General features: G+C 63.8%; 102 protein-coding genes and 3 pseudogenes (2 of these 105 cut by a window edge). 34 read left to right on the top strand and 71 right to left on the bottom strand.

From position 1 onward, the window contains the following. From PFZ56_RS21625 to PFZ56_RS21575, 11 genes and pseudogenes are all read right to left on the bottom strand, one after another. Positions 1-2490: the 5' portion of a malto-oligosyltrehalose synthase gene (locus PFZ56_RS21625; RefSeq protein ID WP_170004855.1), read on the bottom strand. The gene continues 297 nt to the left of window position 1, outside the view; 2490 of the gene's 2787 nt are visible here — the first part of the coding sequence; the start codon lies at positions 2488-2490; the stop codon falls past the left edge of the window. Then, the gene (malQ, locus tag PFZ56_RS21620) at positions 2487-4568 is read right to left on the bottom strand and encodes a 4-alpha-glucanotransferase (RefSeq protein WP_102879204.1); all 2082 of its coding nucleotides are present in this window, start codon (positions 4566-4568) and stop codon (positions 2487-2489) included. Before malQ ends, PFZ56_RS21625 begins: the two co-directional genes overlap by 4 nt. After that, positions 4565-6361, bottom strand: a complete 1797-nt coding sequence (gene treZ / locus PFZ56_RS21615) for a malto-oligosyltrehalose trehalohydrolase (protein ID WP_394304444.1) — start codon at positions 6359-6361, stop codon at positions 4565-4567. Before treZ ends, malQ begins: the two co-directional genes overlap by 4 nt. 14 nt (positions 6362-6375) lie before the next feature. Continuing rightward, positions 6376-7944, bottom strand: a complete 1569-nt coding sequence (gene glgA, locus PFZ56_RS21610; protein WP_102863453.1) for a glycogen synthase GlgA — start codon at positions 7942-7944, stop codon at positions 6376-6378. A 501-nt stretch (positions 7945-8445) separates the two neighbouring features. Continuing rightward, positions 8446-8883: a YqaA family protein gene (locus tag PFZ56_RS21605; protein WP_102863454.1), complete on the bottom strand. Its 438-nt coding sequence runs from the start codon at positions 8881-8883 to the stop codon at positions 8446-8448. After that, positions 8880-9329, bottom strand: a complete 450-nt coding sequence (locus PFZ56_RS21600; protein WP_102879207.1) for a DUF411 domain-containing protein — start codon at positions 9327-9329, stop codon at positions 8880-8882. Before PFZ56_RS21600 ends, PFZ56_RS21605 begins: the two co-directional genes overlap by 4 nt. Positions 9330-9483: 154 nt before the next feature. Further along, on the bottom strand, positions 9484-10413 hold the full coding sequence (locus PFZ56_RS21595; protein WP_170002770.1) for a copper resistance protein B: 930 nt from the start codon (positions 10411-10413) through the stop codon (positions 9484-9486). Beyond that, positions 10403-12169 carry a copper resistance system multicopper oxidase gene (locus tag PFZ56_RS21590; protein WP_170002772.1) on the bottom strand — a complete coding sequence of 589 codons (1767 nt, stop codon included), beginning with the start codon at positions 12167-12169 and terminating at the stop codon, positions 10403-10405. The genes PFZ56_RS21595 and PFZ56_RS21590 overlap by 11 nt, the downstream gene beginning before the upstream one ends. Before the next feature lie 85 nt (positions 12170-12254). Continuing rightward, positions 12255-12710, bottom strand: a complete 456-nt coding sequence (locus PFZ56_RS21585) for an SRPBCC family protein (RefSeq protein ID WP_102879210.1) — start codon at positions 12708-12710, stop codon at positions 12255-12257. A gap of 79 nt (positions 12711-12789) precedes the next feature. After that, positions 12790-13311, bottom strand: a pseudogene (locus tag PFZ56_RS21580) (methyl-accepting chemotaxis protein); the annotation flags it as partial. Between the two features lie 387 nt (positions 13312-13698). Continuing rightward, positions 13699-14688, bottom strand: a pseudogene (locus PFZ56_RS21575) (cache domain-containing protein); the annotation flags it as partial. 551 nt (positions 14689-15239) lie between these two features. Between PFZ56_RS21575 and PFZ56_RS21570 the strand changes: the two are divergent. Further along, positions 15240-15776: a hypothetical protein gene (locus PFZ56_RS21570; RefSeq protein WP_102863460.1), complete on the top strand. Its 537-nt coding sequence runs from the start codon at positions 15240-15242 to the stop codon at positions 15774-15776. 48 nt (positions 15777-15824) lie between these two features. On the opposite strand, the gene PFZ56_RS21565 is transcribed toward PFZ56_RS21570, so the two are convergent. Beyond that, entirely contained in the window at positions 15825-16820 is a 996-nt protein-coding gene (locus tag PFZ56_RS21565; RefSeq protein ID WP_110596913.1) for an aldo/keto reductase, read from the bottom strand. A gap of 118 nt (positions 16821-16938) precedes the next feature. On the opposite strand from PFZ56_RS21565, the gene PFZ56_RS21560 reads away from it, so the two are divergent. Next, positions 16939-17853, top strand: coding sequence for a LysR family transcriptional regulator (locus PFZ56_RS21560; RefSeq protein WP_102863462.1), 915 nt, complete (start codon positions 16939-16941; stop codon positions 17851-17853). 93 nt (positions 17854-17946) lie between these two features. Here the strand turns inward: PFZ56_RS21560 and PFZ56_RS21555 are convergent, their stop codons facing one another. Continuing rightward, positions 17947-18075, bottom strand: coding sequence for a hypothetical protein (locus PFZ56_RS21555; protein ID WP_256596732.1), 129 nt, complete (start codon positions 18073-18075; stop codon positions 17947-17949). Positions 18076-18246: 171 nt separating this feature from the next. On the opposite strand from PFZ56_RS21555, the gene PFZ56_RS21550 reads away from it, so the two are divergent. Continuing rightward, entirely contained in the window at positions 18247-18435 is a 189-nt protein-coding gene (locus PFZ56_RS21550; RefSeq protein WP_042941707.1) for a hypothetical protein, read from the top strand. A 17-nt stretch (positions 18436-18452) separates the two neighbouring features. Here the strand turns inward: PFZ56_RS21550 and PFZ56_RS21545 are convergent, their stop codons facing one another. After that, positions 18453-18833 (bottom strand): fe2+ zn2+ uptake regulation protein, encoded by a 381-nt coding sequence (locus PFZ56_RS21545; protein ID WP_102863463.1) that lies wholly within the window; start codon positions 18831-18833, stop codon positions 18453-18455. A 300-nt stretch (positions 18834-19133) separates the two neighbouring features. Here PFZ56_RS21545 and PFZ56_RS21540 point away from each other — a divergent pair, with 300 nt between their 5' ends. Continuing rightward, on the top strand, positions 19134-21467 hold the full coding sequence (locus PFZ56_RS21540) for an acylase (protein ID WP_170002776.1): 2334 nt from the start codon (positions 19134-19136) through the stop codon (positions 21465-21467). A 52-nt stretch (positions 21468-21519) separates the two neighbouring features. Here PFZ56_RS21540 and PFZ56_RS21535 read toward each other — a convergent pair whose 3' ends face one another. Beyond that, a complete protein-coding gene (locus PFZ56_RS21535; RefSeq protein ID WP_102863465.1) occupies positions 21520-22521 on the bottom strand; it encodes a FecR family protein in 1002 nt (333 codons plus the stop codon). 290 nt (positions 22522-22811) lie between these two features. Here PFZ56_RS21535 and PFZ56_RS21530 point away from each other — a divergent pair, with 290 nt between their 5' ends. Beyond that, complete coding sequence (locus PFZ56_RS21530) at positions 22812-23849, top strand: Ldh family oxidoreductase (RefSeq protein WP_170002778.1); 1038 nt, start codon at positions 22812-22814, stop codon at positions 23847-23849. 56 nt (positions 23850-23905) lie between these two features. Here the strand turns inward: PFZ56_RS21530 and PFZ56_RS21525 are convergent, their stop codons facing one another. Next, a complete protein-coding gene (locus PFZ56_RS21525; protein WP_102863467.1) occupies positions 23906-24226 on the bottom strand; it encodes a YqjD family protein in 321 nt (106 codons plus the stop codon). Positions 24227-24460: 234 nt separating this feature from the next. Here PFZ56_RS21525 and PFZ56_RS21520 point away from each other — a divergent pair, with 234 nt between their 5' ends. Beyond that, positions 24461-24715: a hypothetical protein gene (locus PFZ56_RS21520; RefSeq protein WP_011061196.1), complete on the top strand. Its 255-nt coding sequence runs from the start codon at positions 24461-24463 to the stop codon at positions 24713-24715. Here the strand turns inward: PFZ56_RS21520 and PFZ56_RS21515 are convergent. After that, positions 24687-25622, bottom strand: coding sequence for a LysR family transcriptional regulator (locus PFZ56_RS21515; protein ID WP_170002780.1), 936 nt, complete (start codon positions 25620-25622; stop codon positions 24687-24689). The genes PFZ56_RS21520 and PFZ56_RS21515 overlap by 29 nt on opposite strands. Before the next feature lie 84 nt (positions 25623-25706). Between PFZ56_RS21515 and PFZ56_RS21510 the strand changes: the two genes are divergently transcribed. Continuing rightward, on the top strand, positions 25707-26627 hold the full coding sequence (locus tag PFZ56_RS21510) for a carbon-nitrogen hydrolase family protein (RefSeq protein WP_170002782.1): 921 nt from the start codon (positions 25707-25709) through the stop codon (positions 26625-26627). Positions 26628-26641: 14 nt separating this feature from the next. Here the strand turns inward: PFZ56_RS21510 and PFZ56_RS21505 are convergent, their stop codons facing one another. Then, the gene (locus PFZ56_RS21505) at positions 26642-27187 is read right to left on the bottom strand and encodes a GNAT family N-acetyltransferase (RefSeq protein WP_170002844.1); all 546 of its coding nucleotides are present in this window, start codon (positions 27185-27187) and stop codon (positions 26642-26644) included. Continuing rightward, positions 27187-28101 (bottom strand): LysR family transcriptional regulator, encoded by a 915-nt coding sequence (locus PFZ56_RS21500; protein ID WP_110653217.1) that lies wholly within the window; start codon positions 28099-28101, stop codon positions 27187-27189. Before PFZ56_RS21500 ends, PFZ56_RS21505 begins: the two co-directional genes overlap by 1 nt. 127 nt (positions 28102-28228) lie before the next feature. Between PFZ56_RS21500 and PFZ56_RS21495 the strand changes: the two genes are divergently transcribed. Then, complete coding sequence (locus PFZ56_RS21495; protein WP_170002784.1) at positions 28229-29764, top strand: MFS transporter; 1536 nt, start codon at positions 28229-28231, stop codon at positions 29762-29764. On the opposite strand, the gene PFZ56_RS21490 is transcribed toward PFZ56_RS21495, so the two are convergent. Beyond that, complete coding sequence (locus PFZ56_RS21490) at positions 29765-31018, bottom strand: ferric reductase-like transmembrane domain-containing protein (RefSeq protein WP_170002786.1); 1254 nt, start codon at positions 31016-31018, stop codon at positions 29765-29767. Positions 31019-31523: 505 nt separating this feature from the next. Between PFZ56_RS21490 and glsB the strand changes: the two genes are divergently transcribed. After that, on the top strand, positions 31524-32432 hold the full coding sequence (glsB, locus tag PFZ56_RS21485; RefSeq protein WP_102863474.1) for a glutaminase B: 909 nt from the start codon (positions 31524-31526) through the stop codon (positions 32430-32432). 3 nt (positions 32433-32435) lie between these two features. On the opposite strand, the gene PFZ56_RS21480 is transcribed toward glsB, so the two are convergent. Both PFZ56_RS21480 and PFZ56_RS21475 read right to left on the bottom strand, forming a co-directional pair. Then, positions 32436-32897, bottom strand: coding sequence for an LEA type 2 family protein (locus PFZ56_RS21480; RefSeq protein ID WP_102879221.1), 462 nt, complete (start codon positions 32895-32897; stop codon positions 32436-32438). Positions 32898-33063: 166 nt separating this feature from the next. Further along, the gene (locus tag PFZ56_RS21475; protein WP_011061444.1) at positions 33064-34503 is read right to left on the bottom strand and encodes a nucleobase:cation symporter-2 family protein; all 1440 of its coding nucleotides are present in this window, start codon (positions 34501-34503) and stop codon (positions 33064-33066) included. 257 nt (positions 34504-34760) lie between these two features. Here PFZ56_RS21475 and PFZ56_RS21470 point away from each other — a divergent pair, with 257 nt between their 5' ends. From PFZ56_RS21470 to PFZ56_RS21440, 7 genes are all read left to right on the top strand, one after another. Beyond that, positions 34761-35273, top strand: a complete 513-nt coding sequence (locus PFZ56_RS21470; protein WP_102879223.1) for an RNA polymerase sigma factor — start codon at positions 34761-34763, stop codon at positions 35271-35273. Continuing rightward, complete coding sequence (locus tag PFZ56_RS21465; protein WP_102879224.1) at positions 35266-36222, top strand: FecR family protein; 957 nt, start codon at positions 35266-35268, stop codon at positions 36220-36222. Before PFZ56_RS21470 ends, PFZ56_RS21465 begins: the two co-directional genes overlap by 8 nt. Before the next feature lie 161 nt (positions 36223-36383). Further along, positions 36384-38819, top strand: coding sequence for a TonB-dependent receptor (locus PFZ56_RS21460; RefSeq protein WP_262379570.1), 2436 nt, complete (start codon positions 36384-36386; stop codon positions 38817-38819). A 221-nt stretch (positions 38820-39040) separates the two neighbouring features. After that, positions 39041-39760 (top strand): YafY family protein, encoded by a 720-nt coding sequence (locus PFZ56_RS21455; RefSeq protein WP_170002788.1) that lies wholly within the window; start codon positions 39041-39043, stop codon positions 39758-39760. A 52-nt stretch (positions 39761-39812) separates the two neighbouring features. Then, on the top strand, positions 39813-40151 hold the full coding sequence (locus tag PFZ56_RS21450) for a ketosteroid isomerase (protein ID WP_102879226.1): 339 nt from the start codon (positions 39813-39815) through the stop codon (positions 40149-40151). A gap of 104 nt (positions 40152-40255) precedes the next feature. Further along, positions 40256-41383, top strand: a complete 1128-nt coding sequence (zapE, locus tag PFZ56_RS21445; protein ID WP_110653212.1) for a cell division protein ZapE — start codon at positions 40256-40258, stop codon at positions 41381-41383. Positions 41384-41540: 157 nt separating this feature from the next. Further along, on the top strand, positions 41541-42032 hold the full coding sequence (locus tag PFZ56_RS21440) for a GNAT family N-acetyltransferase (protein WP_170002790.1): 492 nt from the start codon (positions 41541-41543) through the stop codon (positions 42030-42032). Between the two features lie 65 nt (positions 42033-42097). On the opposite strand, the gene PFZ56_RS21435 is transcribed toward PFZ56_RS21440, so the two are convergent. From PFZ56_RS21435 to PFZ56_RS21415, 5 genes are all read right to left on the bottom strand, one after another. After that, positions 42098-43525 carry a heavy metal sensor histidine kinase gene (locus tag PFZ56_RS21435; protein ID WP_170002792.1) on the bottom strand — a complete coding sequence of 476 codons (1428 nt, stop codon included), beginning with the start codon at positions 43523-43525 and terminating at the stop codon, positions 42098-42100. Beyond that, entirely contained in the window at positions 43522-44196 is a 675-nt protein-coding gene (locus tag PFZ56_RS21430; RefSeq protein ID WP_102863484.1) for a heavy metal response regulator transcription factor, read from the bottom strand. The genes PFZ56_RS21435 and PFZ56_RS21430 overlap by 4 nt, the downstream gene beginning before the upstream one ends. 321 nt (positions 44197-44517) lie before the next feature. Beyond that, on the bottom strand, positions 44518-44742 hold the full coding sequence (locus PFZ56_RS21425; RefSeq protein ID WP_102879229.1) for a hypothetical protein: 225 nt from the start codon (positions 44740-44742) through the stop codon (positions 44518-44520). A 298-nt stretch (positions 44743-45040) separates the two neighbouring features. Continuing rightward, entirely contained in the window at positions 45041-46783 is a 1743-nt protein-coding gene (locus PFZ56_RS21420) for a phosphoethanolamine transferase CptA (RefSeq protein ID WP_110653209.1), read from the bottom strand. A 258-nt stretch (positions 46784-47041) separates the two neighbouring features. Beyond that, complete coding sequence (locus PFZ56_RS21415) at positions 47042-47215, bottom strand: DUF6026 family protein (RefSeq protein ID WP_170002794.1); 174 nt, start codon at positions 47213-47215, stop codon at positions 47042-47044. Positions 47216-47696: 481 nt separating this feature from the next. On the opposite strand from PFZ56_RS21415, the gene gnd reads away from it, so the two are divergent. After that, complete coding sequence (gene gnd, locus PFZ56_RS21410) at positions 47697-48677, top strand: phosphogluconate dehydrogenase (NAD(+)-dependent, decarboxylating) (protein WP_102879231.1); 981 nt, start codon at positions 47697-47699, stop codon at positions 48675-48677. Next, positions 48674-50191 (top strand): glucose-6-phosphate dehydrogenase, encoded by a 1518-nt coding sequence (gene zwf, locus PFZ56_RS21405; RefSeq protein ID WP_102879232.1) that lies wholly within the window; start codon positions 48674-48676, stop codon positions 50189-50191. The genes gnd and zwf overlap by 4 nt, the downstream gene beginning before the upstream one ends. Before the next feature lie 100 nt (positions 50192-50291). On the opposite strand, the gene nhaB is transcribed toward zwf, so the two are convergent. From nhaB to paaG, 11 genes are all read right to left on the bottom strand, one after another. Further along, the gene (nhaB, locus tag PFZ56_RS21400; protein WP_110597051.1) at positions 50292-51794 is read right to left on the bottom strand and encodes a sodium/proton antiporter NhaB; all 1503 of its coding nucleotides are present in this window, start codon (positions 51792-51794) and stop codon (positions 50292-50294) included. A gap of 312 nt (positions 51795-52106) precedes the next feature. Further along, positions 52107-54161, bottom strand: a complete 2055-nt coding sequence (gene paaZ, locus PFZ56_RS21395; RefSeq protein WP_170002797.1) for a phenylacetic acid degradation bifunctional protein PaaZ — start codon at positions 54159-54161, stop codon at positions 52107-52109. Positions 54162-54230: 69 nt separating this feature from the next. Continuing rightward, entirely contained in the window at positions 54231-55877 is a 1647-nt protein-coding gene (locus PFZ56_RS21390) for a cation acetate symporter (RefSeq protein ID WP_272753971.1), read from the bottom strand. After that, the gene (locus tag PFZ56_RS21385; RefSeq protein ID WP_102879236.1) at positions 55874-56182 is read right to left on the bottom strand and encodes a DUF485 domain-containing protein; all 309 of its coding nucleotides are present in this window, start codon (positions 56180-56182) and stop codon (positions 55874-55876) included. Before PFZ56_RS21385 ends, PFZ56_RS21390 begins: the two co-directional genes overlap by 4 nt. A 49-nt stretch (positions 56183-56231) precedes the next feature. After that, positions 56232-57308 carry a 1,2-phenylacetyl-CoA epoxidase subunit PaaE gene (paaE, locus tag PFZ56_RS21380; protein ID WP_110653205.1) on the bottom strand — a complete coding sequence of 359 codons (1077 nt, stop codon included), beginning with the start codon at positions 57306-57308 and terminating at the stop codon, positions 56232-56234. Positions 57309-57337: 29 nt separating this feature from the next. Beyond that, a complete protein-coding gene (gene paaD, locus PFZ56_RS21375; protein WP_170002801.1) occupies positions 57338-57868 on the bottom strand; it encodes a 1,2-phenylacetyl-CoA epoxidase subunit PaaD in 531 nt (176 codons plus the stop codon). Next, positions 57855-58616, bottom strand: coding sequence for a 1,2-phenylacetyl-CoA epoxidase subunit PaaC (gene paaC, locus PFZ56_RS21370; RefSeq protein ID WP_170002803.1), 762 nt, complete (start codon positions 58614-58616; stop codon positions 57855-57857). The genes paaD and paaC overlap by 14 nt, the downstream gene beginning before the upstream one ends. Positions 58617-58624: 8 nt before the next feature. Beyond that, positions 58625-58906, bottom strand: coding sequence for a 1,2-phenylacetyl-CoA epoxidase subunit PaaB (gene paaB, locus PFZ56_RS21365; protein WP_110597045.1), 282 nt, complete (start codon positions 58904-58906; stop codon positions 58625-58627). Positions 58907-58936: 30 nt separating this feature from the next. After that, positions 58937-59926 carry a 1,2-phenylacetyl-CoA epoxidase subunit PaaA gene (gene paaA, locus PFZ56_RS21360; protein WP_170002805.1) on the bottom strand — a complete coding sequence of 330 codons (990 nt, stop codon included), beginning with the start codon at positions 59924-59926 and terminating at the stop codon, positions 58937-58939. A gap of 178 nt (positions 59927-60104) precedes the next feature. Continuing rightward, positions 60105-61424: a phenylacetate--CoA ligase PaaK gene (gene paaK, locus PFZ56_RS21355; RefSeq protein ID WP_170002807.1), complete on the bottom strand. Its 1320-nt coding sequence runs from the start codon at positions 61422-61424 to the stop codon at positions 60105-60107. A 188-nt stretch (positions 61425-61612) separates the two neighbouring features. Further along, positions 61613-62404, bottom strand: a complete 792-nt coding sequence (gene paaG, locus PFZ56_RS21350; RefSeq protein WP_102863586.1) for a 2-(1,2-epoxy-1,2-dihydrophenyl)acetyl-CoA isomerase PaaG — start codon at positions 62402-62404, stop codon at positions 61613-61615. A 448-nt stretch (positions 62405-62852) separates the two neighbouring features. Here paaG and paaY point away from each other — a divergent pair, with 448 nt between their 5' ends. From paaY to PFZ56_RS21330, 4 genes are all read left to right on the top strand, one after another. Then, the gene (gene paaY, locus PFZ56_RS21345; RefSeq protein ID WP_170002809.1) at positions 62853-63446 is read left to right on the top strand and encodes a phenylacetic acid degradation protein PaaY; all 594 of its coding nucleotides are present in this window, start codon (positions 62853-62855) and stop codon (positions 63444-63446) included. Between the two features lie 64 nt (positions 63447-63510). Further along, the gene (paaX, locus tag PFZ56_RS21340; RefSeq protein WP_170002811.1) at positions 63511-64434 is read left to right on the top strand and encodes a phenylacetic acid degradation operon negative regulatory protein PaaX; all 924 of its coding nucleotides are present in this window, start codon (positions 63511-63513) and stop codon (positions 64432-64434) included. 186 nt (positions 64435-64620) lie between these two features. Next, positions 64621-65631: an adenylate cyclase gene (locus PFZ56_RS21335; RefSeq protein WP_170002813.1), complete on the top strand. Its 1011-nt coding sequence runs from the start codon at positions 64621-64623 to the stop codon at positions 65629-65631. A gap of 241 nt (positions 65632-65872) precedes the next feature. Beyond that, the gene (locus PFZ56_RS21330; RefSeq protein WP_170002814.1) at positions 65873-68020 is read left to right on the top strand and encodes a phosphocholine-specific phospholipase C; all 2148 of its coding nucleotides are present in this window, start codon (positions 65873-65875) and stop codon (positions 68018-68020) included. 183 nt (positions 68021-68203) lie between these two features. Here PFZ56_RS21330 and PFZ56_RS21325 read toward each other — a convergent pair whose 3' ends face one another. Continuing rightward, positions 68204-68470, bottom strand: a complete 267-nt coding sequence (locus PFZ56_RS21325; RefSeq protein WP_102863502.1) for a hypothetical protein — start codon at positions 68468-68470, stop codon at positions 68204-68206. Positions 68471-68823: 353 nt separating this feature from the next. On the opposite strand from PFZ56_RS21325, the gene PFZ56_RS21320 reads away from it, so the two are divergent. Further along, positions 68824-70149 (top strand): sigma-54 dependent transcriptional regulator, encoded by a 1326-nt coding sequence (locus tag PFZ56_RS21320; RefSeq protein ID WP_170002816.1) that lies wholly within the window; start codon positions 68824-68826, stop codon positions 70147-70149. A 69-nt stretch (positions 70150-70218) separates the two neighbouring features. Here PFZ56_RS21320 and PFZ56_RS21315 read toward each other — a convergent pair whose 3' ends face one another. The 9 genes from PFZ56_RS21315 to PFZ56_RS21275 form a co-directional block, all read right to left on the bottom strand. Beyond that, positions 70219-71514, bottom strand: coding sequence for a hypothetical protein (locus tag PFZ56_RS21315; protein ID WP_123390718.1), 1296 nt, complete (start codon positions 71512-71514; stop codon positions 70219-70221). Positions 71515-71568: 54 nt separating this feature from the next. Then, a complete protein-coding gene (locus PFZ56_RS21310; RefSeq protein WP_102879249.1) occupies positions 71569-72303 on the bottom strand; it encodes a hypothetical protein in 735 nt (244 codons plus the stop codon). 49 nt (positions 72304-72352) lie between these two features. Further along, positions 72353-73033 carry a C39 family peptidase gene (locus tag PFZ56_RS21305; RefSeq protein WP_102879250.1) on the bottom strand — a complete coding sequence of 227 codons (681 nt, stop codon included), beginning with the start codon at positions 73031-73033 and terminating at the stop codon, positions 72353-72355. A 64-nt stretch (positions 73034-73097) separates the two neighbouring features. Beyond that, entirely contained in the window at positions 73098-74093 is a 996-nt protein-coding gene (locus tag PFZ56_RS21300) for a heme utilization protein (protein WP_110653199.1), read from the bottom strand. A gap of 63 nt (positions 74094-74156) precedes the next feature. Beyond that, positions 74157-74735, bottom strand: a complete 579-nt coding sequence (locus PFZ56_RS21295; protein WP_102879252.1) for an adhesin — start codon at positions 74733-74735, stop codon at positions 74157-74159. A 1-nt stretch (position 74736) separates the two neighbouring features. Then, positions 74737-75189, bottom strand: coding sequence for a hypothetical protein (locus PFZ56_RS21290; RefSeq protein ID WP_102879253.1), 453 nt, complete (start codon positions 75187-75189; stop codon positions 74737-74739). A 329-nt stretch (positions 75190-75518) separates the two neighbouring features. Then, positions 75519-76043, bottom strand: a complete 525-nt coding sequence (locus tag PFZ56_RS21285) for an AAA family ATPase (RefSeq protein WP_170002818.1) — start codon at positions 76041-76043, stop codon at positions 75519-75521. Further along, a complete protein-coding gene (gene pnuC, locus PFZ56_RS21280; protein WP_102879254.1) occupies positions 76040-76603 on the bottom strand; it encodes a nicotinamide riboside transporter PnuC in 564 nt (187 codons plus the stop codon). The genes PFZ56_RS21285 and pnuC overlap by 4 nt, the downstream gene beginning before the upstream one ends. An 88-nt stretch (positions 76604-76691) precedes the next feature. Then, entirely contained in the window at positions 76692-78326 is a 1635-nt protein-coding gene (locus PFZ56_RS21275) for a methyl-accepting chemotaxis protein (RefSeq protein ID WP_102880051.1), read from the bottom strand. Positions 78327-78621: 295 nt separating this feature from the next. Between PFZ56_RS21275 and PFZ56_RS21270 the strand changes: the two genes are divergently transcribed. Then, positions 78622-79452 (top strand): undecaprenyl-diphosphate phosphatase, encoded by an 831-nt coding sequence (locus PFZ56_RS21270; RefSeq protein ID WP_102879255.1) that lies wholly within the window; start codon positions 78622-78624, stop codon positions 79450-79452. Beyond that, positions 79449-79871, top strand: a complete 423-nt coding sequence (locus tag PFZ56_RS21265) for a DUF1294 domain-containing protein (RefSeq protein ID WP_102879256.1) — start codon at positions 79449-79451, stop codon at positions 79869-79871. Before PFZ56_RS21270 ends, PFZ56_RS21265 begins: the two co-directional genes overlap by 4 nt. Here PFZ56_RS21265 and PFZ56_RS21260 read toward each other — a convergent pair. Further along, positions 79868-80212: an MmcQ/YjbR family DNA-binding protein gene (locus PFZ56_RS21260; protein WP_170002846.1), complete on the bottom strand. Its 345-nt coding sequence runs from the start codon at positions 80210-80212 to the stop codon at positions 79868-79870. The genes PFZ56_RS21265 and PFZ56_RS21260 overlap by 4 nt on opposite strands. Before the next feature lie 11 nt (positions 80213-80223). Next, positions 80224-81132: a LysR substrate-binding domain-containing protein gene (locus PFZ56_RS21255; RefSeq protein WP_102863515.1), complete on the bottom strand. Its 909-nt coding sequence runs from the start codon at positions 81130-81132 to the stop codon at positions 80224-80226. A 130-nt stretch (positions 81133-81262) separates the two neighbouring features. Between PFZ56_RS21255 and PFZ56_RS21250 the strand changes: the two genes are divergently transcribed. Continuing rightward, positions 81263-81874 (top strand): FMN-dependent NADH-azoreductase, encoded by a 612-nt coding sequence (locus tag PFZ56_RS21250; protein WP_170002820.1) that lies wholly within the window; start codon positions 81263-81265, stop codon positions 81872-81874. Positions 81875-82137: 263 nt separating this feature from the next. After that, the gene (locus PFZ56_RS21245) at positions 82138-83175 is read left to right on the top strand and encodes a dienelactone hydrolase (protein ID WP_110653195.1); all 1038 of its coding nucleotides are present in this window, start codon (positions 82138-82140) and stop codon (positions 83173-83175) included. 1 nt (position 83176) lies between these two features. On the opposite strand, the gene PFZ56_RS21240 is transcribed toward PFZ56_RS21245, so the two are convergent. From PFZ56_RS21240 to PFZ56_RS21225, 4 genes are all read right to left on the bottom strand, one after another. Beyond that, positions 83177-84364, bottom strand: coding sequence for an MFS transporter (locus tag PFZ56_RS21240; protein WP_170002822.1), 1188 nt, complete (start codon positions 84362-84364; stop codon positions 83177-83179). 259 nt (positions 84365-84623) lie between these two features. Next, on the bottom strand, positions 84624-86210 hold the full coding sequence (locus PFZ56_RS21235; RefSeq protein ID WP_102863518.1) for an ABC-F family ATPase: 1587 nt from the start codon (positions 86208-86210) through the stop codon (positions 84624-84626). A gap of 249 nt (positions 86211-86459) precedes the next feature. Then, the gene (locus PFZ56_RS21230) at positions 86460-87194 is read right to left on the bottom strand and encodes an alpha/beta fold hydrolase (protein ID WP_265073177.1); all 735 of its coding nucleotides are present in this window, start codon (positions 87192-87194) and stop codon (positions 86460-86462) included. Beyond that, complete coding sequence (locus PFZ56_RS21225) at positions 87191-87592, bottom strand: hypothetical protein (RefSeq protein ID WP_170002766.1); 402 nt, start codon at positions 87590-87592, stop codon at positions 87191-87193. Before PFZ56_RS21225 ends, PFZ56_RS21230 begins: the two co-directional genes overlap by 4 nt. Between PFZ56_RS21225 and lpxO the strand changes: the two genes are divergently transcribed. The 3 genes from lpxO to PFZ56_RS21210 all read left to right on the top strand — a co-directional run bounded on the left by lpxO (position 87555) and on the right by PFZ56_RS21210 (position 90222). Then, positions 87555-88454 (top strand): lipid A hydroxylase LpxO, encoded by a 900-nt coding sequence (gene lpxO, locus PFZ56_RS21220; protein WP_102863520.1) that lies wholly within the window; start codon positions 87555-87557, stop codon positions 88452-88454. The genes PFZ56_RS21225 and lpxO overlap by 38 nt on opposite strands. Before the next feature lie 163 nt (positions 88455-88617). Next, positions 88618-88992, top strand: a complete 375-nt coding sequence (locus tag PFZ56_RS21215; RefSeq protein WP_102879264.1) for a hypothetical protein — start codon at positions 88618-88620, stop codon at positions 88990-88992. A gap of 78 nt (positions 88993-89070) precedes the next feature. Further along, complete coding sequence (locus tag PFZ56_RS21210) at positions 89071-90222, top strand: PQQ-dependent sugar dehydrogenase (protein WP_170002826.1); 1152 nt, start codon at positions 89071-89073, stop codon at positions 90220-90222. 123 nt (positions 90223-90345) lie between these two features. Here the strand turns inward: PFZ56_RS21210 and rimI are convergent, their stop codons facing one another. Continuing rightward, positions 90346-91449, bottom strand: a complete 1104-nt coding sequence (gene rimI / locus PFZ56_RS21205) for a ribosomal protein S18-alanine N-acetyltransferase (protein ID WP_102879266.1) — start codon at positions 91447-91449, stop codon at positions 90346-90348. A gap of 93 nt (positions 91450-91542) precedes the next feature. On the opposite strand from rimI, the gene PFZ56_RS21200 reads away from it, so the two are divergent. Further along, positions 91543-93129, top strand: a complete 1587-nt coding sequence (locus PFZ56_RS21200) for a RimK family protein (protein WP_102879267.1) — start codon at positions 91543-91545, stop codon at positions 93127-93129. Between the two features lie 7 nt (positions 93130-93136). Beyond that, positions 93137-94078 (top strand): magnesium transporter CorA family protein, encoded by a 942-nt coding sequence (locus tag PFZ56_RS21195; protein ID WP_102879268.1) that lies wholly within the window; start codon positions 93137-93139, stop codon positions 94076-94078. A 3-nt stretch (positions 94079-94081) separates the two neighbouring features. Here PFZ56_RS21195 and map read toward each other — a convergent pair whose 3' ends face one another. Together map and PFZ56_RS21185 are read right to left on the bottom strand one after the other, a co-directional pair. Beyond that, positions 94082-94846: a type I methionyl aminopeptidase gene (map, locus tag PFZ56_RS21190; RefSeq protein ID WP_102863526.1), complete on the bottom strand. Its 765-nt coding sequence runs from the start codon at positions 94844-94846 to the stop codon at positions 94082-94084. Then, the gene (locus PFZ56_RS21185; protein WP_102863527.1) at positions 94843-95043 is read right to left on the bottom strand and encodes a ParD-like family protein; all 201 of its coding nucleotides are present in this window, start codon (positions 95041-95043) and stop codon (positions 94843-94845) included. The genes map and PFZ56_RS21185 overlap by 4 nt, the downstream gene beginning before the upstream one ends. Before the next feature lie 301 nt (positions 95044-95344). Between PFZ56_RS21185 and ilvA the strand changes: the two are divergent. Continuing rightward, a pseudogene (ilvA, locus tag PFZ56_RS21180) lies at positions 95345-96367 on the top strand (threonine ammonia-lyase, biosynthetic); the annotation flags it as partial. Positions 96368-96473: 106 nt separating this feature from the next. Here the strand turns inward: ilvA and PFZ56_RS21175 are convergent. Beyond that, entirely contained in the window at positions 96474-96779 is a 306-nt protein-coding gene (locus PFZ56_RS21175) for an NIPSNAP family protein (protein WP_102863529.1), read from the bottom strand. 339 nt (positions 96780-97118) lie between these two features. Here PFZ56_RS21175 and PFZ56_RS21170 point away from each other — a divergent pair, with 339 nt between their 5' ends. Then, positions 97119-97385 carry a DUF1652 domain-containing protein gene (locus PFZ56_RS21170; RefSeq protein ID WP_102863530.1) on the top strand — a complete coding sequence of 89 codons (267 nt, stop codon included), beginning with the start codon at positions 97119-97121 and terminating at the stop codon, positions 97383-97385. 57 nt (positions 97386-97442) lie between these two features. Here PFZ56_RS21170 and PFZ56_RS21165 read toward each other — a convergent pair whose 3' ends face one another. The 13 genes from PFZ56_RS21165 to PFZ56_RS21105 form a co-directional block, all read right to left on the bottom strand. Beyond that, positions 97443-97706 carry a DUF2790 domain-containing protein gene (locus PFZ56_RS21165; RefSeq protein ID WP_102879271.1) on the bottom strand — a complete coding sequence of 88 codons (264 nt, stop codon included), beginning with the start codon at positions 97704-97706 and terminating at the stop codon, positions 97443-97445. 215 nt (positions 97707-97921) lie between these two features. Beyond that, on the bottom strand, positions 97922-98701 hold the full coding sequence (locus PFZ56_RS21160; protein WP_170002828.1) for a ChbG/HpnK family deacetylase: 780 nt from the start codon (positions 98699-98701) through the stop codon (positions 97922-97924). Continuing rightward, positions 98698-99822 (bottom strand): GNAT family N-acetyltransferase, encoded by a 1125-nt coding sequence (locus tag PFZ56_RS21155; protein WP_102879273.1) that lies wholly within the window; start codon positions 99820-99822, stop codon positions 98698-98700. Before PFZ56_RS21155 ends, PFZ56_RS21160 begins: the two co-directional genes overlap by 4 nt. Then, positions 99819-100523 (bottom strand): GNAT family N-acetyltransferase, encoded by a 705-nt coding sequence (locus PFZ56_RS21150; protein ID WP_102863534.1) that lies wholly within the window; start codon positions 100521-100523, stop codon positions 99819-99821. Before PFZ56_RS21150 ends, PFZ56_RS21155 begins: the two co-directional genes overlap by 4 nt. Continuing rightward, positions 100520-102445 (bottom strand): hypothetical protein, encoded by a 1926-nt coding sequence (locus PFZ56_RS21145; RefSeq protein ID WP_170002830.1) that lies wholly within the window; start codon positions 102443-102445, stop codon positions 100520-100522. The genes PFZ56_RS21150 and PFZ56_RS21145 overlap by 4 nt, the downstream gene beginning before the upstream one ends. Then, positions 102445-103752: a lipopolysaccharide biosynthesis protein gene (locus PFZ56_RS21140; protein ID WP_110653188.1), complete on the bottom strand. Its 1308-nt coding sequence runs from the start codon at positions 103750-103752 to the stop codon at positions 102445-102447. The genes PFZ56_RS21145 and PFZ56_RS21140 overlap by 1 nt, the downstream gene beginning before the upstream one ends. Next, positions 103749-104747: a polysaccharide deacetylase family protein gene (locus PFZ56_RS21135; RefSeq protein ID WP_170002832.1), complete on the bottom strand. Its 999-nt coding sequence runs from the start codon at positions 104745-104747 to the stop codon at positions 103749-103751. Before PFZ56_RS21135 ends, PFZ56_RS21140 begins: the two co-directional genes overlap by 4 nt. A gap of 1 nt (position 104748) precedes the next feature. Further along, positions 104749-105885, bottom strand: a complete 1137-nt coding sequence (locus PFZ56_RS21130; protein ID WP_102879277.1) for a glycosyltransferase — start codon at positions 105883-105885, stop codon at positions 104749-104751. Continuing rightward, the gene (locus PFZ56_RS21125) at positions 105878-106843 is read right to left on the bottom strand and encodes a glycosyltransferase family 2 protein (RefSeq protein WP_170002834.1); all 966 of its coding nucleotides are present in this window, start codon (positions 106841-106843) and stop codon (positions 105878-105880) included. Before PFZ56_RS21125 ends, PFZ56_RS21130 begins: the two co-directional genes overlap by 8 nt. A gap of 27 nt (positions 106844-106870) precedes the next feature. Continuing rightward, entirely contained in the window at positions 106871-108232 is a 1362-nt protein-coding gene (locus PFZ56_RS21120; protein ID WP_170002835.1) for an O-antigen ligase, read from the bottom strand. After that, positions 108229-109356, bottom strand: a complete 1128-nt coding sequence (locus tag PFZ56_RS21115) for a glycosyltransferase family 4 protein (RefSeq protein ID WP_170002836.1) — start codon at positions 109354-109356, stop codon at positions 108229-108231. The genes PFZ56_RS21120 and PFZ56_RS21115 overlap by 4 nt, the downstream gene beginning before the upstream one ends. Further along, positions 109341-110933, bottom strand: coding sequence for a lipopolysaccharide biosynthesis protein (locus PFZ56_RS21110; RefSeq protein ID WP_170002837.1), 1593 nt, complete (start codon positions 110931-110933; stop codon positions 109341-109343). Before PFZ56_RS21110 ends, PFZ56_RS21115 begins: the two co-directional genes overlap by 16 nt. Before the next feature lie 11 nt (positions 110934-110944). Beyond that, on the bottom strand, positions 110945-111574 hold the 3' portion of the coding sequence (locus PFZ56_RS21105) for a polysaccharide biosynthesis/export family protein (RefSeq protein WP_110597022.1). 390 nt of this gene lie beyond the right edge of the window; the window shows 630 of its 1020 coding nt (coding positions 391-1020); the start codon falls outside the window, past its right edge; the stop codon is at positions 110945-110947.

Raw genomic sequence — 111574 nt, 5'->3', positions numbered from 1 at the left:
GTAGCTGCCGCGCTGGAACAGCTGCGGGTACTGACCGCGCAGGCCCAGGGTGCGGGCAATCAGGCCCTGCTTGATGCGTCCGTCACGCCACTGGGCCAGCCACTGCCGAGGATCGCGCGGGCTGTCCAGGGCCCGGTGCCGGGCCGGGTAGTCCGGCAGTCGGCGGTTGTCCGGGTCCACCAGGCTGAAGTCCCAGAAGTCGTTGCCCTGATACAGGTCCGGCACCCCTGGTACGGTCATGCGCAGCAAAGTTTGCGCCAGGCTGTTGAGGGCGCCGCCAGGGGCGATGCTGTTGGCTGCCGCCGCAAGCGACTGGCGCAGGGCCAGGCCTTGCGGCGAGACCAGCACGGCGCTGACGAACGCCTGAACACCCTCTTCGTAATCAGGATTGGGGGCTGCCCAACTGCTGTGCAGCTTGGCTTCACGCAGGGCCTTGAGTTGCCATTGCCAGATGCGCTGGGCATAGCGCTCCAGGCCTGGCTGATCCTCGGCCTGCAAATCCAGGGGCCAACTGCCCAGCAGGGTCTGATAGAGGATCAGTTCATCGCCTGCCGAAGGGGCGTCGGGGTGCTGGTGCAAGGGGGCAGCCAACAGCCGCCAGCTGGCCACTTGGCGGGCATACCAGGGGGCCCGCTCACTGAGCAGGGCCAGGCGCGCGCGGCTGTCTTCGCCACGCTTGTGGTCATGGGTGGCGCTGGTCAGCAGGTTGTCGGGGAAGCTGTCCAGGCGCTGCTGGCAAGCGCTGTGGAAGGCCGAGATCGGCGCGCTGAACTGTTCGCTGTTGAAGCCCACGTCATTGCGCGCCAGGAGCACCGCCGAGCGGTAGAAGGCGGTGTCTTCCACGGCCTTGGCCGCGGCCGGCGAGGTCAGTTGCTGGAAGCGCACGCAGGCGTGGCGCAGCAGCTTGCGCGCCCGGCCCGGGGGTTGCCGGCGCCAGCCCTGGCCGCCGAGCCAGCGCTCCAGGCAATCGAGTACCGGCCAGTCGGTTTCGCTCAGGCGGCCTCGGGCGCCGTCCATGGCCTGTTGGAAAAACCGCTGGTCCTGAGGCCCGCGGCCCTGGGCACCGATGTAGGTGCGGTACACCGGAAAGTGCACGATCAGCTCCTGCAGCGCCCGGCGGATGGCCCCCAGGGTCAGGTCGCGGCTCATCAGGTCCAGCCGCGCCACTTGCAGCAGCGCCTGGGCCACGTTTTCAAAGTCACCGGCCAGGGAACCGTTGAGGATCTGCTGGCGTGCCTGCAGGGCTTCCTCGCCGAACTGCGGCGACCGCTGGCTGTGCCGGCTCCACAGCTCTGCCAGCAGCGGCTGGCCGGCGGGGGCCTGTTGCAACAGCGACAGCTGGTTCATGAATTCGTAGCCGGTGCTGCCGTCCACGCCCCAGTCGCGATGCAGGGTCTCGTCCGCGCCGAGGATCTTCTCGACGTAGATCGGCAGGTGCTGGCCCGGACGCAGGCGGTCGACCCGGCGCCGCAGCTTGCGGCAGTAACCCCGGGGATCGGCCAGGCCATCGATGTGGTCGATGCGCAGGCCATCCACCAGGTTTTCTTCGATCAGCTGGAAGACCTTGGCGTGGGTGGCTTCGAACACGGCCGGGCGTTCGACCCGCAGGCCCCCCAGTTCATTGACGTCGAAGAAACGCCGCCAATTGATGTCATCGGCTGCGGTGCGCCAGCTGGCCAGACGGTAGCTCTGTTGTTCCAGCAACTGATGCAAACGGGTGAAGCCGCCGGCCTGGCGCGCGTCGTAGCCTTGCAAGTGGGCGTCGATGGCCTGGCGCACTGACGGCTGGCGCAGTTGGTGTGCCAGGGCTTGTTGCAGGGGCCGGGCCTGGGCATGGGCGGCGCCGTTGAAGCGCAACGCCGCAAAACCGTCGGCCAGGGATTTCAGGGCGCCGCTGGACTCGGCGTCCAGTGGCTCCGGAAGTCGCAGCAGTGGTGCGTAGTCCCAGGGGCAGATGGGAAAGCAATGTTCGTGGTGCTGTACGTGAAAGCCGCTCAGGTCGTCGTCCAGGCGCAGCTTCAAGCGGCCTTCCTGCAGCGTCACGCCATAGTCGCTGTCGAGGAACGGCAGGAGCAACTGGCCATCCATCAGCGGGTCCGCGGAGTGCCACTGGATATCGAAGAATTCGCCATAGGGGCTCAGCCGCCCCCATTGCAGCAGGTCCAGCCACCAGGGGTTGTCGCTGCCGCCCACGGCCATGTGGTTGGACACGATGTCGAGGATCAGGCCCATCCCTTGTTGACGCAGGGCCGCCACCAGGCGCCGCAGGGCCGCTTCGCCCCCCAGCTCCGGGTTGATTTGGGTCGGGTCCACCACGTCATAGCCGTGCTGGGAGCCGGCCCGGGCCCGGAGCAGGGGTGAGGCATAGAGATGGCTGATGCCCAGGCGGGCGAAGTAGGGCACCAGGGGTACGGCGTCGTCGAGGGTGAAGCCTTGATGAAACTGCAGGCGCAGGCTGGCCCGCAGCAAGGGCAGGGACGGCAAGTTCATCGGTCACGCTCTAGGGCTTGTTGCCGGGCGCAGGCCAGCAGTTCCAGGCGCCGGGCGGCATCGCTGTCGTCCAGCAGGCGTCGGCTGGCACTGGCCAGGCGGCGGCGCCAGTTGGGGTGGCTGTCGAGGGTGCCGGGCAGGTTCGCCTGTTCATCGATGCCCAGGGCATCTTCCAGGGGGAGCAGCACCAGGGGCGCACGGGTATGGCCAAGAAAGCGCACGCTGGCGTCCAGCACTTGGTCGGCTTCATGGGCCTCTTGGTGAAAGTTCTGTGGGTCCTGGGCCAGGGCCTGGCGCAGGCCGTCACGCTCGCGCTGGCGGTGTTCGCGCCATTGTCGCGCACCCTGTTCATCCACCATGCCCAGGCGCTGGTTCCAGTCGATGTCGCGGCCCTGCCACCAGCCGTTGAGGGTGGGCAGATCGTGGGTGCTGGTGGTGGCCAGGGCGTTGTCCGGCCAGTCCAGGATCGGCTTGAAGTGGCAGCCGTGGTCCTGTTCGAACAGCAGCACGCGCATGCCGAGCATGGCCCGGGCGGCGAGCTTTTCCCGCAGGCCGTCGGGCACCGTCCCCAGGTCCTCGCCGAGGACAATGGCCTGGTGCCGATGGGATTCCAGGGTCAGCAGGCGCAGCAGATCGTCCACCGGGTAGTACAGGTAGGCGCCGTCGCAGGGCGGCGCTCCCGACGGGATCACCCAGAGCCGTTGCAAGCCCATCACATGGTCAATGCGCAAGCCGCCGGCATGGGCGAAGTTGGCCCGGAGCATTTCGATGAAGGCGCGATAACCATGGCGCTGCAAACCTTCGGGAGAGAAGGCACAGATGCCCCAGCCCTGGCCCTGGCGATTGAGGATGTCCGGTGGTGCACCCACGGTCAGGGACGCCAGCAACTGCTCCTGGCGGCTCCAGGCCTGACTGCCACCGCCGTCGGCGCCCACCGCCAGGTCGGCGATCAGGCCGATGCCCATGCCGCTGCTGTGGGCCGCGCTCTGCGCCCGTTCCAGGCTGCGGGCGATCAGCCACTGGCAGAAGGCATGGAAGCCGATTTCATGGGCCTGCTCCTCGGCGAACCGGGCCAGGGCCGGGCTCGCCGGGTTACGCCAGTGTTGCGGCCAGTGACGCCAGTCCAGGTCTTCGCCGCGGGCGGCGCGCTCGGCCTGGATGGCCTCGAACCGGCAGTGGTTTTCCAGGGCTTCGCCGGCGCTGCGGCGATAGCTGGCGAAGTCCTCGTGCAGGGGGTGCTGGCCGTGGCAGAAGCCTTCGTACAGGGCGCGCAGTGCTTGTTGCTTGGCCTGGGCCGCCTGGGGCCAGTCGATCAGTGGTTGCTGTTCCAGGGCTTGCAAGGTCTGGCCAAGGCCACAGGATTCGATGGCGCTGCGCCAGGCCCGGTCGCCGAGAATGGCCCCGGGAGCGGCGTACAGGCTGTTGAGAAACAGCCGGCTGGAGGGCGAGTAGGGGCTGTAGCGCTGAGGATCGCTGTTGAACATGGCGTGCAGCGGGCTGATGGCCAGGGCATCGGCGCCGCGCTCGGCGGCTTGCCGGGCCAGCTCTTCCAGTGCCTGGGTATCGCCGAATCCACCGTCACCGGGGCGGCGCAGGGCATACAGCTGTACGCTCAGGCCCCAGGCTCGCGGGGTCGGCTGGCCCACGGCGTCGGCCACGCTGTAGCAGCGTGCGGGGGCCACCGCGAGGGTGAAGTGTTCCTCCTCGATGCGCACCGAGTGGTAACCCACCGGGATCTGCCCTGGCAGCACGCTCTGTTCATCGAGCTGCAACGACAGCGGTTCGCCGTTTTCCAGCTCGATGGCACAGCGGGTCCCGGGTGCGAAGTACCGGGCCAGGTCCAGGCCCTGGCCGACGTCGGCGGTCAGCAGCGGTGGCAGGTGCCGGCTTTGCTGCAGTTGGTGCAACTGCTGCAGGCTGTCGGCGATTTCCTGGTCGCTGTCGGCGGGGTGGCCCAGGCCCGCCAGCACGGCCCGCAACACCCGGGCCTCAACCTTTTGCGGTCGGCCGTTGGCGTCGATCCAATCCACTGCCAGGCCGGCGCGGCTGGCGAGTATTTCCAGTTGCGCATCGCTCATCGGCGTTCTCCATGGGGGGCGGTGGGGCAAGGCCCGCTGTCCAGTTGCACCACTGCGCTGAAGGCGGGTAACCAGCCCTGCTGCCAGTGTTCAAGGGCTCGCGGTGGGTGTTCAAACCACAGTTGTGCTGTTGCTTCGGGCTCCAGTTCGACCCGGTGTGGGCTGAGGTTGAGGTCGATGCGCAGCAGGCTGCCGTCACCCAGGCGCCAGCGTGCGCTCAGGGCGCCTTCGGCCAGCACCCGGGTGTCCAGGGCCTGGGCGCCGGGCAGGCGCGGGATCAGTTCGCGGTGGCGGATACGCAGCAGGCTGCGGTACAGCTCACGGGTCGTTTCGGCCTGTTGCGACTGGGGCCGGGGCCGTGATGCCTGGAAGGTCGAGGGGGCGTTGGGATCGGGGATGCGCTGGCGCTGGGCGGCGTCGGCAAAGGCGCTGAAGGCGGCGAACTCGTTGCGCCGGCCCTGGCGCACGACCTCGGCCAGTTCCCCCTGGTGGCTGGTGAAGAACAGGAACGGCTCCTGGGCCGCCACTTCATCGCCCATGAACAGCAGCGGGATCATCGGCGACAACAGCAGCAACACCGTGGCCGCCTGCAGCGCCTGGGTCGGCGCCAGCTGGTTGAGGCGCTCGCCAAAGGCCCGGTTGCCGATCTGGTCGTGGTTTTGCAGGAACAGCACAAAGGCGCTGGGGGGCAGGTGGCCGCTGGGTTCGCCCCGGGATTGGCCGTGGCGGTTGGCATGGCCCTGGAAGGCGAAGCCCTGGCTCAGGCAGCGGGCCAGTTGCGCGGTGGGGTCGTCGGCGAAGTCGGCGTAGTAAGCGTCGGTTTCCCCGGTGAGCAGCACGTGCAGGGCGTTGTGCCCGTCGTCGTTCCACTGGGCGTCGAAACCCCGCTGCAGCAGGCTGGCCTGGTTGAACTCGTTTTCCAGGTTGAGCCACACCTGGCGCGACGCCGGCACCGCCTGGCGTACCCGCTGGGCCAGTTCATGGAGAAAGTCCGGGTCGTCGATGGCGTGCACGGCGTCCAGGCGCAGGCCGTCGAAACGGTACTCCAGCAGCCACATCAGGGCGTTGTCGATGAAGAAGTTGCGTACTTGTCGACGGCGGAAGTCGATGGCCGCGCCCCAGGGGGTGTGCAGATCCTCGCGGAAGAAGCCCTTGGCGTAGCGCTGCAGGTGGTTGCCGTCGGGGCCGAAGTGGTTGTAGACCACGTCGAGGATCACCGCCAGGCCCAGGCCGTGGGCGGCGTCGATCAGGGCCTTGAGGTCGTCGGGAGCACCGTAGGAGGCTTCCGGGGCGTAGGGCAGGACGCCGTCGTAGCCCCAGTTGCGCTCGCCGGGGAACTCCGCCAGGGGCATCAGCTCGATGGCGGTCACCCCCAGGTCCACCAGGGCCGGCAGGGCCTGCTGCACCGCCAGGTAGCCGCCCATGACCCCGACATGCAGTTCGTAGATCACCGCCTCGTGCCAGGGCCGGCCACGCCACTGGGGCTGCTGCCAGGCGTAGGCGTTGTGGTCGACCACCAGGCTGGGGCCATGCACATCGCCGTCCTGGGCCCGGGAGGCCGGGTCCGGCACCTGGATCTGCCGATCGATGGTGTAGTGGTAGCGGCTGCCCGCCGGGCAGCGTGCCTGAGTCACGAACCAGCCGTCGGCCTCGGGCCGCATCGGCAGTGACTGGCCGTCCGCCAGTTCAACGCTGACCTCACGGGCATCCGGGGCCCACAGGGCGAACCGGGTGTGCTCGCTATCCAGCATCACTGCGCCGTGGGTCCAGCTGTGCAGGGTGCTTGATGGCATGGGTCCAGGCCCCTTTATTGTCGGGTGGCCTGCCCCAGGGCCTTGGCCACCAGTTGTTCGTAGAGTTCGGCGTAGGGTTCCACCGCCTTGCACCAGTTGAACGGGGCGGCCATGGCCCGGCAGCGCATGGCGTTGAGCAGCGCTGGATAGGCGAAGACCTTGAACGCCCGGGTCAGCGCCTCCTGGTAGCTGGCGACCGTGGACTCGTCGAACAGAAAGCCGGTGACACCATTCTCGATGGTGTCCGCCAGGCCGCCGGTGTTGCGCGCCACCGGCAGCGAACCGAAGCGCTGGGCGTACATCTGGCTCAGCCCGCAGGGCTCGTAGCGTGACGGCATGAGCAGAAAGTCGCTGCCGGCGAACATGCGCCGGGCGTCGGTTTCATTGAAGCCGATGTTGACCCCGATGCGCCCGGGAAAACGCCGGGCCAGGGCGCGCATGGATTGTTCCTCTTCCGGTTCCCCGCGGCCGATGATGGCGATCTGGCCGCCGTTGGCGACGATGAATTCGGCCACGCCCTCGGTGAGGTCCAGGCCCTTCTGGTAGACCAGCCGCGAGACCACGGCGAACAGCGGGCCGTTGCTGGGGTCGAGACCGAACATCTGCCGCACATGGGCGGCGTTGGCCGCCTTGCCGTCCCAATCACCCATGCTGAAGGGGCAGAACAGGTGCGCATCGGTGGCTGCGTCCCAGCTTTCGTCGATGCCGTTGGGGATGCCACTGAGCAAGCCTTGCTGGGTCTTGCTGGCGAGAAAACCGTCGAGGCCGCACCCGAAGGCCGGGGTAGTGATTTCCTGGGCGTAGGTGGCGCTCACAGTGGTGATGTGGCTGGCGTAGGCCATGCCAGCCTTGAGGAACGACAGCTTGCCGTAGAACTCCATGCCTTCCTGTTGCAGGGCGTGTTCGGGGATGCCCAGCTCCGGGCACGAGGCCAGGCTGACCACGCCCTGGTAGGCCAGGTTATGGATGGTGAACAGGGTCGGGGTGCGCTGCCCGCGCCAGTGCATGTAGGCCGGGGCCAGCCCGGCGGGCCAGTCGTGGGCGTGCACCAGGTCGGGGCACCAGTGGATCTGCGCCAGGTTGGCGGCGATGTCGGCGGCGGCCAGCCCCAGGCGGGCAAAGCGAATGTGGTTGTCGGGCCAGTCGCGGCCATTGTTGGCGCCGTAGGGCGTGCCTTCGCGCTCGTACAGCTCCGGGCAGATCAGCACATAGATCACCAGGCCGTCGGGCATGTCCATGCGCCCGATCTTGCAGGCCGGCAGCGCCGCGTGGCCCCCCAGCTCGCCGATGATATGGATGGGGTTCTCGCTGTGCAGCACCTGGGGATAGCCGGGAATCAGCACCCGCACATCGTGCAGGTGGGCCATGGCCCGGGGCAGGGCGGCGGAGACGTCGCCCAGGCCGCCGGTTTTCACCAGATCGGCGATTTCCGAAGTGACGAACAGCACCCGCTTGCGGTTGGGATTCTGACGAGCCAGCGGCAGCAGGGTCTTGCCTCCAGGGATGGAAATCGCCTGGGGGGCACGTTCACCGGCCTGCTGTTGAGGATGCTCTCCCTGAGTGTCCAATGCGGCGCTGATCATAGGTCTCTCCCGTTTTATTGATCTGTTCTGCTGTCTCAAGCGCTGCTGTCGGGCCATTCCTGTGGCCGGGCGCAATTGCGCCACACATCGATCAGCCTGAGCTGCTCGAGCGCTGCAGCAGAAAGGGTGGAGGAGCCGTTGCAAGGAATGCACCAGTGGCAGCGACCCTACCTTTAACCTGACCTTGGGCCGACGCGAAAAGTTTCGACTTTTTCAATGCCAAAGTGACCGCTCGGTCACAATGCGAAAATCAGTCTAGGACAGAACCTAGAGCAGCGTCGGGCAGGGCGGGGCGTTGATTCGGCGCGGGCGCAGGGCGACGGATCTATCCCGACGAAAGGTCGGCCGTGCACCGCAGCAGAGCGCGGGTGACATGGCCTCGGCGCGAAAACGGTGAGGGCGCGCCAGGGGTTGGTGCAGATCGCTGGTGGCCTTGCCCGAAAATGGGCAGGGCCCCGGGGATTTGTTTGCGACCCAAGGTCCGGTTGAGCGCGGAGCGGCTCAGCCGAGCCAGCCCAGGGTCAGCCACACCAGCACGGCGTAGCGGGCGCCCTTGGCCAGGCTGACGATCAGCAGGAAACGCTTGAGGGGTTCGCCCATGACGCCTGCCACCAGGGTCAGCGGATCGCCGATCACCGGCATCCAGCTCAGCAGCAGCGTCCAGTGGCCGTAACGCTGGTAGTGCACCCGGGCCCGCTCCAGGTGCTTCGGACTAACGGGAAACCAGCGACGCTCCTTGTAGGTGTCAAGGCGCTGCCCCAGCCACCAGTTGACCAGGGAGCCCAGGACGTTGCCCAGGGTTGCCACCAGCCAGAGCCCGAGTACCGTCAGTTGGCTGTTGTGCAGCAGGCCCACCAGCAGCGCTTCCGACTGCAGGGGCAGCAGGGTGGCGGCGGCGAAGGCGGCGAGAAACAGGCCGAGGTAGGCGCTGGCGATCAACGGGCCGGGTAGTCCGCTACCACGACATCCTGGCCGTCACGGGTCAGGCCGATGACTTGGAAGGCGTCGGCGCCCATGCCGTCCATTTCCATGCCGGGGGAGCCCATGGGCATGCCCGGGGCGGCGATGCCCAGCAGGTCGTCGCGCTTGCGCAAGGCCAGGACCTGTTCAGCAGGCACGTGGCCTTCGACGAACTTGCCGTCGATCACCGCGGTGTGACAGGAGCCCAGGCGCGGGGCCACGCCCAAGCGCTGTTTGACCGCGCTCATGTTGCTTTCCACGTGGTCGGTGACGGCAAAGCCGTTGTCCTGCAGGTGCTCGATCCACTTTTTGCAGCAGCCGCAGTTGGCGTCGCGGTGCACGTCGATGGGGATCAGTTCGCCCGCCTGAGCCAGGGAGCCGATCAGCAGGGCGGACAGGGCCGCCAGACGCAGTGAAGTTTTCATCGAAAGTCTCGTTGTCGCTGTTGAATAAGGGGCGCTGGCAGGGCCGGCCCTTGTGGGGACACGCTGGGGGTGGTGCATTTTGCGGCTTTTTTTGCCAGCTGCCGGCGGCTTTTGTTTCAAGTTGATACCAAGCCCCGGGCGCGGAGCAAGGGTTCTAGAACCACATTCGCAGCCCCAGCACCAGGCGAGCGCCGTTGTCCGGTTCGCCGTCGTTGCGGGCGTAGTCGGCGGTCCGCCCATGGCTGCGGTTCCAGGTCACACCTATATAAGGTGCGAATTCCCGGCGCAGTTCATAGCGCAGCCGCAGGCCGATTTCGCTTTCGGCCAGGCCGGCGCCTTGGCCCCGTTGCGGATCGTTGCGGCCGTACAGGTTGAGTTGCGCCGACGGCTGCAGGATCAGGCGCTGGGTCAGCAGCAGGTCGTAGTCGGCCTCGACCCGCAAGGCGCTCTGGCCGCCTTCTCCAAGATAGGCGGTGACCTGGCTTTCGACGTTGTACAGCGCCATGCCTTGCAGGCCCAGGGCTGCCCAGGTCTGGGCCGTGCCGGGCTTGAAGTCCTGACGCAGGCCGCTGACCAGATCCCACCAGGGGCTGATGGCGTGGCCCCAGAGGGCTTGCAGCTCGGCATGCTCAGTGACGCCCCGGGTGCGTTCACCCTCGCTGCGCAGCCACAGCCGGTCACGGTCGCCACCTATCCAGCCATTGACCTCCCAGCCCAGGCTCGTGCCGCGCTCGGCGTCCTGCCATTCGAGCCGCTCCACCAGGAAAAAACTGTTCAGCGACTTGCCGTGGAGGACGTGACCGGCCGCGCTTGGGTAGACCGCCCGGCGATCGGCATCGGTCAACGGCGCAATCGGTGTACGGCTTTGCAAGGGGGCTGCGACTTGCAGGCCCGGCATCGCTGAGTGATCCATGCCGCGCATGTCGTGTCCGGGCATCTGTTGTGGTGCCCGGGTGTCGTGGTCCATGCCGGGCATGGACTGACCATGGGCCGGGGTACCGGGCCAGGCCAGCAGGACGATGCCCAGGCCGAGACCGCTCAGCCCGCCCGGCAGCAGTGGCAGCAGGGGCGTCTCAATCGGCATGGGGCACCTCCCGTTCTTCGACCCGGACTTCGCGGAACATGCCGCTCTCCATGTGGTACAGCAGATGGCAGTGGTAGGCCCAGCGCCCCAGGGCATCGGCCGTGACCCGGTAGCAGCGGCGGGTGCCCGGCGGCATGTCGATGGTGTGCTTGCGCACCTGGAAACGGCCGTGTTCGTCCTCAAGGTCGCTCCACATGCCATGCAGGTGGATGGGGTGGCTCATCATGCTGTCGTTCACCAGTTCAATCCGCACCCGCTCGCCATACTCCAGGCGCAGGGGCTCGGCCTCGGCAAAGGCGATGCCGTCGAAAGACCAGGCGAACTTTTCCATATGGCCGGTCAGGTGCAGGGTCAGGGTACGGCTTGGTTCGCGGCCGTCGGGGTCGGCGAAGGTGCTTTTCAGATCGGCGTAGGTCAGCACTCGACGGCCGTTGTGGCGCAGGCCGAGGCCAGGGTCGTCCAGGCGTGGCTGGGGATTCATGGCTTGCATGTCCACCAGCGGGTTGGCGGTTTCCGAGGCTGGATGGGGGATCTGGCTGCTCATCGCGCCGTGGTCCATGCCGGGCATGGCCATCGATTCGTGCCGCATGCCCGGCATCTCCGCGTGGTCCATGCCGGGCATCGAGGCCATACCCATGTCCTCCAGGGGCAGCAGCGGCCTGGGGTCCAGGGCCGGCGCACGGGCCTTGAGGCCGGGGACGCTGCTCAGGGAGCCCAGCGCGTAGCCGCTGCGGTCCATGGCCTGAGCGAACAGACTATGGGCACCGGCGCTGGGCTGCACCAGCACGTCGAAGGTTTCTGCCACGGCGATCCGCAGCTCATCCACCGATACCGGCTCCACGTGCTGGCCATCGGCGGCCACCACGGTCATTTTCACGCCGGGAATGCGCAGGTCGAAGTAGGTCATGGCCGAGGCATTGATCAGCCGCAGGCGCAGGCGTTCGCCGGGGCGGAACAGTCCGGTCCAGTGGTTGTCCGGTGCCTGGCCATTGAGCAGGTAGGTGTAGGTGGCGCCGCTGACGTCGGCAAGGTCGGTGGGGGTCATGTTCATCTGCGCCCACATTGTGCGCTCGGCCACAGTGGCGGCCCAGCCGTCGCGGCCGACGTCTTCGATGAAGTCAGCGAGGGTGCGTTTGTGCCGGTTGTAGTAGTCGGACTGCTTTTTCAGGGTGCGCAGGATCTGTTCCGGCGCCTCGTCGCTCCAGTCCGACAGCAGCACCACGTAGTCGCGGTCGTACGTGAAGGGCTCCGGCTCCCGGGCGTCGATCACCAGTGCCCCGTACACCCCCAGTTGTTCCTGGAGCCCGGAATGGCTGTGGTACCAGTAGGTGCCATGCTGCTTGACCGGGAATGAATAGCGGTACAGACCGCCGGGCTCGATGCCTTCGAAGCTCAGGCCGGGTACGCCGTCCATGTCGGCGGGCAGGATGATCCCGTGCCAGTGGATCGACGTCATCTGGTGCAGCCGGTTGCGCACCCGCAGGGTGACCCGGTCGCCCTCGCGCCAGCGCAGCAGGGGGCCGGGCAGGCTGCCGTTGACCGTCATGGCCTGGCGCGGCTGGCCGCTGAAGTTCACCGGCAACTGGCCAATGGACAGGTCGAAATCGGTGCCTGCCGCGACCTCGGGCTGACCCGGACTGCTGATGGCCCAGACCGGATTGCGCCACAGCCCCAGACCGGCGAAAACGCCTCCGGCCGCCAGGGCCTTGACGAAGGTGCGTCGGGACGGGCTGTGTCTTGATGGGGGGAACGGCATGGCAGGCTTCCAGTCGGTCAGCGGATTGGAGGGGACTCTAATCAGCGCTGGCTGTCAGGAAACTGAGGCGGGCATTACAGATTTGTCAGTCGCCCGGATGCTCCAGACGTTGCTTGAGATTGCCCAGGGCCTGGGTCGACAGCTGTTCCATGCGCGCCCGCAGGCCGCTCAGTTGCAGGTCGGTGCAGTAGTCCAGCGTGTGCCGCAACAGCGTGCCGTCGCTCTGCTTGTTCAGTTGGTAATGGACAGTGCCGTCCAGCGCCGCGGAGCTGAAGACGGCCTTGAACTCCTTGGGAAATACCGCGTTCAGCACGCGATAGCTCATGGGGATCTGTACTCCGAGGAGATTCATGACTTCGCTGAAGCGGTGACCCGCCGGCAGCGAGCCACAAAAGCCGGTGTCGGCCCGCAGGCAGGAGGGCTGCCACTCCGGCCAGCGGTCCGGCTGGGTCACGTAGTAATAGACAGTGTCGATATCGGCCTGGATATACAGCTCGTGGCTGAGCCGCTCTTGCAGCAGATGTGATTGGCGCTGACCCATGATGCACCCCACTTCCTTGTGACCGGAGCCTCCAATATAGTCCCGCCGCCTGGGGGTGCCAGCGGCGGCGGCAGACCGTTCAGCGGACTTTGAAGCGGCTCATCAGGTGGCTGACCTGGGCATTGGCCTGCAGCAGGCTCTGGGTATTGCTTTCACCGGCTCGGGCACTCTCCACCAGCTCCTCGACCATGTGTCGGATGCTGACCATGCTGCGGTTGATCTCCTCGGTCACCGCGCTCTGCTGTTCGGCGGCGGTGGCGATCTGGGTGCTCAGGCTGTTGATCTGGTTCACCGAGTCGGCCATTTCATCCAGGCCGCTGTTGACCCGGGCCGTGGCATCCGCCGCGGACTGGCAACTGGCCTGGGTGTTTTCCATGGCGCTGACCGAGGAGCTCACGCCCTGGGTCAGGCGGCTGAGCATTTCGTTGATTTGCGAGGTGCTGTCCTGGGTCCGCGCGGCCAGGGCCCGGACCTCATCGGCGACCACGGCAAAGCCGCGTCCCTGCTCCCCAGCCCGGGCCGCCTCGATGGCGGCGTTGAGGGCCAGCAGGTTGGTCTGCCCGGCAATGGCGCCGATCACCCCGAGGATCTCGGTGATGCGCTGGGCGTCGGCTTGCATGGCCTCGACCTTGTGGGTGGCATCGGCCACTTCGTCGATCAGCGCAATGACGCTGCCGGAGGCTTCGCCCACCACCACCCGCGAGTGTTCGGCATGCTCGTTGGCGCGCCGGGTGAAGTCCGCGGTCTGGGCGGCGTTGGCCGCGACGCTGTCGGCCGTGCTGCTCATTTCGGTGATGGCGGTCACGGTCTGGTCGGTTTCCGAGGCGTGGCGCATCAGGATCTGCTGGCTGTGGGCCGAGGTCTGCTGCAACTGCGCCAGGCTGCCGGCCATGGCTTCGGTGGCCTGGGTGACTTCGCCGATCATGTTCTGCAGGTACTGGATGAAGTGGTTGACCGAGTGCCCGATGGCCCCCAGTTCGTCCTCGGCGCGGATCACGATGCGCCGGGTTAGGTCGGCGTCACCGGTGGCCAGGGCATCGATATTGCCCTTGAGGATCTTCATCCGCTGCACCAGTTGGCGGATCGCATAGACCTGCAGCAGCACCAGCAGGATCACCATGGGGATCTGCAACAGGCTCAGGGTGCTCAGCACATCGTCGCGCTGGGCGGTGATCAGGTGGGTGGGCAGGGCGCTGGCGAGGAACCACGGGGTGCCTTCGATGGCGCGCATGAAGAAGGTGCTGGGCACCCCGGCGTTATCGAACTCGATACGTTGGGCGCTGTTGTCGCGACGTTCCAGGGCGCTCTGCACCTGGGCCGCGAAGGGCGAGCCGGCGGCCAGTTCCCGGATGTTCTTCAGCACGATCGGGCCATTGATCCGCGAGCTGTTGCTGATGACCTTGCCGTCGGCCTCGACGATCAGCATCTGGGCGTCGAGCTCTTTCTCCTGGCGGGCCACCAGGTCGTTGAAGAAACCCAGGGTGACGTCGATGGTGGCCACGCCCCAGGGTTGGCCGTCGCGGCGGATGGCCATGGCGCAGTTGGTGCGTGGCTCGGCGCTGGCGTCGTCCTTGTAGGCCGCGGCCCAGGCGCACTGGCCGGGAGCGCTCTGCAGGCCGCCTTTGTACCAGGACTGGTCGTAGTAGTTGGGGGCCGGGTCGCTGTTCCAGAAGGTGTTGACCACCAGCTGGCCCGACGCATCACGGTGCCAGAAGGTGCTGTGCTTGTTGCGCCCCGGGGTGCGCTGGCCGGGCAGGGGCCAGATCCCGCCGCCGAAGACCTTCTGCTCGCCGTACTGGTCCACCAGGCCGGGCAGGACCTTGTCGATGCTGTCGCTGTCGAGCAGGGGCACGGTCTGGGTGATGCTGCGTTGCTGGGCCTGGACCTTGTGCAACTCGCCCTGAATGCGCTGCGCCACTTCGGCGATGCGATTGAGGACCACCTGTTCCTCGGTGTGGCGCAGCTTGGGCGCCACCATTTGGCTGATGCCCACGACTGTGAGTACCAGCATCAGGACAATGAACAGGACCAGAAAGAGCGTGTAGCGGGCTTGAATCGTGCGCAAAGCGGGCATGGGACCTGTCCTTACCGAGCGTTTTTTATTATTTGGAGAGGGGGGAGCCTTGTCGGGGCATCCTCAGGATGTCGGCGCGGTTTTTCTGCTCTTTAGTACGATCGTCCAAAAAACTTCGATGTCGTTGAAAAAGTGTCGCAGGTGACACAGAGGAGGGTCAGACAGCCGCTGAACGGTTCGATTGCAAGCAGGAAAAGATCAGGGTTTGCGGGTGCTGCAAACAGCCGGCGCCGCTTAAATCGGGCCTTCTGGCTAATTGTGTCGAGTTTGTACAGAAATTGTAATTTGTGGAAATAAAGCGTTGTTGGGAGGTCGTCCTGGCGTTGATACTTGCGCCCATTCAGATGATTCAACACGGCTTGCACCCAGTTTCAGACGCCAGGTAAGACTTTTCCGGTCCTCTCTGAGCCAGGCTGAACAGGAGGATTGGCAAGCCGGACTACAGGAGTGTCAGCATGGCAATCGGATACGTTGGAGGCTGGACCAGCAAGGCGGGTCTGTTGGTGCAGGACGGCGGTGGCAGCGGTTCCTCCAAGCCGGTCTCGCAAAGTGCCAAGGTACGGCAGATGTTGAGCCTGGTGGGAAGCAACCCCACCGTGCTGGATATCCGCAAGATGGACCAGTTGAAGCTTCACAAGCAGATCAAGGGTTTCGACCCGACCAACGTGACCACCAAGTCCCTGGGTGGCATGAGTACCTTCCTCAAGAACAACGGCCTGATTTCCGACATCACCGCGTTGAACCTGATCAACGCCGGCGACAAGTTCGACCGTTTCGGCATTCCGAAGAACCCGGATGAGCCGTTCAATGCCCTGGAATACTTCGCGATGAAGCTCGATGACATCCAGAACAACAACATCAAGGGCAACAAGTACGCCAACTACCTGGTTCCCGAGTACAAGAAGGCCATCTACGTTCTGCAGAGCCTGCAGAACTATGGCAAGGGCAACGGCACTACGGTGACCGACAAGAACGTCTCCGCCAAAGCCTGATCCAGCCGCGGCGCGCGCTCTTGCCGAGCCCGCGCCGCGTTCCTTGCGTCAGCGATTCAGCAGCGCCATCACCTCCTCGGTGTACCGGGGACCTGCGGTGGCCTGCGGGCTGAAAATGCCCTCCAGCGAAGCCAGCTCCGCGGCACTCAGGCGGATCTGCAGCGCTGCCACGTTTTCCTCCAGATAGCGCCGTTGCTTGGTTCCGGGAATCGGGATCAGGTAGTCGCCCTGTGCCAGCACCCAGGCCAGGGCCAGTTGCCCGGCGCTGACCTGTTTGTCCGCCGCCAGTTGCTGCACCTGCTTCACCAGTTGCAGGTTGCGCTGGAAATTCTCGCCTTGGAAACGCGGGTTGGAACGCCGGAAATCGTCGGCGGCAAAGTCATCAGGACTTTTCAGGGCGCCGGTCAGAAAGCCGCGACCCAGCGGACTGTAGGGGACAAAGGCGATCCCCAGGCGCTGGCAGGCGGCCAGGCAGCCGTTGTCTTCCTGATCCCGGCTCCACAGCGAGTATTCACTTTGCAGGGCGCTGATGGGATGCACCTGATGAGCGCGCTCAAGCGTGCTGGCCGAGGCTTCGCTCAAGCCCAAATAGCGCACCTTGCCGGCCTGGACCAGCTCCGCCATGGCGCCGACGGTTTCTTCGATGGCCACGTCCGGGTCGACCCGATGCAGGTAATACAGGTCCAGGGTTTCCACGCCCAGGCGCCGCAGGCTGCCGTCGATGGATGCGCGCACGTATTCGGGACGGCCGTTGACGCCGCGGGCCTGCGCATCGCCCGGATCGCGGACGATGCCGAACTTGCTGGCCAGGAACACTTGCTGGCGCTTGCCGCGAATCGCCTGGCCGATCAGTTCCTCGTTGCTGTGGGGGCCGTACATATCGGCGGTGTCCAGCAGGTTGATCCCCAGTTCCAGGGCGCGGTGCAGGGTGGCAATGGCCTCCTTGGGGTCGTTGCCGGTGGTGTAGAAATCGCTCATGCCCATGCAGCCCAGGCCAATGGCAGAAACCTGCGGACCCTGATGGCCCAGTTGTCGAGTGTGCATCGCTCAATACTCCGATGAGGGGGAAAGAGCGCTCAGTGTGCTACTCGACAAAAGCTGTATAAACAGGCTAAAAGCGCTATCACTATTATCATTATCTAAATAATCGTGAGCCTGTTTCATGGACCGTTTCAACGCCATGCGTGTCTTCACCCGAATTGTCGAGCTGGGCGGCTTTGCCAGGGCCGCCGAGGATCTGCACATGCCGGCGGCCTCGGTCACCATCCTGATCAAGCAACTGGAAGCTCACCTGGGCGTGCAGCTTCTGCACCGCACCACCCGTCAGGTGAGCCCGACCCTGGACGGCGCCGCCTATTACCAGCGCTGCGTGCGCCTGCTGGCGGACCTGGAGGAGGCCGAAGCGGCATTTTCGGTGACCCGGCACAACCCCCGGGGGCTCTTGCGCATCGATATGCCGGTGGGCATCGGTCGGCTGATCGTGATTCCCGCGTTACCGGAGTTTTCCGCCCGCTACCCGCTGATCGAACTGGAGATCGGCCTCAATGACCGCCCCGTGGACCTGATCCGTGAGGGCGTGGATTGCGCCTTGCGGGGCGGCCCGACCCTGGATGACAGCCTGGTGGCCCGGCCGCTGGTGCAGTTGCAGCAAGTGACGTGCGCCAGCCCGGGCTACCTGCAGCAACAGGGAACGCCCCAGTCGCTGGCCGACCTGCAAGGGCATCGGATGGTGGAGTATTTCTCCAGTGTCAGCGGCAAGCGTTATGGCCTGGAGTTCTACATCGATGGCCAGTTGCGCCCGATGGAGTTGCCCAAGCAGGTGGCGGTCAACAGCGCCGACGGCTACCTGGCGGCCTGCGAAGCCGGTTACGGACTGGTGCAGACGCCGTATTACAACGTTGCCCGACAGTTGCGGGCCGGGGTCTTGCGCGAGGTCCTGGAGGATTTTCCGGTGCCGTCGCTGCCGCTGACCGCGATGTATCCGCCTCAGCGTCATCTGTCCACCCGGGTGCGGGTCTTCGTCGACTGGCTGCTGGAGTTGTTCGCCCGCCCTGGCAATGGCACCTCGCGACCCTGAAGGTTTGTCACAAAGAGCAGAACGCCCGCAGCGGGGCGGGCGTTGGTTGGGGGAGTGGCAGATTCAGCGGGGCCGATGGACTGGCCGAATGACTCAGCGGTGGTAGTAGCCCGGGCCGCCGTCGTAGTAACGGTGATGCCCGCCATCGCGGGGCATGATGATGCAGCCTGACAGGGTCAGGATCGCCAGCAGGGGAATCAGCAGTGTGATTCGACGGAACATTTCTCAATCCTCAAAGGGCACAGGGAGCTCGACAGGACGATGAAGGAGAAAAATCTCTTTCGCGCCTGTACCATGTGACCCCGATTTCCCCGGCGCATCCCCGAATCCGGGTAGGTGCTTGGCATCGTTCTTGATACACGGCGGATACATTTTCAGCTTCAGGACCCCGCAATGACCCAGTCACAACGCTTGAAATACTCGATCCTGATTTCCCTGGTGGTACTGGGGATCATGCTTGGCCTTTCCTACCTGCAGAACCACGGCGTCATCAGTGAAAAACTGTTCCAGTACATCGCCATTGGCGTGGCGGTGGTCGTGGTGGTGATCAATGGCGTGATGCGCCGCAAGGTCAAGCCCTGAGCCGTGGCTCGACCGTCTCAGGAGAGACCGTCGAGCACTGCCGCAGCCTGCTGATGCAGGCTGTAGCTCTTGTCGGCGTTGAGGGTCAGCACGCCCTCGCTGCACAGGCGCTTCAAGACTTCCCGCACGCTTAAGAACGACAGTGGAATATCCAGTTCCAGCAGTTGACTGTGGACCCCCCGCACACCCAGGGAGCGCTCGCTCTGGGCGGCGGTGAGCAGGGCGTCGATGACTTTCAGGCGAATCAGGCTGGTGCGCAGGCCAAAGCTTTTCAGCAGCTGCTTGATCCGTTCGTTACTGTTGCGCTCGGCGTTCTTGCCGAAGACACCGGCGCCGGCATTCAGGGAAGGCGTGTTGTTCACGGTGATGCCGTCCATTGGCAGTTGCGGGTTGTACATGCAAAAACTCCTTAGCAGAGCCTTATCAGGAAAAGAATGATGGGTGCTCTAGTAACTAGACGAACGAGCACGGCAAATCATGAAGCCCGGGATGTAGAAAAATTGTCGGTATCAAGTCGCTGACCTGTCAGCGCCAGGTCGGTGTTGACCTCCGGGGGGTAATTTTTTCGGCGGCCATTCGTCCATAGGGGCAGGCAGGCGTCGGTTGATCCGTGCGCGGCCGGATTCCCAGACTGGCGGCGTTGCCCAACCCTTCCTGCACACCAGTCCTGGTTCTGTATTTTTGCATCAGGAGTCGGCGTGATCATTTCCAGGCAGTTACCGCATTTTTGCCTTGCAGCCCTGTTTCTAAGTCTCAGTTGCGGTGCCCATGCACAGGCGCAGCCCGAACCGACCCGCGCCGAGATTCGCCGCACCAGCTTTGGTGTCCCGCATATCCGTGCCAGCGACGAGCGCGGCCTGGGTTATGGCATCGGTTACGCCTACGCCCAGGACAATCTGTGCCTGATGGCCAATGAAGTGCTGACGGTGAACGCCCAACGGGCCCGGTACTTCGGTGCCGAAGGTCAGACTCTGGAGCAACGGGACAACCTGAGCAGCGACGTGTTTTTCAGTTGGCTGAACACGCCCCAGGCGGTGGCCGGCTTTTGGCAGGCGCAGCCGCCGGCGGTGCGTGAGCGCATGCAGGGTTATGTCGAGGGCTACAACCGCCAGTTGGCGGAGCGCCGGGGCCAGGGGCTGCCTGAGCAGTGCCAGGGCGACTGGGTACGGCCGCTGGCCACCTCGGACCTGGTGAAGCTGACCCGGCGCCTGCTGGTGGAAGGCGGCGCCGGGCAGTTCGCCGAGGCCCTGGCGGGAGCCACGCCACCGGGCGTCACGGCCCAGGCGGCACTGAGCGAGGGGCACTGGCAACTGGCGGCAGCCCGCCAGCAAGGTTTCGCCCTGGACCGTGGCAGCAATGCGGTGGCCATCGGCAGCGAGCGTTCGTTCAACGGTCGCGGCCTGCTGCTGGCCAACCCGCATTTCCCCTGGATCGGCGCCATGCGTTTCTATCAGATGCACCTGACCATTCCCGGCCAGCTGGATGTGATGGGGGCCGCCTTGCCCGGCCTGCCGCTGATCAATATAGGTTTCAACCAGCACCTGGCCTGGACCCACACGGTGGATGCATCCAAGCATTTCACCCTGTACCGCCTGCAATTGGACCCCAAGGACCCGACCCGCTATCTGCTGGACGGCCGCTCGCAACCCCTGGAGCGCCAAACCGTGACGGTGCAGGTCAAAGGCGCGGATGGTCAGTTGCATAGCGAGTCGCGGACCCTCTACAGCTCGGTCTTCGGCCCGGTGGTGCAGTGGCCGGGGGAGCTGGACTGGGACCGCGAACATGCCTACAGCCTGCGTGATGCCAACCTCGACAACACCCGGGTGCTGGCCCAGTGGTACGCGATGAACCAGGCCGACAGCGTGACGGGCCTGCAAGACAGCGTGCATCAGCTGCAGGGCATTCCCTGGGTCAACACCCTGGCGGTAGATGACCAGGGCCGTGCGCTGTACATGAACCAGTCGGTGGTGCCCAACGTCACCCAGGCCAAGCTCGCCCAATGCAGCGATCCACGGGGCGGCACCCAGGTCATCGTCCTTGATGGTTCCCGCAGTACCTGCGCCTGGGACATCGACCCGGCGGCGGCCCAGCCGGGGATCTTCGCCGCTGGCCAATTGCCGCAACTGGCGCGCAACGATTACCTGCAGCACTCCAATGACTCGGCCTGGATGGTCAATCCGGCGGCGCCGCTGCAGGGCTTTTCGCCGGTGATCAGCCAGCAGGACGTGCCGCTGAAGATGCGTGCGCGTTTCGCCCTGGATCGCTTGAGCCGGATGCCCAAGGCCCAGGTCAGCGATCTGCAGCATATGGTCACCGATGATCAGGTGTACCTGGCCGGTCAGGTGATGCCGGACCTGCTGCAATTCTGCGCGCAGGACCTGGGCCCCGACGCCCAGCGACTGGCCGCGCTGTGCGCCAGCCTCAAGTCCTGGGATCGCAGCGCCGGGTTGCAGACGGGCCTGGGCTTCGTGCATTTCCAGGGCATCATGCAGCCGCTGTTGCAGCGTCCGGATATCTGGCGTGTCGCCTTCGACCCCAAGGACCCGCAGCACACGCCACGGGGCCTGGCCATCAGCCGTCCAGCAGTGGCCCAGGCCCTGCGCGAGGCGATGCTGGCTTCGGCGCAGCAAGTGACGCAGGCCGGGCTGGGCGCCGATGTGCGCTGGGGCGATATCCAGCAGGTGAGCCAGGGCGGGCGGCCGACCCCGGTGCCTGGCGGCCCGGAAAGCCTGGGGGTGTACAACGCTATCCAGAGCGTGCCGGGTGCCGACGGCAAGCGCGAGGTGGTGAGCGGCACCAGCTACCTGAATGTGGTCAGTTTCGATGAGCAGGGGCCGCGGGCCCTGGGCCTGCTGGCGTTTTCCCTGTCCAGCGATCCGGCGTCGCCGCACTTTCGCGACCAGACCGAGGCCTTTGCCCGGAATCAGTGGAGTGTGCTGCCCTTTACCGAGGCGCAGATCCGCGCCGATGGCCAGTATCAGTCGCAACTGATCCAGGAGCCGCGCCAGGATTCGCAGCCATTGGCCAGGTAGTGGGTGTCAGAGGTTGACAGGAATCGAGGCCGCCCCCGTAACGGGGCGGCCTTCAGCTTTTTGGCGGGGACTGGGGCAACGAATTGATCACCGGGTTGCCGTCGCGATTGCGCGTCAGGTAGACCGGCAGCACCTTGGGCAACGAAGTCAGGAGGCTCCTGATTTCCCGGGTGTTGTAGATGCCGCCCACGCGGATCTTGCCGGTCGAGCTGTCAGCCAGCTGCACCGGGGTGTCCAGGTAGCGATTGATCAGTGGCAGGGCATCGCTGAGGGCCAGGTTGTCCAGCACCAGTTTGCCGTTGCGCCAGGCCAGGGAACTGTCGTTGCTGTAGGTCTGGCTGATCTGCGGCGCGTAGTCGCCATCCTTGTAGTGGGCCTGCATGCCCGGTTCCAGGCGGAAACCTTCGCCGGGCAGCGCGGTATTGCTGGTGACCAGCACCGAGCCCTGAAGCAGGGTGACCCGTACCTGATCCTCATACATCCACACGTTGAACTGGGTGCCGGTGACCTTGATCTGGCCTTGGGCGGCCTTGACCACGAACGGATGGCTGCTGTCGTGGCTGACCTTGAAGAACGCCTCGCCCTTCTTCAGGGTGACCCGGCGCTGATCCTTGTAGTTGCTGTAGGTCAGGCTGCTGCCCAGGTTCAGTTCCACCTGGCTGCCGTCGGCCAGGGTCACGTTGCGCAGGCTGTCGCCGGCTTCGAAATGTTCGTAGGACGATGGCAGCCAGCCCAGTTCCCAACCGCTGTAGGCGGCCAGGGGCAGGGCGCACAGGGCGACGGCCGCGGCCGCACCGTAGTGCTGCCAGGTGCGCCGGGGGGCAGGCTTGACCGGAGCCGGCGCCAGAGTGGAGGGCGGCAGTTGATCGGCCACTTCCCATATCTCCCGCATCGCCTCGTATTCGAAAGCGTGCAGGGGGTCGGCATCATGCCATTGCTGAAAGGCCAGACGCTCCGCATCGCTGCAGTCGGCTTCATGCAAACGCATGCACCATTGCGCGGCAGCTTGGGTAATGGCGTCGTATTCGGCTTCTGAGAGGATCTGTTCGCTCATTGACTCTTCCTGATTTCCCGCATTCTACCCTCCGGCGCAAGGCTTGTAGAACAGCCGTCATGGCTAATGCGCATCAAAGTGAACTTATTTTCATCGGCCACGCCCTGAAAACCCGCTGTGTATCGAAAGTGTCTACAAATGGGCACGCCTTGCGGCCGTGTCTGTTGGCCTGCAACTCTGGCACCTTCCTTGCGAGCCATGGGATCGGGTTGACAGGGCCAACAGTCAGCGTTGTCTAATCGCCGGGTCACACGCTGTCGCCCCCTCCAATAATTACTCTGGAGCTTCAGATGTCTGCATCGTCCCTGGTTGTTGAAACGCCTTGCGAATACCTCTCTCTGCCGGCCCTGGTGCAGTTGCTGGAGACGATTTTCCTGCGTCATGGCTGCCGCGCCGAAGTGGCCCGTTGCCTGGCCGAGAACTGCGCCGCCGCTGAGCGCGACGGTGCCCAGAGTCATGGTGTGTTTCGTATCCCCGGCTATGTCTCGACCCTGGCCAGTGGCTGGGTCGATGGTCGGGCGGTGCCTGTGGTGGAAGACGTTGCGGCGGCCTTTGTCCGGGTCGACGCTGGCAACGGCTTTGCCCAACCGGCCCTGGCGGCCGCTCGCGAGCTGCTGGTCAGCAAGGCCCGCAACGCCGGGATCGCGGTGCTGGCGATCCGTAACTCGCACCATTTCGCCGCACTCTGGCCTGATGTCGAGCCCTTTGCCGAAGAGGGGCTGGTGGCCCTGAGCGTGGTCAACAGCATGACCTGTGTCGTGCCTCACGGCGCCGACCGGCCGTTGTTCGGTACCAATCCGATTGCCTTCGCTGCGCCCCAGGCCCAGGGCCAGCCGATTGTCTTCGACCTGGCCACCAGTGCCATCGCCCACGGCGATGTGCAGATCGCCGCGCGCAAGGGCGAGCGCTTGCCCCTTGGCATCGGCGTCGACAGCCTGGGGCAGCCGACCCAGGACCCCAAGGCGATTCTCGAAGGTGGCGCCTTGCTGCCGTTTGGCGGCCACAAAGGTTCGGCCCTGTCGATGATGGTGGAGTTGCTGGCCGCGGCCCTGACCGGAGGTCACTTCTCCTTCGAGTTCGACTGGTCCAACCATCCTGGGGCCAAGACGCCCTGGACCGGGCAGTTGCTGATCGTCATCGATCCGAGCAAGGCCGCCGGACAGAGCTTCGCCGAGCGCAGCCAGGAATTGGTGCGGCAGATGCACGCGGTGGGACTCAAGCGCCTACCGGGGGATCGTCGGCATCAGCAGTGCGAACGTTCGCTGCAAAAGGGAATCGCGATTGGCGTGGAGCAACTGCAGCAGCTGCGGGCGCTGGCGCAGGCCTGAAACGAAAAAAGGCCAGGCCGCCACTGGCGCACCTGGCCCTGGAGCGAGCGGGGCGGTTACGAGCGCCGGCCCAGCAGCAGGCCGACCACCAGGCCAACGCCGGCGGAGATGGCCACGGTCTGCCACGGGTGGCCACCGATGTATTGCTCGGTGGCGTCCACCACCGGCTTGCTGCGCTCGCGCACGTTGTTCACCGAGTCCAGCGCCTGCTTGAGTTTGAGGCTCACTTGCTGGCGCAAGCTTTCACCTTCTTCACCTACCAGGCTAGCGCTGCCCTTGAGCAGCTTTTCCGATTCTTCGATCAGCGCCTGCAGTTCGCTGAAGGCCTGGTCCTTGATTTGATCGTTTTCCGCTTGCGCGGCAGATTTGCGAGCCATGAAGTTTTTCCTTGGAAATGTGGTCGGTGGTGCAAGGGCACGCCTGCGGTATCAGGCGTATTGCCCAAGTCGCTAGCAGCCTGCGGCAGCGGCTGCAGTCATCGGGTACAAGCAATGGAGTCCGGCGCTGGGGCAAAAGTTGCAGCCATTTTGCACCTTGCTCGCCACCCTTGAGTAAAACCGTCAGCCCCTACAGTGTAAGATGGCGCCTATTTTACGCAGCAGGAATTTCCCATGAGTTTCAATCTGGCTAACAAGACCCTGGCCGAACGCGCCGCCATCGAGGACGAGAAGTCCCGTCTGTTCGACTTGTGGCAGAGCAACCTGGGCAAGGCCAAGGGCGAGGCGGCACGGTTGTTCGGCGAGCGCGGCAAGCGCAAGGGCAAGTGGGCCGAGTGGGTGCGCGCGGAACTGGACGGCATGTCGCCGCCGGAGTACTCCAACATGGTGCGCAGTGAAGTCAATCGGCTGATGGCGGCGAACAAGTAACCGCGAAACACTCGACAATCGCTTCACGTACCTTCACCAGCAGCGGGTCGATCTGCGGGCTGGTGCGCCAGCCCAGTTCGATCGGATAGCGCGGCAGCGCCAGGGGGCAGGGCAGCAGCTGCAGGCCGGTGAACTCGGCGATGCGCCGCGCGGCATGGGCAGGAATGGTCGCCACCGCCTGGCTGCCCTTGAGCAGAAAGGGCAGCGCGGCAAAATGCGTGGTCGAGGCGCAGACCTGGCGACTGAGCCCCAGATTCGCCAATCCTTCATCGGTGATGCCGATAAACCCTTGTGACGACACCAGCAGGTGTTCGCGCCGAACGAACTCCTCAAGGTCGATCTGTCGTTGCCCGGGTTCCAGGCTGGCCGGGTCCGCCAAACACAGGTAGTCGCCTTCCCCCAGCACCTGCCGACTGAGCAGGCGCTCGGCAAAGCCACCGGCACTGATCGCCAGGTCGACGCTGCGCTGCAACAGCGCCTCGGCGACGATCTGGCTGTGGGTCTGGCGGAAGATCAGCCGCAACTTGGGCGCACGGCGGGCCACGGCTTCGATCAGGCGCCGACCGTAGGCAATCTCGAAATCATCCGACAGGCCGACCGTCACCGAGCGTCCCTGATAATCGGCGCTGTCCGGGGCAACCATGGCCAGGCTCTGGCGACATTTGTTCAGGGCCTCAGTGACCACCGGCTTCAATTGATTGGCCTTGAGGGTCGGCGCCAGGCCGCGGCCGGTGCGAACGAACAATTGATCGCCATACAACTCGCGCAAGCGGCGCAAGGCTGCACTCATGGCCGATTGGGTCACTCCCAGGCGCAGGGCTGCGCGGCTGGCGCTGGACTCGTCATGCAGGGCTTCGAAGGCCTTGAGCAGGTTGAGGTCGACGCTGGCGATATTCATCTGGTTCATATCATTAAGCACTGGGTTGGGGTTTATCGATGATCAGCGGCGGCAGGACAATGCGCAACACCTGATCGTTCGAGGAGTCATGTCATGCCCAAGTCCATCGTCGCCGCGCTGCAAATCGGTGCCTTGCCAGAAGGCAAGGCCGCCACCCTGGAGCAGATCCTCTCCTATGAGGGCGCCATCATCGAAGCGGGTGCGCAGTTGGTGGTGATGCCCGAAGCGCTGCTGGGGGGCTATCCCAAGGGCGAAGGCTTCGGCACCCAACTGGGTTACCGCCTGCCGGAGGGGCGCGAAGCCTTTGCCCGTTACTTTGCCAATGCCATCGATGTGCCGGGTGCGGAGACCGAGGCGCTGGCCGGGCTGTCGGCCCGTACCGGAGCCCATCTGGTGCTGGGGGTGATCGAGCGCAGTGGCAGCACCCTGTATTGCACGGCGCTGTTTTTCGATCCGCAGCAGGGGCTGGTGGCCAAGCATCGCAAGTTGATGCCCACCGGCACCGAGCGCCTGATCTGGGGCCAGGGCGACGGCTCGACCCTGCCGGTGCTGGACACCCAGGTGGGCCGGGTCGGCGCGGTGATCTGCTGGGAAAACATGATGCCGTTGCTGCGCACCGCGATGTACGCCCAGGGCATCGAAGTCTGGTGCGCGCCCACGGTGGACGAGCGCGAGATGTGGCAGGTGAGCATGCGTCACATCGCCCATGAAGGTCGTTGTTTCGTGGTCAGCGCCTGTCAGGTCCAGGCCTCGCCCCAGGAGCTGGGGCTGAAGATTGCCAATTGGCCGGCAGAGCGCCCGCTAATTGCCGGTGGCAGCGTCATCGTGGGGCCCATGGGCGATGTATTGGCCGGGCCGCTGGTGGGCAGCGCCGGGCTGATCAGCGCCGAGATCGACACGGCTGACCTGGTGAAGGCCCGCTATGACTACGACGTGGTCGGCCACTATGCGCGTCCGGATGTGTTTGAACTGAGCGTGGACCAGCGCCCCCGATCCGGGGTGCGTTTTATCTGAGTCGCCGGTGTTGCTCAGCGTCGGCGGCACCACTGCTCGCGGGTGATTTCCCAGATGTCCAGGGGGAAATGCCCGCCGACAAAGTCGCCGCTCTCGGAGCGCACCAGGCGCATGCCGCCACGCTCGGAGATGCGCCGCGAGCCCCGGTTCGGCGCAGCCTTGGGCACCCGCATCATTGGTTGTTGCAGCACGTCGAACCAGAACTCGTCGACCACGGTGCAGGCTTCGCTCATGTAGCCCTGGCCTTGCCAGGGCGGGGCCAGCCAGAAGCCGCGGTTGTTGTCGGCTTCGTCCATCAGGCTGATGCTGCCGATCATTAGCTCAGGCTCGCTGCGCAAACGGATCGTCCAGTGCCATTCTGTGCCCCGGGCCATGGCCGGCAGGGCCATGTCCCGCAGGTAGCTCAGGGCGCCGTCGGCCGGGTAGGGCCAGGGCACCACGGCATTGAGGTAGCGCACCACTTCCCACTGCGGAAAAAGCTGCTGGATGGCCTCGGCGTCCGCCAGTTCCAGGGGGCGCAGCAGCAGGCGTTCGGTGTGCAGGGTGGGAACAGGGTCGATCACGAGCGGGACTCCTTGTGGGCGTTGCCTAGCCTCAGTCGCTGGCTGAGAAAGTCGACGAAGACCCGCAATTTTGGCAGCAAGTGCCGGCTGCTGGGCCAGAGAATGGAGAACTTGCCGCGCTCTTGCTGATAGTCGTCCAGCACCGAGATCAGGCTGCCGTCGGCCAGGGCGCCGCAAACCACGAATTCGGGCACGTAGGCGATGCCCAGGCCCTGGCTTGCGGCGTGGATCAATGACTCCAGGTTGTTGCTGGTCAGGGCGCTGCCCAGTACCAGCGGTGGCGCGCCGTCGGGCAGGCGCAGATTCCATGGCTGCAGCACGCTGCCGCCGGGGAACTTGTAGCGCAGGCAGGCGTGCCGCTCCAGGTCCTGGGGGGTGTGCGGGATGCCGCGCTGGGCAAAGTAGCCGGGGGCGCCGATCAGCACGAAGCCGAAGGGACCGAGGCTCCTGGACTTGAGTTGGGAGTCTGGCAGCTCGCCGCTGCGGATCACCGCGTCGACGCCTTCGGCGATCACGTCGATCAGCCGGTCGTTGAAGTCCAGGTCCAGCTCGATGTCCGGATAGCGCGCGGCGAATTCCGGCAGGATCGGCAGCAGCATGCGATAGCCGATGGCGGGCAGGCTGACCCGCAGCCGGCCCCGGGGCTTGTCGCTGATCCGCGCCAGCTCGGCCTCGGCCTCCAGCACCTCGTCGACGATACGCTGGCCGCGCTCGTAGAACAGCGCGCCTTCGTCCGTCAGGCTCAGGCGCCGGGTGCTGCGATTGAGCAAACGCACACCGAGTCGTTGTTCCAGGCGCGCCAGGGCCTTGCCCACCGCTGAGGCGGACAGTCCAAGACGCTCGCCGGCCCCCACCAGGCTGCCGCTGCGGACCACGCAGACAAACACCTGCAGGCCGTTAAGGTTGTCCATCGCTCACCTCGATTGCAGCGTTTTTGTCCGTAAAGAGCGGAAGAATGCCTGGTTTTTCGCCTATTGCGGCACACCTATCATGGATTTTTCTGCAAATCGCCCGGGTTGCCAGGGCTGAGAGGTGTGTGTGAATCCTGAACTCGAATTGTCCCTGGGGCAGCCGGCCCGTGCCCGCGAGCGGGCTTCCTATGGCGTACTGGCCGCGGTCTGTCTGGCGGCCTTGATGTTGCCCCTGACCTTTGTCGGCGTGGCGGTGGCGACGCCGGCCATTGGCCGCGAACTGGGGGGCAGCCCGCTGGCCCTGAGCTGGACCACCAATGCCTTCATGCTGACCTTTGGCAGTGTGCTGATGGCGGCCGGCACCCTGGCCGACGAGTACGGTCGCAAGCGTTTGTTCAGTCTCGGGGTGGCGCTGTTCGGCCTGAGCTCCCTGGCCCTGGTGTTCGTGCCGTCGCTGCTGTGGCTCAACCTGTTGCGCGGGGTCCAGGGGCTGGCAGGCGCCGCTGCCCTGGCCGGTGGCTCGGCCGCCCTGGCCCAGGCCTTCGAAGGGCCTGCGCGAACCCGTGCCTTCAGCCTGCTGGGCACCACCTTCGGCGTCGGTCTGGCCTTTGGGCCGATCCTTGCCGGGGTCCTGATCGAGCACAGCGGCTGGCGCGGGATCTTTGTCTCCGGAGCGCTGATCGGCGGTCTGGCCCTGGGCTTTGGCGTGCCGCGCATGGAGGAGTCCCGGGACCCCGATGCCCGGGGCGTGGACTGGCCCGGCACCTTGAGTTTCACCCTGGCCCTGGTGCTGCTCACCTGGGGCATTCTGTTGGCGCCCCAAAGTGGTTGGGACAGCCCCTGGGTCCTGTTGTTGCTGGCGGGAGCGCTGCTGGCGCTGGGGCTGTTCATTGTTGTGGAGCGCCGGGCCTCGCGGCCGATGCTTGACCTGTCGCTGTTTCGCTACCCGCGCTTTGTCGGGGTGCAAGTGCTGCCCATCGCCACCTGCTACTGCTACGTGGTGCTGCTGATCCTGCTGCCGATCCGCTTTATCGGCGTCGAAGGCTTCAGCGAGATCGACGCCGGAATCCTGATGATGGCCCTGTCGGCGCCGATGTTGGTGGTGCCCTTTGCCGCGGGCTGGCTCAACCGCTGGTTCAGCGCCGGCAACCTGTCGAGCCTCGGTTTGCTGGTGGCTGCCGGCGGGCTGTTTTGGCTCAGTCGGATCGAGCCGGGGCAGGCCGCGGTCGAGCGGGTCTGGCCATTGCTGGTGATCGGCCTGGGCAGCGGATTGCCCTGGGGCTTGATGGATGGGCTGTCGGTGAGCGTGGTGCCCAAGGAGCGGGCCGGCATGGCCAGTGGCATCTTCAGTACCACCCGGGTGGCGGGTGAGGGCATTGCCCTGGCCTTGGTGGTGGCGCTGCTGGCGGGGCTGTTGCAGCACGGCCTTGCAAGCCAGGCGCCGCCGGGGGAGTCGCTGCTGGCCGCGCGGCAGTTGGCCGGTGGCGATCTGGCGGCCAGTGCCGGGTCCTTGCCGACGTTGTCCCGGGAAGGGTTGCTGCACATCTACTCCCAGGCATTCAGCCTGCTGTTGCAGGTGTTGATGGTCATCACCCTGCTGGCGGCCCTGGTGGTGAGGGTGGCGTTGCATGAGCCGCGCCACCCGTGTCAGGCCCGTGACTGATCAGCGGAACTCGAAGAACTCGTAGTGCAGGTTGCCTTCGGGAATCCGGTACTCGTTCATCAACTCCCGCACCTGGGCCAGCAGGCCCTTGGGTCCGCAGAAGCTGATCTGGATCTGCTGCGGGTCGGTTTCCGTGGCCGTGCGTTTGAGGGTCTGGGCCAGGGACTCGGTGCCGCCGCTGTTGGCGACGAAGTCCACGCCACGGGCCTGGGCCATGCCTTGCAGGGTGTCGACGCTGGGAAAGGCCCGGGACGGGTTGTAGCAGTACACCAGGGTCGCCTTGTCGAACTGCCCGGCGGCCGAGTCCTGCAGCCAGGAAATGAACGGCGAGATGCCAACGCCGCCGCCGATCCAGATTTCCCGAGCCGCCTCCAGAGGCCGCTTGAAGCGACCATAAGGCGCGTAGAGGACAGCGCGCATGCCGGGTTGCACCTGCTTGCGCAGGCGTTGGGTGTAGTCGCCGAGGGCGCGGATCACGAATTCGATACGCCCGTCTTCGCTCTGGGCGCTGGCGATGGTGAAGGGGTGCGGCTCGCGCAGGCCCTTTTCCTGCATCGACAAAAAGGCGAACTGTCCGGCCTTGAACGGAAAGCCCCGACCCAGGGGCGTCAGTTCCAGGTGCAGGGAGTTCTTCTCCACCTTGACCGCGCTCACCTGGTATTCGCCGACCTTGGCCAAGAAAGGGTAGAGCAGCAGCTTGTACAGGGCCCCGAGCACCCCGAGGATGCACAGCGCGCCGAGCCAGATACCCGAGGGCGAGTCCAGGGTGATGGGCGACTTGAAGCTCAGCCCGTGCAGGATGACGATCAGAAACAGCGGTCCGGACAGCTTGTGCCACCAGCGCCACTGGCTGTAGGGAATGTTGCGGTTCAGCGCCAGGAGCACGATCAGGCCCAGGGCCACGTAGCTCAGTTGGCGCACCAGGCGTGTCCAGTACTTCGACAGTTCGAGGATCGGCACGCTGTTCCATTCTTCCAGGTTGGCCTTGAACACCAGGTGATAGCTGGCGAACGCCAGGGCCCAGATGCCCAGCCATTTATGCACCTCGTAGACCCGGTCGAGGCCGCCGAACAGGCGCTCGACAAAACCCCAGCGGGCGGCCAGCAAGCAGGACAGGGCCATGTAGGCCAAGGCCGTGCTGCCCAGGATCATGCTCAGGGTGGCGGAGGTCAGCCAGGTGGAGGAAGGAATCTCCAGCAGGAGGGTGAAGGTGGTGATCAGCAGGACACCGACGATCGTGTGCCAGGTTTTCAAGGGTGCATGACTCCGCTCAGGAAATGCCGTCATGGCATGAACATCGACTGCCGCAAAGGGCCCCTTTGCAACGGGTGGGCGCTGCCAAAGGGAGCGATGCATGGAATGGTGTGGCGCTGGGGCAAAGCTGGATATGACAGGTTTTGTGCGCGTGACCGAGTGCCATTCTAGCGCTTGAACCTTAATTCAAGCTGATGCTGGTCATCGATCCGGTGTTTTATGACTGCTGAAAATGATCGAATCTCAATTGCATTTCGATTTCATGTGCTGGGCATTGCTGCAACTGGCGAGTAGCAGCCGGCTTGCCGGCGAAGGGCCCCTCGGGACCTGTGCAGGGCTTGGATTGTTTTCGCCGGCAAGCCAGCTCCTACGCGATGGCGTTGGCCCGGCTAGCGCCTGCGAGGTGGCGGAGGATTTGCACGCGGGTGTGCTGCGCAGGCTCTGGCGCGCGTCTAGCAGCCATAGCCCCGCAGCCGTATCGGGGCCCGTGACGATGAGCCCGACCATGCAAGCCCTGTTGAACCAGATCCTCGATGAAGTCCGCCCCCTGATCGGCCAAGGCCAGGTCGCCAACTACATTCCCGCCCTGGCCGATGTGCCAGCCAACCAGCTGGGGATTGCCGTGTATGGCAACGACGGCCAGGTGTTCAGCGCCGGTGACGCCGACACGCCGTTCTCGGTGCAGAGTATTTCCAAGGTCTTCAGTCTGGTGCAGGCCATCGGCCATTCCGGCGAGGCGATCTGGGAGCGCCTGGGTCACGAGCCTTCGGGGCAGCCGTTCAACTCCCTGGTGCAACTGGAGTTCGAGCGGGGTCGGCCGCGCAACCCCTTTATCAATGCCGGGGCGCTGGTGATCTGCGACATCAACCAGTCGCGCTTCGCCGCGCCGGCCTTGTCCATGCGCGACTTTGTCCGGCGCCTGTCGGGCAACAGTCAGGTGATGGTGGATGGCCGGGTGGCCGATTCGGAATACCAGCACCGCGCCCGCAATGCGGCCATGGCCTACCTGATGCAGTCCTTCGGCAACTTCCATAACGATGTGGAGGCGGTGCTGCGCAGTTATTTCAGCCACTGCGCCTTGCGCATGAGCTGCGTCGATCTGGCCCGGGCGTTCTGCTTTCTGGCCAACGACGGTTTCTGCAAGCACAGCGGCGAGCAGATCCTCACCCGGCGCCAGACCCAGCAGGTCAACTCGATCATGGCCACCAGCGGGCTGTATGACGAAGCCGGCAACTTTGCCTATCGGGTCGGCTTGCCGGGCAAGAGCGGGGTGGGTGGGGGGATTGTCGCGGTGGTGCCTGGGCAGTTCACGGTGTGCGTGTGGTCACCGGAACTCAACAGCGCCGGCAACTCCCTGGTGGGCATGGCGGCCTTGGAGCTGCTCAGCCAACGCATCGGCTGGTCGGTGTTCTAGGACTTACCAGGCGCCCGGGTTGCTCAGGCTGATTTGCCCGCGATCGATGAAACGCTGGGTGCCGAACAGGCCGCCGGCCAGCTTGCCTCGCAGTACGTAGGGCAGGTTGTCCAAGGTCTGGGTCTGGCTCAACCCCAGGGTCTGGCGCAGGACGGAAAACGCCGAGACGCTCACCGGAATCACCAGGATGTCCTCCGAGTAACGGCCGATATGCCCGCGCTGGTCGCTGACCCCGGACGCCAGCGGGCGGCCGTTGACTTCCAGGTCCAGGGCGACGCCGTTGTAGTCGATGGCATTTTCGTTGGGGTTCTGCAGGCGCAGCTTCACCGCGAAGCGCATTTCCAGCTCCTGGCTGGGCAGTGGCTCGATGCCCACCACGTTGATCGCCAGCGGGTCGCGGTTGGGCAACAGCGCACAGGCGCTGAGACTGAGCAGTACCAGGGTCAAGGCGATCAATCTACGCATGGCATACCTGTCGGCAATGGAAATGAATGGCGGACCGGCACCTTGTAGCCGCTGCCGAGCCTGCGAGGCTGCGACAAGGCCCGCAGGGCCTTGCCGGAAAACCCCCGACCAACCTCCAAGGCCGAGAGCCCATCACCCGCGCACGCAGCATAGACGCCCGCCAGCCTCAGGAGTTCGCTTTGCCGCTCATGTCCGGGTCTTGCATCACCTTGAGGGTCGCCGCTTCGGGGTCGAACTCATCCTCTTCCAGCTCAAGGAATTCCTCCGGCAGGAAAATGTTGAGGAAGATCGCGCAGAAGGCGCCCACGGTAATCGGCGACTCGAAGATGTTGTGCAGCGCCTTGGGCAGCTCACGCAGCACTTCCGGCACCGCCGCCACCCCCAGGCCCATGCCTAAGGAAATGGCCACGATCAGCACGTTGCGCCGATGCAGGCCGGCTTCGGCGAGGATCTTGATCCCGGCCACGGCCACGGTGCCGAACATGATCAGGGTGGCGCCGCCCAGCACCGGTTTGGGCATCAGTTGCAGCACCGCGCCGATCACCGGGAACAGCCCCAGCAACACCAGCAGCCCGGCAATGAAGTAGGCCACGTAGCGGCTGGCGACGCCGGTCAGCTGGATCACCCCGTTGTTCTGGGCAAAGGTCACCATCGGCAAGCTGTTGAACACCGCCGCCACCGCCGAGTTGAAACCATCCGCCAGCAGCCCGGACTTGATGCGCTTGATGTACAGCGGGCCTTTCACCGGCTGCTGGGAAATCATCGAGTTGGCGGTCAGGTCGCCGGCCGCTTCCAGGGGCGAAATCAGGAAGATCACCGCCAGCGGAATAAAGGCAATCAGGTCGAAGGAAAAACCGTACTTGAACGGCACCGGCACGCTCACCAGTGGCACCTCGGGCATGGCCGCCATGTCCACCCGGCCCAGCATCCAGGCCACCACGAAGCCCAGGGTCAGGCCGATGACGATCGAGCCCAGGCGCAGCATCGGGTGGTTGAAACGGTTGAGCACGACAATGGTCAGCAGCACCAGGGCCGCCAGCCCCAGGTTGCTCGCCGCACCCAGGTCGCTGGCGCCGTAGCCGCCGGCCATGTCGGTGACCGCCACCTTGATCAGCGACAGGCCCATCAGGGTGATGATGGTACCGGTGACCACCGGGGTGATCAGCTTGCGCAGCTTGCCGATGAACTGGCTGAGGAACATCTCGATAAAGGCCGCGACAAAGCAGATGCCGAAGATGGTGGAGAGGATCTCATTGGTGTCGCCGCCACGGCCCTTGACCATGAAGCCGGCGCTGAGCAGCACGCTGATAAACGAGAAGCTGGTGCCCTGCACGCACAGCAGGCCCGAGCCGATGGGCCCCAGGCGCCGGGCCTGGACGAAGGTGCCCAGGCCGGAGACGAACAGCGCCATGCTGATCAGGTAGGGCAGTTCGCTCTCAAGGCCCAGCACGCCGCCGAAGATCAGGGTCGGGCTGATGATGCCGACAAAACTGGCCAGCACATGTTGCAGGGCGGCGAAGATCGCCGCGCTGAAATGCGGACGGTCATTGAGGCCGTAGATCAGGTCGGACTTGTAGCGGGGAGGGGAACGATCAGGTGCGGTCATGGGAGAAGGCCTGCCAGTGGCGTGCGAAAACGCCAGGGCGCACGCCGGAAAGTGGACGGGACTTGGGCCGCAATGTCATGGCATCAGACAAGACTTGCGCACCCGGTCAGAAAAAGGAGGCGCAGGATGCCAGAAAGGTCCTGTTGTCAGAAGGGCAAACAGGCGCAAAGGGTCAATTTTGCAGGGATACGAAAGATACTGTTTCTCATTTGCCGTTGTGGAATAATCCGCCTCCCCGATTTGCGGACCTTCCCTCGATGCTGCCCATACCCAGCCTGCTGCGCAGCTTTCAAGAGCACTACGACGATCTGCTGAAGTTTCTCACCCGGCGCATGAGCGATCGCCAACGGGCGGCGGACGTGGCCCAGGACACCTATCTCAAGCTGCTCAAGGTCGACCAGCAGACGGTGGAGGTGCACAACGATCGCCGTTTCATTTTTCGCGTTGCCGGCAACCTGGCCATCGATACCCTGCGCCGCGAGCAGCGTCTGGCGGCCAATCTCAGCGACACTGAGCAACACAGTGAAGTGGTGGACCCGGCACCGGCGCCGGAAGCGGTGCTGCTGGCCAAGGAACGCCTGGCGGTGCTCGACGAGGCCCTGGCGCAACTCTCGGACAACGCCCGCCAGGCCTTGCTGCTCAATCGCCTGGAAGGCCTGACTCAGGCGCAGATTGCGTTACGCCTGGGCGTTTCCGAAAGCATGGTGGCAAAATACATCGGCCAGGCCCTGCGCCATTGCCGCGACTGGCTGCAACAGCATCATGAGTGATTCCCCCTTGCCCGCCGCCGACATCCCCATGACCGAACACTCCCAAAGCCTTGAAGACGCTGCACTCGAATGGCAGGTGTTGCTGCATTCCGGCAACGCCACGGCGGCCCAGCGCATGGCCTATCAGCAATGGCGCCAGACCAGTCCGGCCCACGCGGCAGCAGCGCAAGAGGCGCAGCAGCTGTGGGGCGACCTGGGCCAGACCCGGGCCGCCGAACAGCACCGGGCGGCGACAGCCACCGGTTCCTGGCGTGGTTGGCCGGCGCTGGTGGCGTCCCTGGTACTGGCCGTGGCCAGCGGCGTCGGTTGGTGGCAGTGGCCGGCCCTGACCTCGGACTACCACACCGCGGTCGGCCAGCAACAGCACATCACCCTGGCGGACGGTTCCAGGGTCACGCTCAACAGCGGTAGCGCATTGTCGGTGGCGTACTCGGCGGGCGAGCGCCGGGTGATCCTGCAATCTGGCGAGGCGCTGTTCGAGCCGGTTGCCGACCCGCAACGGCCGTTTGTGGTGCAGGCCGACGCCCAATACCTGCACAGTGCCGCCAGCGCCTTCAGCCTGCGCCGCGACGGCAGCCGGTTGACGGTGGTGGTGCGTGAAGGCCAGGTGCAGTTCACTGGTGATCATGCGCCGGTGCTGCTCCAGGCCGATCAGCGTCTGCAGTATCAATCCGGCCAGCCGCTGCTGGCCCAGCAAGCCGTGGACGCTGCCAGTCTCACCGCCTGGCAGCGGGGCAAGCTGATCTTCAACGGTCGCCCCCTGGGGGAGGTGATTGGCGAGCTGGAGCGTTATCAGCATGGTCGCATTCTGATCTCCGATAGCCAGTTGGCGGCCCTGGCCATCAGCGGTGTGTTCGATCTGCACGACCCGCAGGGTTCGCTGCAGGCCTTGCAGCAGCGCTATCCGCTGCAGGTTACCTACCTGCCGTGGCTGGCGGTTTTGCACTGAGTGGATTTTTTTTGCTTGGGGCACTGCAAGTTCTTTCCCGGCCAATCGTCGTAGTGAGACTGAGAAGACAATCATTCTCATTGACGTCATTTCAACGGGCTGGGAAGGAACACGTGAAAGCTATGTTCAAGCTGTCGATACTGGGGCGCGGTCAACACCTCATGCGCCGCACATTACTGGCCCAGGCGCTGTTCGCCGGTGCCTTGAGCCCACTGCTGGCCCAGGCGCAGGACGCCAGCTCCACCAGCCAGGGCAGCAGCACCCAGGAGCGCCGGGTGGCGTTCAAGCTGGTGGCCCAGCCCCTGGATCAGGCGCTGACCCGTTTTGCCGATCAGGCCGACCTGCGCCTGCTGTACACCACCGCTGATGTGGACGGCCTGCAAGCACCGGCCCTGAATGGCGAGGTCACGGTGGCCCAGGCCCTGCAGACACTGCTGGCCGGCAGCGGCATGAGCTGGTCCTTCAGTGATTCGCGTACGGTGATCCTGCGCCGCGCGGCGCCGGCCGCCAGCCTCAACCTCAAGCCGACCCAGGTCAGCGTGGCGTCGCGCACCAGCACCGCCATCAGTGAGATCCCCGGCACGGTGTGGGTGGTGGAGCAGAGCCAGCTGCGCGAGCAACTGAGCACTGGCGTCAGCCTCAAGGAAGCCATTGGCAAGCTGGTGCCAGGCCTCGACCTGGCCCCTGAAGGGCGCACCAACTATGGCCAGAACATGCGCGGGCGCAACGTCCTGGTGATGATCGACGGGGTCAGCCAGAACAGTTCCCGGGGCCTGTCCCGGCAGTTCGACAGCATTTCGCCGTTCAACGTCGAGCGCGTCGAAGTGCTGTCCGGGGCCAGCGCCATCTACGGCGGCGGCGCCACCGGCGGCATCATCAATATCGTCACCAAGAAAGGCGAACCGGGCCCGGCGCGGTTCGAGACCCAGCTGGGGGCCAGCAGTGGCTTCAACAACAGCGACGACCTGAGCACCCGCGTCGCCCAGTCGGTGAGCGGCGGCAACGAAGCCATCAGCGGCCGGCTGGCGGTGGCGGGGGAGCAGAACCAGGCGTTCTATGACGGCGCCGGCAAACAGATCTTCATCGACAACACCCAGACCGACCTGCAGTACAACCGCACCCTGGACCTGATGGGCAGCCTGGCCCTGCAGTTCAATGACGAGCAGAGCCTGGACCTGCTGGCCCAGTACTACGACTCGGGCAACCACGGCAGCACCGGGATCTATTTCCCCAACCTCAAGTACCGGGCACCGTCCAACCTGGAAAACGCCGAGCTGCGGGGCGGCTATTCCACCGACCTGGAGCCGCGTACCAAGCGCCTGCTGCTCAACGCCAACTATCACCACAGCGATGTGCTGGGCCAGGACTTCTACCTGCAGGCCTCGTACCGCAAGGAAGACAACAACTTCTTCCCGTTCCCCTACTACAACAGCGGCAGTCCCGCGGGCTCCAAGGGCGTGTACTTTGCCGCGTCGCAGCAGAATTTCGAGGTCACCAGCCTCAAGGCGCTGTTCGCCAAGGAGCTCGATGCCTTCAAGCTCACCTACGGCGTTGACCTGGACCGAGAGCGCTTCAACGCCGAGCAGAGCACCTTCGATCAGCAGATTTCCTCGGACAGTGGCGGTCTGGATCTGGTGACCCTGAGCAAGGCGCCGCGCTATCCCAGCTATCGGGTCGACGGCCTGTCCGGCTACGCCCAGCTGGACTGGCATGCCACCGACAACCTGACGGTTTCCGGCGGCTACCGGCGTCAGCAGATGGACGTGGATGTCGGCCGCTTCAAGAACGTCCCCGGTGGCAGCAACCAATATGCGGTCAACCTGTACAACCTGGGCAGCATCTACGATTTCAAGAACGGTCATCAGGTCTGGGTCAACTACGGCGAGGGCTTCGATCTGCCGGACCCGGCCAAGTTCTACGGCAAGCCGGGCCTGAGCGTCGACGACAACCCCCTGGCCGGGATCAAGAGCCGCCAGGTGGAGACCGGCTGGCGCTTCTCCGATAGCGACTGGGAGGCCCAGGCGGCGCTGTACTACATCTGGTCGGACAAGGTGATCAGCACCGACCAGGCCACCCTGACCATTGACGTCAAGGATCAGAAAAGCCGCGACTACGGCTTTGAGAGCGCCCTGACCCGGCACTTCCAGAGCGGCTGGGAAGTGGGCGGCACCCTGCATGCCGTGCGTTCCGAGGAGGAGAACAAGAACGGCGGCTGGAGCAAGCGCGACGCCCGTTATGCCTCGCTGTCGAAACTCACCGCCTTCGTCGGCTGGAAGGGTGACAGCAGCAACGTTCGCCTGCAGGGCAACCACGCCTTTACCCTCAAGGACGATGCGGTCAAGGTCATCGACGCCACTCACAGCGTTGATGCCCCCAACACCATCGACGGCTACACCACCTTCGACCTGCTGGGCAGCCACGACACCGACTTCGGCACCTTCAGCGGCGGTATCCAGAACCTGCTGGACAAGCAATACAGCACCGTCTGGGGCCAGCGCGCCAAGCTGTTCTACTCACCGACCTATGGGCCGGACTACTTGTATGACTACCAGGGTCGTGGCCGCACCTACACCCTGAGCTGGAGCATGGCCTACTGAGGGGCCATGCCCCGGGATCGGCACGGCCCAGGCAAAGGCCCGCAGCAGGTCTTCCTCGGTGGCGTGCCCTTCGACACCGGCACCACCAGCCGTTGCGGAGCACGCTTCGGGCCCGTGGCATCCGTGGACATTGCCTGTCTCGCCTCACAAGCCTCCTGACACTGACTGTCAGGAGGCTCTGATATTCTGCGCCGGTGTTTTTTCTCCGGAGTCCACCCAAGGTGTCGCGAGCCAGCCGTTTACTCACCCTGTTGCAGATGCTGCGGGGCAAGAGCCGTCCCGTTACCGCGGCCACCCTGGCGGCGGAGCTGGAGGTGTCCGAGCGCACCCTGTACCGCGATATCGCCGAGCTCACTTCACTGGGCGCGCCGATCTACGGTGAGGCGGGCATCGGCTATGTGTTGCGCAGCGGGCTGTTCCTGCCGCCCTTGATGCTCAATGCCGACGAGACCGAGGCCGTGGTCCTGGGCTTGCGTTATGTCGATCAGCGTGGCGACGAGGTGCTGAGCAAGGCCGCAGCCGATGCCATGGCCAAGATCGCCGCCGTGCTGGCCCCGGCGGCCCAGGATGCCCTGCGCAATCCGACCTTGCTGCCGGGCCCCGCGGGCTGGGGCTTTCCCGACAACAGCGTGTCGTTGAACGTGTTCCGCCAGGCGATCCGGCATCAGGCCAAGCTGTTGATCGACTATGCCGACGTCAATCGCAACCCCAGCCAGCGGCTGATCTGGCCCTTGGCTCTGGGGTTTCTCAACGAGGCCCGGGTGATCGTTGCCTGGTGTGAGCTGCGGGGCGATTACCGGACCTTTCGCACCGACCGCATTGCCGCGGCCCAGGAGCAGGGACAGACCTATCCGGGGCGGCGCAGCGATTGGCTGCGAGCCTGGCGCCAGTGCCTGCAAAAGGACGAGCAGGGCGGTCAATTCACTCCTGACAGGAAATGACACGCGGGGCTTTTAACATGGCGCGATCATCGACTCATCAGGAGCTTTTCTCATGTCAGGTATCGACGTTTCACTGGCCCCGGCGATCCGCGCCTACGTGATGGCGGCCAACACTGGCGACAGCTCGGTGGCGGCGGCGATCTTTGCCGCCGAGGCCCAGGTGTTCGACGAGCGAGAACACCGGGTCGGGCCGCAGGAGATTGCCCGCTGGATGGACGCCAGCCATCGCGTGCGTCCGCGGCTGCAGATCCTCGGGGTCCAGCAGCGCACCGGCAAGGTGTTGCTGGACAGCCTGGTCTGCGGGGATTTTTCCGCCAGCCCCCAGACGCTGCGCTACACCTTTCGCCTGGACCCGCAGGGACGGATTGCACGGCTGGATATCTCCCGCTGAGGCTTGTCGACCGGTGTGTCGAGCGGTTCGTCGGCAAGCCGGTTCCTCCATGGAGTGGGGCGCGGTGGCATACTGCGGCTTTTTTGCCGGGAGGCCCGCGGCCCATGCCATTCGATTCCCCCTTGAGCGCCTATCGGCATGCCCTGGAGCAGGACGGCTTCGTCGCCGACGAGGCACAGGCGCGGGCCGTGCAAGCCTTGCAGAACTGCCACGAGGCCCTGCATCAGGGGCGTACAGCGGTGCAAGGGGTCTATCTGTGGGGGGCGGTCGGGCGGGGCAAGACCTGGCTCATGGATCAGTTCTACCAGAGCCTGCGGGTGCCGGCGCGGCGTCAGCACTTTCATCACTTCATGGGCTGGGTGCATCAGCGTTCGTTCCAGCTTACCGGCACCGCCGATCCCTTGCAGGCCCTGGCCCGGGAGCTCGCCGAACAGGTGCGGGTGCTGTGCTTCGATGAGTTGTTCGTCAACGACATCGGTGACGCGATCATTCTCGGGCGCCTGTTCCAGGTGATGTTCGAGCAGGGCGTGGTCATGGTCTGCACCTCCAACCAGCCTCCCGAGCAGCTGTATGCCGAGGGCTTCAATCGTGAACGTTTCCTGCCGGCCATCAGCGCCATCAGCCAGCATATGCAAGTGGTGGCGGTGGACGGCGAGCAGGATCACCGTCTGCACCCGGGGGCTGCCGCGCAGCGCTACTGGCTCAGTGCCGAGGGCCAGCCCAGCGCCCTGGAACCCTTGTTCCAGCAATTGAGCGGCGGCCAGGCGGTCTCCACTGAGCCGCTGCTGATCGGCTATCGGCCGGTACAGGTGGTCAAGGCCGCCGGCAGCGTGATCTGGTGCCGTTTTGCCGATCTGTGCGAACAGCCGTTTTCCGCCATGGACTTCATGGCGCTGTGCGACAGGTTCAGCGCAATCCTCCTCAGCCAGGTCCCCAACCTCAGTGCCCAGCAACGCCCGGGACGCATTGCCCGAGGCACCGAGGATGGCGCCCAGCGGGTGGTGGCAGGGGATCGCGAATTGCCGCAACTGTCGATCCATGACGACAGCGTGCGCCGCTTCATTGCCCTGGTGGATGAATGTTACGACCGCAAGGTGCCGCTCTATCTGGAGGCCCAGGTACCGATGGAGCAGCTGTACACCGAGGGTTACCTGGAGTTTCCCTTCCGCCGCACCCTGAGCCGCCTGCAGGAAATGCAGTTGCAACGGTTTGCCAGCCAGCCTCGCGCTTGAGGGGAAGAGCTTCCGGCTGTGGTTCATCCTGGCCAATCATTAGGATTTTTCTGTAGAAGGAGGGAGAAAAATCTTCGTTTGGTCAAATCCCCCAGCCTACAATCGAGGCTGCCTGAGCCCTGAACGCTCACTTTCACTGCATTGATCGAGGATGAACATGGACGTTGCCGATGTCGTGGTGCTGCAAGCCAGTTACAGCAACCCGGTGCATGCCGAAGCCATAGGCGTGCTGCTCAATCATTACGCCCAGGACCCCATGGGCGGCGGCCAGGCCCTGGCGCCGGACCAGCTTCAGCAACTGCCGGCAGAGCTGGCCAAGCGACCTCAGGCGTTCAGCGTACTGGCCTTTGCCGGTGGCCAGCCGGTGGGGCTGGTGAACTGCTTCGAGGGCTTTTCCACCTTTGCCTGCCGGCCCCTGGTGAATGTCCATGATGTGGTGGTGCTGGACAGCTTTCGTGGCCAGGGCCTGAGCAAGCGGATGCTGCAGAAGGTCGAGGACATTGCCCGGCAACGGGGTTGCTGCAAGATCACCCTGGAAGTGCTGGAAGGCAACGCCCAGGCCCAGGCCGCCTACCAGGCCTACGGTTTCGCCAATGCCATGCTCGATCCCGCCCATGGCCGCATGCTGTTCTGGAGCAAAGCTTTGTAATGTCCGATGTCAGCCCCCCCGGCTGATTGGCGCCCTGGTGCTGTAGGGGAGCGGGGCTGACTGCTTTAAGCGTCGTGCAATGCCGGGTCGAGCTTGGGGAACACCAGGCGGAACTCGGTGAGGCTGTCCGGTACGCTGTCGACCTCGGTGCGGCCCTGATGCAGGTTCATGATCGAGCGTACGATTGCCAGGCCCAGCCCGGTGCCGCCTTCGGCTCGGGCGCGACTGCTGTCGACCCGATAGAAACGCTCGAACAGATGGGGCAGGTGGCAGGCGGCGATGCCCGGCCCGGGATTGCCCACGACGAGGCTCACGCTCTGCAATTGGCGCTCGATCCGCAGCTCGATCCGGCCCTGATCCGGGCAATGGCGGATGGCGTTGGACAACAGGTTGGAAATGGCCCGCTGGATCATCAGGCGATCCCCCAGCACCCAGGCGTCACCGCGCAGTTCCAGCTGCAGTTGCCTGTCCTCGGCGCTGAGGGCAAACAGGTCCATGACCCGTCGTGCTTCCTCGCCCAGAGACACCCGGGCAAAGCGGGCCTGGGAAGCCGGCTGGCTGACCTGGGCCAGGAACAGCATGTCGGCGACGATTCGTGTGACCCGCTCCAGCTCCTCGATGCTGGCCTCCAGCACGGCCTTGTATTCCTCCGGGGGGCGCTCGCGGGACAGGGTCACTTGGGCCTTGCCCATCAGGTTGCTGATGGGCGAGCGCAGTTCGTGGGCCAGGTCGTCGGAGAACTGCGACAGGCGCTGCACGCCGCCATCCAGGCGCTGCAGCATGACGTTGATGCCCTGGCCCAGTTCCGCCAGTTCCCGGGGCAGCTTGTCCAGGTTCAGGCGATGGGTCAGGTCCTGGGTGGTGACCTTGGCGGCGACCCGGGTGAACTGCTGCAGGGGCAGCAGGCCCCTTTGTACCAGCCACCAGGCACCCATGCCGATCAGCAGCAGCAACAGGGGCAGGGCAATCACCGTGGAGCGCAGGTAGGCGCTGAGCAGTGCCTGGTCATTGCCACGGTCCAGGCTCAACACCACTCGCACCGGCTCGCCATTGCGCAGGTTCATTTGCCGGGTGGCGCTGAGCAGGGGATTGCCGCGGCTGTCACGCCAGTCGAGGTAACCCTCGGCGCTGCTCTCCCTCAGGGCCCGGGGCAGCGGTTGCTCAGCGATGCCGCCAACATTGAGCAAGGGTTCGGCCAGAGGGGTGTTGCTCAGGATGTTCAATTGCAGATTGTCGTGGCCCATCACCAGGTCCAGCAGGGAGTGGGGGCGGGCGGCCAGGTCGCTGCTCTTGAGGTCGCTGGTGAGGCTGTGCTGGATCTGTTCCAGCTTGCTCTCCAGGCCCTTGCGCGCCAGGTTGTCCAACTCGTGGTTCAGGGCCAGATAGGCCAGGGTCGCCAGCAGCAGGACCAGGGCCGCCCCCATCAGGCTGACGGTCAGCCCCAGGCGCATGGACAGGCTGCTGTTGGTCGGCGCCGCCGGCTGGTGCGTCATTGGCGCACTTCCAGGACATAACCGACACCGCGCAGGGTGTGGATCAGCTTGACCTCACTGGCATCATCGATCTTGGCCCGCAGGCGGCTGATGGAGACTTCCACCACATTGGTGTCGCAGTCGAAGTTCATGTCCCAGACCAGGGAAATGATTTGCGTGCGGGTCAGCACTTCCCCCGAGTGGCGCATCAATACATGCAACAGGGTGAATTCCTTGGTCGTGAGATCTATCCGGCGGTCGCCGCGATAAGCCCGATGCCGGCGAGGATCAAGTTGCAAGTCGGCCACTTGCAATACTTGCGGCTGGGACACGGGTTCGCTGCGGCGAATCAAGGTCCGGACCCGGGCCAGCAACTCGGGAAATTGAAAAGGTTTGACCAGATAATCATCGGCGCCCATATCCAGCCCTTTGACTTTGTCTTCCAGGCGCCCGCGAGCGGTCAACATCATGACACGGGCCGGAGAATGTCCGCGCATATGTTCCAACACTTGCCAGCCATCTTGGCCCGGCAGGTTTATATCCAGGATCACCAACTCGTAAGGTTGTTGCTGTATCAGGTGCAGGCCGTCCACGCCATTGTTGGCGCGGTCCACGACATAACCACTTTCACTCAGGCCTTGATGCAGGTAGTCCGCTGTTTTGGGTTCGTCTTCAACCACCAGAATACGCATTGCCAGATCCTCTCCAAACCGCTTGGGCATTATCGAATGAGTGCAGGGTGAAGCCTGAAGTAGCTACAGGGTCAAGAAAGTTAATCAGCTAATTCATAGGATTAGCCAGGTCACCCGATAGCGGCTGAGTGCTTGGGCGCAGGCATGCTAGTTGATTGCACGTAGGGAAAGTGGCGGATGACAGAGTTGTAATATTCCTGTCATTGGCGTGACAGTGAGGGCCTGCCAGCGGATAAAAAAAGGCGCCCTGTAGAGGGCGCCAAACGTCCATCTCTGCCAAAGGAGCACATTGTCCAGAGTGGGTACTGCGTTGAAGATGTATCAGGCGCCGGGCTGTTGTTGCTTGGCGTCCGGTGCGGAATAGTGGGTACCGGCCTTGTCTTGCTCGGTCTTGGCGAGGTTCTGGTTTTTATCGCCGTGAATCTGTTGCTGGTTGACCCGGAAGTTCTCGTAAAAGCGTTGCATATGCTCGGCTCCGCCTTCGGCAAAGGCTGCACTGGAAGTGGCGAGAATCAAACCGCTAAATACCAAAGTTGAAAGTTTCATACTGCGTTTCCTACTTAAGAGTGTTCGGTAACTTGTTTCGTCCCTGCACAAGAAGTGATGGGGCAAGTTTCAGCGAAGTGTATTAAGTGAGGGTTAACGTCAGCCTGAGCGGGATATTACATTCTTGACATTATGTGTCTGCAGGCAGTCACAGCCTGTGTCTGCAGACAATCAAAGCCTGTAGCAGTTGGTTGGCCAGTGAGGGCGTCGCAGAGCTCGCTGCAAGGCAGGATGGTGCCTTTGCCGGCATGCCGGGCCCCGCAGGGATGGGGGCCGTTGCGGCCCCCGAGTCGGGTTCTTACTTCTGGACCACGGTCGCTTCCGTCGGCGCTTTGGGTTTCATCAGGCTGAAGTCGATCAGCGCCTTGCTCTGGCGTGAGTAGGGGTCGCCAATCAGCAGCGGGCGTGGCTTGAAGCTGTCGCTGACCAGGCTGCGGCTGTGGTCCAGCTGGTCGAAACTCAAGCCCGCCAGGTCGGCCCAGGTATGAATCAGCTGGGAGCTGCTGTAAGGGCGGCTGAGGTCGGAAGCAAAGTTCCAGTCATGGGTTTGCCGCCACTTCGGCGAGGCCCAGGCCATGAACGGGATGGTGTACATCGGCGCCGTGGGCTTGCCTTCGTTGCGTCCCAGGGTGTCGTGGCCGGCGGAGTCGAAGACGTCTTCGCCGTGGTCCGACAGGTACAGCAGGAAACCGTTGGGGTCGGTCTTGGCGTAATCCTTGATCAGGCTGGAGACCACGAAGTCGTTGTACAGCACCGCGTTGTCGTAGCTGTTGTAGGTCGGCAGTTGATCGTCACGCACACCGGCCGGCACGCCCTGGCGATCGGTGAATTTGTCGTAGCTTGGCGGGTAGCGGTACTGGTAGCTCATGTGGGTGCCCAGCAGGTGGACCACGATGAACTTGCGCGGGGCGCTGTCGGCCAGGGCCTTGGAGAAGGGCTCGAGCACGTCGCCGTCGTACTGGCGGGCGTTCTGGTTGCGGTTGTTGTTCAGGTACACCTGCTCGTCCGCCTGCTCGGAGAAGGTGGTGAGCATGGTGTTGCGCTTGGTCATGGTCTGCTGGTTGGTGATCCAGTAGGTCTTGTAGCCGGCCTGCTTCATCACGCTGACCAGGGACGGGGTCTTGAGGTAGAGATCGGGGTTTTCTTCGTCGGCGAAGGTCAGCACCTGTTGCAACGCCTCGATGGTGTAGGGGCGCGGGGTGATGACGTTGTCGAACACCGCCAGCTGGTCCTTGAGCTTGTCCAGCTCCGGGGTGGTCTGGCGCGGGTAGCCGTAGAGGCTCATGCGCTGGCGGTTGGTGGACTCGCCGATCACCAGCACCAGGGTGGCCGGCTGGTTGGCCATGCTGTCCTTGAGGTTGGTCAGCGGCGGGATCTTGCTGACGCTGTCGAGCATGCCCTGCATGCCGTTCAGTTGCTCACGGTAGCGGCGATAAGCGACCACCATCTGCCACGGCACGGCGGGTTCGATACGGGTTTCGAACTTCTCCAGGCCGTCGGCCAGGGTGTCGGTGCGAGCGATTTGCTTGATCAGCGGGTAGCCGACAATCGCCACCAGGATTGCCACGGCAGCCGCCAGGGCCTGGCCCCGGGGCAGGTACACCGGGCGCAGGCGGGTCCAGAGGAAGAGGGCGAAGGCGGTGTGGGCCAGGAACGCCAGGAGCATCCACCAGGCAAAGTACTGCGTCAGGTATTCACCGGCCTCCGAGGGGTTGGACTCGAACATGATGAAGATGACGCTTTGCGAGAACTCCTGCTGATAGACGAAGAAATAGCCCAGGCTGGCCATGGAGCAGGCCCAGAGCACCACGCCGATCACTGCCGCCATGACTCTGGTGCGTGCCGGGAACAGCAGCATCGGCGCCAGCCAGATGGCGCTCATGAAGAACGCCTGGCGGAAACCGGCGAAGCCGGACGTGTCCGTCAGTTGAATCAGCAGTTGGGTGATGCCGGAGAAATACCAGAAGAACAGGAACAGCCAGAGCAGCCCCATCCAGTCAAAACCTGTCGCAGACGTGTTACTGCGTTTGAACAATGCCATTCAGCGCTCCCCGCCGTTCCGTGATCATTGCGCGCCGGTTCAGCGCTGCGAATGAAGGCCGCCGTCTGTAACAAGACGGCCACAATGGCCGGGAGTATCGATAGGCAAGTGTGAAAAGTTCGTTAGCGCAGCGTTGGATTTTTGTCCGGCGTAGCAGGCGGTGGGATCAGGTGTGGCGGGAGATAGCTGGCAGGAAAGGGAGCGGGTAGAGCGGTGAACGCAGGCCGGGCCTGCGTTCCGGGGCACAGCTGAGGTTGCTCAGGGGCGCTGCAGCGCTACGGCAGGGGCTTGTCCCTGGTTCTGCAACAGCAGGCGCAATTGGGCGAGTTCCCGTTGCAGTTGATCGCGCTCGTCTTTGAGTTGGCGCAATTCGTCACGACGAATGGTCACGTAGAGAGTCTGTGCTGGTCGTGCCGGTAGTACTGTGCCCATTGCTTCACCTCGCAAATGGAGTGCCTCAACTATGCTTCGCTGGTCGCATCCCTTGCGCAAAGCACTATCGTCGGCAGCGCGAAAATGACGGTGTCAGGCAACCGTCTTGCCTTCACTTGTGACGTTTTCACGCAGCCTGAAGGCGGCAATTTTATTTCTTTTTAGCGCAATTGGAACTTTTTTATTTTTCGTGGTCGTTGTGCCTTCCTGGTGTTTTGCGTCGTTATCCCCCCAAGTTCTGAGAAACTTCGCCCCCAGTGCCGGGACTAATCTCCACGCGGTTCGCGCCGGCCGAGGGGCAAGAGATCGGGCTTGGGCGCGCTGCGTTGCGCGCAGGTGGCCGCAAAAACTGGCGTTATGTCTGAAGATTGCGCTGTCTTGGAGCGTCTCGCCTTGTATAGTTGCGCCCCTCGACGTTTGCACCCAGCCCTTTGGGCTATACATTTTTGATCTGAATTTTTTGCAGTAGGAGCATCAGCACATGCAACTGGGGATTATTGGACTGGGCCGCATGGGCGGCAACATTGCACGGCGCCTGATGCTCAATGGGCACGAGACCGTAGTCTTTGACCGCAACACCGATTTCGTCAGCACCCTGGCCGCCGAAGGCGCCAAGGGCGTCGCCGACCTGCCGGCCCTGGTGGCCGGCCTGGAAAAACCCCGCGCGGTCTGGGTCATGCTGCCCGCCGGCGCACCCACCGAAGAGACCATCGACACCCTGAGCCAGTTGCTGGAACCGGGTGATGTGATCATCGACGGCGGCAACACCTACTATAAGGACGACATCCGCCGTGCCCGGGACCTGGCGCAAAAGGGCCTGAAGTACATCGATGTCGGCACCTCCGGCGGCGTCTGGGGCCTGGAGCGCGGCTACTGCATGATGATCGGCGGCGATGCCGATGAAGTGCTGCGCCTGGACCCGCTGTTCGCCGCCCTGGCCCCCGGCCTGGGTTCGATTCCACGGACCAAGGACCGTGTTTCTGATGACGACCGTGCCGAGCGTGGCTATATCCATGCCGGTCCTGCCGGTGCCGGGCATTTCGTCAAGATGATCCACAACGGCATCGAGTACGGGATGATGCAGGCCTTCGCCGAGGGCTTTGACATTCTCAAGACCAAGTCTTCGGACATCCTGCCGGAGGATCAGCGCTTCGACCTCAATGTGGCGGACATCGCCGAAGTCTGGCGGCGCGGCAGCGTAGTGTCCTCCTGGTTGCTGGACCTGACCGCCGATGCCCTGGCCGGCGATCCGAAGCTCGACGGTTTTTCCGGTGCCGTGGCCGACAGTGGCGAAGGGCGCTGGACCATCGAAGCAGCCATGGAGCAGGCGGTGCCGGTTCCGGTGCTGTCCAACTCGTTGTTCTCCCGCTACCGCTCCCGCGGCCAGGGCACCTACGGCGACAAGCTGCTGTCGGCCATGCGCTTCGGCTTTGGCGGCCACGTGGAGACCGGTAAGAAATGACCTCTACGCGAAAGAAGTCCAAGGCGTTGCCCGCGCCGCCGACCACGCTGTTCCTGTTCGGCGCCCGCGGTGATCTGGTCAAGCGCCTGTTGACGCCGGCGCTGTACAACCTGAGCCGCGACGGTCTGCTGGATGAGGGGCTGCGGATTGTCGGCGTCGACCACAACGCGGTGAGCGACGCTGAGTTCGCCACCTTGCTGGAAGACTTCCTTCGCGATGAAGTGCTGAGCAAACAAGGCCAGGGGGCGTCCGTGGACGCCGCCGTCTGGGCCCGCCTGACCCGTGGCATCAGCTACGTCCAGGGCGACTTCCTCGACGACTCCACCTATGCCGAACTGGCGGCGCGAATTGCCGCCAGCGGCACCGGCAACGCGGTGTTCTACCTGGCCACCGCGCCGCGCTTCTTCAGTGAAGTGGTGCAGCGCCTGGGGGCTTCGGGGTTGCTTGCGGAGGGGCCGGAGGCCTTTCGCCGGGTGGTCATCGAGAAGCCCTTCGGCTCCGATCTGCAGAGCGCCGAGGCCCTCAACGCCTGCTTGCTCAAGGTCATGAGCGAGAAGCAGATCTATCGCATCGACCATTACCTGGGCAAGGAAACGGTCCAGAACATCCTGGTCAGCCGTTTTTCCAACAGCCTGTTCGAGGCGTTCTGGAACAACCATTACATCGACCACGTGCAGATCACCGCGGCGGAAACCGTCGGGGTCCAAACCCGTGGCAGCTTTTATGAACACACCGGCGCCCTGCGAGACATGGTGCCCAACCACCTGTTCCAACTCCTGGCGATGGTGGCCATGGAGCCTCCAGCGGCCTTTGGCGCCGATGCAGTGCGCGGCGAGAAGGCCAAGGTGGTGGGGGCGATCCGCCCCTGGTCCCTGGAGGAGGCGCGGGCCAACTCGGTGCGCGGCCAGTACCGCGCCGCCGAAGTGGCGGGCAAGGCCCTGGCGGGTTACCGCGAAGAAGCTAATGTCGCGCCGGACAGCAACACCGAAACCTATGTCGCGCTGAAGGTGATGATCGACAACTGGCGCTGGGTCGGGGTGCCGTTCTACCTGCGCACCGGCAAGCGCATGAGCGTGCGCGACACCGAAATCGTCATCTGCTTCAAGCCGGCACCCTACGCGCAGTTTCGCGATACCGAAGTCGATCAGCTGTCGCCGACTTATCTGCGGATTCAGATCCAGCCCAACGAAGGCATGTGGTTCGACCTGCTGGCGAAAAAGCCCGGGCCGAGCCTGGACATGGCCAATATCGAACTGGGCTTCGCCTATCGGGATTTCTTCGAAATGCAGCCGTCCACCGGCTACGAGACACTGATCTACGACTGCCTGGTCGGTGACCAGACGCTGTTTCAGCGGGCGGACAATATCGAGAACGGATGGCGCGCCGTGCAGCCTTTCCTCGATGCCTGGAAGCAGGACGCGAGCGTGCAGACTTACCCTGCGGGTGAGGATGGCCCGGATGCCGCTGATGAGTTGCTGGCCCGGGATGGCCGCGTCTGGCACGCCCTCGGGTGAAGGGGGGCAAGGTGCGGTCCATCGCGTTCCTGCTCAGCGATATGGACGGCACCCTGTTGCACCCGGATCAGCGCTTTAGCCCTTAAAACATCCTCCAGCGCTACAACCAGTAACTCACCGCGTACCAGCCCAGCAGGCCCATCACCACGGTGTAGGGCAGGGCCATCCACACCATCCGTCCGTAGGACAGGCGCACCAGCGGTGCAATCGCCGAGGTCAGCAGAAACAGGAAGGCGGCCTGGCCATTGGGCGTGGCGACGCTGGGCAGGTTGGTGCCGGTGTTGATGGCGATCGCCAGGGTCTCGAAGTGTTCGCGACTCATCTGCCCGGAGATAAAGGCCTGTTTCACCTCGGTGATGTAGATGGTGGCGACGAACACGTTGTCGCTGATGGCCGACAGCAGGCCATTGGCAATGAACAGCATGCCTGGTTGCTGGTCCGCCGGTAGCGCCAGCACCCACTGGATCAGCGGCACGAACAGCTGTTGCTGGTGAATCACCGCCACCACGGCAAAAAACACCACCAGCAGGGCGGTGAAGGGCATGGCGTCCTTGAAGGCGTTGCCCAGGCGGTGCTCGTCGGTAATCCCGGTGAAGGCGGTGATCAGCACTATCACCATCAGGCCGATCAGCCCGACTTCCGCGACGTGCAGGGCCAGGCCGACAATCAGGATCAGCGCCGCCAGCCCCTGGACCAGCAACGCCGCCCGCTGCCGTGCGGTGCGCTGGGCGTCGTCTTCGGCCGCGTAGTTGGCCAGTACCTTGCGCACGTTGTCCGGCAGCAGCGTGCCGTAGCCGAACCAGCGCAGTTTTTCCAGGAGTACGCAGGTCACCAGTCCGGCGGCCAGCACCGGCAGTGAAACCGGCGCCACCTTGAGGAAGAACTCGGCGAAGTGCCAGCCCATCTCATGGCCGATCAGCAGGTTCTGTGGTTCGCCCACCAGGGTGCATACGCCTCCCAGCGCCGTGCCCACGGCACCGTGCATCAACAGGCTGCGCAGAAAGGCGCGGAACTGCTCCAGGTCGTCGTGGTGCAGGGTTGGCAGATGCTGATCGTCGCCATAGCCGCTGTCCTGGCGCGGGTCATTGCCGGAGGCCACCCGGTGGTACACCGAGTAGAAGCCCACCGCGGCGCTGATGATCACTGCGGTCACGGTCAGGGCGTCGAGAAAGGCCGAGAGGAAGGCCGACAGAAAGCAGAACAGCAGCCCCAAAAGCGCCTTGGAGCGCACCCCCAGCAGTAGCCGGGAGAACAGGAACAGCAGCAGTTCTTTCATGAAGTAGATGCCGGCCACCATGAACATCAGCAGCAGGATCACCGGGAAATTGTGCACCAGCTCGTCGTACAGCGCCTGGGGCGTGGCCATGCCCAGCAATAGCGCTTGCACCAACAGCAGGCCACCGGGCATCAAGGGGTAGCACTTGAGGGCCATGGCCAGGGTGAAGATGAACTCGATCACCAGGCACCAGCCCGCTGCGGCCGGGCTGACCGCGAAGAACAGCAGCGGATTGAGCAGCAGGAACGCGACAATGCTTGCCTTGTACCAGCGGGGTGAGTGGCCGAGAAAATTGTGCGCGAACGCCTGGGCCATTGAGCCGGACATGGGCTGCTCCTAATAGTGAGAAGCGCGCAACTTGCCGCAAGCCGGATTGAGAATCAAGAACCCATGAAATCTTTTGCCACAATCTGCCCCACCCAAGCTTCTGCACGAGCGCCGGCACCCACTTGCAGGAGCCAGCTGGCTGGCGAAGGCGTTCTCAAGGACGACAGCGTCGTGAGGGCCATTCGCCGGCAAGCCAGCTCTTACAGCGGGTGGTGTTGCGGCCAGTTCTTGTAGGAGCCAGCTGGCTGGCGAAGGCGGCCTCAGGGGCAATGCCATCGTGAGGGCCATTTGCTCGCAAGCCGGCTCCTACGCTCAGGGGGTGCGCTTGGCAACCAGGGTCAGGATGTCGTAGCTGGCCACCAGCTCACCCAGTTGATTGCTCACTTCCACGTCCCAGGCCACCACCCCCTGCGGCGTGCCCTGGGGGCTCTGTTTACCCTGGTCGATCTTGCGCTTGCAGGTCAGCCGCGCTTGCAGGGTGTCGCCAATGCCCACCGGGCTGATGAAGCGCAGGCTGTCCAGGCCATAGTTGGCCAGCACCGGGCCCGGTGCCGGGGACACGAACAGCCCGGCCGCCGCTGAGAGCACGAAGTAGCCGTGGGCAATACGCTTGCCGAATTGGGAGTCCTTGGCGGCGATCTCGTCGAAGTGCATATAGAAGTGGTCCCCGGACAGGCAGCCGAAGTTCACCAGATCGGCCTCGGTAACGGTGCGGCGGTGGGTCAGCAGGGACTCGCCGATCTGCAGGTCCTGGAAGTGCCGGCGGAACGGGTGGACCTCGGTTTCGATGACCTTGGCGCCGCGCACGTATTCACCGGTCACTGCCGCCAGCATGCTCGGCGAGCCCTGGACAGCCGCCCGCTGCAGGTAGTGCTTGACCGCCCGCAGGCCGCCCAGCTCTTCACCGCCACCGGCGCGACCGGGGCCACCGTGCTTGAGTTGCGGCAATGGCGAGCCGTGGCCGGTGGATTCGCCGGCGCACTCGCGGTCCAGCACCAGCAGCCGGCCATGCCAGGCCGCTGCCCGGGGAATGACCTGGGCGGCGATGCCCGGGTCCTTGGTCACCAGGCTGGCCACCAGGCTGCCCTTGCCGCGAGCGGCCAGGTCCAGGGCCTGGTCCAGGTCGTCGTAGGCCATCAGGCTGCTGACCGGGCCAAAGGCCTCGATATCGTGGGCGCCGCCCTGAGCCAGGGGATCACGGCACAGCAGCAGGGTCGGGGCAAAGAACGCGCCCTGGCTGACGTTGTCGCCCCGGGGCTCGAAGCCGTCCCGGGCGCCGAACAACAGATCGCTGCTGTGCAGCAGGCTCTCCAGGCGTTCGGCCACGTCCCGCTGTTGCTCATGGGAGGCCAGAGGGCCCATGCGTACGCCTTCCACCGACGGATCGCCGACCACCACCTTCGACAGGCGCTCGCGCAAGCCCGTGGCCACGGCATCCAGCTGTTTGGCCGGAACGATGGCGCGGCGGATAGCGGTGCATTTCTGACCGGCCTTGACCGTCATTTCCCGCACCACTTCCTTGATGAACAGCTCGAATTCCGGGTCGTCCGGGGTCACGTCCGGCGCCAGGATCGCGCAGTTCAGCGAGTCGGCTTCGGCATTGAAGGGCACCGAGTGGCGGATCAGGTTGGGGGTGGATCGCAGTTTGCCGGCGGTGACGGCGGAACCGGTGAACGTCACCAGGTCCTGGCCTTGCAGGCGATCCAGCAGGTCGCCGGTGCCGCCGATCACCAGTTGCAGGCTGCCTTTGGGCAGCAAGCCAGATTCATGCATCAGGCGCACGGCGGCCTCGGTCAGGTAACTGGTAGCGCTGGCGGGCTTGACGATGCACGGCATGCCGGCGAGGAAGCAGGGGGCGAACTTCTCCAGCATGCCCCAGATGGGAAAGTTGAACGCATTGATGTGCACCGCCACGCCGCCGCGGGGCACCAGGATATGGGTGCCGGCAAAGCTGCCGAGCTTGCTCAGGGATTGCGCCGGGCCTTCGTGCAGCAGGTTGCCCGAGGGCAGCTCGCGGGCGCCAAGTCCGGCGTAGCTGAACAAGGTGCTGTTGCCGCCTTCGATGTCGATCCAGCTGTCGGCCCGGGTCGCGCCGCTGTGGTAGGACAGGGCGTACAGCTGTTCCTTGCGTTCGCCAAGGTACAGCGCCAGGGCCTTGAGGCGCTGGGCCCGCTGCTGGAAATCCAGGGCCAGCAGGGCCCGGGCGCCGTTCACGCGCCCATGTTGCAGCGCTTCGGCGAAGTCCAGGGGCTCTTCATGGGTACGCGCCACTTCATGGCCATCGATGGCGCTGCGCAAGGCCTGGGCCGGGTGCTGGCCGATCCAGCGGCCGCCGATAAAGCTTTGCAGGGTAGGAGACTGTGGCATGGGAGAAAGGCTCCGAAGGGTCAGGGTCAATTGAGGGCCGGTGCAGCGTGCTGGGCGCCGGGAGGCAACTCAGTGATGGCTGGCGCCGGAGGCGCCGATGCCGGTCATGGAACGGATGAACTGCGCCAGGTAGCGGCCGCGCTCCAGCTCGGCCCGGGGCGAGCGGTCGCTGACGGACAAGGCCCAAGCGGCAAAGAACGCCAGGCTCATGGAAAACAGTGCGGGGTTGGCGTAGGGAAACAGCGCCTGGGGGTGGTGCAGCACATTGACCCAGACCGCCGGGCTGAGGATCAGCAGGACAATCGCCGAGATCAGCCCGGCCAGGCTGCCGCCCACCGCGCCCCGGGTGGTCAGGCCTTTCCAGAACATGGAAAGAAACAGCACCGGGAAATTCACCGACGCGGCTATCGCCAGCACCAGCCCGGAGAGAAAGGCGATGTTCTGCGACTCGAACAACAGCCCCAGCAGCACCGCCAGGACACCGATGCACAGGGTGGCGATCTTCGAGACGCGCATTTCCTGCTGGGTGCTGGCCTGGCCTTTGCGCATCACGCAGGCATACAGGTCATGGGACACCGCCGAGGCCCCGGACAGCGCCAGCCCGGCCACCACCGCGAGAATGGTGGCGAAGGCCACGGCCGAGATGAAACCCAGGAACAGGTTGCCACCCACCGCCTGGGCCAGATGTACCGCGATCATGTTGGCGCCGCCGATGATGGCGCCGCTGGCGTCGCGATACTCGGGCTCGGTGCCGACCATGACGATCGCGCCGAAGCCGACCACGATCAGCAACAGATAGAAGTAGCCGATGAAGCCAGTGGCATAGAGCACGCTCTTGCGCGCTTCCCGCGCGTCGCTGACGGTGAAGAAACGCATGAGGATATGGGGCAGCCCGGCGGTGCCGAACATCATTCCCAGACCCAGGGAAATGGCGTCGATGGGGTTCGACAGCAGCCCGCCGGGGGCCATGATCGCGCTGCCTTTGGCGTGTACCGCACTGGCTCGGGCGAACAGCGCCTCGGTGCTGAAACCGAAGTGCTTGAGCACCATGAAGGCCATGAAACTGGTGCCCGACAGCAGCATCACCGCCTTGATGATCTGCACCCAGGTGGTGGCCAGCATGCCGCCGAAGGTCACGTAGCAGACCATCAGCAGGCCCACCAGCATCACTGCGTGGAGGTAGCTGAGGCCGAACAGCAGTTCGATCAGCTTGCCGGCGCCGACCATCTGCGCCACCAGGTACATCAGGGCCACGGTCAGGGTGCCGAACGCCGAGGTCAGGCGCACCGGCGTCTGGGCCAGGCGATAGGAGACCACGTCGGCGAAGGTGTAGGTGCCCAGGTTGCGCAAGCGCTCGGCGATCAGAAACAGGATGATCGGCCAGCCTGCCAGAACCCCCAGGGCGTACAGCAGGCCGTCGTAGCCATTGAGGAACATCATCGCCGAGATGCCGAGGAAGGACGCCGCGGAGATCATGTCACCGGCAATCGCCAGGCCGTTCTGCAGGCCGCTCATGCCGCCGCCGGCGGTGTAGAAGTCCTTGGCCGAACGGGTACGCAGGGCGGCCCAGCGGGTGATCCCCAGGGTCAGTAGGACGAACACCAGGAACATGCCGATGGCGTTCCAGTTCAGCGCGCGGGCGCTGTCGTCGGCGGCCAGGGCCAGGTCCGAGGCCAGCAGGCAGGGCAGCAGGATGACTCCTGCACCGCGCTTCATGACCGGTACTCGCGCTTGAGTTTGTCGTTCAGCGGGTCCAGCAGCTGGTTGGCTCGGTAAACGTAGAAGCCGGTCAGGGCGAAGGCCAGGACGATCATCGCCACCCCCACTGGCATGCCGACGCTGGTGGCCCCGCCGGACAGCGACTGGCCCAGCAGGCCGGGGTGAAAGGCCACCAGCAGGACGAAGCCGTAGTAGGCCAGGAGCATGATCAGGGTCAGTGACCAGTAGAGTCGCTGTTTGCGCCGCACCAGCTGGATAAAGTCCGGGTGGCAGGTGATGCGGTCTATCTCTTGTGGGCTCATGAGGTTTTCTCTGTTGTTCTTGTTATGGGCACGCGCACTACCGGTTCGCTCAGAGCTGGTCGAAGTCCAGCACCACCTTGTCGCTGACCGGGAACGACTGGCAGGCAAGGACGTAACCGGCCGCCACTTCGTAATCTTCCAGGGCGTGGTTGCTGTCCATTTCCACCTCACCTTCGACGACCTTGCATTTGCAGGTGGAGCAGACCCCGGCCTTGCACGAATAGGGCAGTTCGGCGCCCTGGGCGTTGCCGGCATCCAGCAGGCTCAGGCTGTTGCGCGGCAGGTCGAAGGCCAGGGCCCGGCCATCGCTGATCACGGTGATCTGGCTGACCTGCGGGTCCTGGGCGCGGGCGGCTTCCCGGGCCTGGCGCTTCTGGCTGTCACCGGCGGCGTGGAACAGTTCGAAGTGGATGCGCTCGGCGCGCATGCCGGCGGCCTTGAGGCTGTCGCGCACGGTCTCGGTCATGGCCTGGGGGCCGCAGATGAAGGCCGCGTCCAGTTTCTGGACGTCGAGCCAGCGGGAAAACAGTTGCTGGCATTTGTCCTGGGTGATGCGGCCGTTATAGAGGTCGATGTCCTGCTGTTCACGACTGAACACGAACACCAGGTTCAGGCGCTGCAGATAAAGGTTCTTCAGGTCCTCCAGCTGTTCGCGAAACAGTGCCGAGGCACTGGAACGGTTGCCGTAGAGCAGGGTGAAGCGGCTGAGCGGCTCGCCTTCCAGGGTGCTCTTGATGATCGACAGGATCGGCGTGATGCCGCTGCCTGCGGCCACCGCCAGGTAGTGGCCGTGACGCGCCGGATCAAGCTCGACATGGAAGCGGCCTGCGGGGGGCATGACGTCCAGCGACTGGCCGGGTTTGAGCTGTTCGTTGGCAAACGCCGAAAAGCGCCCGCCGACGACGCGCTTCACCGCGATGCGCAGTTCGCCGTCATTGACGCCGCTGCAGATCGAATAAGAGCGCCGTACCTCCTCGCCCTCAAGCTCGGCGCGCAGCACCAGATGCTGGCCCTGGGTGAAGTGGAACTGCGCTTGCAGGTGCTGGGGTATGTCGAAGGCGATGGACACCGCGTCGCGGGTTTCGCTGCGCACGTCCTTGATGGTCAGGGGATGGAACTGGCTCATGATGGTTCTCCTCTGAGGCGGCGAGCGGCTCAGATGCACTTGAAATAGTCGAAGGGTTCCAGGCAGTCGCGGCAGCGGTACAGGGCCTTGCAAGCGGTGGAACCGAATTCGCTGAGGCGCTCGCTGTGGGCGCTGCCGCATTGCGGGCAGAGCACCTGGGGCGCGTCCCCCAGTAGGCTGCGCTTGCTGCTGCCCGAGGGCGGCGCGATGCCATAGGCCCGCAGACGCTGATGGCCGCGTTCAGTGATCCAGTCGGTGGTCCAGGCCGGGGTCAGCTGGCGTATCAGCCGCGGGGCCTGGAAACCGGCCTGTTCCAAGGCCTGGCGGATATCGCTCTCGATCACTTCGGTGGCCGGGCAGCCGGAGTAGGTCGGCGTGACCGCCACCTGCAGATGGCCGGCCTGCCAGCCCAGGTCGCGCACGATACCCAGGTCGAGCACGCTGACCACTGGCACCTCTGGGTCCATGACCTGATCCAGGGTGCTCCAGGCCAGCTCCAGATCGCCTTGTTGCAGCGCGCGCGCACCCTGGTCGCTGCCGATCAATTCACCAGACCGCATCGGGATAGGCCCTCGGCAGGAATTGCATCTGGGCCAGCAGCGGGCCCAGGTGCTCGGTGTGCAGGCCCTGGCGCGCATCCAGGTAGAAGTGGCTCGGGGCTTCGGGCACGGGCAGGGTGGCCCGGGAGAACAGGGTTTCGACGCAGGCGCGCCAGGCGTCGGCCACCTGGGCCGGATCGGCCCACAGGCCGGCCCGGTGCAGTTCGATTTCAGCGGCGTGTTGGTCGATCAGCTCGCCAGTGAAGCGCCATAGCCGCGGGATCGCCTGCAGCATGCGCTGGTGGCTTTCCTCGGTGCCGTCTCCCAGGCGCTCGACCCATTCGCTGGAGCGGCGCAGGTGGTAGGTGACTTCCTTGAGCGCTTTGGCGGCGATGCCGGCCATCCGTTCATCCGTTGATTGGCTCAGGCCCTTGAGGGTTTCCAGGTGCCAGGCGTCGTAGAAAAACTGCTTGAGCAGGGTCACCGCGAAATCGCCATTGGGCTGCTCCACCAGCAACAGGTTGCGGTAGGCCCGCTCGTCCCGGCGGAAGGCCAGGTGATCGGCGTCGCGGCCATCGGCCAGCAGTTCGGCGGCATAGTCCAGCCAGTTGCGGGCCTGGCCCACCAGATCGAGGCCGACATTCATCAGCGCCAGTTCTTCTTCCAGGGCCGGGGCCCGGCCGCACCATTCGCACAGGCGCTGGCCCTGGATCAGGGCGCTGTCGCCGAGGCGCAGCAGGTGGTTGATCAGATCGTTTGCAGGGTTCATGGCCGGCCTCACATGTGTCCGACTTCGGGGGGCAACTGATAGAAGCTGGCGTGGCGGTAGACCTTGTCGTCCGCAGGGTCGAACAGCGGGTCCTTGTCATCCGGGGAGGAGGCGACGATCTGCGCCGAGGGCACCACCCACAGGCTGACGCCTTCGCTGCGCCGGGTGTACAGGTCCCGGGCATTGTTCATGGCCATGGCGTCGTCGGCGGCATGCACGCTGCCCACGTGTTTGTGATTGAGGCCGTGCTTGCTGCGCACGAAGACTTCGTAAAGGGTCCATTCAGACATGGCATTGACTCCGGATCAGGCTGGGCGCGCTCAGGCGGCGTTCTTGTTGGCTTTCTTCTGGGCATGGGCCACGGCGGCGGCCCGCACCCAGGCGCCGTCGTCGATGGCTTGGCGGCGAGTCTCCAGGCGCTCCTGGTTGCACGGGCCGTTGCCCTTGAGCACCTCGTAGAATTCCTGCCACTGGATTTCGCCGAAGTCGTAGTGGCCGCGCTCGGCGTTCCACTTCAGCTCCGGGTCGGGGCAGGTGCAGCCCAGCAGTTCCAGCTGCGGGATGGTCTGGTCGATGAAGCGCTGGCGCAGTTCGTCGTTGCTCTGGCGCTTGATCTTCCAGGCCATGGACTGGGCGCTGTTGGGGGAGTGTTCGTCGCTGGGGCCGAACATCATCAGCGCTGGCCACCAGAGGCGGTTGATGGCGTCCTGGACCATTTCCCGCTGTGCCGGGTTGCCCTCGCGCATCATGGTCAGGAGGATTTCGTAGCCCTGGCGCTGGTGGAAGCTCTCTTCCTTGCAGATGCGCACCATGGCCCGGGAGTAGGGGCCATAGGAGGTGCGTTGCAGCACCACCTGATTGACGATGGCGGCACCGTCCACCAGCCAGCCCACCGCGCCCATGTCGGCCCAGTTCAGGGTCGGGTAGTTGAAGATGCTCGAATACTTGGCCCGGCCGCTGTGGAGCTTGGCGATTTCCTCGTCGCGATCGGCGCCGAGGGTTTCCATGGCGCTGTACAGGTACAGGCCGTGGCCGGCTTCGTCCTGGATCTTGGCCATCAGTTGCAGCTTGCGCTTGAGGGTCGGGGCGCGGGTGACCCAGTTGCCTTCGGGCAACATGCCGACGATTTCCGAATGGGCGTGCTGGGAAATCTGCCGGATCAGGGTCTGGCGGTAGGCATCGGGCATCCAGTTCTTGGCCTCGATCTTGATTTCCCCGTCGATTTTTTCCTGGAAGGTGCGCTCCTGCTCGGACATTTCTGCCAGCGGCTTGATGCGCTTGATCCCCGTCTCTACCAGCTGTGCGTACATGAGTGTCTCCCGGGTTGCAGGTGTGGGTGAGGCTGTGAATGTTTATATGTGATACACAAATAAATATCAAACACAAAATAGCGTGTCATGTTTTGTTTCTGTATCGCTTTGCCTCGCGGCTTGAATGGCGGGCGAAAAAAAGCCCCGTCATGGCGGGGCTCCAGTGCTTGCGTCAACGCTATTTGCGGCGGTCGACCACTCGGCAGGCCTTGCCTTCCGAACGCTTGATGCTGAAGGGGGGCTGTAAAACGATACGTGAGCTGATGCCGATATGGGTCTTTATGTGGCGACTGAGCTCGCTGCAGATGGCCCTTTGCTGTTCATCCCCCAGTTGCTGATGCTCGCTCTTGAGCTCGACGTGAATGTCGACGCTGTCGAGGTTGCCGTGGCGATACAGATGGATCTCGTAACAGGGGGCCAGGTGCACGGCTTTGAGCACTTGCTCCTCCACCTGGGTGGGAAACACATTGACCCCGCGAATGATCAGCATGTCGTCGCTGCGCCCGGTGATCTTGTCGATGCGCCGCATGGGCCGCGCCGTCCCCGGCAGCAGGCGGGTCAGGTCGCGGGTGCGGTAACGGATCATCGGCAGTGCCTCCTTGCTCAGGGAGGTGAGCACCAGCTCGCCCATTTCGCCATCGGGCAGCACCTGAGCGGTCAGCGGGTCGATGATTTCGGGGTAGAAATGATCCTCCCAGAGGGTCGGGCCGTCGCGGGTCTCGGCGCATTCCATGGCCACTCCCGGACCGATGATCTCCGACAGCCCGTAGATATCGAGGGCTTTTATACCCAGGCGCTGCTCGATGGCGCTGCGCAGTTCGTCGGTCCAGGGTTCGGCGCCGAAGATTCCCAGGCGCAGGGCCAGCTTGTGGGGATCGAGGCCCTGGCGTTCGATCTCGTCGGCGATATTGAGCATGTAGGACGGCGTGACCATGATGATGTCCGGCTGGAAATCCTTGATCAGTTGCACCTGCTTCTCGGTCTGGCCGCCGGACATGGGAATCACGGTGCACCCCAGGCGTTCGGCACCGTAGTGTGCCCCCAGGCCGCCAGTGAACAGGCCGTAGCCATAGGAAACATGCACCTTGTCGCCGGGCCGGCCGCCGGCCGCGCGGATCGACCGGGCCACCACCTGGGCCCAGGTGTCGATGTCGTTGCGGGTATAGCCCACCACCGTGGGCTTGCCGGTGGTGCCGCTGGAGGCATGCAGGCGCACCACCTCCTGCATGGGTACCGCGAACATGCCGTAGGGGTAGTTGTCCCGCAGGTCGGACTTGGTGGTGAAGGGCAGTTGGGCAAGGTCCTCCAGGCGCTGGATGTCCTGGGGGTGCACGCCCAGGGCGTCGAAGCGCTGGCGATACAGGGGGACGTTGGCGTAGGCGTGGTTCAGGCTCCAGCGCAGGCGCTCCAGCTGATGCTGGCGCAAGTGGTCGATGCTGGCGGTTTCCATCGGGTCCAGCGGCGCTTCGGGCACGGTTCTGGCTATCGGCATGTTCATGGTGTCACTCGTATTGTTGTTGTCGTTCAACCCGTCACTGCGGGTTCTGAGTGCATGACCCGCAAGAGGCACGAAGGGCTTGCGGGGAGTTCTGCAGGCGCGGGTTGGCGCCTCTGGCGGATCAGGGGGGTGCCCATGCCCCGGCACCCACTGCGGCAGTTTCTGCGCTACGACGCAGCGGGGCCATGTCAGCGCCCCTTGAACACTGGAGGGCGCTTGTCCATGAAGGCGCTGACGCCTTCTCGATAGTCTTCGCTGCGTCCCGCCAGGCGTTGCAGGTCGCGCTCCAGCTCCAGTTGCTGGTCGAAGCTGTTGTGCAGGCTGGCATTCAGGCTGCGCTTGATCAGCGCCAGGCCATAGGTGGGTTGAGTCGCCAGGTGTCGGGCCAGGCTCAGGGCTTCATCGCGCAGCAAGGCGTCGTCCACGCACTGGTAGATCAGTCCCCATTGCTCGGCCTGTTCGGCGCTCAGGCGGTTGCCGAGCAGGGCCAGGGCCTTGGCCCGGGCCATGCCCACCAGCCGTGGCAGCAGCCAGGTGCCGCCGGAATCGGGAATCAGCCCGAGTTTGCAGAAGGCCTGGATAAAGCTCGCGGAGCGCGCTGCCAGTACCAGGTCGCAGGCCAGGGGCAGGTTGGCGCCAGCGCCGGCGGCCACGCCATTGACCGCACAGATCACCGGCAATGGCAGGTCGCGCAGCTCGCGCACCAGCGGGTTGTAGAACTGTTCGATGGATTCCCCCAGGTCAGGCGCTGCATCGCCGGGGGCGACGTCGCGCTCGCCAAGGTCTTGCCCCGCGCAGAAGCCGCGGCCTTCGCCGGTCAGGAGCAGGACCCGCACCTCGGGGTTGTTGCGCACGTGCTTGAGGGCCGCCTGCACCTCGCCATGCATCTGTGGGTTGAAACTGTTGAGCTGTTCGGGACGGTTGAGGCTGAGGAGGGCGACGCCCTCGCTGATGGAGAACAGGATGGTGGCAAAGTTCATGGTCGGGTGTTGAGGCATGGCGGATGTCCTCGGAGTGATGCGGCCGGTTGCCGGCTCGATTGTCGGGTCGGCCCGGGAGCCGGTTTTCGCCGAGTATATCGCCAATGTGATACATAAAATCAAGATTAATAGATTGTTAATGTGTCCTATCTTTCGGCTTCAGCTGCGTTCTATTCGGGGCGGCAGGTCGATGGGATGCTGCCTTGGGCCGGTAATTGAGGCCGTATCCTTTATGCTTTGCGGGTTGTGGCGCCTGTGGCGAGCCAGGCCTGTGTCTTGGAGAACGGTTGTGTACCGAGAATAACCTGATACAAAATGCCGTCCGCGTTGTATCGGTATCCTGGATTGGGTGGCGTCGTGCATTCTCGGCGTTGTATTCGCGGGCAAGTGCAGCGCCCCCCAGCCGCTCCAACAACAGCAGTTTCTGCTGATCAGAGAGGGAAGCAGCATGACGTGCTACAGCCTTGATGGCTTGATTCCGGTGGTCGATCCCAGTGCCTATGTGCACCCTTCGGCGGTGCTGATCGGCGATGTGATAGTCGGCCCCCGTTGCTATGTCGGCCCCCTGGCCAGCCTGCGGGGGGATTTTGGCCGGATTGTCCTCGAAGAGGGGGCCAATCTGCAGGACACCTGTGTGATGCATGGTTTCCCTGATAGCGACACGGTGGTGGAGCGCAATGGCCATGTCGGCCATGGCGCAGTGTTGCACGGTTGCCGGATTGGCGCCGACGCGCTGGTGGGCATGAATGCGGTGGTGATGGACAACGCCTTCATTGCGCCGCGTTCCTTCGTTTCGGCGGCGGCGCTGGTCAAGGCCGGTTTCGAATGCGCGCCGCAATCGCTGGTGATGGGCGCGCCGGCGCGGGTCACGCGTCAGTTGAGCGACGAGGAAGTGGCCTGGAAGCTGGCCGGCACTCGGGAGTACCAGCACTTGACCCGTCGCTGCCTGGAGCAGATGCAAGTCTGTGAGCCGCTGTCTCGGGTCGAGGACGACCGGCCGCGAATCGCCGACGGCGGCTTTCGTCCCAAGGCCGGCCAATGAACACCCCGGGCCGCTGCGACGGTCTGAAACCGGCTATATTCCTTCCTTTTTTTCCGGTACGCCCATGTCGTCCCTAGCGCCACTGAACCATCTGATCAAACGCTTTCAGGAGCAGACCCCGATCCGCGCCAGTTCGCTGATCATCACCCTGTACGGCGATGCCATCGAACCCCATGGCGGCACCGTCTGGCTGGGCAGCCTGATTCAACTGCTGGAGCCCATGGGGATCAACGAGCGGCTGATCCGCACTTCGATCTTCCGCCTGAGCAAGGAGGGGTGGCTGACTGCCGAAAAGGTCGGGCGCCGCAGTTACTACAGCCTGACCCTTGCCGGTCGCCGGCGATTCGACAAGGCGTTCAAGCGGGTCTACAGCGCCGGTGTGCCGGCCTGGGATGGTTCCTGGAGCCTGGTAATGCTCGGACAACTGCAACCGGAGTTGCGCAAGCAAGTGCGTGAAGAGTTGGAGTGGCACGGGTTTGCCGCGATGTCGCCGCTGATGCTGGCGTGCCCGCGCAGCGATCGCGCCGATATCAATGCCACCTTGCTGGAGCTTGGCGCCCAGGACGACACCATTGTCTTTGCCACTGCACCCGAGGACGTGCTCGGCTCCAGAGCCCTGCGCCAGCAGGTGCGCGAGAGCTGGAACATTGACGAACTGGCAGCCCATTACAGTGAATTCATCCAACTGTTTCGCCCCCTCTGGCAGGCCCTGCGCGAGCAGGAGCAGTTGCAACCATCCGACTGTTTCCTGGCTCGCCTGCTGCTGATTCATGAGTACCGCAAGCTGTTGCTGCGCGACCCGCAGTTGCCGGACGAACTGCTTCCCGGCGATTGGGAGGGTCGTGCTGCGCGCCAGCTGTGTCGCAACATCTATCGCTTGATCCAGGCCAAGGCCGAGGAGTGGCTGGCCACGGCTCTGGAGAGCGCCGATGGCCCGCTACCGGATGTGGGGGAAAGCTTTTATCGGCGCTTCGGTGGGCTGCTCTAGCTTGAATAAGGATTGACCTTGGAATTTGTCTTGTTCTAGGGTCGCCAGAGTCCGCTGGGCAACTAAGGTTGAGTGTTTCAGGCTTGTTGCAGTGAGATGAAGTTCAGGTGATTGGCAGTAGTGAGTGCACGGCCAGGAGGGAGTATCCGGTCTTGCAGGGAAAGCAGGCAGATAAAGGAACTATCAATGAGATCGATACGCAAGGTGGCAGTGCAACTATGTTTGGCTGGAGTCTTAGTTGCTTTTGGGAGTCTGGCCGGTGCCTCGCAACTTGTTCCGGCGCTGGGGCTGGCCAATGATCAATATGCCAAGTCTCCAGGGCCCTACAAGGTCACTACCAATGCGGTCTTGAGTGACTGTCGCGGTCTGTTGGGTGTATTGGCGAGGATCATGCTGCTGGACAACAGCGTTCAATGCAATTCGTCCTTTCCCTATGGGTTTGCCAGTCCGGTTTCCACCAGTGTTTATTATCCGAGCAATATAAGGAATCTGGACAAGTTGCCGGTGGTCAACTTTGTTGGCGGCATCCTTTCCAATCAGGGGCAATACACCGATTTGATGAGGCTGTGGGCGAGTTACGGCTTTATCGTGATCATCTCCTCCGACTTCATCAATACCGCGCCCACCATGCATGTCCTGGGCGCCCTTGAGCTGAGCAAGCTCAACCAGGACCCAACCTCACCGTTGTTCGGCAAGGTCGATCTGACTCGCACGATAGTGGCGGGGCATTCCGCTGGCGGCGGGGCGTCGATCCTCTCGTCGAGCCTGCTGCCTGGCACCTTGCAGGGCATCGATCCACAGCTGCGCTACATCGGCTCACTGCCCATCGAACCCGGGCCCATAGGCCTGGGCTCCACCGTCAAGACCCCGACCCTGGTGCTTACCGGGGCCGCGGATGTAGTGGTGCCGGCCTGGGCCTGGCCGCGGCTCTGGCAGGGCGGGTTGATCAAGGCGGTGCCGGGATGGAGTGCCACGGCCCATAACGCCACCCATTTCAGTCCGGTGCGCAGTGTCCGGGAAAACGAGTTCGCCGGTATTACAACGGCCTGGATTCTATATCTCGGCAAGAGTGATCCGGGGGCCAAGGAGTACTTTGTCGGTCCGAACTACAAACTCGCGCGGGACCCGCAGTTTATCCGGCTGGCGTTCAATCCGTTGCGGGTTCAACGCAATGAAGTGGCGGACAATCTTCAGTAAGGCAACGGGTCGATATTGTTTCTGGACCTGGCGATTGATGACAAGTTTGCAGGCTCGGGTGTTTTCTTCATAAAACATTCTTTTGCAACCTTGAAAACATGGTCAATTTGCGAAGTCGCAGGTCTGGGCAATATCGGCTTGATGTAATTGCAATGGCAATGTCACTGCCTTGTTATTTGAAATGAATACTTTTGCTTGCAGCGTCATATATCGCGCTGCAACCACAAGGATTCAAAGACCCATGCCCAGTCTTTCACGCAGGAAGCTATTGCAAGCGGCCGCTATCGGTTCATTCTTTTCATCCTTGCCCCTGGCTATTCGCCAAGCCCTGGCCATACCGGCGAATAACCGTACGGGGACGATCATGGATGTCGAACACGTAGTGATCCTGATGCAGGAAAATCGCTCTTTCGATCATTACTTCGGTACTTTTCCCGGGGTACGGGGCTTCAGCGACCGCTTTACCATTCCACTGCCCGGTCAGCGCACGGTCTGGGAGCAACAGGGTAAGGGCCGGCTGGTGATGCCCTATCACCTGGACAGCAGCAAAGGCAACGCCCAGCGCGTCAGTGGCACGCCTCATTCATGGGTGGATGCCCATTCGGCCTGGGACAATGGCCGCATGAGTGCCTGGCCGACCCACAAGACAGCGACGTCCATGGGCTATTACCGTGAGCAGGAGCTGCCATTCCAGTTCGCCCTGGCCAACACCTTCACCCTGTGCGACGCCTATCACTGTTCGGTACACGCCGGGACCAACCCCAATCGGTTGTTTCTCTGGACCGGCAGCAACGGCCCGAGCGCGGCAAAGGTCGCTGCGGTGGTCAACGAATGGGATGGCCCGGGTGCGGTAAACGTCGGCTACAGCTGGAAGACCTATCCCGAACGCCTGGAAGAGCAGGGTGTCAGTTGGAAGGTCTACCAGCACCTGCCGGACAATTTCGGCGACAACCCCCTGGCCGGCTTCCGTCAGTACCGTGCCGCCAGCGTACAGGTGGGCAATCCGGCCCAACCGCCCAAGGACTTCAATGCCTTTGTGCCTTACAGCGATGCCTTGAACGCCGTCGCTGCGCTGTACAAGGGCAATGGCAATACCTTGCCGGCCAGCAGCGGCAGCAATCTGGAGGCGATCATTGGTGGATTTCGCAATGACGTGCAGGCCGGCAAGTTGCCCCAGGTCAGCTGGATTGTGGCGCCGGCCGCCTATTCCGAGCATCCCGGCCCATCGAGTCCGGTCCAGGGTGGCTGGTTCACCCAGGAGATTCTCCTGGCGTTGACCCGCAATCCCGAGGTCTGGAGCAAGACCGTGCTGTTGCTGACCTACGATGAAAACGATGGCTTCTTCGATCATATGCCGTCGCCGTCGGCACCTTCCCAGCGTCAGGATGGCAGCTTTGCCGGCAAGTCCACGCTGGGTTTCGACAGCGAACTGTTCAAGCATCCGGCGCCACCCGGTTCGACCCAGCAACCGCTGCCCGATGGCGGCGTGTATGGCCCCGGGCCGCGGGTGCCGATGCTGGTGCTGTCTCCCTGGAGCCGGGGAGGCTGGGTCAATTCCCAGGTGTTCGATCACACCTCGGTGCTGCAATTTCTCGAAAAACGCTTTGGCGTGCGCGAGCCCAATATCAGTGCATGGCGGCGGGCGGTATGTGGCGACCTGACGTCGGCGTTGAATTTCGTCGACCCCAACCATGAGCCATTGCCGGCGCTGCAGACCACCACCCGTCAGGCCGCCGACGCGTTGCGCCAGCGCCAGGAGAAGCTGCTCCAGGTGCCGCTACCCTTGGCCAGCCAGCAGTTGCCACCGCACCAGCCGCGGCTGGCCCGACCTTCACGGGCACTGCCTTATCGTCTGCATGTCGACAGCCAGGTGGACCCCAAGGCCAAGACCCTGTCCCTGAGCCTGCAGAACACTGGCGAGCAGGGCGCGGTGTTCCATGTGTACGACGGCCTGCACCTGAGCGATATCCCGCGGCGCTACACGGTGGAGGCCGGCAAGGCGCTGCAGGACAGCTGGCCAGTGGTGGAGCGCTACCAGCTGTGGGTATTGGGTCCCAATGGCTTCCACCGCAGCTTCAGCGGCCAACTGCAACAGCTCCAGCCTGAGCTGTTGGTGACGTCCAGCAATAACCAACTGCAGTTCACCCTGAGCAATCCGGGGACGCGTGGGGTATCGGTCACTATCGATCGCTGCCCTTATACCCAACAGGGGCCATGGACCCTGGTCGTGCCTGGGGGGGCAGAGGTGCGCCAGGTTTTCGCCTGTGAGTCCAGCGGTGGCTGGTATGACTTGACCCTGCGCAGTGACGCAGGCTGGTTGCGCAGGGTAGCCGGACGACTGGAAACCGGGGCACACAGTATCAGTGACCCGCTGATGGGGCGGCCCTGAGAGGGCATTGATGAAGCAAAAGGGACACTGGTTGGAAATAGCGAGGAGGTGCAGCTTCTGCACTAGCGAAAACAACCACTACGCTGAAGATAAAAGTTGCAGCGAGGGAAAAATAGATAGCGTGCTTAGTTGTTTTGCCTAAGTAGCGGATCACCTGTTCGGGTGATCCGCTAACAGCATCACTTACTTGGGCATGGCCCAGGACTGCAAGATATAACCTTCCTGGCTCAGTTCAGCGCGGGCTTGTTTGAGCAGGTCTTCCAGTTGGGCTGGATCGGAGTAGGCGCTGCTGGGAATCTGGGTGTGACCGATACGGGTACTGGTACGGTCGATGACGCTCAGGCTGAGCTCGCCGTTCCCGTCCTGTGGGGCCCAGGCCACGCATTGAAAAGGCTTGAATGCGCGGTCGGCGATCAAAAGTGCTTCGTTTCTACGGAGCGGGGCGTTCATGGGGTCTTCTCTCTATGTGCCCAATCAGATGATGTGCCGTCGGTTGGGCTTACCGTTCGGCTGGTCACTTGTACTGATGCACTGAGGTAGTGATCGGGTCACACTGAAAAACAAGTTTTTACAACTTTCGTACGTGGGCCCTGTGACAACACCATTAGTTACGGGGTTCTTAAAAAAAGACTGCGACAATCAGTCGCTCGGGGCGAAGTTCTGGCAGCGCGTTAGTTCCTTTGGTAAGCAGCGCTATAAGCAATTGATACATTCAAGCGTCAAGTTCTTGCTAACGTTACAGCCAGGTTTGCCAAACCACTGTTTCTAATAACTTTTCCCTCTTTTGGCGCCAAGGACCAGTCATGCTCGAAGCTCCCGTGCAGCGCCGCTTGCTGGTGGTCGACCCCTGTGATGACTGCCATCGTCTTCTGCCCGCGCTGCGCGCTATTGGCTGGGATGTGGACAGCTGTGACCTGGAGTCTGCCCGCGAGCGCTCCTGCGATGTCGGCTTGCTGCGCCTGCAACCCTTTCACCTGGAGCGTCCGGAAGCGGTCAAGGACCTGATCAGCCACAGCGGCACCGAGTGGATCGCGGTGCTGAGTCCGGAAGTCCTGCGCCTGCAAAAGGTCGGTGACTTTGTCTGCGAATGGTTTTTCGACTTCCATACCCTGCCGTTCGACGTCTCCCGGGTCCAGGTGACCCTGGGACGGGCCTTCGGCATGGCCCGCCTCAGGGGCCAGGGCGCGGTCCATGTGGACCAGCCCGAGCACGAGTTGTTGGGGAGCAGCCGGCCCATCCGCGACCTGCGCAAGCTGCTGAGCAAGCTGGCGCCCACCGAGTCGCCGGTACTGATCCGCGGCGAGAGCGGCACCGGCAAGGAGCTGGTGGCGCGTACCCTGCATCGCCAGTCCCAGCGTCACGACAAGCCATTTGTGGCGATCAACTGCGGGGCGATTCCCGAACACCTGATCCAGTCCGAACTCTTCGGCCATGAAAAGGGCGCTTTTACCGGGGCGCACCAGCGCAAGGTCGGGCGCATCGAGGCGGCCCACGGCGGCACTTTGTTCCTCGATGAGATCGGCGATCTGCCGCTGGAGCTGCAAGCCAATCTGCTGCGCTTCCTGCAGGAAAAGCACATCGAGCGTGTGGGCGGCAGCCAGCCGATACCGGTGGATGTCAGGGTCCTGGCTGCGACCCACGTGGACCTTGAGGCGGCCATCACCAGCGGTCGTTTTCGTGAGGACCTGTATTACCGGTTGAACGTGCTGCAGGTGATTACCGCGCCACTGCGTGAGCGTCATGGCGATTTAGGGATGCTGGCCAGCCACTTTGCCCACTTCTACAGCCAGGAAACCGGACGCCGGCCACGCAGTTTCAGTGAGGACGCCCTGGTGGCCATGGGCAAGCACGACTGGCCGGGCAATGTCCGCGAACTGGCCAACCGGGTGCGCCGGGGCCTGGTACTGGCCGAGGGTCGGCAGATTCAGGCCAGTGATCTGGGCTTGCAAGGCCTGCAAGCCCAGGATCTGCCCATGGGCACCCTGGAGGACTACAAGCACCGCGCCGAGCGTCAGGCCCTGTGCGACGTGCTCAACCGGCACAGTGACAACCTCAGCGTTGCCGCCCGGGTCCTGGGCATCTCGCGTCCGACTTTCTACCGTTTGCTGCACAAACACCGGATCCGCTAGGGCGGCAAGAACGCCAAGGCCCGCTGCGATTGGGGAATCGCCGCGGGCCTTGGCGTTTTTGCCGGTGGATCAGAAGTAGTAAGGGAATTTCAGGCTGAAGGTGAAGGCCGGGGCGTCCTCGGTCATGCCGATGGACAGGTTGGGCACAATGGTCAGGTTGTCGGTGGCCGCAATGGTCATGCCGACGTTGAAGTAACCGGCGTTGGCGTCGCTGGAAACCACCGACTGCCAATCGCCGCCATCCTGCTTGAGTTTGCTCTTGCGCTGTATCAGGTCGGACACCGAGAAGGACATGCTCATCTTCTCGTTGAGGGCGAAAGCCACACCGGCGCCGATCTGGAAGCTGTCGCCCAGGCGGACTTTGCCAGGGGTCTTGCTGCCAACCGTGGAACTGATGTCGTCAAACGACTCTTCCAGGTTGTGGGTGTAGGCCAAGGTGCCGAACAGCACCGCCGGATCGAAAGTCTTGACCAGGGAGATCCCGGGGGTGATCGACCAGACACCGTTACCGGTCGGCAGGCTTTCAGGCACGTACAGGTTGTTGTTGCCCGCAGATTGCACCAGCTTGATCCCGAACGGTTCCTTGCCGGTGGGGGCCTTGACTCGCAGGGTCGCCACGGCGTCGGGCCAGAACTCCGATTCGTCGAGGAATTTGTAAGCCACGCCGAAGTTCACGTCCCCCAATGTCGGGTCACGGGTCACCGATTCTTCGGTGGTCTGGGTGCCGGCACCGCCGCCACCACCGGACTGGAAGGTGGACTCGCGATACAGCACGGGGGCGTTGATGTCGAATTGCCAGCGGTTGTTGAGGTTATAGCGAGCGGTCAGGTCCAGGGTCCAGGTATCGGATTTGATCCGGTCCAGGTTGATGTTGCCGAGAAAGATCGAGTCCAGCGCAAGGAAGCCGTTGACCGTGAGTTGCCGAGCGTCGTAGCGGGCGTAGGTCAAGCCGGTCTCGACGCTGAACTTGCCGCCACCGAAGAAGCCACTGGCCTCGTCATACAGGTTGCTGACGCTTTGGGCCGGAGCCGAATCATCCTTGAGCGACTGACCGTAGGAAGCGCCCCCGGCTGCTCCTCCGGACGCCGCTGCGGCGCCAGTGCCGGCAACCTGTTGATTGCCTCTGAGATCAGCTGGCGATTTGGCCAGGCGCTTGGGCGGTGGCGCCGCGGGTTGGTCTTCTACCTGCCGGACTCGCTGCTCCAGTACCGCCAGGGCCTTCTGCTGCACTTCGTAACGTTGCTTGAGCTCCAGAAGTTCGCGTTTCAGGGTCTCTACATCGGCATCCGGCGCGGCTTGAACCAGCGCCGCTGGAAATAGAGTGCTTAAACACATGACTGCGCGCAGTGAAACCGATCGATACATGAAATAAACCGTCCCTTTTGAACCCCAATGGTCGAGAATCAGCGTAGTTCAAGATCAGAATTTGCGTAGAGCGTCTAGCGTTGTCAGGTTGCAGTCCAAAACACCGTTGCTGGGCCCGTTGTTTCTGAGCACCACATTGAGTTGAGTCAGGTTGTTGACCAGGTTGCTGTTACCCATCAACTGGGTGTTCTGCAACAGATTGCCCTGGGCCACTTGCTGCAGGGCGCTGCCCTGATTGCCGTTGGCCTGTATCGCCATCTGGATACCGCCATTGAGGGCCGATACCGCCACGCTACCGGCGGCGTTGCTGCCGGTGATGGTCTGGCCGCTCATCAAGGCCTGGCCGGCCCCAGCGGCCAAGGCGGGCGCCTGGTTGGCCTCTGTGACATTGATGCTGATGTTGTTGTAGGCAGAATTGCCATCACCGGCGGCTCTCACGCTCTGGGTCACGCCCTGGCCATTGGCCAGGCCTGCACCGCCGATCACATTGCCGGTGCCTGGGGGCGGCGTGGTGCCGTCACCGGTTTGGGTGATGGTGGAGACGTAGAATTCCGGCTTGATGGTGGCTTGCTGGATCTGCAGCGAGGTGGTCGCACCGATCAGGTCACCGCTGGCGTTGCGCCAGGTACTGCTCATGACAATGCCGAAGCTGATAATCCGCCCCGGCATCACGTAACGGCCCCGTAACTGCGATAATTCCTGATCCTGGATAAGTTCGGGCTTGAAACCAGCATGGGCTGGAAGAGCTGCTGCCAGGCAGGCGGCGGCCAGCCAGTATGAAGTCTTCATCTGCTTGCTGCTCCCGGAGCGTCCTGCCCCTTTATGATTGTTCGGGCTTCTAGAAGAAGTCGCTCTGGATAAAACCGAAGTCCATCAGGTCCGTGTCTTTGACCGGGTAGAAACCATCGAGCTTGTTTTTCGCGGTCAGCGGAGCAGGCGGGTCGAGCAAGGCGTTGGCCTTGTCGTAGCCGGGACCGATGATGGCGAACACGATTCCATTCCAGCCTTTGACGAAGTCTTCATGGGAGTAACGCTTGTGACCCAATACCGGGTCACCGATGTAGACCCAGCCTTTCTGGGCCCGCTGCATCACCACGAAGTGCTTGTAGCCGCGAATTTCCATCAGTACCACCACCGGAATGGTCACCGCTTCGAGCTTGTCGGGCGGAATCCGGTAGCCTCGGGCGCGCATGCCGATGCTTTCCACGTAGCGCTTCATATCGAGCATGGAAAAACCCTGGGTGCGGACCAGATTCTGATCCGAATTGACCAGCATGCCCTTGATGACGTGCTCCTCATCGACGTCAAGCCAGTAGGCCTGGCGCAGAACGGTCGCCAGCGCGGCGGCGGCGCAACTGAAGTCGGTCTTCTGCTCGACGATGTCGCTGAACTTGCGTTCACGTACGCTCTGCACCTGTTTGAAGATCAGGTTGCCACCGGGCAGGCCGGCGACGGCCATCTGCGCAGCCTCAACGGGAACACAGAGGCACAGCAGGAGGGAGAGGATCGCAGTACGCATGATCGTTACGCCTGAGTCGGACTGTGGAAAAGCCCCGTTTCCGGGGCTTTCGTTACGATCGCGATTACATGCAGGCTTTGCAGCCAGCGGCGATGGACAGCGAGTTGCTTTGTTGGTTGCCCACACCAGCCGAGACGTTGGCGCCGCCGTTGCCGGAGAAGCCGTTCATCGAGTTGGTCATGCTGGCGTTGTTGACCACTGGGTTTTTCCAGCCGTCTTTGGTCAGCACTTGCTGGGTCCAGTAGCCAGCCAGTTCGATGGTGCCTTGTTCCTTGAAGGTGAATTTTTGATCGTCGTTGTCGTGGCCACCACCGCGGTTGTTATTGCCATAGCCGCCGCCGTGATGATCGTCGCCTTCGATCTTGCCGCTGCCGGTGCCTTTATAGGTGCCGTAGGCCACGAAGCCGCCCGAGAGGGTGTCTTTTTTGTAGGCCTGGACGCCTTTGTTCTCTACGACCAGATTGGTCGTAGACTGGTTGGCCGCCGCTGCTGCGGTTGCCACGCGACCGCCGGACACGGCGATGGCCAGGTTGTTTTTCTGTTGGTTGAAGTTGCCGGCGGTGACGTTGATGCCGATGTTGCCGGAACCGTTGTTGCCGGAGTTGTTCAACACAGCGTTGTTCTGTGTCGAAGAGTTTTTCACATGGTTGTTGCTATTGATCTGGGTGGCGCTGGAAGCTGCCACGGCGCTGCCGAAGATGAAGCTTTCGTCAGCGGTTGCCAGGGCAGCGGCGTTGTCTTGTTGGTTGCCGTCGCCGGCGGCGACGTTGGCGCCCATGTTGCCGTTGGAGTTGTTGAGGGAGTTGTCCATCTTGGCGTTGTTGTTGGTGCCCTGGTTTTTCACCACGTTGGAGGTGCTGGTCTGCACGTCGATCACTGCAGCACCGGCCCCGGCGGTGATTTGCAGCAGAGTGCCGAGATCTGGACCTCTATCATGATCGCCATGGCCATTGCCATGACCGCCGTTGTGACCGTTGTTATTTCCACCTGCCTGGGCGGCCATTGCCATGACTGCGGCCAGTGCGAAAACCAGTGGTTTGAGAGCCATTGTAGGTTTCATGGTGTTTCTCCGGTGCTTATTAGTTGGTTAAGTGTTGGTACTTTCTAATTGCACTACGAGGGGTCAATCTGCGACCCGTATGCTCAGGGTGTTAGCCATTCGGTTCCCCACCCCGGCACTCTGGTTCACCTGAATCACTCCACGGCTGCCGGTGAAGGCCTGGTCGCTGGTAACGACCTGGCGGCTGCCTTGTTGAGTGCCAGTTGCTCCCGAGTTTGGTAACAGCGCCACGTTCTGTTGGGACAGGGCGCTGTCGTCAATGCTTTGCGGATTGGCGCTGATGCTGATCCGCAGGGCATTGGCCATCTGGTTGTTGGCCCCGGCCGACTGGTTCACGCCCAGTGCGCCGCTGCCGTTGCTGAAAGAGTTGCCGCCGATGGTGCTGCTGGTATTGACCGAGCGGTCGGCTGGCGTGGTGATGCGTTGGTTGACGCTGGTGGTGGCCGTGGCGTTGGTGCCGATGGCAATGGCCCGCACGTTGGTCTGTTGTTGCTGATCGCCGGCGGCCTGGTTGACGTTGAAGTTGCCTGTGTAGCCGGTGCCGGAGTTCTGGATGCTGGAGGTGGCGGCGGCTTGATTGGCGGAGTCGGCCATGGCCCCGGAGCAGGCGAGCAAGGCAAGGAACAGGACTGAGTGATTCATCTTATTGGCCCCCGATATTTTTCAAGGGAGCCATGCCGGTGTTGATGCTCCGATTGATCGAGCCGGAAATACTGGCCCCGGCACCGCCACCATGACCCACTGCCATGCCTGGCAGGCCATGGCTATTGCTGTTGCTCAGGACATTCATCCCCGGTACACCGCTGTTGCCGGACAGCACGGTGCCGCGGATCAGCGCGCCAGTCCTGATGCCGGCGAAATCGCCATCGGTCATTTCATTGCCGGTCATCTGATTGACCAACGTTGAAGGGTTGGTATTGACCGAAACAGGATTGGGATCTTTCTGCAGAGGCGCACGGCCAAGGGGCTGTGCCTGTAAGGTGCGCTGGATGATGATCTCGCCATTGCCCGCCGCCAGAACCGGAAGACTAGACACCGCGCTGACGGCACAGCCGATCAGCAGTAAGCGGGTGAAACTTTTGTTCAGAGTCCCCACGGCGGTATTCCTTCTTCTCTGTGCTGGCCCTAGTCAGCGTTGAGAGGGAGAGAGCAGAAGCCGTGCCGCTTTTGATTTCTTGCGAAGAATCAATGGGTTGGGAAAATGCTGGGAAAAAGGGCGCAGCAGGTGTTTCAGGATTGAGACAGACACCACCGACGGCCATTGGCCATAACCGGGACAATGCTCTGGAACAAGGGTTGCTGCGGGGGTGTATCAGTGGCGCAACAGTTTCGCCGACAGTGGGCGCCGCCCCCGAAAATGGCGGCCTGATCGCCAGGGGAGTGTTTCAGGAATGGACACTCTGGTGGGGCGCACCTGCGGCGGGATCAGTCCAGCAGCAGTTGTCGAACCAGGGCGAAGGCCTGCTGCCGGCGCTCCTGCCAATCGCCGCGAATGATCCGATAAGGCTGCGCGTGCAGGTCCAGCCACTGCTGCGTGGCGTCGAAGAAAGCCTGACGCTGCGCCAGTTGCGGCTGGCAGCGCTGACCGTCGTCGCTCCAGGCCACATCGTCCGGGGACAGCAGCAGGTGCAGGTGGTAATGCCGGGCCAGCAACTGGGTTTCCAGCCACGGCGGGCAGTCGCCGAACAGGGTCCGGCTCCACAGCAGGTTGCTCAGCAGGTGGGTGTCGAGAATCAGCAGGGCGGGTTGCCGGGCCCGGGCCTGGTCCTCCCAGGCCAACTGGCCACGGGCGATCTCGGGGATGTCCGCCAGGCAGGTATCGCGGCACTCCTGCTCGATGAAGTGGCGCACGTACTCACCCACCTGGATGCCGCCGAAGTGCGCTTGCAGCTCGGCCGCCAGCCAGCTTTTGCCACTGGACTCGGGGCCGGTCAGCACCAGTACCTTCACGACTGCAACGCCGGGTCGGCGCGCCAGGTGCGCCAGCCCTGGACCGCCAGCAGGGTGAACAGGGCGTAGAGGGCCGCGGTCAGGTACAGCTCCTTGTAGATGAACAGACCCACGAAGATCACATCCACGGCGATCCACAGCGGCCAGCATTGCACGCGCTTCTGCGCCATCCACCATTGGGCTACCAGGCTGAAGGCGGTCAGGGCGGCGTCGAGCCAGGGTTGCGCGGCATCGGTCCAGTGGGCCATGGCCGCTCCCAGCATCAGGCTGCCCAGTGCGCCGAGGGTCAGGCCCTGGAGCAAGCCGACGGGCTGCAACTGGCTGACCGGGCGCCCCTGATGGCGGTCGCCGCCCCGGGTCCACTGCCACCAGCCATAGAGCTGCAGCACGGCGTAGACCACCTGCAGCAGCATGTCGGAATAGAGTTTGACCTCGTAGAAGATCCAGCTGTAGAGCAACACCATGACCAGGCCGATGGGCCAGCACCAGGGATTCTGTTTAACCGTCAGCCAGACGGCAATGACGCCTAGCGCAGCGGCAAACAGTTCAAGCCCGGACATGGCGGTTCCTTGGGGAAGTGGAGGAGGGGGCGGATTGTACCCAGTCTGGGCCTTGGGCGTCAGCCCGGGGCCCAGACCCTGAAGTGACTCAGACGCGGAACTGACGCAGCAGGCCATTGAGCTGTTCCGACAGCTCTTTGAGGTGGCGGCTGGCGGCGCTGGAGTGCTGGGCCGCCAGAGCGGTGCCCTGGGACAGGCCTGCCGCCTGGCCGACGTTGTGGTTGATGTCTTCCACCACATGGGCCTGTTGCAGGGTGGCGCTGGCAATGGAGGCGTTCAGGCCGTTGAGGGTACGCAGTGCCTGGCCGATGGCATTGAGGCTGGTACCGGCCAGGCCCGCCTGCTCGATGGTCAACTGCGACGCGCGGCTGCTGTCGCCAATCACCTTGACCGCCGCTTCCGAGTGATTCTGCAAGCGCTCGATCATGCCCTGGATTTCTGCGGTCGATTGCTGGGTGCGCTGGGCCAGCAGGCGCACCTCGTCGGCCACCACGGCAAAACCCCGACCCTGTTCCCCGGCCCGGGCCGCCTCGATGGCGGCGTTCAGGGCCAGCAGATTGGTCTGTTCGGCAATGGAGCGGATCACTTCCAGTACGGTGCCGATCTGGGTGCTTTCTGCCGCCAGGGTGCGGATCACTTCCACCGCCTGATCGATGGTGCTCGACAGCTGATCGATCTGCTGCAGGCTGCCGTCGATATTGACCTGGCCTTGCTGGGCCTGGGCTTCGGCCTCGCGCACTTCACTGGCGGCATGCTCGGCATTTCTCGCAACATCCTGAACGCCACTGGTGACCTGACTGATGGCTGCGGCCACCTGTTCCATCTGCTGGGACTGTTGCTGGCTGCGCTCCTGGGCCTCGGCGGCGTTGCTGCCCAGCTCGTTGGAGGACTGTTCCAGGGCCGCGGCGCTGGTCTGCAACTGCGTCACGACCCCACGCAATTTGGCGGTGAAACCGTTGAAGTGTCGGGCCAGCTCGGTGACTTCATCCTGGCCATGGGTATCCAGGCTGCGGGTCAGGTCGCTTTCGCCGCTGGCGATATTGGCCATGGCGTGCACGGTCTCGCGCAGCGGGCTGACGATGCTGCGCACGATCAGCACCACCAGGCCCGCCATCAGCAGGGCAATCACCAGGCCGACAGAGGAGGCCCGCAGTACCTGGGCATAGAACTCCTGTTGCAGGTCATCGATGTAGATCCCGGAGCCGATGATCCAGCCCCAGGGCTGGAACAGCTGGATATAGGAGGTCTTCTGCACCGGCTGCTCGGCCCCGGGCTTGGGCCAGCGATAGTCCACCATGCCGGCGCCCTTGGACTTGGCCAGGGCCACCATTTCGTTGAACACTTCGAAGCCGTCCGGGTCCTTGACTGCCGCCAGGTTCTGTCCGTCGAGCTTGGGGTTGGCCGGGTGCATGATCATGACCGGCGTCAGATCGTTGATCCAGAAGTAGTCGTTCTGGTTGTAGCGCAGCCCGCGAATCACCTGCAGCGCCTGTTTCTGTGCCTGTTCGCGGCTCATGCTGCCGGCGGCTTCCAGGCCCTGGTAGTAAGTGAGCACGCCGGCGGCGGTCTGCACCACGTGCTGGGTCTTCTGCGCCTTGGCCTGGTACAGGTCGCCATGAATCTGCTTGAGCATCATCACGCCCAGGGTCACCAGGGTCAGCACCGCCACGATCAGGATCAGCCACAAACGCTGACTGATGGACATCTTGCGTAAGCTATTCATCATCCGGTCACTCCAGATTCTTGTTCTTGTCATAAAAGGCCGTGAGCATCCAAGCACGCCTGCCTTCGAGCGCCAACCCTACGGAAGTCCAATAACACCACAGGCGCATTTTGCGCCTGTCTGTTAGGATTTCGGCGCCTTCACGCAAAACCTGAACCTTTCTGAATTTTTCACAGAATTTTCATAGGTTTGTGTTGATCTTATGGGCGCCGAAAACTCGGCTACGCTCGTCGCAGTAATGGCTTTGAATACTTAAAAAAGAGGCATGCCTGGAGCATCGCCTTATGGGGGATTGATGGATTTTTGGACCGCCGCGCAGGCATTGATACTTGGGATTGTCGAAGGCCTGACCGAGTTTTTACCCATCAGCAGTACCGGGCACCAGATCATCGTCGCCGACTTGCTCGACTTCGGGGGCGAGCGGGCGATGGCCTTCAATATCATCATTCAACTGGGGGCGATTCTTGCGGTTGTCTGGGAATTTCGGCGCAAGATCTTCGATGTGGTACTGGGCTTGCCCACCCAACCCAAGGCCCAGCGCTTCACCGTCAACCTGCTGATCGCTTTCCTGCCAGCGGTGGTGCTGGGGGTGATCTTCGCCGACCTGATTCACGCTTACCTGTTCAACCCCATCACCGTGGCTTCGGCCCTGGTGGTTGGCGGCATCATCATGTTGTGGGCCGAGCGCCGGCAGCATCAGGTACATGCCGAGACGGTGGACGACATTACCTGGAAGGACGCGCTCAAGGTCGGTTGCGCCCAATGCCTGGCAATGATCCCGGGGACCTCGCGTTCCGGCTCGACCATCATTGGCGGGTTGCTGTTCGGCCTGTCGCGCAAGACCGCCACCGAGTTCTCGTTCTTCCTGGCGATGCCCACCATGGTGGGGGCCGCGGTGTACTCCGGCTACAAGTACCGCGACCTGTTCCAGCCGGATGATTTTCCGGTGTTCGCCATCGGCTTCGTCACGGCCTTCATCTTCGCCATGATCGCGGTCAAGGGCCTGCTGAAGTTCATTGCCAGCCACAGCTATGCGGCGTTTGCCTGGTATCGCATTGCCTTCGGCCTGCTGATCCTGGCGACCTGGCAGTTCGGTTGGGTCGACTGGACGGCGGTCCAGCCGTGACGACGGGCCGCAGCGAACCGCGCGCCGGCAGTGGCGCGCGCATCCACAATCTGAAGCTCAAGTTGCTGGTATGGGGCCTGCTGTGCGCACTGCCGTTGTTCGGCTCGTTGTCCCTGTGGTGGCGAGCAATCTCGATCATCCCCCTGGTCGCCTATGGCGCCGTCAGCCTGTTGACCTTCCTGCTGTACTGGCACGACAAGCGCCGGGCCAGGGCCGAGGGGCAGCGCACGCCGGAGAAGGTCCTGCACGCTCTGGAGCTGGCCGGTGGCTGGCCCGGTGCCTTGCTGGCTCAGCAACTGTTGCGGCACAAGACCCGCAAGGTGTCCTATCAGGCGCTGTTCTGGCTGATCGTGGCCTTGCATCAGGTCTATTGGATTGATCGGTTGTTCCTGGAAAGCGGTCTGCTGAGCCTGTTCTAGAGCAGCAGGCCGACCTGGGTGCGCTTGGGCAGCTTGCTCACCACCAATTGATGGGACGCTTGCAGCAGGGCTTTGAGTTCATCGGCCCCCAGCGGGTAGGGGCTGTGCATGATGATCCAGTGAGCCCGGGCCAGATAGGGCGCCGGGGCAATGCCCGGACGGTCGACATAGCCAAGAAACAGCTCCCGGTCGACCTTGAAGGCCAGGGACTCGCCCCGCAGGTTCTGCAGCGCAAACATCTTGTTGCCGGCAATCGAGAACACCCGCACGCCGCCCCATTTGTAGTCTTCCCGCGCGCCTGGCAGGCCCAGGCAGAATTGCGCCACTTGCTCTTCATTCAGGGATGCAGCTTTCACAGGGCACGTTCTCCACAACGTTCGAAGGATTCACTCAGGTGTTCGATCCAGGCCCGCACGGCCGGCAGCACACCCCGGCGGTGAGGATACACCGCTTGCAGCCAGCCGCCGGGCAGTGACCACTGGGGGAGCAGTTGCACCAGCTGACCGCTGGCCAGTTCGGCCTCGCAGTACAGCATCGGCAGCACGGTGCAGCCCAGGCCGGCGAGGGCGCAGGCGCGACGGACGATGAAGTCATCGATGCCCAGGCGCGCCTCCAGGGCCAGGTCGCAGGCGTTGCCCTGTTGATCCAGCAGCCGCAGGTGTACCAGCCGGTCGGCTTCCAGGGCGCCGAGTATGGGCAGGTGCCTCAGGTCTTGCGGGTGGGTCACCGGGTTGTCCCGCAGGAAGGCCGGGGAGGCGACCATCGCCGTCTGCGCCGGGCGCAGGCGCCGGGTGACCAACAAAGGGTCTTCGTCGCCTTGCTCGCGTACTCGCAGGGCCACATCTATGCCTTCGGTCACCAGGTCGACACGGCGGTTGAGCAACAGCATCTCCAGCTGCACCTGCGGGTATTTCTCCAGAAAGCTGCTCACCAGTGGCGTCAGCAACTCATGGGCCAGGCCCACCGGGCTCGACACCCGCAGGCGTCCCCGGGGCTCGCTGGCCATGCTGGCCACGGCTTCGTCGGCCATCTCCGCTTCCAGCAACATGGCCTGGCAATGGCGCAGGTAGCGCTCGCCCACGGCGGTGAGCTTGAGCTGCCGGGTCGTGCGCTGCAGCAGCCGGGCCTTGAGACGCTCCTCCAGTTCGGCGATGCGCCGCGACAGACGCGACTTGGGAATGCCCAATTGGCGCCCGGCGGCGGCGAAGCCACCGGCTTCCACCACTTTGGCGAAGTAATAGAGATCGTTGAGGTCTTGCATGGGGAAAGGCTCGATTGTCCTGCTGATGGGACGAACTATCGCATTTATGCCGACTAATCAGCTATTGAATTCATCTGTAGGATTGCCAGCATCCGATCGCCCAGTGGCGGTCCTCACTTGGAGATCCCACATGAAACTCTTGCATATCGATTCCAGCATCCTGGGTGACAACTCGGCGTCCCGCCAACTGAGCCACGCCGTGGTCCAGGCCTGGAAAGCCGCCCAGCCTGACCTGGCAGTGACCTATCGCGACCTGGCCGGCGATGCCATCAGCCACTTCTCCGCTGCGACCCTGGTGGCCGCCGGCACCGCCGCCGAGCTGCGTGATGCTGCGCAAAAGCACGAAGCCGAACTCAGCGCCCAGGCCCTGGCCGAATTCCAGGCCGCCGACGCGGTGGTGATTGCGGCGCCCATGTACAACTTCACCATCCCGACCCAGCTCAAGGCCTGGATCGACCGCATCGCCGTGGCCGGCCAGACCTTCCGCTACACCGAAGCCGGCCCGCAAGGCCTGTGCGGCGGCAAGAAGGTCATAGTGGTCTCCACCTCCGGCGGCTTGCATGTCGGCCAGGCCACTGGGGCGGCTCATGAGGACTACCTCAAGGTGCTGTTCGGCTTCCTCGGTATCACCGATATCGAATTCGTTCGTGCCCACGGTCTGGCCTACGGTGAAGACGTGCGCAACAAAGCCATGAGCGACGCCCAGGCGCAGATCAGCGAACAGCTCTTCGCCGCGGCGTAAGGCTTGTGTAAAGACGCTTTCCGGTACGGCAAGCGCCACTAGACTCCGTATTCTGATGACTGCTTGAAGTGATCAGAATGCGGAGTTTTTTTGTGGGCGTTCTCAGTGTTGCTGGCCCAGGTTATGCAGGTTTTTCGAGGCCGGGAGTCGTGCTCCCTGGCGGTGCATTCGCATTGATGGGCCAATCTTGCTTCAAGGCCTTGGCAGCAAGGGATGGCAGGGGTAACGGGCTTTCTCGATCCGGCGGCAAAGGTGGGCGTGTGATGAAGCGTGTTTGTGCAGTGTTACTGATGTGCCTGCTCGGCAGCCCGATTTCAGTGCAGGCCGCTCCCGCGCCACACCCGCACTGGAGCGTGGGCTTTCATGAGATGAGCTTTCTCGATCCCCTGGACCTGCAGCCGATGCGCGCCATTGCCTTTTACCCGTCCACCGGCATCGAGCACCCCAGTCGGGTCGAGGGGTATCAGATCGCCGCATCCCGGGATGCCAAGGTCGCCATCGGCCGCTTCCCGATGCTGATGCTGTCCCACGGCAATACCGGTACACCCCTGGCCCTGCATGACCTGGCGACGTCCCTGGCACGCAAGGGTTTTGTCGTGGTGGCGGTGATTCATCCCGGTGACAACTCCAAGGACCACAGCCGCCTGGGCACCTTGAGCAACCTCTACGGACGGCCGATCCAGATTTCCGAAGCCATAACCGCCACCCTTGGCGACCCGATGCTGTCGCCCTTCGTCAATGCCGATCAGGTCGGGGTCATCGGTTATTCCGCCGGCGGCGAGACCGCCTTGATCCTGTCCGGCGCCACGCCTGACCTGGACCGCCTGCGGCGTTACTGCCAGGAACGTCCCGATGATCGCGATGCCTGCAATACCCAGGGCGAACTGATTGTCGACCGCGAGGATCTGCAGCCAGTGGCCGACCCGCGGGTGCATGCACTGATGCTGATGGCGCCCCTGAGCCTGAAATTCGGTCGCCAGACCCTGGCCGGGGTGCATGTGCCCGTGCTGCTCTATAGCGGCGATGGCGACCAGCTGGTGGCTCTGGACAAGAATGCCGCGGCCCTGGCGCGCAAGCTGCCCGTGGCTCCGGACTTCAAGCTGCTGGCCGGCGCCGGGCACTTCGTGTTCATGGCGCCGTGCAGCGCCGAGCAGTTGGCGGCCATGCCGGCCCTGTGCACCGATGCCGACGGCGTCGACCGCGAGGATATCCATCGCAACCTGATTGCCGAGGCCGGCAGGTTCTTCACCCATACCCTGGGCCGGCCGAGCCGGGCAGGGATGCAGACCGCCGACCAGTAACTCAGGCACCGGCCCGGCGCTTGAGCAGCAGCGTCAGTCCCAGGCCGGTGATCGAGAGCAGGGCGGCGCAGAAGAAAATCCACGAATACCCCAGGTTCAGGGCCACCGCGCCCATCAAGGGGCCGGCGATGGCCAGGGCCAGATCGAAAAACACCGCATAGGCACTCAAACCGGCACCGCGGCTGCTGTTGGGCACTTGCTTGATGGCTTCCACCCCCAGCGCCGGGTACACCAGCGACAAGCCGAAGCCGGTGAGCCCGGCGCCGATCAGCGCCCAGGCCGTGGACGGCGCCAGCCAGAGCAGGGCCAGCCCCAGGGTTTCGACGCACATGCAGGCAATGGCCGAGCGAAAGCCGCCAAAGCGGCTGATGCTGGAGATGAACAGCAACCGCGAGCAGATGAAGCACACCCCGAACACCGTCAGGCAATAGGCGGCGCCGGTCCAGCCGCGGCTCAGGTAGAACAAGGTAATGAAGGTGGTCAGGGTGCCATAGCCGATGGAGGCCAGGCTGAGGCTGGCGCCGAAGGGGGCAATGCGCCCGAAGACCGCCCAGAACGGCAGGCGCTCGCCGCGAATCACCGGCACCGAGGGTTTGTTGCGAATCAGCAGCAGGGCCAGCACCGCCAGAACCGACAGGGCGATGCCCAGGCTGGTGAAACCGTATTGCTCAACCATCACCACCCCCAGCGGCGCGCCGATGGCAATGGCGCCGTAGGAGGCAATGCCGTTCCAGGAAATCGAGCGTGCCGTGTGTTCCGCGCCCACCTGGCCCATGCACCAACTGATGGTGCCGACCCCGATCAAGCCTTGGGCCACGCCCAGCAGCAGGCGTCCGCCCAACAGCACGGCAAGGCTCAGCAGTGGCCAGTGTTCCAGCCACACTGAAATCAGGGTCAAAAGCCCGCTGAGGAGAATCCCCAGCAAGCCGTAGATGATCGAGCGCTTGGTGCCCACGGTATCCGACATTCGCCCGGCCATGGGCCGGCTGAGCAGGGTGGCCAGGTATTGCGCGCCGATGGTCAGCCCGGCAATCACCGCGCTGAAGCCCAGCTGTTCGTGGACGTAGCCCGGCAGCACCGCGATTGGCAGGCCGATGCAGAGGAAGGCGATAAAGGTATAGAAGACGATGGAGACGATCTGCAGGGTGATCTCCATGGAGCTTTGAGCGGAGGTCTGTGGCTCGGGCATGAAGGCTCGTTCGCGGGCGGCGGTTAGAGATCCGCATCATCGCGTGCCGCGATCATAAAAGGAAGCAGGCTAACTATATTGCCCCTCCGCCCCGTAGGAGCTGGCTTGCCAGCGAAGGCGTTCTCAGAGGCAATGCCGACTCAAGGGCCTTTTCGCCGGCAAGCCGGCTCCTACGAGAGGGGGGGGGCGCATACGAAAAAGCCCCGTCACAACGGACGGGGCTTCTCTTGACGCTTGTGGCTTGAAACAGGCTGCCTCTTTAGAACATCACGCCCTGGCTACGCAGGTAGTCGTCGTAGGTGCCGCTGAAGTCGGTCACGCCGCTTGGGCTCAACTCGATGATGCGAGTGGCCAGGGACGATACGAACTCACGGTCGTGGCTGACGAAGATCAGGGTGCCCGGGTAGTTTTCCAGGGCCAGGTTCAAGGCCTCGATGGATTCCATGTCCAAGTGGTTGGTCGGTTCGTCCATCACCAGCACGTTGGGCTTTTGCAGGATCAGCTTGCCGAACAGCATGCGGCCTTGCTCCCCACCGGAAATCACCTTCACCGACTTGAGGATCTCGTCGTTGGAGAACAGCATGCGGCCCAGGGTGCCACGGATCATCTGCTCGCCCTGGGTCCACTGGCCCATCCAGTCGAACAGGCTGACGTCGTCTTCGAAGTCATGGGCGTGGTCCTGGGCGTAGTAGCCGATTTCCGCGCTTTCAGTCCACTTGACGGTACCGGCGTCCGGGGTCAGCTCGCCCACCAGGGTGCGCAGCAGGGTGGTCTTGCCGATACCGTTGGGGCCGATGATCGCCACGCGCTCGCCGGCTTCGACGGTGAAGCTGAAGTTCTGGAACAGGGTCTTGCCATCGAAACCCTTGGACATGCGCTCCAGGGTCACCGCCTGGCGGTGCAGCTTCTTGGTCTGTTCGAAGCGGATGAACGGGCTGACCCGGCTCGACGGCTTGACTTCGGCCAGCTGGATCTTGTCGATCTGCTTGGCCCGGGAAGTGGCCTGCTTGGCTTTCGAGGCGTTGGCCGAGAAGCGGCTGACGAAGGTCTGCAGTTCGGCGATCTGGGCTTTCTTCTTGGCGTTGTCCGACAGCAACTGCTCGCGGGACTGGGTCGCGGCGATCATGTACTCGTCGTAGTTGCCCGGGAACAGGCGCAGCTCGCCGTAGTCCAGGTCGGCCATGTGGGTGCAGACGCTGTTCAGGAAGTGCCGGTCGTGGGAAATGATGATCATGGTGCTGTTACGCGCCGTGAGAATGTTTTCCAGCCAGCGGATGGTGTTGATGTCCAGGTGGTTGGTCGGTTCGTCCAGCAGCAGCACTTCCGGATCGGAGAACAGTGCCTGGGCCAGCAGCACCCGCAGCTTCCAGCCTGGAGCGACTTCGGTCATCGGGCCGAAATGCTGTTCCAGGGGAATGCCCAGGCCCAGCAGCAGCTCACCGGCGCGGGATTCGGCAGTGTAGCCGTCCATCTCGGCGAATTCGGTTTCCAGCTCGGCCACGGCCATGCCGTCTTCTTCGGTCATTTCCGGCAGCGAGTAGATGCGGTCGCGCTCGGCCTTGACCTTCCACAGCTCTTCGTGACCCATGATCACGGTGTCGATCACGGTGAATTCTTCGTAGGCGAACTGGTCCTGGCGCAGTTTACCCAGGCGCACGTTCGGCTCCAGCATGACCTGGCCGCCGGACGGCTCGAGGTCGCCACCGAGGATTTTCATGAAGGTCGACTTGCCGCAACCGTTGGCGCCGATCAGGCCGTAACGGTTGCCACCGTTGAACTTGACCGAAACGTTCTCGAACAGTGGCTTGGCGCCGAACTGCATGGTGATGTTAGCTGTGGAGATCAATTACTTACCTACCAATGATTTAGCGCCAGCCTTGAATCCACGAAGCGCGATCTGGAGCCTTCCAGGTCGGGCCGGTCTGGGTGTGGAACTGAGCCAGCGGGCGTACGTCGAGCGCAACATTCCGGCGACGGGGTCGGGTTGCTGAGCAAAGAGTGCGGGGTGCATGTTGGAATTTGTGCGCATTGTCGCATATGTAACCGAGCAGTTGTATGACGCTCGGGTAGGGATTTTCGCCGCAATGGCCGATGTTCAACTGCCGTTAAGTGCAACCCGGGCCTGAGCCAACTCGTGCATGAACCGCTGCAAGTGCACGGCGGCCTCAGTGGGTGCGGCCTGAAGCAGGCAGTGGGGGCCGTCGATGGCCACCAGCCGGGCGTCCTTGCGCAGTTGCCGGATCAGGATGGATGCCGAGGCCGGCACCAGCCGGTCGTGGCGGGCCTGGAGGTAAAGCAGCGGTACATCCGTGGCCACCAGGGCCTGGCTAGCATCCACCGCAATCACTGACTGCAACCGGGCCCGCAGTACTTGGGGCGTCACCTGGGCGATGGCTGCCGCCAGGGCGCTGCGCAGGGAGGCAGTGGAAAAACCGCCGAGCAACAAGGCATCCATCGGCCAGAATGGCAGGTGTCGCAAGGGCAGCAGCTTGAGCAACGGTGACAGCGGCGCCAGTGCCGAACGTGGATTGCGCACAAAACTGCTGCACAGCACCAGCCCCAGCAAGGCGCTGGGTCGTCGGGCGGCGATGCTGACGGCCACCGGCCCGGAAAACGACTCGCCCAGCAACACGAAAGGACGGTCCAGCGGCAGTTGTTGCCATACCCGCTCTACCAGGGCGGGGTAGTCCAGCACCTGATCGGTGGGATAGCGCAGCACCTGCACCGCTACGTTCGGGGGCAGGGCGTGGAGCAGGGGGTCGAACAGCCTGCCGGTGCCATCCATTCCAGGCAGCAGGACCAGGATCGGGAGCGGTGTGGGGTCTATCAATTCAGCGATCCTTGCCGGGTACAAAGAAAAAAAGCGCCCGGCAGGATACCTCGGGAGTCCGGCCAACACAGCTCGTTTGTGCTGGCCAGAGCGCTGGAGGGCATTTTATTGAGCTGAAGCAAAACCTGGCGCAATACAGGCAAATTTCGACAGAAGTCGCGCAGCTTTTCACAAATTTGAGTTAACCATTGGTTACAAACTGTGGCTAAAATGCGATCCGACGGCCGGACGCCGAGGGTCGGATCGACGACGAAGATGTTCGCCGATTGCGCTTTTTTCAACTCAGACGCTGCCATTTGCCTTTGGCCCTTCGGGCTTTCAGGGGCGCAGCATGCTCTCTTCTGAAGTGTGACAATTTCCGTGAAACTCATCATTGCCGCTGTATACGTTTTATCCATTGCGTACGTACACCTGCGGGGGCGCGTGCGCCACAAGCTGGGTCGCCAACTGAGTGATCACTCCACCTTCCTGGCCCCCATCAACTGCTTCCTTTATCTGTTCTCCAAGTTTCCCAACCGGCCCTACCTGGACCCGGCCGACTTTCCCGAGATGAACAAGCTGCAGGAACACTGGGAGGAGATTCGTGCCGAGGGCCAGAACCTGTTGCAGGCCGGTGAGATCAAGCGCTCGGATCAGTACAACGATGTGGGTTTCAACTCGTTCTTCAAGACCGGCTGGAAACGCTTCTATCTGAAGTGGTACGGCGACAGCCACCCTTCGGCGATGAAGCTGTGCCCGCGCACCACCGAGCTGGTGCAGAGCATCGGCTCGATCAAGGCAGCGATGTTTGCCGAGCTGCCACCGGGCTCCAAGCTGGTGCGTCACCGCGATCCGTATGCCGGTTCCTATCGCTACCATCTGGGGCTGTCCACGCCGAACAACGAAGGCTGCTACATCGAGGTCGATGGCGAGCGCTATCACTGGCGCGACGGCGAAGCGGTGATGTTCGACGAGACCTACATCCACTACGCGGAAAACACCACCGATCAGAACCGCATCATTCTGTTCTGCGACGTGGAGCGGCCGATGAAGTATCGCTGGGCTGCAGCGTTCAACGGCTGGTTCAGCCGCACGGTGATGTCCGCTGCCGGTTCGCCCAACGATGCCGGGGACAAGACCGGTGGCCTGAACCGTGCCTTCAACAAGCTGTACAAGATCCGCCTGCGGGGCAAGGAACTGAAGAAGCGCAACCGCACCCGTTACTACCTGGAAAAGTGGGCGATCTTCGCCGCACTGCTGTTGCTGTTCATCTATATCTGATGGGCCATCCGCCTTCTGCACAGCGGTAACGCGGCGCCGCCAATTGGCGGGCCGCGGATACCGGGTGTTACATGTTCTGCAGGATTATTTAATTAACAAAGCCGAACCCTGGGCGTAGCGTGGAATCGTATTCGATACCTTGTCGCTCTTCAGGAGGCTTGTCATGAACAGTCTGGCTCGCAGGTTTGCCGCATTCATCGCGCTGAGTTGGGCCAGTGGCGCCGTCTGGGCCGCCGCTCCTGAACCGCTCCCGTCCCCGCACTTGCCCAGCACTCTGCTGCTGGCGCAGAACCTGCCCAACAGCGGCAACAACGATCCCTACAGCAACCCCATTCGCCGGGCCAATCCCAACAGCATGCAGGGCACCCAGCCCATCAGCCCGCCTGTGCGCGGCCCTAGCACCGCCCCCAGCGTCCGGCGGCCCACCCTGGAGAACGGCGGTATCGGCAACGGTTATCCCCGGGGCGGCGTGCAGCGACCCAACCCCGATCCCCGAGTGCAAAGCCCCCGAGCCAACGATCCGAACAACCGGCGCTAAGATGCCGGTGCACTGCGTTGTCGGCGCCGCCTGCCTGGGGGCGCGAAGGAATTTCTTGATCCACAGAAGGAAGCGAGCATGTTGCGTAAAACCCTTTTCGCCACCTTGTGCGCCAGCGTCCTGCTGGGCAGCGCGTTGCCGGTCTCGGCGGCGGGCGAACAGTCGTTTCCCAGCGAGCAGGGCACTCTGAGCCTGACGCCGCTGGTGCAAGGATTGAACCACCCCTGGGCCCTGGCCTTCCTGCCGGATCGCCAAGGCATGCTGGTCACCGAGCGTCCCGGCAGCCTGCGGCTGGTGAGCCCGGACGGCAAGCTTTCGGCCCCGTTGAACGGGGTGCCCAAGGTCTGGGCCAATGGCCAGGGCGGCTTGCTGGACGTGGTGCTGTCGCCGGACTTCAAGCAGGACCGCCTGGTGTATCTGTCCTACGCCGAAGGCGGTGGCGAGAACGGCACAGCCGGCACTGCGGTCGGCCGGGGCCGATTGGCCGACGACCTCAGCGGGCTCAAGGACTTCAAGGTGATCTTCCGCCAGGAGCCGAAGCTGTCCACCGGCAACCACTTCGGTTCTCGCCTGGTGTTCGACCGCGACGGCTACTTGTTCATCACCCTGGGCGAGAACAACAACCGGGCCACCGCCCAGGACCTGGACAAACTCCAGGGCAAGATCGTGCGCCTGTACGCCGATGGCCGAGTGCCGGACGACAACCCCTTTGTCGGCCAGCCCGGGGTGCGTCCGGAGATCTGGAGCTACGGCCACCGCAATCCGCAGGGCGCGACGCTCAACCCCTGGAGCGGCACCTTGTGGGAGAACGAGCACGGACCCAAGGGCGGTGACGAGATCAACCTCATCGAACGGGCCAAGAACTACGGCTGGCCTCTGGCGACTCACGGGGTCAACTACTCCGGCCAACCGATTCCCGAGGCCGGTGGCCAGACAGCGCCAGGCACCGTGGGCCCTCATCATGTCTGGGAGAAGTCTCCCGGCATCAGCGGCATGGCGTTCTATGACGGTGATCGCTTCAAACCCTGGCAGCACAACCTGTTCATCGGCGCCCTGGCCAGCCGTGAACTGATCCGCCTGCAATTTGACGGCGACCGTGTCATCCATGAAGAGCGCCTGCTGGGCGACCTCAATGCGCGTATCCGTGACGTGCGCCAGGGCCCGGACGGTTATCTCTACATCCTCACCGACGAGGATCAGGGCGGCCTGTACAAGGTTGGCCTGGAATAATCCGCGCCATCCCCATCCCCATCCCCATCCCCATCCCCATCCCCGAGCCAGCTCGCTGCTGTAGCTGGCTCGCCAGCCATGGGGGGCGGCGAGGGCAGGGCCGCTGCGCCGGCAAGCCGGCTCCTACGCTTGGGGGCGCGTGGAGAGGATGACGGCGGCCCGCAATTTGCTGCTGCCGAAGCTGCACATTTTGTCGAACTCGCTGTGGCTGACCGGCAGGTGCTGGCAGTCCATCGGCTGGCGATGCTGGCTGTGGTCGACATCCGGGTCATGCAGGTAGACGAAGTCCTCGTCGCAGTCGGTGACTATCACCCAATGGGGCGCCTTGGAGCGGGTCAGGCGATAGCTGCTGATCAGCACCAGGGGCTGGCCGCCCGCACTCAGTAACCTCGGCAGGTCCAGAGGGCCACCCAGTACCTGTTGCACATCGCTGGCATCCAGCTCCTTGCAGAACTCGTCGTGGACCAGGCGCATGACGTCCTTTTTATGCTCGTCGCGCACGCCGCTGAGAAACAATGGCCCGGCGCTGTTGACCTGCAGGCGCACGGCAAAGCCGCGGCGCCAGGCGGACAGCGCCAGGCCCTGGGGGCTGCAGCCGCCATGGCCGGCGGTCATGAATACGGTAGTGGCTTCACGCCAGATCTGCAGTTCCTCTCGACGCTCCAGGGGCCGCGATGGCTGCAGGGCGGCCATGGCCATCAGCAAGCAGGCCGGACCGCAGGTGAAGTCGGTGGTCTGCTGGTAGTAGGGCACGCGGATGCTGCGGGTCTCACGGTGCTGGAGAATGCGTTTCTCCAGGCGCAAAGCGTCGGCGTGGTCTTCGTAGTAGTCGTGGATGCGGGCAAAACGCCGGTAGCCATGGCGTTCGTACAGGGCAATCGCGGCCGGGTTGTCGGTGCGCACTTCCAGGCGCAGATAGGCGCAGTCGTGTTCCAGGGCACAGGCCTCGATCCGTTGCAGCAGGCGCCGGCCCAGGCCAAGGCCCCGGGCGTCTTCGGCAATGGCGATGGAATACAGCCGCGCCAGCGAGGTGCCGCGATGAAACAGCACCACGGCATAGCCCAGCAATCGCGCCTGATGCTCGGCCACCAGCAGTTGCCCGTGGGCGCGGCTGATCATCCATTGGAAGCTGCGTGGAGTCAGCCGGTCGCTGGTGAAACATTGCTGTTCCAGGGCCACCAGCGCCGGCAGATCGTCGGGGGTTGCAGTGCGAAAGACAAGATCCATATAACCGCCGTAAAAGTTGCGTAACGAAACGAGACTTCGAAAAAAGTTCGTGCTTAATAGAAAGGGTCAGGTTCTTAAGCGAGAGCGAACTTTATGTCAGCGGTACAAGGTCATTGGCGAGAAGTATCCGAGCAAAGTTTGCCGGCGACAATCACTTCGGCAAGTTATTTTTCCCCCGGGGATAAAGCTTCAAGTCAGGTGATTATCATTGTCGAACGCAAGGAAGACTGGGCTTCCTACTTTCCCAGTGAAGATATTCTCACGGCCCAGGAGTACCTCGAGCAGAGCCGCGAACGTGCTCCGGGAAAACGGGTTCAGGTGATCAACCTGTGCCGCAGCTACAAGTACCTGGGACACGGCTACTACTGCTCGCTGCTGGCTGAAGCCCGCGGCCACCGGGTGATTCCATCGGTACGGACCATCAGTGAACTGACCCGCAAGGCCCTCTATGGATTGGCCCTGGACGACCTGGACAAGGCCCTGGAAAAAGCCCTGAGCAATCACCTCTACAGTGATACCGAAGGTTTTACCCTGACGCTGTATTTTGGCCGGACCCATATCGAGCCCTTGCAGGAACTGGCTCGTCAGTTGTTCGAGCTGTTTCCGTGTCCGATCTTGTTAGTTGATTTCAAACGAACTAACACATGGCGTATCGAAGGCGTGAAGTCCGGGGCCTTGCATAAGTTGCGAGAGGATCAGGAAGATCAGTTCGCCAACTCTCTGGACAGTTTCAGTCGCAAGGTCTGGCGTATTCCACGCTCAAGGCAGTTGGCCCGTTATGACCTGGCGATACTTCACGATCCCCAAGAGGTCCTGCCGCCTTCCAATGCCCGGGCGCTGGAAAGCTTCATCCGGGTTGGCAAGGGGCTGGGCATCGATGTGGAGTTGATCGAGAAGAAGGATTACTCCCGTCTTGCCGAATACGATGCGTTGCTGATTCGCGAAACCACCAGCGTCGACAACCACACCTATCGTTTTGCCAAGAAGGCCGAGAGTGAAGGGCTGGTGGTGATGGATGACCCCACCTCGATCCTGCGCTGCACCAACAAGGTCTACCTCACTGACCTGCTCAAGGGCCATCAGTTGGGGATGCCCGCTACCGAGATCCTCTACAAGGAGCGACCGGAAGACTTCGAACGGGTCGGCGAACGCCTGGGCTTTCCCCTGGTGCTGAAGATTCCCGATGGCTGTTTCTCGCGAGGCGTGATCAAGGTCGAGAGCCAACAGGCCTTGCTGGCGGCCACCGCCGAACTGTTCGAGCACTCGGTGCTGCTGCTGGCCCAGGAGTTTTTCTACACCGAGTACGACTGGCGCATTGGCGTGCTCAACCGCAAGCCGATCTTTGCCTGCCAGTACTTCATGTCCAAGGGCCACTGGCAGATCTACAACCACAAGGCCAAGGGCCAGGACATCAACGGCGAGTGCCGCACCCTGGCGGTACACGAGGCGCCGCGGGCCGTGGTGGAGCTGGCCGTGAAGACGGCCAACCTGATCGGCGACGGTCTGTACGGGGTCGATCTCAAGCAGTCCGGCGACAAGGTGGTGGTGATCGAGGTCAACGACAACCCCAATCTCGACGCCGGTATCGAGGACGCCTACCTGCAGGACGACCTGTATTCCCTGGTACTGGAAGAGTTCGTGCGCCGCCTGGAGCTCAAGCGTCGCGGCCAGGCCTGGTGAGGCGGCGATGATCCACAGCTATCGACTGGCCCATGGCGGCCTGCAAGCCGTCCCGGAACTGGATGCCCAGGTCATGCTGTTCAGCAACCCGGACCTGGCAGAGCGTGATTTGCTGCACAGTGCCTTCAAGCTCGATGAGCACGCCCTGGCCTCGGCGCTGGACCCGGACGAGGTGTCGCGCATCGAGTTTCATCCCGATTACCTGTTCCTGATCTGGAAGCGCCCGGAAAACTATTCCGGCGGCGGCAGCCTGTCCTTCGAGGTGTCGTCCTGCGGCCTGCTGTTTTCTGCGGACCGGTTGCTGGTGATCGCCCCCGACGATACGCCGCTCCAGGGGCTGGGGGCGCGGCACAACCTGCACAGCCCGCTGGATGTGCTGCTGGACCTGCTGTTCAACAACATCCATCACTACCTGGGCCACCTCAAGGTGATCAAGCTGGTGGCCCGGGAGCTGCAGCACAAGTTCAACAGCTCGATGGAAAACCGCCACCTGATGCAGATGTTCAATCTCAGCGAGAGCCTGATCTATTACCTCAATGCCTTGCACAGCAACGGCGCGCTATTGACCCGCCTGCGCAATCACGCCGAGAAGGAGCAGTTCGGCAGCCAGGCCATCGGCCTGATCGACGACCTGATCATCGAGAACAACCAGTGTTACAAGCAGGCGGAGATCTACTCCACGGTGTTCGCCGGGCTGATGGATGCCCGGGGCAATCTGATGAACAACAGCACCAACCAGTTGCTGCGCAAACTGACCCTGATCAACGTGGTGTTCCTGCCGCTGAACCTGATTGCCAGCATCGGCGGCATGTCCGAATTCAGCATGATGACCGCGGGCACGCCGTGGTGGGTCGCCTACTCGCTGTTGCTGCTGGCCATGTTGCTGGCCGCTGGGGCCATGTCCCTGGGGCTGCGTCGGCTCACCGGCCATGGCGACAAGGTCATGTGAGCCTTAAGGCGCTTGCAGGGTCAGCACTTCGAAACCGTCGCGGGTTACCGCTACCGTGTGTTCCCACTGGGCGGAAAGGCCATGGTCGCGGGTGACCACGGTCCAGCCGTCCTTGAGCCCGCGGACCCGGGCACTGCCCTGGTTGAGCATGGGTTCGATGGTGAAGACCATGCCTTCGCGCAGTTCCAGGCCGGTGCCTGGGCGGCCGAAGTGCAGGATCTGCGGTTCTTCGTGCATCTGCCGGCCAATGCCGTGGCCGCAGTATTCGCGGACCACGCTGTAACCCCTGGCTTCGGCGTGAGACTGGATGGCATGACCGATGTCGCCGAGGCGAGCGCCCGGGCGCACCACCTTGATCGCCGCCCACATGGCCTCGAAGGTGGTGTCGACCAGGCGTTGAGCCTTGGGGCCGACCTGGCCGATCAGGTACATCTTGCTGGCGTCGGCGATGTAGCCGTGCTTCTCCAGGGTGATGTCGATGTTGACGATATCCCCGTCCTTGAGCACCGCTTTGGGATGAGGCATGCCGTGGCACACCACTTCGTTGATCGAGGTGTTGATGCAGTAGGGGTAGTTGTACTGACCCTTGCTCGCCGGGCGTGCCTTGAGCTCATGGCGGATGAAATGTTCCACCGCGCTGTCCAGCTCCAGGGTGGACAGGCCGGCGGCGACAAAACCGTCGAGAAAGTCGAACACCTGGGCTAGCAGGCGCCCGGATTCGCGCATCAGCGCCAGTTGTTCCGGAGTCTTGATCAGGGCCTGGGTCATGGGCGCCCCCTGAGCAGGTCGGGTTTGTTCAGCAGCAGTTTGTTGATCAGGTCGTTATAGGCCAGGTGTGGGTTGAGCTCGGCCAAGAGACCGATCTTGATCCAGAATTCGGCCTGGGCGTTGATCGAGCGGTCCATGGCGGCACTGGCGACGCGGATCTGCTGGTGCAGTTCATCGGAGATTTTGACGATACCCATGTGGATAGGGGGCTCTCTTGAGGGAATATATGAATCGTATATGTTTCGTATGGTCAGCCGCAAGCGGGGAGCAGGTGGGGGAGCGGTGTTGCTGTGCGTGAGCCTCGCAGAAATGCGTTGACCGCCAGGGGCTGGCGCGGTTAGTTTCCGGTCCATGACTTTTTCTGCCAATCGTTCCCAGCCAAGCATTATTACCGCCATTCCTGATTGGCGGGCTTGCTGACGACTGCACCCAACCCGCCCTGGAGGCGGGTTTTTTCTCTCTGTCTCCCGGGCTCCGAACACAGCCAGGAGATCCATCATGCATTGCCCCAGCCGTCTTGCCAGCACGCCCCAGCCCAGCGCCGACATGGCCCTGCTGGAACGCTATGTGAAGATGATCCTCGCCGCGCCGGTCTACGACCTGGCGATCTGCACGCCGCTGCAGGCGGCGCCCGCCTTGTCGCAGCGACTGGGCAACCAGATCCTGCTCAAGCGCGAAGACCTGCAGCCGACCTTTTCCTTCAAGATCCGCGGCGCCTATAACCGTCTGGCCCAGCTCACCGCCGAGCAAAGGCAGCGCGGGGTGGTCACCGCGTCCGCCGGCAATCATGCCCAGGGGGTGGCCCTGGCGGCGCGGGAGCTGGGGATCAAGGCCAGCATCGTCATGCCCGACAGCACTCCTGAGCTCAAGGTATTGGGCGTAAGCAGTCGTGGCGCCGAGGCGATCCTGCATGGCGAAAGCTTTCCCTTTGCCCTGGCCCACGCCCTGAGCCTGGCCCAGCGCACTGGGGGCACCTTTGTTTCACCTTTCGATGACCCCCATGTGATTGCCGGCCAAGGCACCGTGGCCATGGAGATCCTGCGCCAGCAACAGGGGGCGCTGGACGCGATCTTCGTCCCGGTGGGCGGTGGTGGGTTGATCGCCGGGATCGCCGCCTACGTCAAATACCTGCGGCCGGAGATCCGTATCGTGGGTGTCGAATCCGAGCATTCCAATTGCCTGCAACAGGCGCTCGCCGCGGGGGAACGGGTGGTATTGCCCCGGGTCGGGACCTTTGCCGACGGCGTTGCAGTGGCGCAGATCGGCGAGCATGGCTTCCAGATCTGCCGCCATCACGTGGATCAGGTGATCAGCGTCAGCAACGACCAGTTGTGCGCCGCGATCAAGGACATCTACGACGACACCCGCTCCATCACCGAGCCGTCGGGCGCCCTGGCGGTGGCCGGGATCAAGGAATACGTAGCCCGCAGCGGCAGCAGCGGCCAGACCCTGGTGGCCATCGACTCCGGCGCCAACATCAATTTCGACAGCCTGCGCCACGTCGTCGAACGCGCCGCCTTGAGCAGCCTGCCGATGTAGAGCGAGCTTGCCAACGAAGATGCCGGCTAGGGCGGCACCCGCCTTTCAGGCTTCTTCGCCGGCAAGCGGAACGCCGCCCGGCTGGTTCTTAGGAGAGCAGCGGGCGCAGGAAGCTGCGCTCGTAACTGAGGATGAATTTTTTCTTCATCACCGACGCCACCAGGGCCACGCTGTCCGGATCGCTCAGAGCGCTCTGGCGGTAGGCTTCGTAATCGGCCAGGGACGGGAAGCTGAACAGGCAATAGGCAATGTTGCTGGCCCCTTCCGAGGGCAGGAAATAGCCATGATGGGTGCCGCCCAAACGCCTGACCACAGCGATCCAGGCTTTGGAATAGGCTTCGAACTCGGCCAGTTGGTAGGGATCGATCACGTATTTGACATGGCAGGTAATCAAGGAGGGAACTCCGGGCGAGGGCAAGGATCAGCCTTGTATCAGGTGTGACTCTTCGAGCGGGCCACGCTGTTGAGCAAGGCTGGCACAACGACCCGGGCATTCTGCGGGGCGGCAAACCAACAGCGCAACCGCCTACCATTCCCGGCGTTAAAGTCAAAACCCCTGGTACTGAGAGCGAAATCGAATTTAGCAAGGTCGCCAAAGCCGCTTACTCTGTAGTCTGGCTTCGTCTGTCAGGACAAAACGGACCTGAGCCAGAATCGCTAGCGAACATGGACGTCGCGGCCAGCAGGCATTCGCCCAATCATTGGTCGTGTTGAATAAAAGGAGAGCGTCAGCATGTTTTTATCTGCCCTGGAACTGCGCAACATCATTGAGAGCAGCTTTCTGCCCAAACGCTGCCAATGCACCCTGAGCCCGGACCTGTCGATGACGGTCAAGGTCTATGGCGACCATGAAACCGACCGGGTCGAGCTGGTGGTCAGCGGTATCGACGCTGCGCAGCTCAATGGCTGCCGGGAAATCAACGAATTGATCGCCGAACTGCGCTACGACCTGGCCAATGCCCCGGGCGGGCTGTCTGGCCTCAAGCGCAGGGCCCATTGAGCGCGGTCCCCTGACAACGCTCACCAGCGCCGGCCGCTCTGGCTACGGCTCGCCGCATCAGTTTTCGTACATGCAGGCGTGGGCGTGCTTCTGGTAGGAGATTTCCGCCAGTTCTCCAGCCTTGTTGATGTAGCGCATATTGGCGGTCACGACCTCACAGCGGCTGGTCGGCGGCTCGGTCATGGAGATGACCTTGGCGACGTCCAGGCGCATGCCGTACTCATAGGGCACCACCTCGACATTGACATCCGAGGCCTGGGCCAGGCCGCTGAATCCGCACAGGGCCAGGGCGGCCAGGGCAAAGCGCTTGTGTGTGTTCATACTGGTTCTCCATTACAGGCAATGACGGTTCAGTCTGGGGACTGAACCCGCTGCACGAAGCCCTGAAAGCGTTGCGGGCCAGTGCGCTCCGGAACAGAGTGCTGATTTAGGATTAATCTATCATTAAGAGATCATTGATAGATTTTGAAATATTTAGTTCCCGTCCCATATACGATCCAGCGACCGACTGCTCCCGGGTCACGCCCGGTCCGCTTTCACAGTTCGCTGTAGGCAATCCGCTGATGACTGGGCAAGGCGCGGTTCAACAGTTGCTCCAGGGATTGTTCCGGGGGCAGGTAATCGTCGCCAAAATCGCCGTCGGCCAACTGCGTCGGGTGGGCCACCACTTCGACCACCCCAGTGGGGATGAAGCCGTCCAGCAGATCCTTCGGCGTACACACCGTGTTCACCCAGCGTCCCGCGAGCCAGCTAATGCGCTGGTTCAACGCACTTTTGAACAGGCGCTTGAGGGGGCCGATATTGCCGCCGACATTGCGCGCCAGGCGCACCGGCACCCCTTGGCGGGCGGCGAAGCGGGCAACGATGGCCGCCACCGGCCATAGATTGTGCACGTGCTGGTGGGAGTCGATATGACTGGGCCGCAGCCCCTGGTCGACACAGCGCTGCCATTGCGCCGCCAGTTCCTGCCACACGGCCTCGGCGGCTGCCGGCGGCAGGCGCAGGACGGAGCGCGGCAGGTTCAGGTCGAACTGCCCCTGGGCATTGCAGAACAGTGCCTGGCTGCGGATGCCCTGGCTCAGGGGCGCGCCGTAGGTCAGGTTGAAATGCAGGCCTATGCGTCCCAGCAGGGCGTGCTCGTGGCTCAAGCGACAGGCATCCTCGAAGGCCGGCATGTTGGCCATCAGGGTGGCGGAACTGATCACCCCGCGCTGGAAGGCACGCAGGGTCAGTTGGTTGTAGTCCAGGTCGAGGCCGAAGTCGTCGGCGTTGACGATGACCCGCTGCGCTCGGGTGACGGCCAGGGTGTGTTTCATGGGCGAGCCCCTTGTGCGGTGGTGGTCTGGCGGCGCTCGCGCCAGGCCTTGAGATGAGGTTTGAGCTGTTGCCAGAGGCGCTCGGCAACACCGGCCAGCAGGCCCCGGGGACGCCAGGAGTAGAAGCTCCAGCGCTGGTGTTCCACCAGGCCGCTCATGCGTTCATGCAACTGATGGCTGGAGCGGCTGAGGCTGACCCGGGAGGCGTCCACCCACTGCCAGCCTTCCTCCAGGCCCCAGCGAATCCATTCGTCCAGCAGCAGGCGGCCACTGCCCAGGTTGGCGTAGTCGGCGAGGAAGGCGATGTTGTAGTCATACAGGCGACCGCGCTCCAGCAGGCCCAGGCGATAGCTGATGCAGCGGCCCTGGTGTTCCAGCATCACCACCCGCACGCAACCCTCGGCCGCCAGGCCATGCAACGCCGTGTGCATCCACTGTTGGCGCTGTGCTCCAGAGAAGATCCCCAGGCCGTCGGCGCCTTTCCAGCTGGCCTGTTCCACCTCGCGGAGCATGTCCAGTACCGCATCGATACCATCGGCCTGGGGCGTCACGCGGATCACCCGGGCGTCAATCTCCGCACAGCGCTTTTTGGCCCGGCGCAGCTCGTAACGCAGGGTGCCGCTGGCTTCCTCCTGGTCGCTGGGGACGATCAGGTGTTCTGGCGCGCGGCAGCTCAGGGACTGTTCGCTGTACCCGCTTGCCCGGCGCCAGGGCGCCAGCAGGGGGGCGGCATCCACCAGTTCATGGAATTGCAGCAGGTCATGGGGCAGTTGCCGGCGGATTTCCCGCAGGGCCGCGGGCATGGCGTCTTGTGCTTGAGCGGCCACCAGCAGCGCCAGGCGGTCGCTCAAGGGATGGCCCAGGTGGCGGACCACCTGCAGGGTCAGCCCGGCCCTGGATTCGCGGCCGCGGATCAGCGGCAGGCACAGCAGCAGGCGCTGGTCCTGCCAGCCCAGCAGAATCTGCAGCTGCTGATCCTGCAGTGCCTGTTCGGCGCCTCGCAACCAGCTCAAACGATTGAACGGCGTGGCCTGCTCGACGGTTTGCCGCAGCTGTTCATAGGCCTTTACGGGGAAATCCTGGGCACTCAGGCTGGTGCACCATTGCCAACGCAGGTTCACGTCCGCTCCTTGTCTATTTCAGTGGCTGGGGCCGGTGACTCGGCCAGGCGACCCCGGCGCAAGTGATGCAGTCGCGTCTGGTGATAAGGGCGACGCCGGTGGAAATGCAGGCAGCGCAGCAGGCAGTAGACGTGCAGGGATTCGCCGACTTCCTGGAAACCCAGGCGCATGTGCATCTTCAGCGCCGGCTCGTTGCGCACATTGACCAGGGCCCGGGTGGCTTTGAAGCCCCGCTCGCGGTACTCGTCCCAGAGCATCTTCTGCGCCAGGATCACCACCCCCGAGCCGCGAAACGGCGGCGCGCATTCACCGGCGAACTGATACAGGCAGCCCGGCGGCATGCGCATCCAGCAGCGGTACAGCTGATCGTCGTAGTAATCGCGCTCGCTGACCCAGACCATCATCATCACGTTGCCGTCGGGGTCCAGGTGCGCGCTGCCCCGGTTGCCCTTGTCCAGCAGGCCGCGAATGGCCGGCAGCTGGGCCTTGAAGTACTTGTCGAAGGCCGGCAGCAACTCCCGGGTAATGGGCACCTGGGGCCAGCGGCTGGGGTTGATGGGGCAGGGCACCGGCAAGGCCAGGGAGCGCTCCAGGGTCAGCAGCTCCCAGTGGTAATAGAAGAAGCGTTCAGAAAAGACCCGCAGGCTGCCCCGCAGGCCCTTGCGGCGGATTTTGGCCAACAGGCCGGTCAAGCGACTCATAGGGTTTTCCAGGTCAAGGCAAACAGGGTTTCACCGGGCACTTGGAAGCTGGCCCGGCCATCGCTGCAGTGCAGCTCGGTGTGACGGCTGCGGCCATCGGCGCCCAGCAGTTCGAGGGTGGGGTTCGCTTGGCAGATGCTGGCGTCGCCCAGTTCGACGTTTTGCGTGCGCGGCGTCTTGGCCACCCCCAACAGGCTGTGGCGCTGACCGTCGCGCAGGGCCAGGGCATCCACCTCAAAGGAGGGGTTGTCCAGGGCCTGGACCTGGCCCAGCCAATGCTGCCGGATGAACTGCTGGGCCACGGCCACCGGCTTCAGGCTGAAGCGCTGGGCATCCTGCTGGGACAGCATGCCCTTGGGGTATTCGGGTTCGTCGGCGGCCTGGAACCAGTTGAGCATGTCCAGCAGACCGTCCTGGGAGGCGTTGATCACCACCGAGGTCCACCACAGCGCGGCGTAGTGGGTGTCCTGCTGATAGGGGCTCAGGTCCGGGCCACTGGAGATGTTGGTCTGGCTCAGCAACAGCGCCTTGCGTGGCCGGCCCTGCTCATCGAGCCCCACCAGATCGGCGGCGGCGCGCACGCTGGTGCGATAGCGACGGGTGGCCAGCAGGTCGCGGACCATCCATTCGTGCCAGGCCAGGGCATCGATGTCGGCACCGTGTTCGGCCAGCAACTGCCGGGCCCAGTCGATGCCCCGGCGTTGCCCGGCGCCAATGCGAAAGGGACCGTCCAGCAGTCGTGAACTCACCGGCATGGCAATGCGCACACCGGCGGCGCGGGCTTCGGAGTTGGCCTTGGTGTGTTCCAGCATTTGCGCAAAATAGGCGGCAAACGCTGCGTAGCTGGGGAAGTTGAGGTTGGGTTCGTCGGCAAAGGCCAGGTAATGCAGGCCCTGGTTGCCCAGGCGCACGCTGTCCGCCAGCCAGGCGTCGAGCCCGGCCAGGGTGGCGCTGTCGGCGTCCAGCACGGCCCGGCGTCCGGTGCCGGCCAGCAGGGTGATGTCGCGCTCGATCTTGAAGTCTTCGCGGTACAGCCGGCGAAAGGTGATTTCCCGCTGGGGTTCTTGCTGGATCACATCGACGAAGCTGTAGAAGTTGGCAGCCTGCGGGCCCAGGGCGCGCAGCAGTTCGAAGGTCGACGACGGCGGCTCGGCATAGGGCAGGGCGATCCCCAGGTGCGGGCTGGGACCGCGCACCTGGGGTTTGAGGCGCAGCTCGACCCGCGCCGGCGTCCATTGCAGCGGGTGCAGCTGACGCAGGTCCTGGGCGAACAGGTTGGCAGTGCCGTCGAGCCAGAACGCCACCTTGCCGGAGCCGCCCAGGGACAGGCGCCAGACTTCGTCCTGCTGGGCCACCGGCAAGGCGCTCTGGTCGAACTGCCCATAGTTCGGGTGCTCCACCAACGGCAGGCGTACCTGCTGGCCGTCGCTCAGGCGCGTGGCCTGAAGCACGCTGACCCCGCCGTAGTATTTGCCCGCCAGATGCGCCTGCTCTCCGGCGGCCACGCGAAAGTACAGCTCGACGCCGCTGGGCACATCGGCACTGAAATGCACCTTGGCCGGCTCGAACTGGGCCAGGGTCGAACGGTCATGGCCGACCTTGAAGTTGCGAAAGCTGTAGCCCGGCACTTGCAGGCGATAGTCGCCGCGGGCGGCGGGCAGCTGGATCTCCCGCTGGCCGTAAGGTTGGTCGGCGCGGATGTCCAGCTGTTGCAGCAACTGGCCGTCCGGTTGCAGCAGGTACAGCTGTTCCTGGTTGGCGTCGCTTTGCCAGGCCGGGCTCCAGCGCAGTTGCAGGGTGTCGGCGCTGTCGGCTTGCAGATACAGGCTGCCGTCGCGGATATCCCCCCATTGCATGGGCTCCGCGTGCAGGGATGAGGCCGCCGCGATCAGCATCAGGGCGAGCAGGGAACAGGGTTTCATCAGGCCGTTTCCTTAGGGCGCAGTAGATGGCGCACGTAGACAATGTCTCCAGGTAGCAGGATCAGGGTGCGGTACCAGGCCACGCCGCTGAGGTGGCAGTACAGGCCGAGCATCACCAGGCTCACCGCCAGGTAGGCCATCGACGAGGCCAGGCCGGCGCCGACGATGCCCAGTGGCGCAATCAATACCGCGTTGAGGATCAGGTTCAGCAGCGCGCCCCCGGCCAGCAGCAGCGACAGGCTGCCGGGGCGCTGTTTGCCCAGCAGGTCCAGGCGCAGGATGCTGGCGTAGCACAGGCCGAACAGCCCTGGCAGCAGGGCCAGCAGCGCGTCGTAGGCTGGGGCGTAGGCGGCGCCGAACAGGGTGACGATCAGCCACTGGCCGATCAGCGCCATGCCCAGGCAGGCGCCAAGCATTACCGTGGCCGTCAGGCGCAGGGCCAGGGCCGTCAGTTCTTCGATACCGGAACCTTGCTGCAGCAGGCGTTTCATCAGCGGCGTGGTCACCGCCTCGGGAATGATCAGCAGCAGTTCGGCGGCCGCGCTGGCCATGGCGTACCAGCCCAGGGCGACGGGGTCCAGCAGGGCGCCGATGAACAGGTAGTCCGAGCGCAGCATCAACTGTTGCGACAACACCCCCGGGTGGCTCTGGGCGCTGTAGCGCAGCAGCTTGCCCTGCTCACCGGCCTGCCAGCGCAAGCGCAGGTCATGCCAGCGGCGCAGCCAGCACCAGCCGACCACCACCACCAGCACGGTGCCGCCCAGCCAGCTGACCAGGGCCGCCGACAGCGGCTGGTCGCGCCAGATCCACCACAGCCCGACGAACAGCAGCAGTGGCACCAGGGATTCCAGCAGGCGCAGGGCATTGAAGGCTTCGACCCGACCGTCCGCGTTGTGCAGGGTCAACAGACCGCTCTTGAGCACGGTGATCGGCACCGCCAGCAACAACAGCCAGGCCAGGTCGCCCAGTTGCAGGCTCAGTTCCCAGTGACTGCCCCAGGTGTTCATCAGGGCCAGCCCGGCCAGCGTCAGCAGGCTGGCCAGCAAACAGCCGTAGACCAGCACCTGAGTCAGCAACAGTCCCATGGGGCGTTGGCGGGCGGCTTCATAGCCGACGGCGGTATTGAGGCCGCCGCTGGTCAGGGCCGCGATCAGGTCCGGCAGGGTGCTGAGCAGGGCGAACAGGCCACGATCCGCCGGGCCCAGCAGACGCGCCAGCAACACGTTGCGCAGCAGCCGCAGGCCGATCATCGCCAGTCGGGTGCCCATGCTCAGGGCCAGGTGCCAGAGGTAGCTGCCGCGCTTCATGCCCGGGCTCCCTGGAACAGGCGCCAGGCCAGCAGCCCGGGGCGTCCGGCGCTGGCGTGGCTGACATCGATGCGGGGCAGGGCCAGCAGCGGATTGCCATCGGCCTCGATCAGCCCCGGGCGGGTGCCCAGGGCATAGCGATAACCCAGTTCGGCCACCGCTGCGCGCACCTCGGGATTGTGATCGCCATTGGGGTAGCAATAGACCCCCAGCGGCGCCTGACAGTGCTCCTGCAAGGCGTGGTGGGAGCGCTGCAGATCGGCCCGCATCGCGGCGCCGTCAAGCCGGGTGAGAATGCCGTGGCTGGCACCGTGGGGACCAAAGCGCACCAGTGCCGAGCGTTCCAGGCGCTGGACCTGGGCCCAGTCCAGGCTGTGGGGCGCGCTGTCGTCGGGGCAACTGTCGGCCAGGGCTTGCAGGGTCTGGGGCGGCAGGCCTTTGAGCTGTTGCAGGTAGCCCCCGAGGATGCCGCTGCGAGCGCGGCTGGCGCCGGGTTGCAATAGCTCCGGTGGTGGTGCCAGCGCCAGGGCCCGCAACTGTGTCAACAGCGGTTGAGCGGCGGCGCTGTCGGCCTGTTGCCACAGGGTTTCACCAATGGACTCCCACCAGAAACCCTGGCGCTTGCCGATGAAGTCCGTGGACAGGAAGATGCTCGCCGGCACCTCGTAGCGCTCCAGCAGGGGATAGGCGACCTCGGCATTGTCCCGCCAGCCATCGTCGAAGGTCAGGGCCACCCGGGGCCGGTCGCCCGCAGGCAACTCCAGCAGGTGCTGCAAGGGCACACAGTCGAAGTGCCGGCGCAGCCAGCGCAGCAAGTGTTCGAAATGCCCCTGGCCGACGCACAGCGGCGCCCGATGGGGCAGGCTGGCGTCCGTGGAATCGGCCACTACCCGGTGCAGCATCAGCACCACGCCGGCGTCGCTCAGGCGGATACGGCCGAAGCTGTGCAGATAGGCGCTGCCGAGCAGGCGCTTGAAGGATTGTTTGATGGCCATGTCAGCGATTCTGTTGTGGGTTCCACAGGGCGTAGCGCCGCCCGCGGAGAAACTGCCAGAGGCCCATGCTCATGCCGGCCAGGGTCACCAGCACGAAGCCGGCGAGACGAAATACCTTGGGCAGGCGCCCGCGACTGTCCAGCAGCCCCATCACGCCGGCCGCGTAACCCAGCAGTTGGGCCGCCAGGCCCAGGCTGTAGAAAGCGCCGGCGTTCCACAGCCACAGATTGCTCAACAGCAATGGCAGCAACAGCACCGGGGCCAGGCGGCGGATCAGCTTGTGGCTGATCAGGGCAATGGCGTAGGCACCGTGGCGCAAGGGGTTCATCAGCTCGCGGCGCTGAGCCAGGCTCTGCAGGCCGCCGACCGTGACCCGCAGGCGCCGGCGATATTGCTTGCCGGCTTCGTCCACGCCCTGGTCCAGGACCTGGGCCTCCTCCACATAGACGATGCGCTTGCCGGCCACCGGGGCGCAGGTGCTGATGAAGAAGTCATCGTTGACTTCGGCGGGAATGTGCTGGAACAGCTCGCGGCGCAGGGCCAGCAGCGCGCCGTCGGCGGACACCATGCAGCCGGTGCGGTTCTCGGCCTGGCGCAACCAGGCTTCGTAGTGCCGGTACAGGCTGTCGCCCAGGCTCAGGTTGTGCCCCGGGTCGGGGATGATCATGTGCCCGCCGCAGGCGCCGACCTGAGGGTCGGCCAGGGGCGCCAGGAGCTTGCCCAGGGTGTCGCCGGACCATTGGTTGTCGGCGTCGGTGAACACCAGGATGTCGTTGCGCGCCAGTTCCACTGCGGCGTTCAGGGCCCCGGCCTTGCCCACCCGGGGCAGGTCCAGGACCAGCACCCGCGAGTCGCGCACCGCCAGGGCGGTGGCCACGGTATCGTCGCTGGAACCGTCGCTGGCGAGGATGATCTGCAGGTCCGTGGCCGGGTAGTCCTGCTGCAGCAAGGTGCGCAGCTTGTGCTCGATGTGCGGGCCTTCGTTGTGGGCGGCGATGATCACGCTGACCGACAGCGGCTCACCCGTCTGCAGCGGGCGCGGCCGCACGAACAGGCTGAGCAGGGCCAGCAGCAGGGGATAACCGATCCAGGCATAGAAGGGCAGTAACAGGCACAGCCAGAAAATAGTTTTAGCCACGGTCAGGTCTCACGACGGAACGGTTGAACAGACCCTGCACCAGGGCCACGGCGCCCAGGTGCAGGCGCACCCAATGCAGCAGCCAGAGTTGCAGGACAAACAGCAGATCGCGCTGGCGCAGCCCCTGACGCAGGGCCAGGACCAGAGGCGCCAGGGAACCCAGCAGCAGGCATAGCGCGGCGCCGCCCGGCTGGCCCAGCAGCAGGCCGAACAGCGCCAGCAGGCTCAGCAAGGCACAGGCCAGGCACAGCAGGGGAAAGCGCAACAGACGCAGATTGAGGCCGCCCCCCTTGAGCAACTGCAGGTGGCTGCCCTGGCGCCAGCGCTCCTTGCCGGCCCATTCGCCCCAACTGCCTTCAAAGCCCCAATGCAGCACCTGGGGCTCAGACAGGCTCAACTGGCGGGCGCCGGCAGCGTGCAGCCGCAGACCGAAGTCCTTGTCTTCGCCGGTGCGCAAGTGTTCGTCGAAGCCGCCGACCCGCTCGAACCAGACCCGTTTCAGGCACAGGTTGGGGGTTGGCATCCAATGCAGCAGGCGCGCCGGCTGACTGCCCGCCAGGCTGCGGCGCTGCCAGGCCCGGGCGAACCAGGGCGCGCAGTCCGGGGCGGCGCAGTCCAGGGCAAAGACCTCGGCGCGGTTGTCCGCCAGGGCCTGCTGCCAGAGTTGCAGCCAGTTGCCGGGCACCTCGATGTCGGCGTCGAGAAACGCCAGACAGTCGCCAGTGGCCACGGCGGCGCCGCGATTGCGCAAGGCGCCGATGCCCAGGCCCGGGCACAGCAGCACTCGCGCCCCCAGCTCACGGGCCCGTTGCGGCCCCTGGTCGGTGGAGCCGTTGTCCACCACTATCAACTCGTAGTCGATGGCTGCGACCCGGGCGGCGAGGATCACGCTGTCCAGGGTCCGGGTGATGTGACGTGCCTCGTTGTACATGGGCACGATCACGCTGATCCTTTGCATCTTTGCCTCCCTTGGCCAGGTTTGCATTTATGAGGTGGGCGCCGGATCTTCTTCGGCTTCGAGCCGCAGCACGCTGGACAGGGCCAGGAAGATCCACAGGTACTTGTGGTTCGGCGCGCTGAGAAACAGCAGGAACAGCGCCATGGCCAACAGGCTCAGGCCCAGGTGGGTGGCGATGTCCGCCTGTTCACGCTGGCCCCGGGCGAGGAAGCCCTGGCGCGCCCGCTCGAAGTTGCGCAGGCCCATGAGCATCAGCACCACGAAGCTCAAGCCGCCGGGAATGCCCAGTTCGCTGAACAGTTCCAGGTAGGTGTTGTGGGCCCGGCGGAACAGGTCGGGCTCGTTCATGTTTTCCGAGAAGCTGCTGGCGAAGCCGGTCTGCGCGTAATGAATCGGGAAAGTGCCCAGGCCCGAGCCCAGCAGCGGGTTCTCGCGGATCATCTGGCCGCCCACCACCAGGTAGGAAGTCCGTCGGCCCAGGGAGGTGTCCGCCGAATGCGCGCCGGACTTGAGCATGCTCAGGGACTGAATCCGCGCTACGTATTCGGCTGGCAGCACGGCGATGCCCAGGGGCACGACGATCGCCACGGCGAACATGGCGAACCCCAGGTGCTTGGGCCGCAGGCCCTTGAGCCGGTCGCGGTAGTGCCACAGGCCAATAGCGATGGTGAACAGCACCACCAACAGGCCGGAGCGCGAGTCGGTCTTGGTCATCCCGGCCATCAGGGTCAGGCTGATGCCGACCCAGAACAGCCGCCCCGGCCAATGGGGCGAGCGCAGGGCGAGGAGGATCGCCGGCGGCACCGCCATGGCGATCAGCAGGGCGAAGTAGTTGGCGTCCTGCAGCAGGCCGATGGCCCGGCCGCCGACCTGATACTTGGCGGAGATCAGCGCGATCACGCAGGTGATGGCCACGCTGACCGCCAGCAGGCGGCAGAGCATCAGCAGGTTGGTTTCCCGGGCGATCAGCAAGGTGACGAAGAACAGCACCAGGCCCACGGCCAGTTCTCGCAGGCTGTCCAGGGACACCAGCAGGTTCTCGCTGTACATCAGGCTCAGCAGCAGGCACAGCAGGAACGGCCCCAGGGCCCGCCACAGGTTGCTGCGCAGGCGGGTATCGGGGATGTGCCGCAACAGCAGCTTGAACAGCATGATCAGGATCAGCGAGGCCCCCAGCAGCTTGGCCCCGGAGAACGCGCTGTCCTTGAACAGGCCCTCGAAGGGCACCAGGGCGCAGATGCCCAGCAGGCCCCAGCCCGGGCGGCGATAGAGCAGGGCCAGGCCCACCAGCCCGACCACCACCAGCGGCGCCAGAAACGGCCAGGGGCTGGCGAGCAGCAGCAGGCTGGCCAGGCCCAAGAGGAGGCCGAGAAACGGGGCGGCGATCATACCGGGGTGCTCTCCCTGGCCAGGCGATACAGCTCATCCCAACTGCGGGCCAGGGTGGGCAGGTGATAGTGCTTGCGCTGGGTGACGCGGGCGGCCTGGGCCAGTTCCTCGGCCAGGGCCGGTTGATCCAGCAATTGGCCGATGCGCCGCTCCAGGTCAACGCTGTCCAGGGGCTTGGCCAGCAAACCGTTCTGCCGGTGTTGCAGGACATCGGGAATGCCGCCCACGGCAAAGGCCACCACCGGGGTGCCGGCCTGCATGGCTTCCAACAGGATCATCGGCGTGCCTTCGGTGCGCGAACTGAGCACCAGCACATTCAGGCGCTTGAGCCAGGGCTGCATGTCCTGCTGGTAACCGGGCAACAGAATGCGCAGCGACAGCCCGGCAGCGTCGATGCGCTGGCGCAGGGCCTGGTTCTGTTCGCCATCACCGAGCAGCACCGCCTTGAGCGTGGGGCGCTGCCGGCACAGGTTGATCAGTGCGTCGAGAAACAGGTCCGGGCCCTTTTCCGCGCTCAGGCGTCCGACGAAGCCCACCATCGGCTCCATCTCGTCGCGGCGTATTTCGGCCTCCCGCAGCGGCGGCCCATCCTGGTTCACCGGCAGCACCCGCTTGGGCTCGGGCAGGCCGTTGGGAATGACCCGCAGCTTGCCCTCGGCCACGCCGGCCTGGCGGTGCAACTGGGCAATGCTTTGGGCCACACAGGCCACCCGGCGCACCTGAGGGCTGCGGCACAGGCGCAGGCTGATCCAGGTGTAGAGCTTCTGTTTCAGGCTGCGCGGCGTGAAGCCGTGCTGGGTCAGCACCAGGGGCAGTTGCAGGCGCCGGGCACAGACCCAGGCGAACACCTGGGCCTTGAAGTTGTGGGCGTTGAGCAGGCCGGGCTGCTGCCGCAGATGGGCCAGCAGCGCCTTCAAACAGTGGCAGTTATGGCTGGGCACTCCGGCCTCGTTGAACCGCTGCAGCAAGCTCTGCGGTGCATTGATGAACACCACCCGATGCTGTCCCGGAGTGATCCGGCAATGATCCAGCAGCATGCGTTCGGCGCCATAGAAGCCGCCGCTGTGGATCAGGTGCACGATAGGCTGTGCGGCCAGGCTCAGGTCGTTCACTGTTTGGCCCAATACCAGGCCCAGCGCCAGGTCCAGCGTGGATAGGGATTGACCTGTTGCTCTTCAACCGCGTTGAGCACCATCAGCACCGGCAGGCCAAGGTGATCACTGACCTGGGCCGGGTGCTTGAAGCGGTGATCGAAGAACTCGTAGACATAACCCAGGGCAATCGCCAGCAGCAGGCCGGTGAGCAGGCCCAGGGGAATGATCAGCATCGGCTTGGGAAAGGCCGCTTCGCTGGGTTCGTAAGGCTGGCTGAGCACCCGGGCGTTGGACAGCTCGCCACTGATCAGGCGTTCGCCGCGGCTCTCTTCGTAGCGCTGGGTGTAGGTGAAGAAGGCTTTGTGCAAGGCGTCGATTTCAGTGTCCAGTTGGCGCAGCTTGCTCAGCACTTCCTGCAGGTCGCGGACCCGGGCCTTGTAGTCGTTGATGCGCGCGGTTTTCTGCGCGATCACCGATTGGGTGATCTGCAGGTCGCTGCTGCGCTCGCGAACACGGTTTTCCACCACTTTGAGGAACTGCGCCCGGGCCCGCACGATCTGCTCGCGCTGCTGCTGCATCGGCACGCTGTCGGCGCGGTAGGTGTCGGCGGTGGTGCCGTACTGGCTGACCAGATTGGTCAGTTGTTCGCCCAGTTGCTTGATCTCGCGGTCTTCGTAGGCAACGTTGTCCACGGTGTTGGCGAAGGCGAAGGGGAAGGTGTAGTCGGTGATGCCGGCCTTGCGTGCGGCGCTCAGGTTCTTCTGCAGGTAATCCAGGCGGCGCTGGTTCTCCAGGGCCTGGTCGCGGTAGCCGTTGAGGGACTGTTCCTCGGTGTTGATGGCATTGAGGCGGAAGGTGATCTCTTCCTTAGGGTCGGAGGCATGGGCCGCTTCCAGCAGGGCCTGGCGCTTGCCTTCCAGGTCATCCAGGCGCGACTGGTACTGGGCCTTCTTCTGCTCGTAGAAGGCTTCGGGCAGTTCGTTGGATTGCAGGTCCTGGCGGTTCTTCAGGTAGTTGGCCAGCAGGCGCTCGACGAAGCGCGTGCCTTCGGCGGCATTGGTGCTGGCGTAGACGATGGAGATCACATTGGAGCCGGGCAGGGTGCCGATCTTCAGGTCCTTGACCGCCTGGTCGGTGAAGGCATCCAGGCTGGTGTCGCGCACCGGGTCCACGGCCAGGCCGAAGAAACCGCGCACCGGGTTGATCACATGGTTGCGCAGCGGATCGATCAGGCCGTTGCGGATCGGCTTGAAGATCAGCCGGGTCAACAGGCCTTCGCTGCCGCCGAACTGGCCTTCGCGGCGCAGCTGGTCGATGGTGTCGCGAATCAGGGTCGGCGAGCGCAGGATATTGCTCTCGGTCTCCATATCCGCCAGGGACGGCGGGATGAACTTGTCGCTGTCCGGGGTGAGCACGGTGTTGGCGTCGGTCTGCGACAGTTTCTTGGACTGCACAATGACTTCGGCGGTGATCTCGAAGCTCTGCTTGAGCACCAGCGGCAGCACCAGCGCAATCAGGGCGAAACCGAGGAACACCCGCTTGATCAGGCGTCGATTGACAAAGAACACGAGCAGAAACTCGTGCAGGTAGTTTTCGATCTTGGTCATCAAGAGGGAACTCAGTTGTTGTTCGTTTCTTTGTTGTCGACGCGGTAGCCGAAGCTGAACCCGACACCCTGGAACATGATCACGTCCGCCAGCTGCTTGCTCAGGGCGCCGGCCTTGGCCAGGCGGGTCTTGGGCACGTAAAGCATGTCGTCCGGTTGCAGGTAGGCGAACTGCAGGGCCTTGCCGTCCAGCGCCGCATCGGCGTCATAGACCCGGGCTTCGACCTGATTGCCCTTGCGCCGCATGATCACCACCGAGTCCAGGCGCGCGGTGGGTCCGGCGCCCTTGGCCAGGGTCAGGGCTTCAAGCACCGAGATCGGCCGGCGGATCGGGTAGGCCCCGGGCTGGCCGACTTCGCCCATCACGAACACTTCGTTGGCGGCGGTGGTCTTGAGCAGCACATCGACGCTGACCTGGCCCACTTCCTTGGCGTAGCGCTGGTTGACCAGGGTCTGCAGCTCGCTGAGGCTCTTGCCCTGCAAGGACAGGCTGCCCAGCAGCGGAAAGCTGGCGCGGCCATCGGAACCCACCACGATCTCCCGGCTCAGGCCGGTGGCCGGGTTGGTCAGGCTGGTGCGCAGGTTGTCCAGCTGGGCCATGGCGTGGGAGATCGAGAAGGTGATCTGCGGCTTCTTCAGCAC

This window comes from Pseudomonas danubii (assembly GCF_042980055.1).
In the GTDB taxonomy this organism is placed as follows: Bacteria; Pseudomonadota; Gammaproteobacteria; order Pseudomonadales; family Pseudomonadaceae; genus Aquipseudomonas; species Aquipseudomonas danubii.
This window is presented reverse-complemented; position numbering and strand designations above follow the sequence as displayed.

What these genes read in the sequence shown, in the direction of transcription:
- zapE (WP_110653212.1), top strand. Translation starts at nt 40,256, where the DNA reads ATGCCATTCGATTCCCCCTTGAGCGCCTATCGGCATGCCCTGGAGCAG.
- PFZ56_RS21465 (WP_102879224.1), top strand. Translation starts at nt 35,266, where the DNA reads ATGAGTGATTCCCCCTTGCCCGCCGCCGACATCCCCATGACCGAACAC.
- PFZ56_RS21160 (WP_170002828.1), bottom strand. Translation starts at nt 98,701, where the DNA reads ATGAAACACACCCTGGCCGTCACCCGAGCGCAGCGGGTCATCGTCAAC.
- paaG (WP_102863586.1), bottom strand. Translation starts at nt 62,404, where the DNA reads ATGAACTTTGCCACCATCCTGTTCTCCATCAGCGAGGGCGTCGCCCTC.
- PFZ56_RS21295 (WP_102879252.1), bottom strand. Translation starts at nt 74,735, where the DNA reads ATGAATCACTCAGTCCTGTTCCTTGCCTTGCTCGCCTGCTCCGGGGCC.
- PFZ56_RS21270 (WP_102879255.1), top strand. Translation starts at nt 78,622, where the DNA reads ATGGATTTTTGGACCGCCGCGCAGGCATTGATACTTGGGATTGTCGAA.
- PFZ56_RS21425 (WP_102879229.1), bottom strand. Translation starts at nt 44,742, where the DNA reads ATGAAACTTTCAACTTTGGTATTTAGCGGTTTGATTCTCGCCACTTCC.
- PFZ56_RS21310 (WP_102879249.1), bottom strand. Translation starts at nt 72,303, where the DNA reads ATGAAGACTTCATACTGGCTGGCCGCCGCCTGCCTGGCAGCAGCTCTT.
- PFZ56_RS21305 (WP_102879250.1), bottom strand. Translation starts at nt 73,033, where the DNA reads ATGCGTACTGCGATCCTCTCCCTCCTGCTGTGCCTCTGTGTTCCCGTT.
- PFZ56_RS21510 (WP_170002782.1), top strand. Translation starts at nt 25,707, where the DNA reads ATGCCCAAGTCCATCGTCGCCGCGCTGCAAATCGGTGCCTTGCCAGAA.
- PFZ56_RS21110 (WP_170002837.1), bottom strand. Translation starts at nt 110,933, where the DNA reads ATGACCAAGATCGAAAACTACCTGCACGAGTTTCTGCTCGTGTTCTTT.
- PFZ56_RS21165 (WP_102879271.1), bottom strand. Translation starts at nt 97,706, where the DNA reads ATGAACACACACAAGCGCTTTGCCCTGGCCGCCCTGGCCCTGTGCGGA.
- PFZ56_RS21195 (WP_102879268.1), top strand. Translation starts at nt 93,137, where the DNA reads ATGATCCACAGCTATCGACTGGCCCATGGCGGCCTGCAAGCCGTCCCG.
- paaC (WP_170002803.1), bottom strand. Translation starts at nt 58,616, where the DNA reads ATGAACCCTGCAAACGATCTGATCAACCACCTGCTGCGCCTCGGCGAC.
- PFZ56_RS21590 (WP_170002772.1), bottom strand. Translation starts at nt 12,169, where the DNA reads ATGCCGTTCCCCCCATCAAGACACAGCCCGTCCCGACGCACCTTCGTC.
- paaE (WP_110653205.1), bottom strand. Translation starts at nt 57,308, where the DNA reads ATGAGCCAGTTCCATCCCCTGACCATCAAGGACGTGCGCAGCGAAACC.
- paaK (WP_170002807.1), bottom strand. Translation starts at nt 61,424, where the DNA reads ATGAACATGCCGATAGCCAGAACCGTGCCCGAAGCGCCGCTGGACCCG.
- treZ (WP_394304444.1), bottom strand. Translation starts at nt 6,361, where the DNA reads ATGCCATCAAGCACCCTGCACAGCTGGACCCACGGCGCAGTGATGCTG.
- PFZ56_RS21570 (WP_102863460.1), top strand. Translation starts at nt 15,240, where the DNA reads ATGGCAATCGGATACGTTGGAGGCTGGACCAGCAAGGCGGGTCTGTTG.
- PFZ56_RS21555 (WP_256596732.1), bottom strand. Translation starts at nt 18,075, where the DNA reads ATGTTCCGTCGAATCACACTGCTGATTCCCCTGCTGGCGATCCTGACC.
- map (WP_102863526.1), bottom strand. Translation starts at nt 94,846, where the DNA reads ATGACCCAGGCCCTGATCAAGACTCCGGAACAACTGGCGCTGATGCGC.
- PFZ56_RS21500 (WP_110653217.1), bottom strand. Translation starts at nt 28,101, where the DNA reads ATGGACAACCTTAACGGCCTGCAGGTGTTTGTCTGCGTGGTCCGCAGC.
- PFZ56_RS21390 (WP_272753971.1), bottom strand. Translation starts at nt 55,877, where the DNA reads ATGAAGCGCGGTGCAGGAGTCATCCTGCTGCCCTGCCTGCTGGCCTCG.
- paaX (WP_170002811.1), top strand. Translation starts at nt 63,511, where the DNA reads ATGTCGTCCCTAGCGCCACTGAACCATCTGATCAAACGCTTTCAGGAG.
- PFZ56_RS21325 (WP_102863502.1), bottom strand. Translation starts at nt 68,470, where the DNA reads ATGAACGCCCCGCTCCGTAGAAACGAAGCACTTTTGATCGCCGACCGC.
- PFZ56_RS21595 (WP_170002770.1), bottom strand. Translation starts at nt 10,413, where the DNA reads ATGCCGATTGAGACGCCCCTGCTGCCACTGCTGCCGGGCGGGCTGAGC.
- PFZ56_RS21275 (WP_102880051.1), bottom strand. Translation starts at nt 78,326, where the DNA reads ATGAATAGCTTACGCAAGATGTCCATCAGTCAGCGTTTGTGGCTGATC.
- PFZ56_RS21135 (WP_170002832.1), bottom strand. Translation starts at nt 104,747, where the DNA reads ATGGCCATCAAACAATCCTTCAAGCGCCTGCTCGGCAGCGCCTATCTG.
- PFZ56_RS21435 (WP_170002792.1), bottom strand. Translation starts at nt 43,525, where the DNA reads ATGACGCACCAGCCGGCGGCGCCGACCAACAGCAGCCTGTCCATGCGC.
- PFZ56_RS21185 (WP_102863527.1), bottom strand. Translation starts at nt 95,043, where the DNA reads ATGGGTATCGTCAAAATCTCCGATGAACTGCACCAGCAGATCCGCGTC.
- PFZ56_RS21120 (WP_170002835.1), bottom strand. Translation starts at nt 108,232, where the DNA reads ATGATCGCCGCCCCGTTTCTCGGCCTCCTCTTGGGCCTGGCCAGCCTG.
- PFZ56_RS21385 (WP_102879236.1), bottom strand. Translation starts at nt 56,182, where the DNA reads ATGAGCCCACAAGAGATAGACCGCATCACCTGCCACCCGGACTTTATC.
- PFZ56_RS21125 (WP_170002834.1), bottom strand. Translation starts at nt 106,843, where the DNA reads ATGCAAAGGATCAGCGTGATCGTGCCCATGTACAACGAGGCACGTCAC.
- PFZ56_RS21600 (WP_102879207.1), bottom strand. Translation starts at nt 9,329, where the DNA reads ATGAAAACTTCACTGCGTCTGGCGGCCCTGTCCGCCCTGCTGATCGGC.
- PFZ56_RS21215 (WP_102879264.1), top strand. Translation starts at nt 88,618, where the DNA reads ATGAACAGTCTGGCTCGCAGGTTTGCCGCATTCATCGCGCTGAGTTGG.
- PFZ56_RS21300 (WP_110653199.1), bottom strand. Translation starts at nt 74,093, where the DNA reads ATGAAACCTACAATGGCTCTCAAACCACTGGTTTTCGCACTGGCCGCA.
- rimI (WP_102879266.1), bottom strand. Translation starts at nt 91,449, where the DNA reads ATGGATCTTGTCTTTCGCACTGCAACCCCCGACGATCTGCCGGCGCTG.
- gnd (WP_102879231.1), top strand. Translation starts at nt 47,697, where the DNA reads ATGCAACTGGGGATTATTGGACTGGGCCGCATGGGCGGCAACATTGCA.
- PFZ56_RS21415 (WP_170002794.1), bottom strand. Translation starts at nt 47,215, where the DNA reads ATGGGCACAGTACTACCGGCACGACCAGCACAGACTCTCTACGTGACC.
- PFZ56_RS21440 (WP_170002790.1), top strand. Translation starts at nt 41,541, where the DNA reads ATGGACGTTGCCGATGTCGTGGTGCTGCAAGCCAGTTACAGCAACCCG.
- PFZ56_RS21520 (WP_011061196.1), top strand. Translation starts at nt 24,461, where the DNA reads ATGAGTTTCAATCTGGCTAACAAGACCCTGGCCGAACGCGCCGCCATC.
- PFZ56_RS21530 (WP_170002778.1), top strand. Translation starts at nt 22,812, where the DNA reads ATGTCTGCATCGTCCCTGGTTGTTGAAACGCCTTGCGAATACCTCTCT.
- PFZ56_RS21170 (WP_102863530.1), top strand. Translation starts at nt 97,119, where the DNA reads ATGTTTTTATCTGCCCTGGAACTGCGCAACATCATTGAGAGCAGCTTT.
- PFZ56_RS21250 (WP_170002820.1), top strand. Translation starts at nt 81,263, where the DNA reads ATGAAACTCTTGCATATCGATTCCAGCATCCTGGGTGACAACTCGGCG.
- paaZ (WP_170002797.1), bottom strand. Translation starts at nt 54,161, where the DNA reads ATGCCACAGTCTCCTACCCTGCAAAGCTTTATCGGCGGCCGCTGGATC.
- PFZ56_RS21470 (WP_102879223.1), top strand. Translation starts at nt 34,761, where the DNA reads ATGCTGCCCATACCCAGCCTGCTGCGCAGCTTTCAAGAGCACTACGAC.
- paaB (WP_110597045.1), bottom strand. Translation starts at nt 58,906, where the DNA reads ATGTCTGAATGGACCCTTTACGAAGTCTTCGTGCGCAGCAAGCACGGC.
- PFZ56_RS21550 (WP_042941707.1), top strand. Translation starts at nt 18,247, where the DNA reads ATGACCCAGTCACAACGCTTGAAATACTCGATCCTGATTTCCCTGGTG.
- PFZ56_RS21420 (WP_110653209.1), bottom strand. Translation starts at nt 46,783, where the DNA reads ATGGCATTGTTCAAACGCAGTAACACGTCTGCGACAGGTTTTGACTGG.
- PFZ56_RS21480 (WP_102879221.1), bottom strand. Translation starts at nt 32,897, where the DNA reads ATGCGTAGATTGATCGCCTTGACCCTGGTACTGCTCAGTCTCAGCGCC.
- PFZ56_RS21330 (WP_170002814.1), top strand. Translation starts at nt 65,873, where the DNA reads ATGCCCAGTCTTTCACGCAGGAAGCTATTGCAAGCGGCCGCTATCGGT.
- PFZ56_RS21150 (WP_102863534.1), bottom strand. Translation starts at nt 100,523, where the DNA reads ATGAGTCGCTTGACCGGCCTGTTGGCCAAAATCCGCCGCAAGGGCCTG.
- paaA (WP_170002805.1), bottom strand. Translation starts at nt 59,926, where the DNA reads ATGTACGCACAGCTGGTAGAGACGGGGATCAAGCGCATCAAGCCGCTG.
- glsB (WP_102863474.1), top strand. Translation starts at nt 31,524, where the DNA reads ATGCAAGCCCTGTTGAACCAGATCCTCGATGAAGTCCGCCCCCTGATC.
- PFZ56_RS21210 (WP_170002826.1), top strand. Translation starts at nt 89,071, where the DNA reads ATGTTGCGTAAAACCCTTTTCGCCACCTTGTGCGCCAGCGTCCTGCTG.
- PFZ56_RS21460 (WP_262379570.1), top strand. Translation starts at nt 36,384, where the DNA reads ATGCGCCGCACATTACTGGCCCAGGCGCTGTTCGCCGGTGCCTTGAGC.
- paaD (WP_170002801.1), bottom strand. Translation starts at nt 57,868, where the DNA reads ATGCGGTCTGGTGAATTGATCGGCAGCGACCAGGGTGCGCGCGCGCTG.
- PFZ56_RS21565 (WP_110596913.1), bottom strand. Translation starts at nt 16,820, where the DNA reads ATGCACACTCGACAACTGGGCCATCAGGGTCCGCAGGTTTCTGCCATT.
- zwf (WP_102879232.1), top strand. Translation starts at nt 48,674, where the DNA reads ATGACCTCTACGCGAAAGAAGTCCAAGGCGTTGCCCGCGCCGCCGACC.
- PFZ56_RS21545 (WP_102863463.1), bottom strand. Translation starts at nt 18,833, where the DNA reads ATGTACAACCCGCAACTGCCAATGGACGGCATCACCGTGAACAACACG.
- PFZ56_RS21450 (WP_102879226.1), top strand. Translation starts at nt 39,813, where the DNA reads ATGTCAGGTATCGACGTTTCACTGGCCCCGGCGATCCGCGCCTACGTG.
- PFZ56_RS21145 (WP_170002830.1), bottom strand. Translation starts at nt 102,445, where the DNA reads ATGAAACCCTGTTCCCTGCTCGCCCTGATGCTGATCGCGGCGGCCTCA.
- PFZ56_RS21525 (WP_102863467.1), bottom strand. Translation starts at nt 24,226, where the DNA reads ATGGCTCGCAAATCTGCCGCGCAAGCGGAAAACGATCAAATCAAGGAC.
- PFZ56_RS21585 (WP_102879210.1), bottom strand. Translation starts at nt 12,710, where the DNA reads ATGGGTCAGCGCCAATCACATCTGCTGCAAGAGCGGCTCAGCCACGAG.
- PFZ56_RS21430 (WP_102863484.1), bottom strand. Translation starts at nt 44,196, where the DNA reads ATGCGTATTCTGGTGGTTGAAGACGAACCCAAAACAGCGGACTACCTG.
- PFZ56_RS21320 (WP_170002816.1), top strand. Translation starts at nt 68,824, where the DNA reads ATGCTCGAAGCTCCCGTGCAGCGCCGCTTGCTGGTGGTCGACCCCTGT.
- PFZ56_RS21535 (WP_102863465.1), bottom strand. Translation starts at nt 22,521, where the DNA reads ATGAGCGAACAGATCCTCTCAGAAGCCGAATACGACGCCATTACCCAA.
- pnuC (WP_102879254.1), bottom strand. Translation starts at nt 76,603, where the DNA reads ATGTCCGGGCTTGAACTGTTTGCCGCTGCGCTAGGCGTCATTGCCGTC.
- PFZ56_RS21140 (WP_110653188.1), bottom strand. Translation starts at nt 103,752, where the DNA reads ATGAAGCGCGGCAGCTACCTCTGGCACCTGGCCCTGAGCATGGGCACC.
- malQ (WP_102879204.1), bottom strand. Translation starts at nt 4,568, where the DNA reads ATGAGCGATGCGCAACTGGAAATACTCGCCAGCCGCGCCGGCCTGGCA.
- paaY (WP_170002809.1), top strand. Translation starts at nt 62,853, where the DNA reads ATGACGTGCTACAGCCTTGATGGCTTGATTCCGGTGGTCGATCCCAGT.
- PFZ56_RS21225 (WP_170002766.1), bottom strand. Translation starts at nt 87,592, where the DNA reads ATGGATAAAACGTATACAGCGGCAATGATGAGTTTCACGGAAATTGTC.
- PFZ56_RS21560 (WP_102863462.1), top strand. Translation starts at nt 16,939, where the DNA reads ATGGACCGTTTCAACGCCATGCGTGTCTTCACCCGAATTGTCGAGCTG.
- PFZ56_RS21200 (WP_102879267.1), top strand. Translation starts at nt 91,543, where the DNA reads ATGTCAGCGGTACAAGGTCATTGGCGAGAAGTATCCGAGCAAAGTTTG.
- PFZ56_RS21245 (WP_110653195.1), top strand. Translation starts at nt 82,138, where the DNA reads ATGAAGCGTGTTTGTGCAGTGTTACTGATGTGCCTGCTCGGCAGCCCG.
- PFZ56_RS21240 (WP_170002822.1), bottom strand. Translation starts at nt 84,364, where the DNA reads ATGCCCGAGCCACAGACCTCCGCTCAAAGCTCCATGGAGATCACCCTG.
- PFZ56_RS21315 (WP_123390718.1), bottom strand. Translation starts at nt 71,514, where the DNA reads ATGTATCGATCGGTTTCACTGCGCGCAGTCATGTGTTTAAGCACTCTA.
- PFZ56_RS21475 (WP_011061444.1), bottom strand. Translation starts at nt 34,503, where the DNA reads ATGACCGCACCTGATCGTTCCCCTCCCCGCTACAAGTCCGACCTGATC.
- PFZ56_RS21515 (WP_170002780.1), bottom strand. Translation starts at nt 25,622, where the DNA reads ATGAACCAGATGAATATCGCCAGCGTCGACCTCAACCTGCTCAAGGCC.
- PFZ56_RS21255 (WP_102863515.1), bottom strand. Translation starts at nt 81,132, where the DNA reads ATGCAAGACCTCAACGATCTCTATTACTTCGCCAAAGTGGTGGAAGCC.
- PFZ56_RS21335 (WP_170002813.1), top strand. Translation starts at nt 64,621, where the DNA reads ATGAGATCGATACGCAAGGTGGCAGTGCAACTATGTTTGGCTGGAGTC.
- nhaB (WP_110597051.1), bottom strand. Translation starts at nt 51,794, where the DNA reads ATGTCCGGCTCAATGGCCCAGGCGTTCGCGCACAATTTTCTCGGCCAC.
- glgA (WP_102863453.1), bottom strand. Translation starts at nt 7,944, where the DNA reads ATGATCAGCGCCGCATTGGACACTCAGGGAGAGCATCCTCAACAGCAG.